We start from the raw sequence: 80,764 nt of genomic DNA on the forward strand, positions 1-80,764 counted from the left end.
AGCCACCTATGAATCTAAAATCCATACAAGCAATTACAATATCTTCTCCTTTAGATTTTCCTACAGCAGTACGAACAGCATCTTTAAGACCTGTTTTCTCTTGTGCTTCTTTCAATCTATCGGTATACTTTTTCTTATCCTCAAACTTTAAAGGGTCTTTAGAAGTAAGATTTTTGTCTAATTCTTTGAACTCATTATTATCAAAAAGAATCTCAAAATATTCCTTACTTCCTATACGTACGTGATATCCATCTTCAGGACTGATATAGAAGTTTTTTTCTAATTCTTCTGTGTCTACAATTTTACCTGTAGGAGACTTATACCAAAGACCTTTAGGAGTGTCTTTTTTTTCTTCTGTAGGAGTTTGAATTCCTTTGTCTTTTCTCTTAAACCAAGCCATAGTGAGGGTGTATTTATGAGTTTATACTATACGCTTTCGCGAAAGCGTACTATAATGTATTTACATTATTTAAATCTTCAAAAGCTTTTTCTAGTCGAGCGCGCATAGTACCTTCTGCTTTACGCAACCATACACGAGGATCGTAATATTTCTTATTAGGAACATCATCACCAGTAGGGTTTCCTATCTGAGATTTTAAATACTCAGCATTATCATTAAAATAATCACGTATTCCTTCTGCAGTAGCATATTGAAGGTCTGTGTCTATATTCATTTTAATAACACCGTAGCTTATTCCTTCTCGTATTTCTTCTACAGTAGAACCACTACCTCCGTGAAAAACAAAATCTATATGATTGTGTTCTACACCATATTTTTGTGTGATATGTTCCTGAGAATTTTTAAGAATTTTAGGAGTAAGTTTTACGTTACCAGGTTTGTATACACCATGTACATTTCCAAAAGCTGCAGCAATCGTAAATTGATCACTTACTTTAGAAAGCTCTTCATAGGCATATGCAACTTCTTCTGGTTGTGTGTATAATTTTGAATCATCTACATCCGTATTATCTACACCATCTTCTTCACCTCCTGTAATACCTAATTCAATCTCTAGCGTCATATCCATCTTTTCCATGCGCTCAAGATATTTTTTGCAAATCTCGATATTTTCTTCAATAGGCTCTTCACTTAGATCGATCATATGTGAACTAAATAATGAATGTCCATGTTCTTTATAGTAAGCTTCACTAGCATCAAGCATACCATCTATCCATGGTAATAATTTTTTTGCGCAATGATCTGTGTGAAGTATTACAGTAGCACCGTATGCTTTTGCAAGTTCGTGTACATGCTTTGCACCTGCAACAGCACCTGCAACAGCTGCTCTCTGATTATCGTTATTTAACCCTTTCCCTGCATTAAATTGAGCTCCGCCATTACTAAACTGTATAATCACAGGAGCGTTAAGTGCAGCAGCAGTTTCTAATACTGTGTTAATACTATTTGATCCAATAACATTTACAGCGGGAAGTGCAAATCCCTTTTCTTTTGCATAGTTGAAAATCTTTTGCACTTGGTAACCGGTAGCGACTCCCGGTTCGATAGAATGAGCCATAATTTTGATTTATGTTTAAGTTGGTAAAAATAAGAAATTAAATAGTAAAATAAAGAGAAACAAAATCGAATTACGATAACGTTTGAAAGTGTTATAACCCCTTTTAGAATGGGTAATTAATACCAATGTTATATACAGCATTCGAAAAATTATATTCTCGAAACCATCGATTTCCAGTTTCAAAAGCAGGATCATATGTTTTAAAACCAATATCAAATCTTACCAAGAAGAAATCAAAATCTAATCGAAGCCCAAAACCAGACCCAAGGGCTAAGTCACTTAAACTTGAAAAACCTCTAAATTGCGAATTTGGGTCGTCTACATTATCAAAAACATTCCAAATGTTTCCAGCGTCTAAAAAGAATGCGCCTTCAAAAGGACCTAATAAATCAAAACGATGCTCTATATTGAGTGCTAGTTTCATATTAGCTTCATTAAATTCATTAGGAGCACCACTACTACCCGGTCCTAATTCATACGCACGCCAAGCACGGTTATCATTAGACCCTCCTGCAAAAAAACTTCGTGTAAAAGGAATGTTATTTGCATTACCATATGGAATTGCTAATCCTCCAAAAGCTCTTATTGCAAGAATATTATTATGTCCTAAATCCCAATGTTTTGTATAATCAATTTCTGTTTTTGCATACTGAGAAAAAACAACACCAAGAATACGAGAGTTGTTATCTTCGTTCTTTGGCGCATTTACCAGACTTGAAGCTAGAGAAAGAGCATTGCCGGCAAGCTCTATACGAGTTCTTAATCTTGAAAAAGCATCGTCATATAAGTTTTCACGATTGTTATATGTATACGTAAAATTAAGAGCGAAAATTAAGTTGTCTTCTGTTAACCTGTTTTGGCGTTCGCGTATCGCATTTATTTCTGATACTTGTGCATCTGTAAATCCAGGAACAATGCCATTTTCTACATCATTAATCAGATTATCTGCTCCGTTAGGGATGGTAAGTGTAGGTGAGCTAGTTCCCTCTTCAAAATAATCAGGATTGATATTATCTATGTTAGATGCTGCAAGTGTATTTAAATCATCATAACTATTTCGATAAATATTAAAATAGTTGTTAGCATTTAGATTACGTACATACTGTATGTCTAATAGATCAAAGGTAAATGTGTTTGTAGCAGAAGGGGTCCAATTGTACGAGAGCCCCCCAGCAAAACTTTGTTTGTCTAATCCTATATTTTGTTGCACACTTGCTCCTAAATTAAATCGCGTATTGGGTTGCCACTCGGCTGGGATGAGTTTTGAAGTATTGAAAGGGAAAAATATCCTAGGAAAAACAAGATTGGCATTCAGTCCAATTTCAGAAATATTGAAAAAGCTATCGCTGTCATTTGCGGCATCATCAGAAGCTCCGATATTTCCTCTGGCTGAAATTTCTAACGTCTCTGCACCTTTAAAAATGTTACGTATCAATAAAGAACCAAACCCTGCAATACCTATATCCTGAATATTTGACGTAGAGACATCAAAATCAGCTCGGAACTTGTATTTTTCTAAAGGCGTTAAACGAATGTTTGCTATCAAATTAGTGCCTGTACTATCTTTAGGGTCTTGTTGATAGGTAATACTCGGATACTTAAAGGTGTTTAACCTACTTAAACGTGTTAAGGTTTGTGTTTTGTCAATATCACGATAGATAGCTCCAGGTTTAAGGGGAATAATATCTGTAATAGCATTCGTTCTATAATTTAATTTGTCGTAGACGTAAAACGTATAGCCATCGGCATTAATAGAATCTGCAAAAGGTTTGTTTTGATTTGCAAAACTGTAATCTGTATTAATATTAATCTCACTAACCTTATGAACTTTAAATGGGAAATCTACAATACTATCTTCTACAGTTTCCTTTCGGTTATCTATAATAATTTCAAGATTAGTTTTATTTCCCGTATTTACAGTATCACCAATAGCTCGAATACGGTCTGATTCAAAATGGTATAACCCATTATTTCTGAAGAGTTTTTCAATTCTTAATCTTTCAGCATCAAACTTTAACTTTTGATAAGGTTCTCCTTTTCTTAGAAAAGATTCATTTTTATGTGCTGTATATATAGAATCTGCTACGGGTGAAGCAATAATAGGAGTGATAGTGTCTAGCAGATAAGGTTTATGACGTGTCACATTATAATTTACAGTAGCAAGCTGGTTACTATCTCTTGCTATCGTATAATCTACTTCTGTATTGAAATATCCATTGTTTATGTAAAACTTAGCTAGATTATTAGCTGATTTTTTTGTGAGGATTTCATTGACAATGGTAGGGGGTTCTCCTGTTTTTTTAACACCTGAATTGAAATCTTTTTTAAATTTTCTAAAAGATTCTACTTGCTTTCGCGAAAGCAAACGAGTCCAGAAATTTCTGCGTCCATCATTTTTTGCACGTTGTGCATCAAGTATCGAATCTATATTAGGACGGGCCCAATTATAAATATAGAGTCTAAAAGGAGAGCCAGCAACCTTAGTGTTAGGTTGTTGGTACAAGAAATTGTACAATCGTTGGTCAGTAATTTTTTCACCATCGACCGTAATTGTATTGTCTGTAAGTAAAAAATCTTCCTTAGGAACTCGTTTTGTGGCATTACAACCAACAAGTAGGATCGCTAGAAGAATAAATAATGATATTTTTGTAAATAGTTGTTTCAAGTGGGTGTTGATAATAAATCAAAAGTACATTTTATATAGTGTTAAGCAAAAGTAATAGTAAACGAATAACGGGATTACACCAAAAAAAGTGCCGTAAACGCGAAGGGGTCTTTGTTGCCGAAGGCATAAAAGTAATAAATGAACTTTTAGAATCATCATTTGAACTAGAAGCCATCTATAGTATTGATCGTTCTGCCTTGCAGCTCTCTAAGGAGCATGAAGTTGTTTTTCAAGATATTACTCCAGCGGAACTAAAGAAAATAAGTTTTCTTAAAACTCCGCAAACAGCACTTGCGCTGTTTAAAATTCCTGCTCAAGTAGCAAATACAAGAGATGGAATCACAGTGCTTCTTGATGACGTTAGAGACCCCGGTAATCTGGGAACCATTATTAGATTATGTGATTGGTTTGGCGTAAAGAACCTTATATGCTCTCCCCAAACAGTAGATTGTTACAATCCCAAAGTAGTGCAAGCTACTATGGGATCCTTATCTAGGATTACTATTTCGTATACAGATATACAAGAATATCTAAAAGAAGAACACCGTGCTATTTATGGAACGTTTATGGATGGGACAACGATTTATACAGCATCACTTCCTAAAGAAGCAGTGATTGTCATGGGAAATGAAGCTAACGGAATTTCTGAGGCTATAGAGCAATTGGTAACTCACAAAATTGCAATTCCTCGTTTTGGGCAATTACAAAAAACAGAAAGTCTAAATGTAGCAACAGCAACTGCTATTTGTTTAAGCGAATTTAAACGCGGTATCGCTATTGAAAAGTAAAATTCAAGAAAACACCTCTAGAAGACAATTTACTAATGTTCCCTGTCCACGGGCTATTAGCAACATTATCTCTTACAAGCTCATCTGATGTAGCAAATATACCACGAATACTAGGCGTGAGTTTGAAAAAGTAAAGATATAGCTCGATACCAAATCCTACTTCGTAAAAGAAAGGATTTGTGGTGGTTCTAAATTGTCCTGCAAAGTTATCATCAGGATTTTTTTCATTACTAGATAAATTGGTAGCAGTAGAAATTCCAAACGTAACAAATGGCCTTACATTGTTGAGGCGTTTTGTGTTTATTTTTAATAGTAAAGGAAGGTATATGTAAGTGGCAGGGACTTCTCTTAACAAGTCATTTTCACCTTCAAACCTAGGATCTGGCGCATATGTTAAATCTCTACGTGTAAATGATAATCCAGGTTCAAAGCGTAAGTCTATATATTCTGATAATCGCAAACTTCCTATGAGACCTACATTAAAGCCTATAGATCGTGTTACCTGAATATCTTCTTGTTGTTCTATATAGTCAAAATTATAATCAAAGGAATTAAACCCTAAGTAATATCCCCAACGTATTGGTTTTTTATCAAAATTTTGTTGATTTTGAACACGAGGCTTTGTAAGCCATTGTGCATTGGATGCTTGCGAAAAAATGAAGCAAAATATGATGATAATAAATACTCTCATGAATTTATTTTGAAGCTGTATAAATGGTGGCCACACCAAATGTTTGTGGATTATCTTTCACGTTGGTAAACCCAATTTTACGTAAAATATTGTTTAACACCTCTCCAAAAGGAAAAACAGAAGCACTTTTGCTTAGATATGTATACGCTTCTTTATCTTTTGAAAATAAACGCCCAACAGCAGGTAAAATCACATTAGAGTGAAATTTATATCCCTGTTTAAAAGGTGTTTTCGTAGGGACAGATGTCTCTAAAATCACAAAAATACCTCCAGGTTTAAGTACGCGATAAATTTCTCCAAGTCCTTTTTCTAAGGTCTCAAAATTACGTACACCAAAAGCAACTGTAATGGCATCAAAACTATTATCGTCAAAGGGCATAGCTTCACTATCTGCCTGAATCATTTCGATACGATCATCAAGACCACCTGTTTTTATTTTTTTACGCCCTACAGAAAGCATGCCTTCAGAGATATCAAGCCCTACTAATTTTGTAGCGCCACTTTTTGCAAGATTTATGATAAGGTCTCCAGTTCCTGTAGCTATATCAAGAATACTATCAGGTTTTGTGTCAGTGACAAGTTGTACTACTTTTTTACGCCATTTTACGTCAATTCCAAAAGAAATGACTCTATTAAGACCGTCATAGTTGCCAGAAATAGTGTCAAACATTTGCTCGACTTGCTCTTTTTTTGACTGATTTGTAGAATTATATGGCGTTACCTTTTTGGACATGGCATATTTTTTGACAAATATACGGCATCAATAGCGAAGATGATAAAGGACGTATCTAAAAAGAAAGTGCGATCTTCAGATTTTTTAGTATTGCTATTAATAGGTCTAGTATTGATATGATTATAAGGTGTTTTTGCTTTCGCGAAAGCGTATAATGTATAATTATCTATGTGATACTAACATAGTTCTTATCAATCGTGTATCTTTGTATCACTTTTCAGTTCATTATATTATATGAAAATTATTATTGCAGGAGCTGGTGAGGTGGGCTTCCATCTGGCCAAACTGCTATCATACGAGTCTCAGGACATTACACTTATAGACACCAATAAAGAAAGCCTAGCGTATGCAGATACGCATTTGGATATTAGGACTATTAAGGGCGATGCTACTTCGATTGCTATACTACAAGATTCTAGAGTAGAAAATGTAGACTTAGTTATTGCAGTTACTGCTAGTGAAACTACAAACATTACGGTTTGTGTACTCGCTAAGCAATTAGGTGCTGCACGTACTATTGCTAGAATTTCAAATACAGAATTTATAGAACATAAAGAACTTGCAGGTTTTTCTAAATTTGGTATCGATGAGTTGATTTCGCCAGAGAGTTTAGCAGCATCAGAAATTGAATTATTACTAAACCAAAGTGGATTTAGTGATAGTTATGAGTTTGAAGAAGGGGCACTTACTATGGTAGGGACTACCTTATCTCGTACGGCATCCTTTGTAGGGAAAAGTGTAAAAGAAGCAGCTACTATTTTTCCAGAGTTACATTTTATGCCTATCGCAATACAACGCTTAGGTACTCAATATACACTAATACCTCGTGGTGATACCGTTTTTAAAGAAGGCGATCAAGTCTATTTTATGACCATTCAAGGTGGGGTAGAAGAACTCTATAAACTTACTGGAAAAGTGCGCCAAAACATTAAAAATGTAATGATCTTAGGCGGAAGTAATATCGGTTTTAAAACCTGTAGGGATTTATGCTCTCATAAATTTAATGTAAAACTAGTAGAACGCGATAAGGATAAAGCAATAGATCTAGCAGATATCCTCCCCAAAGCATTAGTGATTAATGGAGATGGGCGTAACGTAGAGTTACTAGAAGAAGAAAATATTCAAGATATGGATGCCTTTATCTCTGTGACTGGAGATAGTGAGACCAATATTATGTCTTGTTTGGTAGCAAAATCAAGAGGGGTTAAGAAAACAATTGCGCTGGTGGAAAACATGGATTACTTCCAGTTATCACAAAGTATAGGAATTGATACACTTATCAATAAGAAGTTACTGGCAGCCAATAATATCTTTAGATATATCCGTAAAGGGGAAGTCGTAGCCATGACAAAACTCAATAATATGAATGCTGAATTATTGGAGTTTATCGTAAAGCCTACTTCTGAAGCCGAGGGCAAAAAAATTAAGGATATTGATTTTCCTAGATCTGCAACCATAGCAGGCGTGGTACGTAATGGCGCAGGTATTATTGCGCTAGGTGATTTTAAAGTGACCGCAGGAGATCGAGTTGTAGTATGCTGTTTGCCACGATCTATCAAGCAAGTAGAAAAAATGTTTGTTTAAACAGATATGTAAATGCCAAAACTTAATTATAAGATCATTTTTCATTTAATGGGGCTACTATTACTTTTTAATGGTGGTTTTATGTTGATTTCTGCTCTTGTGAGTTTTATTACAAAAGATGGGGTCGCACTACAGATTACGGCTTCTGGATTATTAGCATTATTTGCAGGAATGTTATTAATGTTTATGACGAAAGATCATAAAAAGGAAATCAAAAAGCGAGAAGGGTATATTGTAGTGACATTTGGTTGGTTATTTATGTCACTCAGTGGAATGCTACCGTATTTGGTTACAGATGCAATTCCATCCGTAACCGATGCTTTCTTTGAAACGATAAGCGGATATACAACAACAGGTGCAACTATCCTTACTGATATAGAATCATTACCTAAAGGAATTCTTTTTTGGAGAAGTACCACCCATTGGATTGGAGGGATGGGAATTATTGTTTTAGCAATAGCAATATTACCGTTGCTGGGTATTGGAGGGATGCAACTTTTTGCAGCAGAAGCCCCTGGGCCTAGTGCAGATAAATTACATCCAAGAATTACAGATACAGCAAAGCGATTATGGCTTATTTACTTTGGATTTACCGCTGCTGAAACGATAGCACTCAAGCTAGCAGGAATGTCGTTTTTTGATGCAATAAACCATGCAATGAGCACCTTGTCTACAGGAGGTTTTTCTACTAAAAATGCAAGTGTAGCCTATTGGAATGATACCCCTCTCATACAGTATATTATTATATTCTTTATGCTTTTAGCAGGGATGAACTTTGTCTTAAGTTATTTTGCATTTAAAGGAAAAGTTCAGAAAATAATTAAGGATGATGAGTTTAAGTTATATATGACTTTTGTTTTTGGTTTTACACTTATTACAGCATTGGTTGTCTACTTTAGAGCAGATGTAAGTGTATCTACAATAGATCATCCTATGGTATTAGGTGCTGGAGAGAGTGCATTTAGACATGGTCTTTTTCAAGTACTGGCTGTAATTACGACGACTGGATTTGTAACAGCAGATTTTACCATGTGGACACCATTTCTAACAGTGATCTTTTTTGGATTAATGTTCTTGGGAGGATCAGCAGGATCAACATCAGGAGGTATTAAAGTCGTTCGTCATTTATTGACCATACGAAATGCCTTTATAGAGTTTAAACGCACTTTACATCCTAATGCTATTTTACCTGTACGATATAATACACGTTCGGTAGATCGAACCATTATCTTTAACATATTAGCCTTCTTTATTCTGTATATGCTTTCTTGGATTGTAGGAGCAAGTGTATTGGGTGCTTTGGGGTTAGATTTTGTAACTGCTTTAGGAGGCGCAGCATCTGCTCTTGGTAATGTAGGACCCGCTTTTGGAGATTTAAGCCCAGTAGATAGTTATAATAGTTTGCCAGGAGCTGGTAAATGGTGGCTAGCATTTTTAATGCTTATAGGTCGTCTAGAATTATTTACAGTATTAATTTTACTAACGCCTTTCTTCTGGCGTAATAGATAACTATGCATTTATTAGAAACATATGACCTAGTCATTATAGGAGGAGGACCTATAGGACTTACTTGCGGAATTGAAGCTCAAAAAAAAGGACTATCATATATCATATTAGAAAAAGGAGTTTTGGTGAATTCTTTATATAATTTTCCAGAACAAATGACTTTTTTTAGCACGTCTAAATTATTGGAAATAGGAGGTGTTCCTTTTATATCGCATACAGATAAACCTACGCGTAAAGAAGCATTAGAATATTATAGAAGGGTTCAAGAAAGTTGGCACTTAAATTTGAAACTCTACACAGAAGTCTCTTCAATGACTCCAAAAAATAATGGATATCATATAGCAACAAATAAAGGAGATACATTTACAAAATCTGTAGTGATATGTACAGGGTTTTATGACACTCCGAGAGCATTAAATATACCTGGCGAAGACTTACCTAAGGTAACTCATTTTTATAATAGTCCGCATCCATATGTAGGTCAGAAAATAGTAGTGATTGGAGCTGCAAATTCAGCCTGTGATGTAGCATTAGAAACCTACTATAAAGGCGCAGATGTTACCATGGTTATTCGCAAGTCTGAAATCTATCCCAAAACAAAATATTGGATAAAACCCAATATAGAAAATAGAATCAAAGAAGGAGCTATCAAAGCCTATTTCGAAAGTGATGTTGTTGAAATTAAAAAAGATACTGTTGTAATACAAACCCCAGAAAGAATCGTAGAAATAGAAAATGATTTTGTGCTTGCTATGATAGGGTATAAGCCTAATTACAACCTATTTGAAAAGTTGGGATTACCCATTACTGATGATGCGACCAAAGTGCCTATTCACAATCAAAATACGTTAGAGACTCCCCTTAAAAATGTATATGTAGCAGGTGTCATAAATGCTGGTCTCCAGACGAGTAAATTATTTATAGAAAATACACGTGAACATGCTGCTATAATTTTGGAAGATATTGATAGTAAATTGTAGCTTTACAACTTCATTATATCTTTTTTAATATGAGTCAAACTACAGATACCATTTTAATGATTCGTCCTGTGCATTTTAGGATGAATGAACAAACAGCAGTCAATAACTATTATCAAAAAGTAGTTGATAATGTGACCCCAGAAAAACTTTTACAAAATGCACAACAAGAATTTGATGATTTTGTAAGAAAGTTAGAAGCTGTAGGTATCAATGTTGTGGTTGTAGATGATGCAAAAGAAACTGATACTCCCGATGCCCATTTTCCTAATAACTGGATAAGCTTTCATCAGAATGGGAAAGTAGCTATGTATCCAATGTTTGCAGAAAATAGACGTACAGAAAGACGTGAAGATATTTTTGACGTATTAGAATCTAAAGGTTTTAGTATTACAGATATCATCGATTATTCTTCTGCCGAAGACGAAAATCTATTTTTAGAAGGAACAGGGAGTCTGATTTTAGATCGTGTAAACCGCAAAGCGTATTGTGCACTTTCACCTAGAGCAGACGAAGAAGTACTTATAGAATTTTGTGAAGATTTTGAATACACCCCTGTTATTTTTACAGCAAATCAGACTGTAAATGGAGAACGATTACCGATTTATCATACCAATGTGATGATGTGTATTGGAGAAAAAGTATCTGTGATATGCTTAGATTCTATAGATGATAAAAAGGAACGAAAAAATGTGACAAAACATCTTAAAGAAGACGGAAAAGAGATTATTGCCATTACAGAAAAACAAGTAGTACATTTTGCAGGCAATATGCTAGAGCTTAAGGGAACAAATGACACCCCATATTTAGTAATGAGTAATGCAGCATATCAAAGTCTTACGAAGAAGCAAATCGATCAAATCGAAAACCATGCAACAATACTCTCAAGTTCTCTTGATATTATAGAAGCTTGTGGAGGAGGTAGTGCGCGTTGTATGATGGCAGAAGTCTTTCTTCCAAAAAAATAACGTATTTTGGTCGTATGCTTTCGCGAAAAACAAAATATGGACTAAAAGCGCTCACGTACATTGCGCGTCAGGAAGAGAATTCTATGGTTCTTATTCAAGATATTTCTGAAGCAGAAGATATATCAAGAAAATTTTTAGAAAGCATCTTACTTTCATTAAGAAAAGCTGGTTTTTTAGGAAGTAAAAAAGGCAAAGGTGGAGGCTATTATCTCATAAAAGAACCTAAGGAAATAAAAATGGCAGCGATTATCAGAGTCCTAGAAGGACCTATTGCCATGTTGCCCTGTGTGAGCTTAAATTTTTACGAAAAATGCGATGATTGCCCTGATGAAGGGAGATGTACAGTACATGGGCTTATGAGAGAAGTGAGAGATAGCACATTGCATGTACTTGAAAATAAGACCCTTGCTGACCTTTTAGTATAAAAAATTAAATTCCTAGTAATTATGTAGGAAATTGTATATATTAGCTTATAATTAAGCACAATGATATTGTCTTAGAAAGATGTCTTTTTTAACTGTGTTTGTAGTTTTCATAGTTATTATTTAACTCAAAAACTCTGAGTTGACATTTAGGTTATATTTTTTTAGTAGGATTTAAAAAGCAACCAATATCTTTCTTTCAATAGTAATTGTGCTTTTTTCTTTCTTATAGTTGATTTCTTTCAAGTTCTCAATGCCATTAACTAAATTTTCTTCAAATTTCTGTTTAGTTTTAAAAACTAAGTAAAATCAATATAGCTTAATTATTATATTTGTTTTCGCGAAAATACATTCGGGATGTGGCGCAGTCCGGTTAGCGTACACGGCTGGGGGCCGTGTGGTCGCAGGTTCAAATCCTGTCATCCCGACCAAGCAGAAAAGTGATTTACGAATGTAAATCACTTTTTAATTTTAGAGAGTATTCAAAACCTAGTTTTGATAAACGATCAAAAATTAAAAAGTAGAAAGCGTAGCTTCACTTTTGTATTTGCAACAAAGAGTTTATGAGGATTCTATAAATCCTGTGTTAGTGCTCAAAACCTAGTTTTGATAAACGATCGAAAATTAAAAAGTAGAAAGCGTAGCTTCACTTTTGTATTTGCAACAAAGGGTTTATGAGGATTGTAGATTACTACCTATCTTTATCAAAAAACGACTATGAGTAAAAGAAACTTCCCATTCTTACTATTCCTATTTTTAATGAGTTGTGTCACGATACAAGCTCAATCTCCAAAAATAGAATACATAGCACATGCTGCCTTTGTTATAGAATCTTCTCAAGGTACACGAGTTGTCCTAGATCCATACCATAGCTATAGACAGATGGGATTTACGTTTCCAGAAGATATTTCTGCCGATTTTGTATTAATTACTCATCCGCATTATGATCATGATGGAAGTCAGTATTTTAGTAAAAATACTCCTGTTTATCGAGATGCTGGAGCCTATCAGTTTAAAGATATTGTATTTAAAGGAATAGCTAGTAAGCATAGCTTTGCAGAACAGATCGGAAAATCTGGAAACCAAAATTATAATACGATTTGGGTTGTTGAAGTAGACGGAATTAAAATCGCACATTTAGGAGATAATGAAGTGCCAACGACCGAAGAAGTAAAACAGCTTGCAGATGTAGATTATATTATAGGACATCCACGAGATGCATATTTTACATTATTTCCTAATGCGGTATATATTCCGAATCATTATTTACTTCCTGAAATCACAAAACATAAAAACTGGATGCAGCCCGTAGATGGATGGTTAACGGATAAAAAAGGAGTAGTACAGTTAGCTACAAATACGTATAAACTTATTCAAGATGAGGCTTCTACAAAAATTTTAGTTTTTACACCTTCATCATTCGTTCAAGAATGGTCACAAGAATATTATGCTGCATTAGCTGCAATGAAAGAAGGATCCGAATTACAGAAAGCATCCGGAGATTTCGAAATGATACTTACGGCTTATGATAAAGCGATAATGCTTGCGCCTTATGTAATGGACGGATATTATGCAAAGGCTGTTACGCTTTCGCGAAAGCAAAATTATCAAGAAACTATAGCGGTACTACAAAAAGCTTTCGTTGCCGTGCCTGACATGGACTGGGGAGTAGAAGCAAAAGCCAGAGCATTATTAGCAGAAGCTTATATAGCAACAAATCAATCAACGTTGGCATACAGCCAATATGTATGGCTCAGTAGGCATGATAGGATTGTAAATCGTATGACTATAGAGAAGGCAGAAGCGTTTATAAAAAACTATCTAGCGAATAAGTAATTTATTCTTTAGTTACTTTTTTTACGTGTTCTTCAGTGACCATTTCGTCATGTGAATTTCCCCAGCTATTTAAAATGTAATTCATAACGTCTGCAACTTCATCTTCATAGAGACCTAGTGCTGCCATAACGCCGTTATACGTTTCGCCATTTACTTTGATCTCACCCGTTTGTCCATACTTTACGACACGTATGGCATTTGTGATATTATTTTTTGTTAACCAATCAGATTTTGCAAGAGGAGGAAACGTTTTAGGAATACCTTCTCCTTTTCCTAAATGACATTGTACGCAATATTCTGTATATACTTCGGCACCTCGTTCAATACTTTCTTTAAGAGGGTCTTGAGAGGTAGTGTATACCGGAGATTCCTTTTGTAATGTAAATCCCATTAATAAACAACCTATGGCACTTATAATAAGTAGCTTTTTCATGAAATTATTTTTTAATCATACGTGCAATTCCTGCTCCTTCTATTCCTAAGTATATGTAACCATCAGGTCCCATTACCACATTACGCATACGACCTGCATCTGCAAGTAGTTTTTCGCGACCCACTACAGTATTTCCTTTTAAAATAAGACGTTCTATATATTTGAATTTAAGAGATCCTACTAATAAACTACCATCTAAATCTCCATATTTACTATTAGAAACAAAATCCATTCCGCAAGGCGCGATAGAAGGAACCCAATAATAAATAGGTTGTTCCATTCCAGCTTTTTCTGTCATGTCTGTAAATGACGTTCCGCTGTAATTAATTCCGTATGAAATAACAGGCCAACCATAATTTTTGCCAGCTTCTGGAATGTTTACTTCATCACCACCACGAGGTCCATGTTCATGGGTCCATACAGCTCCTGTTTTAGGATGTATTGCCATTCCTTGAGGATTACGGTGTCCATAAGACCAAATGGCTTCTTTAGCTCCAGATTGCCCTACAAAAGGATTGTCTTTAGGAATACTACCATCATCATTAAGTCTATATACTTTCCCTCCATCACGTGTAATATCTTGAGGATTTTCATCACGTGCTCCACGATCGCCTATGGTGAAGAATACATGCCCTTTGTCATCAAAAACAATTCTAGATCCAAAGTGATGGCTCTTTCTTGTGTTAGGACTTCCTTTATATAATACTTCTTGATTGATAAGTGCTGTTCCCTTAAGTTTTGCACGCATTAAGGCTGTGTGTGCTCCTTCACCATCACCTTCGACAGAGGAGTAGGTAATATATATCCATCCATTCTTTTTATAATCAGGATGTAGACGTATATCTAGTAGTCCACCTTGGTTACGGCTTGATACTTCTGGAACACCTGTAATCATTGTTTTTGTACCGTTTTTAAAATGAATGAGCTCTCCACTTTTTTCAGTAATAAGCATAGCACCATCAGGTAAAAAAGTAAGCCCCCAAGGATTTACAAGCTCTGGGACTACCATTTCGATAGTATAATTGTCATTTTGTTTTAATTCGAAATCGTTGGTTCTAGTTTCTTGAGCACAGCTTAAACTTGTGATCACTAGCATGAAGATAAAAAGGAACTTATTTTTCATGGTTTAATTTTTCCGAAAAATACTCAATATTCTTCAAATGTGGTGCAATCTTAACATTATCCTATAGTTTAAAACTGAGATGTCATTATAGGTTGTTATTAAGTTATAGGTTTTCTTGATAACATCTTTGTAAGGATATAGCTTAAAAAGCTACTTTTGTAGTCTTAACTTAGTATTTAATTTAATAAGTGAATCTGAGTCTGTACCTATTGTACGCTCCTGCCTGCCGGCAGGCAGGTTCGCGAAAGCATAAAAATATGGAAATCGAACACGTAAAATGCTTAATTATTGGATCAGGACCTGCAGGATATACTGCGGCTATTTATGCAGCAAGAGCAAATATGGCACCTGTATTATATCAAGGAATGCAACCTGGAGGCCAATTAACAACCACAAATGAAGTAGAAAACTTTCCTGGATACCCTGATGGAATTACTGGACCTGCTATGATGATCGAGTTGATGAATCAGGCAAAAAGATTTGACACAGATGTACGTGACGGATGGATCACTAAAGTAGATTTTTCTGGAGATGTACATAAAGTGTGGGTAAATGGAGAAACAGAAATTCATGCTGATACGATTATCATATCTACAGGAGCTACTGCAAAATATTTAGGATTAGAATCAGAACAAAAATACTTAAACCTTGGAGGTGGAGTATCTGCTTGTGCAGTTTGTGATGGTTTCTTCTATAAAAATCAAGAAGTAGTGATTGTAGGTGCTGGAGATTCGGCAGCAGAAGAAGCACATTACTTATCGAAACTTTGTACTAAAGTAACCATGCTTGTACGTCGTGATGAATTTAGAGCTTCTAAAATTATGGCAGCTCGTGTTAAGAATACAGAAAACATAGAGATTCTGTTTAATACAGAAACTGATGAGGTACTTGGAGACGGACAGGTAGTAACAGGTGTTCGTGTTTTTAATAATAAAACACAAGAGAAGCATGAAATACCTGCAACAGGATTTTTTGTAGCGATAGGACATAAGCCTAATACAGATATCTTTAAAGACTATTTAGATCTAGATGCAACAGGGTATATCATTAATGAACCTGGAACATCAAGAACCAATGTGCCTGGCGTATTTGTTTCTGGAGATGCAGCAGATCATGTGTATCGTCAAGCAATTACAGCAGCAGGAACAGGATGTATGGCAGCACTAGATGCTGAGCGTTACCTTGCCGCAAAAGAAAGCGTCGTAGAGGCAGAAGCGTAAGAAATTTCTATATAAAGTATGAAAAGTCCTTCTTAGTTTAAAACTAAGAAGGACTTTTTATTTGTAATAAATTACTTGTAATTTGTTTTTTAATTTATTGATTATTAATATGTTAAAAATATTTGATTTCTAATTCAGGTATAAATACGCTGTTTTTAAACGAAGACAAGTGTCAACTTTGTGTTTAACAATAATGAGCTCGTTGTTAAACAAAATATCTAAAATAGAAATTATGAAAAAATCACAATCAAATTTATTACACTACATTCATGTATTGTTAGAAAGTGATAAAGACCTAAAGGCTTTTATCAAAAATCCAGCAAAAGCGGCAGAGCATGAGGATAATGGACTCACAAAAGCTGAACGTTCTGTATTGAGAAGAACAGTGGCACATTTACCAAGTACGTCAAAAAGTAATTTTGCAATGACACGTACATTAAGTTCCTATAGACGGTCTTTACGATTACTTCAAAATGTATTACATAATTCAGGAACTAAGATGATGGGAGATGTACTCTCTAACGGTACAGTTACTGAAGATAATACGGTATTTTATCTTGTTGTAAATTATCCTAATATGGATAGTGGAGAAAGTCTTGATTTTACCTGTGAAACAAATGATGATGTTAATAAAATAGGTGGGCCTTATGCAAATGCGCAGTCTTTTCAAATTGTATTTGGATCTGGTAGCACCACTATAGAACGATTAGTTTTAGGGGCAAGTCAGGCATTTCCAAGTATTATTAGTTATGAGACAGTAGACATAGGAGGAAAGCCTTATATCTCTAGTATTACTATTAATGGTAGAACATTAAAAGCTGATCTTAGCAACGCTTGCTATGACCTTAGTACTAATCCGGATGCAGACTTTGTCTTTTGGTTTTACTCTGTAAATGGAGTAGCAAATCCTAATACATCTGGAAGTGTAGGAATGAGTTTTGCAGATTACCAATTACAAAGTGGAGACACTGTTTATTTACAATTGATAGCTCCAGATAAGACATATGGTTTCCAACCATGTTAGTATAATTTTCATTTGAAAATTATGTGTTAGTTGCTATGTACAATCACGTATGATAAAGATAGGGTTGTACATTATAAAAAAGCCCGCAATAGGATTGCGGGCTTTCGTGTGAATCAAGAGCAGTGATTGCACACGTACATTGATTGGTCTGTTTGTTATATATTAAAAGTAGGTTTTGTTTATTCTTTTGCAGAAACACTCCCTCCAGAGTAACTCTTCTTAGGCTTATCTACTTCTTTAGGATTTCCCCAGTAATCTATATCTCCTCCACTAGAAGCACGTGCTCGTAATTTATCGGTTACTTTAATATCTATGTTACCTCCACTAGAAGCACTTGCATTTGCATATTTTGCCCTCAATTCTTTAGCATTTATGACACCTCCTTGAGATACATCTGCGTCTAGTTGTTCTGAGCTTCCAGCAAGGCGTATAGATCCTCCGCTACTTACATTTGTATTTATGTTACGTACAATAGCTTCGGCTTTTATAGATCCTCCACTAGATACATTAAGGCTTAAATCTTCTCCTTTTAAAACTTCTTTTGTTACGATGTCTGCCCCACTACTTGCTTTTATAGATTGTAGATTTCCTACATAGGTCACAAATACTTTTTTGGAAGTTGCACTACGTATGTTATGTTCAGAGTAGATTTTTAAAGTGCTTCCTTTTACATAAATATCTGCTAGTTCAATGATGTTTTCATCTGCTTCTACAACGACAGATACTTCTGATCCTTTTTCTAAATATACATCCCATCCATTTCCAGCGGCTACACCGTCAAAGTCTTCAGTGATGTTAAAGTTTTCTGTTTGTACATTTCCGTTTCCTCGCACTTGATTAAATGAGCCGTCAAAGACACAAGATGTTACCAAAAGCGAAGTAAGTACTCCAATCATAAATTTAATTAGTGTTGTCATGATTCCCTTGTTTTTATTGTTTAATTGATTGTGATGAATGATTCCTCTTTTTTTATTTACTGTAAAAGTGCCCCATTATACGCTTTCGCGAAAGCGTAAAAAGCTCAATTGTTATTTTTTTAGGCTGAACTGTGATTTTTCTTAGTTACATATTGAACAATAATTCTTGGAAGCTTATATGCAATCGTGAATAGTGTCCAAAAAATGATTCCAAATAGCAATGGGAGTATTGCTCCAAATACATACGTCATTCCTAGTATGTATCCTAGTAAGCATTCAGGTCTATATATAGGAACAAAAAAGGATGCTACTATCAGACTTAACGTCATATACATAGGTATTGTTTCTGAACCTGTAGTAAACGAATAGGATAATAGAGCTGCATATAGAAAAAATCCTATAAATCCATAGATAGTAGATGATGTATTATTTTTAGTTTCTTCTTTAAGTGTTCTAAGATATACTAGATATAATAACCCCCAAGTAACTATAGGTATTGTGATAGCTCCCCACCAGTTTGAAAATCCTGGATACGCGTCGTTATGTAAAATATAATGTGTGGGGACACCTTCATGAAAATAATCCCAAGCTAAAAATGCCCACATCAGTATACTTACAACTAATGTAATGACTAATCTGTTTTTAAATGTGAGGTCTATCTTCATGATTTCTAAATGTTTTTGCTATTCTACACGAGTAGCTTCTTCTACATTTTTGCCATTTTCTAATACAATGAATTTTTCAATGCTTCCATCTTTTCTTGCTACAAACTTTAACGCGATAGGCGCTTGAGGATGCGCAAAAGTATCTGTTGATTTTGCTACTAAATCTGCTTGCATGTTTCCAGCATCAAGATGCATAACGCCATCTTTTATAGATATGGTTACACTTCCTGTTTGAGGTGCTTTGTAATTGCCGGCATAACGTGCAAGCAATTCAGTAGCCACTTTAATTCCATTGGTGTTTATCTCTGGTGCTTGGTGATCATAACTCAAAACACGAGATATTTTCCACCCTGCGTCTTCTTTAAGCCACAGATGTGTAAATTGAGACACTTCGGTTTTATATAGTTCTTTACCAGATTCTTTGATAAAGAATTCATGGACTCCTTTTTGAATGGCTCCATATAAAGTTCCGTTTTTACGAAGTGGAAAAACAGAAAGACTATTAGGTACTAATTTGCGAATGGGTTTTTTAGTCTCATCGCACATGTTTGTTATAAAGGAAGTTATAAACGTATCTTTCCCTTTGGTAATACCGCCTTTATCGTGAAAGAATTCAAGATCTTCACTTAAGGCTGTGTTCATAGCTTCTTTACTACAGTTGTTGAAACCTTCTTCAAAAAGTAGAGCATCCATTTTTTGTAGTTCTAGAAATAATTCAGAATCCTGCGAGATCTGAGCCAGACTCAAAAATGGGATGAAAAGTGCTATGATGATTGATTTATATATAGTCATTGATTGATTATTAATGTAAACTAATTACTTCTGCAATTTCCCACTTGGTATCATTTACTTGCCTCCAAATCATAATAAACTTGGTAGGTGTAGCGTTTGCATTAGGTTCTTGATTATTATAAAAAGAATGCAATCCCATGGCAACAGCACCAAAATCTTTAATCGCATGAACTTCTAAACTTTCTGTAACGAGTGTACGAGTCACTTTGTTACAGATATTACGTTCAATACTATTTATGATATCTTGCTTTACTGTGCTAAGTCCTCCATTATCGTGATAGAACTTTATATCATCAGCATATAAGTTTGCTTGTGTTTTTAGATCACAGGTGTTATATGCATCAAAATATTGTTTGTCAAGTGCTGCGATTGTTTTGAAAAGCTCAGAATCTTTAGCTACTTGTGCCATACCTATAAAAGGGATGAAGAGAAGAAGTCCTATGAGTTTTGCAGTGGTCATTAATTTGTTTTTTGATTGATGAATGAATACTAATTGCTTTTTTGTTAAATACTATCTCTTTCCCTAGTTGATTTTTCTAGGGTGTCTTTTTTCCAGTCTGTATTTTCTGTAGACTCATCTCTTTCCCAATCAGGAATTTCTTGTCCTTCTTCATAAGAACGTTGTTCCCAATCATCTTCTCTATAATTAGTAGAATTATCTTGTTCAGTACAGGTGTCACATACTAGCTTACCTCTTTTCATATGTAAGAATTTCTCTTCATTACCATTATCTAATAAGTCTCTGTATCGATTATTATTACGGTGGTAACTATACGTATTTTCATCTGCATAGAGTGTGGTGCCTTCAGGAAGGTATAAGATAACTTGTACTTCTTGGTTTCTAAATTTACTACTTGCTACGGTTGTAAAGAATCCATCTAAGTATAATGTATTATCTATGACTTCAAAGTTATAGTCTATACGACTTGCTTCTTCTTTCGCTGCAGAAAAGCTACGTCCGTTTGTTTCTTTTTGAATTTTCAGATAGGCATTGTCTTCTGTTGTGCTACGTACAATAAGGCGTACATTACGTCTCATATAAACACGTTCTCCATTATTGTCATACTCTACTAGAAAACTACTAGAACGACGTAACTCTCCAGGAAGTAAGTCACTGCCTTGCATTCTCAATGTTAAGGTATCGTTTGTAGTAATTGCAAGTGTTTCTTGAGTCGTTACTTTTCCTGTAAATGAATGCTCTGTCGCTTCACGTATCCCTATAACTCCTAAGCCAATAACAGATAATAACCAGATACCAAGTAACGATAGTTTTCCAGCGAGAGGCATTGATTTTAAATTACCTGCTAATATTTTTAATCCTAAATAGAAAAGGAAGAAAAAAGGAATACCTACGGCAAAGAATGTTAATAATGAAGCCAACCAAAGCGGTATACCAGCTGTGTGTATATAGTCTCCATAATTACCAAGGTCGCCATAAAATATATCAAATGTACCTGCGGTAAATAACCCTACAAATAGAGAGATAACAACAGCCGCTCCTGTGATAATAAAGAGTACACCAATGATTTTGGCAAGTACCTTTAAGAAGAACATTATGATTTTACCAATGGTTTGAAAAAAACCTTGTGCTCCTTTTTTAGCTTGATTCCCATATTTATCATAGTCTACATTTTTTACTGCGTCAGCCACATTTTCAAATCCTTCTTTTACTTTTTCTTGAATATTGTCAATGTTAACTGCCTTTCCCGTCATTGAGAGTTTATCGGCTGTAGAGGTTGCTTCAGGCATTAAAATCCATAATAAGATATAGATCAAAATTGGAGATCCAAATCCTACTAATACTAGGAATACCCATGCTAGGCGAATCCATATAGAATCGACACCAAAATAATGACCTAAACCACTAGAAACACCACCTATATAGGCATTATCTACATCCCTATATAGTTTTTTGCCACTTCCAGAAGATTGTGTTCTTTTAGATTTTTTACTTTTTGGAGCATCTTCAAAGATGTCGTCATCTACCATATAATCTTCGGGTTGTCCCATTACGGCAATCACTTCATCTAGCTCTTTTGTGCTTATTACTTGACGCGCATCTTGAATTTTAGCGCTAAAAAGTTCAGAAATACGAGCTTCTATATCTGCAATAATTTCATCTTCTCCCGTAACGCCCTCAAATGAACGTTTGATCGCAGTGAGATAGCGTTGTAATTTGGCATACGCATCCTCATCTATATGAAAGAAAATACCGGCTAAATTTATATTTACTGTCTTGTTCATTTTTTTGATTTTTTTGTTGAGGTTACTACCGTTACTGCGGTTTGTAATTCGTCCCAGGTGGTTGTGAGTTCATTTAAAAAGAGTTGTCCTGTTTCCGTAAGCCCATAGTACTTACGTGGGGGTCCGCTTGTGGATTCTTCCCAGCGATAATTAAGCAATCCCGCGTTCTTAAGCCGTGTAAGTAGTGGGTAAATTGTACCTTCTACTACGAGTAATTTAGCATCTTTGAGTGTGTCTAAGATTTCGGCTACGTAGGCATCGTCGTCTTTTAATACAGACAGGATGCAATACTCTAGCACGCCTTTACGCATCTGTGCTTTGGTGTTTTCAACCTTCATAGATTTCCATTTTAATATGCGTTAAACTGTTCATTTTTTGATTGTTCTAAACAAATGTTTAGATAATTTGATTGATTGTAATTGATGATGAATTTTCTTTATACGCTTTCGCGAAAGCGTATATCGATTTTTAATTATAAACCAGAGGTTTGATAATTGTTTGATCTGTAAATACCAATACAGTTATAAAAAAACTAATGATAAAATAATTGATGAGATTAAATTTCCAGTGATATTTATAGGTCGATGCCATTTTATAAACTAATCCAAATAATAGCAATGATACAAGAATAGGTAAGGTCATTTTTCCAATACCTAGTGATTCACTTATACGTGCTTCATCATTTGGATTAAATAACGATATCGCGGCTGCTAAAAAACGTTGAATAAACGCGATAAATAATAATATATATACATATTTGTTGTCTTTTTTACGTAAAACATAAAAGAATATTCCAGCGGTAATGATTGTAAATATGGGGCCTGCTGCACTTACTAATTGTCGTTCCCAGTCATGTGCATAGGACCCTTCTGAAAGTGTCACTGTATTTAATGTCATTGTCATATCATATCCTAATAGCGTGCCCATTATGTAATGCGCTAACTCATGAAAAATGAAGGATAGAAGTACAAAGATTCCAATCGTTAGAATAAACTTTATGTCAATAGTATGATTCATTATTCTTCTGTCTTATCCGTTTGTTCTGTTGTTTCTTCTGCTGAACTATTAGATATTTCCTCTACTGTAGAAGCTTTAATAAAATTTATGGATAATGGATATTTATAATTCTTTCCATTAGATGCAGTGATAGCTGCAGAAATAACACTTACAATTTCAAAAATTGCTAATCCTAATGCGAGAGTTCCTACTATAATTGCAATGATTAGTAACGTACTCATATTTGCAAAATCTCCATGAGTATGGAAATGATCATTAATAATAATATGTCCATTTGTGCCTTCTAATTTAATTGCTTGCCATACAAAAAATGGAATACTAATAATAACAAGTGCAATCGTATAAATAAGAATACTTAATTGAAAATTAATTGCATCTCTTCCATGTTCTTCTACAAATCGTGATTTGTTTTTTTGAGCACTCCATAAAATGAGAGGAGCGATCAAATTACCAAAAGGAATAAACCACTTACTAAAAGTAGATAAGTGTATAAATGTGCTAAGATTTTTGTGGTGTGTTGTTACGGTGCTTTCCATTACTTACTAATTTCTTATACAAATATATGTCTTTTAAAAGGTATTATGTTACGCATAGTACTAAAAATTAACATTTTATTAACTTTTATCGTATTGATTGATTTGATTTAAAATGCTGTTTATTAGTATTTTATATTAAATTTTGTGATTTTGATATTTTTTTAAAAATATAAAGCTGTTGTGTTCATGTCATAAAGTATGACCTAAAATTAATCACTATTTTTGTAGCATATGAATGATATGAAGATTTTGAGTGCAAGGAAATTTAATCTATTTACGATGCTTAAGTTGCCAGCAGCATGGTTAACTGGCGTACGATTAAAAACCATAAATGAAAACGTTAGCACAGTACAAGTAAAACACCGATGGATTAATCAAAATCCATTTAAAAGTATGTTTTGGGCAGTACAAGGAATGGCTGCCGAACTTTCTACAGGTGCCTTAGTGATTTCATATATTAGAAATAGTAATGAGAAGATTTCTATGCTAGTCGCTTCCAATAATGCTTCTTTTACTAAAAAAGCAACAGGAAGAATTACATTTACTTGTGAAGATGGTGTCAAGATAAAGGAAACCATTCAAAGAGCTATCGAGACAGGAGAAGGACAAACCTGTTGGATGAAAGCTATAGGGACTAATACAGAAGGAATTCAAGTAAGTGAGTTTAATTTTGAGTGGACCGTGAAGGTGAGATCAAAAAAGTGATTTTGCATACAGTCTTTGTTTTAACTTCATCCCCTTTCTTTTATTTTTCTGTTTCAGAAATGGTTGTGATTCCTCGTATTTCTAATTTCTAATTTCTACTTTCGTAGTTCTAACAATCAAGCGTGTCGTATCATGAATTATATTCTTTTTGACGGAACAGTTCGTAACCAATTATTACCCTTTACATATACGCGTCCCGTAGCCGATATTCGTATAGGAATTCTCACGATACGAGAAAAATGGGAACGATTTTTAGGATATACTACGTCTACAGTAACTGAAGAATACCTTAGTGATAAATGGCCTATGGTAGAATTTCCAGAGAATGTGATGATCAACGCCTCTTATTTACCAACACCTAACCTGGTGACTATTATAAAAGGAATGACAGAGGGGCAAGCTATTTTTGATGGAGAAGAAGTGATTGCATTCTACACAAAAGAAGATCAAGAAGTAGATTTTGACACCTATGATATTATTGAATATACCTTTGAAGATTTATTTAAAATCGAGCATACTTGGGATATCTTCTCTAAAAATGCCAGAGCTATAGCAGAAGACTATGCGTTGCTTACAGAAGAAAGAACATCACAGCCTATTCCGCAAATGGTAGTGGCATTAAATGCTGCAGATATCTTTATAGAAGAAGGTGCAAAACTTCCCTTATGTTCTTTGAATGCGGAAAATGGTCCTATCTATATAGGGAAAGATGCAGAGATCATGGAAGGATCTATGATACGCGGCCCGTTTGCTTTGTGTGAGCATGCTACAGTAAAAATGGGTGCAAAGATATATGGAGGTACTACCGTTGGACCACATTGTAAAGTAGGGGGTGAGGTAAATAATGTAGTGTTGTTTGGATATTCGAGTAAAGGACATGATGGATTTTTAGGAAATACAGTACTAGGAGAGTGGTGTAATATCGGAGCCGATAGTAATAACTCCAATCTTAAAAATAATTATGCTTCTGTAAAATTATGGGACTATGAAACGGGTCGTTTTGCAAATACTGGATTACAGTTTTGTGGTTTAATGATGGGAGATCATAGTAAGTGTGGTATTAATACCATGTTTAATACAGGTACCGTTATTGGAGTAGCTACTAATATTTTTGGTAGCGGATTCCCTCGTAATTTTGTGCCTTCATTTCAATGGGGAGGCGCCAACGGATTTGTAACGCATCTTCCTAAAAAAGCCTATGAAACAGCTCGTATTGCTATGGCACGTCGTGATATAGAATTGACCGAACAAGATGAGGCCATTTTAAATCATGTATTTGAAGAAACAAAACAATACAGGAGAGAATAGTTTTATGTTACTGAAAATCTTAGCTTTAACTATAATTAAGAGGTGATCTATCTGTTTTAACAATTTTAGATAACTCCTTTTGAAACTATTGCTTACTATTCACAATATAATTTTTCAAATAAAATATGTAACTAATTGTTAATTAATAAGTTATGTTGTTTTTTCTTTATTATTTTACTTACATTTAAGAACCTTAATTAGTGAAGAAATGACACAATCCTTGAGTGTCACATTAAAGATCAAGGTTTATATTATTTGTTTAAAAAATTATTTATGAAAAAATTAGAGAATTTAGGAAAAACCTTAAAAGTGCTAGAGCAAAAATCTGTTAATGGAGGAATGCATCCGCCTACGACTAACTTCGTATGTATAGAAAATTTTCCATTTATATATTATGTAAATGAAGGAGAATTATGTAGAGATGGTAGTGTGCCTCTTTGTCCATAATTTAAAATCATATATCATCCAGATATTAAGTGTCTGGGTGATATATTCTATTACTTAAAACTTTTAAACCACCAACTCCAATCTATACCAGTAGCTATAAAATATACAATGACTAATGATACGATCGTAATGAGAATAAACTTTTTCTGTTCTTGTTTCTTTTCTTTTTGAATACAATCTCTAATTTCTTGTAACTGCTCTGGAGTTGCTTTTTTAGTAAAACGATTTGTTTCATCTTTTGAAGAGGCGTAAGAGAATTTTTGCTTTTTACGCTTAGGTAGTAATGCTCTATTCGCTTCTAATTGTTTATTTACCGACCCATGATCCATATGATATACTAATATTTAAATATAATTTTGATCCTTTAAAAACCATAACGCAGTCGCTAGTATGATAAAAATGACACCACCTATTAGGAGTAGTGTCTTATTTCTTTTTCTATGTTGAGATTCCATTTCAGTCTTGATCTTATGTAGAAGTTCTGGACTCGCTTTTTTAGGGTCAACATAACGTGTTATCTTACTTGTTAGTGAAACACTTCTTTTAGATTCAGGACGTTGCGCCCTATTGTTTTTAATAAGTGTTCTCCCCAAAGCTGCAAAACCAATACTATTTATGTTTAGTCTTCTCATAGTATCAGTTTAGTATATATAGAAAACCACTAAGAATGACTATAAATGAAACTACAGTAATAATGAGTATTTTCATATGTCTTACTTTTTCCTCTTTGCGTATTCTCGTACGAATTTCTGCTAATTGCTCAGGAGTTGCTTTTATGGGATCTTCCCATTTTTCATTTTTTGAACTTACAAGCGATAATTTCCCTTTTCTATGCTTCCCAAGCATAGCCCTGTTTACCTTTATTGCGTGGTTAGCCGCCGCTACACTTCCTCCAAATCCTGCCATAGTCGTTCTGTATTGATTATAATTATGGGTAGTAGAAAATGATGAAATGTTACAAAAAGACTAATTAGGTAGATAAGTGAATAATAACAATAGTTCCTAGAATGATCATTAATGTTACTATGATTGTTTTTATAATCCTTATTTTATGCTGTTTACGGATTTTGGTTCTTATCTCTGCTAACTGCTCTGGTGTAGCATGTTTATGATCTACCCAGACTTTATTAGATACAGTTGTTTGTGTCCTTTTTCTTTTAGATCGTTTTTTTAATAAATCTCTATTTGCTTTTAATGCTTGATTTACAGCAGCTCCTCCAAAATATCCCATAGTCGTTCTGTATTGATTACAATAATGGGTAGTAGAAACTAATGAAATGTTACAGGGAAAATAGTTGATTTGCTGTAAATAAGTAGATAGCGATTATAACTCCTATACTACTTAAAACAGTAACGATGCTTACTTTTATGAGCCTTACTCTTTGCTGTTTACGTATTTTGTTTCTAATTTCTAGGAGCTGTTCTGGAGTAGGTTGTTTAGGGTCTACCCAATTTTCATTTATAGAACTTACGAGCGAAAACTTTATTTTTTCTTTTCTAGGAAGTAGTGCTCTATTTCCCCTTAGTGATTCATTAGCTCATATGGCAACTCCTCCACATATTGTCATAGTCGTTCTATATTGATTACAATAATGGGTAGTAAAAACTAATGAAATGTTACAATAAAATAATTACGAATAAGATTTTAATCGAATTAAAAACAGCTTTATATCTTAGTTTTTTTCACTCTCTTTAAGACTAAAAAGTTTTGAGGATTAGGCGTCAAGCCACTTATATTTTTTCGCGTAAAGCGCACCACTTGATCGTAATATAAAGGGATAATAGGCGCTTTTGCAATAATGATACTATCCATTCGGATATAGTCTAATTTACGGGTGTCTACATCTACCATAGAAAGACTATGTTCGTAAATAGAATCGTAATCTGCGCTCTTAAAATGCGTGTAATTTGGACCGTTTGGTGTAAAGTTTTTACTATAAAATAAACTCAAATAGTTCTCTGCATCTGGGTAATCTGCAATCCAGCTTGCGCGAAAAGCATCTAACTCTCCACTACTTTTCATCTGTCGTAAGGTAGAAGGCGGCATCACATTAATCTCCACACGAAGTCCTGCTTTTTGGAGCTCGCGCTGTATATATTCACAAATGTCAAGATACTGGCTATTGGTTCCGATGGAGATCATAGGATCCATATTACCACTCTTTTTTTTGTATTGTTTTATAAGCTTTCGCGAAAGCGTAGGATTGTATGCATACCCTTTTATATAGTCAAATCCAGGTAATCCCATTGGGATAAAGCCATGTTGCGCGGGTTCTCCAATACCATTACGTAAATAGGTGATCATTTTTTGACGATCAAACCCATAATTGACGGCCTTTCGAAGTAGTTCTGACTGTACTTCATCTGTACTGCTGTCTAGGTAAAAACCGATATACTCCGTATTCAATTGCGGACTCACGCTCAAGTCAACATCATCTTGGTATTTTTCGCGCAAGCGGCCAGAAGCTGTTAATAGCTCATCTTTATAAGAAGGGTCTAAGGAGTTTAAAAAATCAATGTTTCCTTGTGCAAACTGTAAAAACTCACTTTGCTTATCGGGTAAAAAAGTAATAGCGACTGCTTCCAAATACGGAAGTCTTGTTCCTTTCTCATCAAACTCATAGTATAATTCGTTTTTACGGAGCACTAACTTGACACCTTCTTCCCATCGTTTAAATTTGAAAGGACCTGTTCCGATAGGATGTGAACGGAAATCACTTCCATAAAAATCAACCACTTCTTTAGGAACGACAGAGCAATACCGCATACTTAATAATCCCAAAAATGCAGGAAAAGGCTGTTTGAGTTGAATAAAAAAAGTGCTGTCATTAAGTGCTTTGTAATGATCTACTTTATTTAAAATCCAGCTTCCTGGTGAAGCAACAGTTGGGTCTGTAAGCCTTCCAAAACTATAAACAAAATCGGATGCGTTTACAAAACGAGTACTGTCTTTTGTTTTGAATTGAGGATGTTTGTGAAACTGAACATCATCTCTCAAGGTAAAGGTATATTGCAAGGCATCGTCAGAAACGTACCAGCTTTTTGCAATATCAGGTTGTATGTTTAGGGAGTCATCTAATTGCAATAATCCATTAAAGAGTTGGTTGGTTGGCCAGATAATTTGTGGATTACGCGCAAATGCAGGATCTAATGTCGAGATTTGATATTGCTCATTATACCTAAAAACGAGATGGTCGCGGTTTTCTGAGTCGCTTGAGGAGCATCCTGCTAATACTGTGATTGCAAATGAATACAGTATATAGTACTTTATAAGGGATGCTGGATGTTTGATGTTGGATGTTTTCAAGAATTGAATTTATTACGATATGCTATCATCATATTCATTAACTTATAACAAAAGTCGTATTTCTTTTTAAAAATTTCATCATTAATATACTTTCTATTTTTTGCTTTGTACAAGCAAGTGACCACTTCGGCTAAAGATCGAATGGAATATCCTAAAAACCTTCTTTGTTCTGGGTTTGACTGTAGAATGCTTCCTTCAGAAATATTTAATGCAATAGAATCTGTTGCACGTCGAATTTGAGATGATAAATTATATATTTCTTTTTTAGGAAAAGTATCTGCCATTAAGTTGATTTCTTCGCCTAAACTCATAGCATCTTTCCAAATATGTAGTTTTTCAAATTTAAAGCTCATTTATTTTTAATTAAGTGTTTAAGGTACAATTTTAAAATATTAATACACCCAACATCCAGCACCCAGCACCCAGCACCCAACTTCAAACTAACTAATGTTTCATCCAATTAAAAATTGTAATTTTGCCTACTTATTTTTAGTTAGCATGGATTCACGCAAGAGAGTAGCATTCTATACATTAGGGTGTAAATTAAATTTTTCTGAAACATCAACGATTGCTCGTAATTTTACAGATGAGGGTTTTGATCGTGTGGATTTTTCGGAGCATGCAGATATTTATGTAATTAACACTTGTAGTGTTACTGAAAATGCAGACAAGCGTTTTAAAACCATTGTAAAGCAAGCACAAAAAGCAAATCCAGAAGCTTTTGTTGCTGCAGTAGGTTGTTATGCGCAATTAAAACCAGAACAGCTTGTTGCGGTAGATGGGGTAGATCTCGTATTAGGAGCTACAGAAAAATTTAAAATCACAGATTATATTCATGACCTTTCTAAGAATGATCATGGAGAAATACATTCTTGCGAAATAGAAGAAGCCGATTTTTATGTAGGTTCTTATGCTGTAGGAGATCGTACACGTGCTTTTTTGAAAGTACAAGATGGATGTGATTATAAATGTACCTATTGTACCATTCCACTTGCTAGAGGAATTTCTCGTAGTGATACCTTATCTAATGTACTTAAAAATGCATCAGAAATTGCAGCTCAAGACATTAAAGAGATTGTACTTACAGGAGTGAATATAGGAGATTATGGAAAGGGTGAGTTTGGTAATAAAAAGCATGAGCATACTTTTTTAGAATTAGTGACAGCACTAGATAAAGTAGACGGGATTGAACGTTTACGTATTTCTTCTATAGAACCTAATCTACTGAAAAATGAAACAATAGATGTGGTGGCAAATTCACGAGCATTTGTACCTCATTTTCATATTCCATTACAAAGTGGAAGTAATGAGATCTTAGGGTTAATGCGTCGTAGATATCAGAGAGAATTATATGTAGATCGCGTTGCTAAAATCAAAGAAGTAATGCCACATGCATGTATAGGTGTAGATGTCATTGTAGGTTTTCCAGGAGAAACAGACGATCATTTCTTAGAGACGTATAACTTCTTAAATGAACTGGATGTCTCTTATTTACATGTATTTACTTACTCTGAACGAGATAATACGACAGCTGCTACGATGGAAGGGGTTGTGCCTAAAAATATACGAAGCAAGCGTAGTAAAATGTTACGAGGACTTTCAGTAAAAAAGAGACGTGCTTTTTATGAATCTCAATTAGATACACAACGTACCGTACTTTTTGAAGGCGAAAATAAAGAGGGATATATACATGGGTTTACAGAAAACTATGTCAAAGTAAAAGCCCCGTGGAATCCGGAGCTTGTGAATACATTACATGAGGTAACTCTTACTAAGATTGGTGATGATGGTATTGTGCGTTTTGACTTTGTTACATCAGAAGTGTATTAATTCTTTTACAGAATTAAAATTGTAATTTAAAAAGCACTAAGGTTGTAGCCTTCAATTACAGAAGCTCCTTCAAAAACATTTACAAAGAAATTTTGTGTTTTTCCGTTGCCGTAAACAAATGTACCTAAGTGTGAATAGTATGTTTTAGATTGATGTTCTCCTTCTCCGGCACCATGATAATAATAGTTAACGATATTCCCTGAGGTTGCTGTGTTTTCTGAAAAATAATCACCAATCGTTTTTACAGTCTGTGATGCATCTGCTCCAATTTTCATAATGGGCTCAAGGTCTTGATATGATTTATTCTTAATAGATTCTGCAAACTGGTATGCAACCTTTTTTGTAGCTATCATTTTTTCTAATGTATTTACAGAAAAAGAAAATGGATTTTTTTCTCCATTCTTTTGAGAAATATCTACACCTATATAGTCATAGTTTCCTCTTTCTTCAGGAGATAAGTTTTCGTATATAATTGCAGCGATGCTATTCCTAGAAAAATTAATATTCATCGTATCTAAAATGGGACTTTGGGATACGTATACATTTTTTACATCAACGTCTTTAAGATCGCCGAGTGTGCCACCTATGATATCTTCAAATGTAGCTGTAGCTAGATAAATGCTAGAAATATCTTTTTCAGTTTCTTTTTCTGATGGTGTGGGGCCGGAACTACAAGCATACATTAATAGTATGCATACTATAGAAGTAAGAGAATGAGTTTTCAAGTGAATTGATTTTTGGTTAGTGTTTAATTTACATACGCAAATTACAAAGCCTTTATAAATCAGGTTTATAAGAATTCACTTAGCATAAAAAAATCTATGAAAACGGGGATACTAGGTAAGTAGAAATAAAAAAGCTCGTGATTTTCATCACGAGCTTTTGCTTTTTTAGATATATTACCTTTTCTAGATATTGATTCCTACAGGTAATAATTTTTTGTACTTACGACGATTTGATCTCATAAATTTTGCAATTTCTGGACTTGTTGGCACAAGACTAATATTACGGTCTTCTACTTCATTAAAAACAGAAACTATAAAATCATTCATATGACCTTCAGTTCCTTCAGGCATAGAGATTTTAGTTAGGAAGATTTTTCTTTCCTGTAATGAGTACTCAATTTTTGCCATTTTGTCGTCAAACGTTGCTTCAAATTGTCTCAAGAACTCATTATCTGTCAATTCAATTGCTGTCATTGCTTCCATAAATTTGTAAAATATATTAAGGTATTTATAGTATAATTATGAGTATTTAAGAAATCTCTTTTATAATTTTGTAAGGAGAATTTAAAACGCTATGTGTAACAGTGTTTTTAATAACTTTTAGATTTCTTAATATTAAGTTCTTGCAAAGGTACAAAAAAATACCTACATACGCGTTTTTAATTATGTTAAACACTTATAATAAAGATAGATGACACATCTCTATTTGATGCCTGGGATGGCTGCAAACCCATCTATTTTTGAGCATATATCATTGCCTAAAGATCGATTTACAATACATCTTTTGGAATGGCAACTTCCTGAAAAAAAGGAAACTATATCTGATTATGCTAAACGGATGGCAGCATTTGTCACACACAAGGATAGTGTGTTGCTTGGCGTTAGTTTTGGTGGTGTTTTGGTTCAGGAAATGGCAAAACACGTTTCTCTTAAAAAACTAATAATCGTTAGTAGTGTAAAGTCTAAATATGAATTACCGAGGCGAATGAAGCTTTCGCGAAAGCTAAAACTGTATAATATCCTGCCTACTCGACTTATAGAAGATGTCGATAAGCTTGCTAAATATGCATTTGGGGAAACGGTTAAAAATCGAGTGGAGCTATATCAGAAGTATTTATCTATGAATGATAGGCACTACATGAGTTGGGCTGTAAAAGAAATGGTATGTTGGGATCAGGAAGAACCAGATCCTAATATAGTGCATATACATGGAGATGCAGATCGTGTTTTTCCTATAAAGTATATAGATAATTGTGTGACGTTGCCGGGTGGCTCTCATATTATGGTGATAACTAAGTATAAATGGTTTAATGAAAACCTTCCACAACTTATTGAAAATGATTAAATTGTTATAAATTATTAGAATTATGAAAAGAATAGAGCGCATTTTTGCTGTAATTGGACTACTTGCTGTTGTTGTAGTGGCCATTAATGCTGTGCAACTCCCTGAAGAAGAGGTGAAAGTAGATGCAGAGCAAATAGAAGAAGAAAAATTAATAAATGATTATAATGTATATGCATTGCCTATACCAGAAGGATTAAATTTTGCAGGAGAACCTGTTCCTGTTGAAAATCCAGATATTAAAGAACGTATGGATAGAGAATTGCTAGTAAATACATACTGGCAGTCTAATTCTTTACTGTTATTTAAAAGAGCTAATAAGTACTTTCCTATTATAGAACCTATTCTTGCAGCTGAAGGGGTACCGGATGATTTTAAGTATTTGGCAGTTATAGAGAGTGGTCTTACGCAAGCAGTATCTCCTGCCAGAGCCACTGGGTTTTGGCAAATCCTTAAAACGACAGGAAGAGAGTATGGACTTGAAGTAAATGATAATGTAGATGAACGCTATCATGTAGAAAAATCTACACGAGTTGCTTGTACATACTTAAAGAAAGCTAAAGAGCGTTTTGGTAGTTGGACAGCTGCTGCTGCTGCATATAATGCAGGAAATGCTGGAGTAAGTAGACGTATGAAAAGTCAAAATGTAGATACCTATTATGATTTGTTATTAGGAGAAGAGACTGGACGCTATGTTTTCAGAATTATTGCGTTAAAAGAAATTTTAAAGCACCCCGCTCAATATGGTTTTAATTTTAAGAAACAAGATTTATATGAATATATACCTACCTATAAAGTAAGTGTAGATTCAGCAGTAACAGATTTTGTTGCTTTTTCTGAACGTTTCGGAATTAATTATAAAATCTTGAAACTCCATAACCCTTGGCTTAGAGAACCACATCTTAATAATAAGTCTAAAAAACAATATTTTATTGATATTCCTAAAGAAGGATATTATTCTTTAGGAAAGTAGGTTTTTTCGTATAAATCTATAGTATTACTAGGGAAATGATTTTTTAAAATCATTTCCTTTTTTTGTGTTTTTTAGACTACGGTTTCCCTATTTTTAGGGAAAATTATCCATCAAAACATGAATGCAACGATTATTATTTCACTAATTGTAATAGGGCTTTTAGCAGGTCTGTTAAGTGGGGTTATGGGTGTAGGAGGAGGCGTGGTTATGATTCCTTTAATGATTTTATTATTAGGTTTTAATCAGCATGAAGCGCAAGGGACGAGTCTTGCTGTTTTGGCTGTTCCTGTCACATTTATTGCTGCCTATAATTATTATGGCGAGGGCTATGTCAATTGGAAGTATGCAGCACTTATCGCTGTTTTCTTTGTTGTAGGCGGATTTATAGGATCAAAGCTAGCTGTCAACTTAGATCAGAAGACATTAAAGCGAATCTTTGGAGCAATATTACTTGTGATTGCTGTCAAAATGCTTTGGGGTAAATAAATGGATTTTACGAAACTTTTTAAGGAGTTGCACTTAACGCATCTTCATTAGATAATAATCTCAGAATACTATTCTTATATAATTCTATGTTTTTAGTGTAGCAATTTTCTATTGTCTGATCCAATTTGTTTACTAATCTCTTTTCGATATTAACAACCATTTCATTAGAACTCACACTAAAAATAAGTGGTAACCCTAAAGAATGTTTAAGGTTACGTATGATCTGAGTATTTTTATTGTCTTGATCATCTACATAACGTATTTTTATTTTGTGATGATAGTCTTTTGCCTTTTTACGAGCTGTTTTTTGATCGCTCCAGAATAGTAATACAATATCAATTTGATCACCGTATTCTTTAGCAAGTTCATTAAGTGCTGGCATTTCACCTTTACTAGGAATAGACCAAGGAGAATATGTGATTAATAAAACGGGTTTTTCAAACTTAGAAAATGGTAAATTCTTTTTTCCAAGGCTATTAGAATTAAAGTCGTCAAAATAGGTGCCAACTAATGAGTGACGAACTAAGTCATTAAATAGATGTGTTATTGTATCTTTCTTATTTGAAGAAATAGCTTGTTCTACATCCTGAATATATTTAGGAATATGCACATTTAATGCTTGAGAAAAGAATATAGTATTCTCTTGAGCAGAAAGTATAGATACGGTAAGAAAGATTAAAACGAGTAATGATCTTTTCATACAATTATAATTTGGTCGAGTAAAAGTATGAGGTCTTTAGTTACTGTTAAAATTTTTTCGTTAAGTAGGGAAGAACATCGGATGAACTACGCAAATACTTAATTTTAAGAAATGTATATACAGCAAAATAGATGTAAAATCATGGTGATTCTAGAATCATTCATGAGTGTACATCTAATTATTTTATAGGTAAAAGGGGGGTGGTCTATCTTCTAAAACCACCACGGCCTCCACGACCTGCTCTAGCTCCAAATTGTTGTTTTGGTTGTTGACCAGCTCTTTTCATGTTCTGTTCCATCACCTTTATTTGTTCTGCGAGCATATTGTGTTTGTCTAAACTTTTAGCTTCCTTAAGTAGTACTTGAGCTTCGCGTTTGCGATTTTTTGTCATTGCAATTCCAGCAAGGTTTAATTTCGCCATGGCTAAATCAGTCTTCATGGATAATCCTAAGTCAATAGCTTTTTTAAAGAACTTTTCAGCTTGTGTCATATTGGTTTGAGAGACCATTAAGCCTTGAAGATAATAATAGTATCCCTGTTGTTTCTTGGTAAGTGCGCCTTCAGGACTACTTATTTTTCCTAACCATTTTTGTGCGCCAGGAAAATCTTGCTTACGTAATCTTAAGAATGCAAGGATAATAATCTCATTCTTAAAATATAATAATACAAAAATGGCAGCTAGTAAAATAAACATGATACCATTTCCGATTTCATTTTCTGTAAACTGCCATACAGCAAGTGCTATAACCGCTATTGCAAGAATTAATTTTATATTTTTATTAAACATAGTATATAGTATGTATTTTTGATGTCTGAAAAGTTGATTTTTTCTATTGAAAAACGAGGTTTTTGAATAGATCGCAAATGTACTAAAAACAACTATAAAAAAATTGAAAATTAGACTTGGAGAAGTAAAAAGTTATCGTATATTTGCCCCCAGCTTTGAAAGCGGTACATTAAAAGTAAAATTTCAGATCTAGTAAAGGTCACAAAGAAGATATAAAATGAGTAAAAGAACGTTTCAACCGTCAAAAAGAAAAAGAAGAAACAAGCATGGCTTCAGAGAGCGTATGGCTTCAGCAAACGGCCGTAAGGTATTAGCTAGACGTCGTGCTAAAGGTAGAAAGAAATTAAGTGTATCTTCTGAACCTCGTCACAAAAAATAATGATATTTGAATATCAAAATAAGGGTGTTGCTTTTTTTAAGTAACACCTTTTTTTATACCCTGTCAGTTCCTATTTTTATACCATAGAAATCCTTTCCTTAAAATGCCAAAAAATAAAAATTTAAAATCGATTCTTCTTATAGGTTCAGGACCTATAATTATTGGTCAAGCATGTGAATTTGATTACGCAGGATCACAATCGTTACGTTCTTTGAGAGAAGACGGAATCGAGACCATCCTTATTAATTCCAATCCAGCAACAATTATGACAGACCCTTCTATGGCTGATCATGTATACTTGCTGCCGCTTACGACAAAATCTATTGTTCAAATCCTTAAAAAACATCCACATATTGATGCTGTCTTACCAACCATGGGAGGACAAACAGCATTAAATTTATGTATAGAAGCAGATGAAAAAGGGATCTGGAAAGATTTTGGTGTTGAACTTATAGGTGTTGACATCGCTGCGATTAATATTACAGAAGATAGAGATCAATTCAAAAACTTGATGCGTGAAATAGGGATTCCTATGGCACCGCAAGCGAGTGCAAATTCTTTTCTGAAAGGAAAAGAAATCGCACAAGAATTTGGTTTTCCTCTAGTGATACGTTCTTCATTTACATTAGGAGGCGCAGGTGCTTCTTTTGTATATAAAGAAGAAGACTTTGATAAATTATTGTCTCATGGTCTGGAAGTGTCACCTGTACACGAAGTGATGATTGATAAAGCATTGATCGGATGGAAAGAATATGAGCTTGAGTTATTAAGAGATGCAAATGATAACGTCGTTATTATTTGTGCAATTGAAAATATGGATCCTATGGGAATCCATACAGGAGATTCTATTACTGTTGCTCCGGCAATGACATTATCTGATGTTACGTATCAAAAGATGCGTGATATGGCGATTCATATGATGCGTAGTATCGGTGATTTTGCAGGAGGATGTAATGTGCAGTTTGCTGTCAATCCTGATAATGAAGAAGAAATTATAGCCATTGAGATCAATCCTCGTGTATCAAGATCTTCTGCACTTGCATCAAAAGCAACAGGATATCCTATTGCAAAAGTAGCAACGAAACTCGCAATGGGGTATCACTTAGATGAGTTGAGTAACCAGATTACAGGATCTACATCTGCACTGTTTGAACCTACATTAGACTACGTAATCGTAAAGATACCGCGCTGGAATTTTGATAAGTTTGAAGGTTCTGATAGAACATTAGGTTTACAAATGAAGGCTGTAGGAGAAGTAATGGGAATAGGACGTTCTTTCCAAGAAGCATTACACAAAGCTACACAGTCTCTAGAGATCAAGCGTAATGGATTAGGTGCAGACGGAAAAGGATATAAGAACTATGATCAAATTATAGAAAAACTTACATACGCAAGTTGGGATCGTGTTTTTGTTATTTATGATGCTATCCAAATGGGAATTCCATTAAGCCGCATCTTTGAGATTACTAAAATAGATATGTGGTTCTTAAAACAATATGAAGAACTGTATATGATGGAGAAAGAAATCTCTAATTATACAATAGATACGCTTCCGCGAAATCTGATGTTGGAAGCTAAGCAACGTGGTTTTGCAGATAGACAAATTGCACACATGCTTGAATGTCTAGAAAGCCAAGTATATAATAAGAGAGATGAAATGGGTGTCAAGAGAGTGTACAAACTCGTAGATACTTGTGCTGCCGAATTTGTAGCACAAACGCCTTATTTCTATTCTACCTTTGAATATGAAATGGAAACCCCTGATGGGAATAAGTTCTCAGCAAACGAAAGTATTGTAAGCGATAAGAAAAAAATCATCGTATTAGGATCTGGTCCTAACCGTATCGGACAGGGAATCGAATTTGATTACTGTTGTGTACATGGTGTTCTTGCCGCTGCCGAATGTGGTTATGAAACCATTATGATTAACTGTAACCCAGAAACGGTATCTACCGATTTTGATACAGCAGATAAGTTATACTTCGAACCTGTTTTTTGGGAGCATATTTATGATATCATTCGTCATGAAAAACCAGAAGGTGTTATTGTTCAGTTAGGAGGACAAACAGCCTTAAAACTAGCAGAAAAGTTAGATAGATATGGTGTTAAGATTATGGGAACAAGCTATCAAGCGCTAGATTTAGCAGAAGATAGAGGAAGTTTCTCAACCTTATTGAAAGACCTTGATATTCCATATCCAGAATTTGATACTGCCGAAACAGCTGATGAAGCACTCGCTGTAGCAGATAAACTTGATTTTCCAATATTAGTACGTCCATCTTATGTATTAGGAGGACAAGGAATGAAAATTGTGATCAATAAAGACGAACTTGAAAAGCACGTTGTTGATTTACTTCGTAAAATTCCTAATAATAAATTACTATTAGATCATTATTTAGATGGTGCTATAGAAGCAGAAGCAGATGCCATTTGTGATGGAGAAAATGTCTATATCATAGGGATCATGGAGCATATAGAACCTTGTGGTATTCACTCAGGAGATTCTAATGCAACACTGCCTCCATTTAACCTTGGGGATCTGATTTTAGAACAAATTAAATCTCATACACGCAAAATTGCATTAGCACTTGATACTGTAGGTTTAATAAATATACAGTTTGCGGTTAAGGATGATAAAGTATATATCATTGAAGCAAATCCACGTGCATCTCGTACCGTTCCGTTTATTGCAAAAGCATACAAGGAGCCGTATGTAAATTATGCTACTAAAGTGATGCTCGGAGCGAAGAAAGTAAGTGACTTTAATTTCAATCCTCAACTAGAAGGATATGCTATTAAGCAACCTGTGTTCTCTTTTAATAAGTTCCCGAATGTAGATAAGAAATTAGGGCCAGAAATGAAGAGTACAGGAGAAAGTATCCTATTTATAGATAACCTTAGAGATGATGCTTTTTACGATTTATATTCAAGACGTAAAATGTATTTGAGTAAGTAATTATTCTCATCCAAATAGATATAAAAGGATCATTATGTATATAGTGATCCTTTTTTTATACGCTTTCGCGAAAGCATAAAAAATCACATAACCGAATACAATTGAAAGATCATCTTTGTATTTTTAGACGTGACTTACATAAAGAAAATTATAAAAGGATGTCTACAACTATTTTTGATTAGTTGTATTACGCTATTGCTTCTTGAAGTCGTGTATAGGTATGGCGTCATTGATTTTTATAAAGCAGAAATAAGCGCATTAAATCCAATTGAAAGTATTGAAAGTGATACTGTAGATGTCTTGGTTTTTGGAGATTCATTTTCTGCACCTGAAACTAATTATGTAAATAAATTAAGGGATGCGCATAAAGAAATTACCTTTTTGAACTTAGGAATTCCAGGAACAGGAATCAAACAAGTGAATACATTTGCAAGAAAAAAAATAAAAAGGTACACACCTAAACATATCATTTATCAAGTATACGTAGGAAATGATCTATTAGACGTGAAACATCTATCTGGTGGAGAAAATATCTCTTTTTCAAGGAATTTTTATTGGAAACTAACAGATCATATATGGTCTGGTATTTATGTAAATCAGAAGTTAAAAATGTTGAAGTCTCAAAAGGCTTCTGGAAGGAAAGGGGATACGAATGCATTGTTTTCTACATCACTATATACCAAGCGCCAACAAATGCTTTTTAATGCAGATGCTCGTTATTTAGATAAAACAATAAGACTGCAAGATGATTTTTTAGATCGTTATGGCACATGGAAAAAACAGGTTACATCATTTTTAGAGGTGATTCCAGAAGGTGTTACAGTGTCTATCGTTTTTATTCCGCATTGTGCGCAAGTAAATGATCGGTATTATGAAAATATGGAGTCAATAGGAGCGAAATTTGAAGATAAAACAAAAGCACAGGATATGAATTATCCTTTTTATACGAAAGCCGTTCAGGATTTTAAGGAGTTTGATCAGGTGACTTTTTACAATCCAATTTCGTATTTAAGAGCAAAAGAAACCGATACACATAGACTGTATTATGCTAACGACCCACATTTTAATGAGAATGGGCAGCATGCATTCTATGAGTTTTTGGAAGCGGTTATTTTTGAGAAATAGCGAAGATGTAATTTTTTTCTCCTACTTTTTTAGTCGTAAAAATAGTTTTCATGACTATATCATTTTTTGAAGCAATACTCTCAATCTTTTCAAGTTCACAATCTTCAGAAAGAATCATATAGGTGGTATTCTCTTCAGATAGATATATAGGTAATTGCTTAAAAAGAGCTTCAAAATACTCGAATTCCTCACCACAAAACCAGGCGTGCTGTTTAGTGCTTTCCGGTGCCTTTGGGTAATACGGAGGATTTATAAAGATATAATCGAAGTGTTTTTCTTGGAGTGCTTCAAACAAGTTGGAATATACGCATGTTACAGGAAGCTTATTTTCTGTAGAAGCCTTTTGTAAGTATGCTAATGCGGTCTTATTAATGTCGCTTGCTGTTACGGTAGCTCTTTTTTGACTAGCGTACAATGAAATAATTCCTGAGCCACATCCTAATTCTAAAAACGTCTTTTGTGTAAGGTCAATGTCTGACATAAAATCTAATAAGATTTTAGTGCTCAGTGTGAGATGAGGTGGAAATACATCGGGATGTACAATGGTTGTAATACCATTATACGAATATGAGCGAGGCTTTCTATAATAAAACTCGGCCCCTTTTCTTAAAAAGGGATGTGTTATTTTCTTAATAAAGTCGCGTAAGAGTCCCATTATTCAGAGTAAAAACCTTGCTCTTCTGGTTGACGGTATTTCCATATTTTATGCAATGCTTTAATTTCATATGGATATTTATAAACACCTGTCTTATAGCGTATTTTAGAGACAGTACGTAATAATTTCTTTTTAGCACCTTTAATTCTAAAATCAGAAGCCGTAGGGTAGTAGCCGTTTAAAACTGTTTCAAAATTCATAATACGATCTACCATTTTAGGCGTAAGCCAAGGTGTTAATGGGTTTTTACGTAAGTCAAAATTTTCCCATGCAGGATCTAACCAATCATCTAGTTTTTTAGGAAAACTAAAACCAGCTTTTTGAATTTGTTCATATAATTCTGAACCTTCTGTAGCTACAGGACTGTATAAATAAATAATGATTTCAGCATCTGGGTTAATCTCTTTAATTTCTTTAATAAAATTAATGTCCCATTCTATTTGAGCCATTACTTGTTCTGGCGTATCTGCTGGCATTCCTAGAACAAAAGAAAACTCAGGAATGATTCCTATAGGATACAAACGAGCCGCGAAATCTTTGATTCCTTGCCCAGTTTGGGTGCCTCCTTTATTCATTTGCTTAAGGATTTCATCATTGCCTGTCTCAGCACCAAGGAAAATCATTTTACAACCTGCCTCTCTCATGAGTAATAAATCCTCATCAGAATACTTGTTAATCGTATCTATACGACCTTCTCCCCACCAAGTAATTCCATCATCTTTAATAAGCTTTGAAAATTCTACGACACGTTTTCTAGATGTAAAGAAGTTATTATCGTGAAATTCTATAGCATCAATATTGTAATTGTCCTTAAAGTACTTGACATCATTATAGACGGTCTGCGCAGATTTTGCTTTCCAACGTCCTTCGTAAATAGGAACTACAGCGCAAAAAGAACAGGTAAAAGGACATCCCAAACTAGAGTGATATGAGAATGTCTTGCTTCCTAAAAACGTACGACTTAAATAATTCTCTAAGCCATAAAAGGAGTTAAGATGTGTATAGGGTAATTGTGGTAATGTATCTTGATCAAGAAGCTTCTCTTTTTTAGTACGTGTAATCGTACCATTCTCTTCTAGATATATCAGGTTGTCTATCGTTGGAAGCTTGTCTAAATCTCCAGACTCTAATGTGTCTAATAATTTAGGAAAAGTCACATCTCCAGGCCCATTGACAATATAGTCAACATACGGAGCTTCTATAGATACTTTATATTGATTAGAAGCAAAATAACCTCCCCATATGGTAATTGTGTCAGGAAATTCTTCTTTTATTTTTCGTGTAAACGGAATGGCTTGACGTAATTGTGGTCCAGGCATTACCGTACTACAGAAATACTTGTATTCTCCAGTTTTAAAATAGGAAGCGATTTTTTGCCAAGGATCTTCTTCTAAATTCCCATCTACAAATGCAAAGTCATAGGATCCATATATTGCAGCTCCTACTTGTAAAATAGAATTAGGAATACGGTGCTTTTGATTCGCACTTCTTGGATTAAATATGAGGACTTTGTTTTTCAAAATATATAGTGATGGGCATTAAGACGTATTAATTGCAAAGATATTACGATTGTAGTTTTATTACTACTATTTATATAAGGATATTACTTTCTTTTTATAATTAACTATAAAATGTATTTGTTTGTAAGTATTCTTTAAAGATACTTTTTTCTTTAGATGTAAATTCCTCTTTCCAATAGCCTTGTTTTCCTTGGCGTAATAGTTTTTTGAAATGAACATCTTTGGTATGAGGCATTTCTTTCTTTTTCTTTTCAAAAGATTGCTTTTGAATACACTGATCAATATACGAAATATCAATGTCTAGCTGTAAATAGGCTGCTATTTTAGCGCATTCTTCTTGAGGGTTTGTTAATAGATCTTCATAGGTAATCGTGAGCACTTCCTTATCTTTAAATGCTTCAGTATGCTCTTTCCATGAAAGGGATAACCAGTGATTTACTTTTGAGTCCCCATGAAGTACTGCCTGTATCATTTTTTCTTTCTTCTTTTTTTGAGAAACAGAAAAAAAAGAGGCGCTATCTAAAGACAATCCTATCTTCTTCATTCCTTTTTGAAGAAGATTTGTAAACGTAAAATAATGACTGCCAGAAATCACAACATCTCTTGGATCTCTAATGATATGAATGATTTTATATACTTCTTTTGGAGACTTTGAAAAGATTGTATCATACGTGTAATGTGTTTTGTAACAGTCATACGGAGAGTCTCTATATTTCCCTTCTTCGTATAGTGCCTCTATATGCTCAAAACCCCAATCTCCTTGTAAAGGGCAGGCTGCTAATTCGGCGATGAGTCTACTCGCCCAAGTTGTTCCGCTTTTAGGGTAGCCGGTTACAATAATATTCTTTTTCGTCATCATTTTTTAATCCTTGTAAAGATAAAGAATAACTCCCTGTTGTTTCTTTTTTCAACGAATACTTAGTAAAAAAGAATAGGATTATTTTCGAAATTTTTATCTGTAAATTGTATTAGATTTACTTGTTGTACATTTTGATATAAATAGAGGAAAATAAATGAAATTTTCAATTTTTACCTCGATCCTAAAGGAAGAATCGAAAATTTCAGTAATATTCCCTATAGAACTAGGTTGAAATAGATGAAATTAACTTAAAATGAACAACAGTTTAGATTTGTCTACATACGGATTATGAAAAAAAATATTCTTCTTCTTTTGATATCTACTGGTATGGTCCTCGCTATTTGTGAGGTAGCTATTCGGTGGGTATTACCTCAAATTAATGATCATGATGTGATGTTTCAATTTGATGAAGCGTTAGGGTGGGAGTTTATCCCTAATAAAAAAGGATCTATCGTGTATGATGGAGGCATTAATCATACCATTCAAATCAATCAGGAAGGCTATAGAGATACCTCATTTGAAGATAAAACAAATGACACTAAAATCATGGTGTTGGGCGACTCCTTTGTGAGTAATATATCTGTAGAAGACGATGAGGTGTTTACTCATCTTATAGAAAATCAGCTAGAAAATACGTCTGTATATAATTTGGGTGTTAATGGGTATGGTCAAGTACAAGAATATCTAGTGCTTAAAGAATGGATTCCAAAAATACAACCCGATGTGATTGTGGTTATGGTGTACCTTCGAAATGATTTTACAGATAATATGAGTGAGAGTTCATGGTTATATCCACGACCAGCTGTCGTTTTTGATACTGATATTCCCGTTCGAATTATTCCACCGTCTAAGGAGTATAAAACAAAAGAAAAACTTCCTTTTTATTATAGGTCACATCTGTACCGCTTAGTAAAAAATAGTATCACGGCTATAAAATCAAAAAACGAAAAAGATGCTAACGCTTCCTATGCGCCACCAGAAGTACATACGTGTAGAAATCCTTTAACTGAAGAGACCTTAACCATGTATGAAACTATGCAGCGGTTATTAATAGAAATGGATGCCTATGGGAAAAGTGTGAATACTCCAGTTATTTTTGCGTTGGCTCCTTCTATGGTACAAATAGAAGATGATTTGTGGTCTCAGGTAGAAGAATATGATCCATCTGTCAACTATAAAAAGGATATGCCGAATGCTACTTTATACGCTTTCGCGAAAGCGAACCAACTTCAACTAATAGATTTAATGCCAGCGTTACAGGAAGCAGATCGCAATGGAACTAAAATGTATAATAGGCAAGAGCAACATTGGACAGCAGCTGGAAATCAAGTGGTCGCTGATGTGTTGTCTGAATATTTACAACAGTATATGATGAGAGTTAAGGATAGTTTGTAAACCTGAATTGGTCGTTAAAATGTCCCCTCGAGCGCAGTCGAGAGGTTTTTTTGTAATCCTATATCCTGAATAGGTCTCGACTGCGCTCGACCAGACATGAACTATTGTTTTATCTATAAATAATGAGAACTTAGTACATAATTACCAAGTCTTCTCAAACGTATCTTTAGAAAAAGGTTTATCTACCGTTTTAAAAAGGCTTTTGTCTGTTTTTTTAAGTTGTAATGGATCTTTGTCTCCAAATAGTCTTGATAATAAAGCTACAGGAAAAAGAATGACAAAGAAAATGACGGATAGTAAAATAGGAGGGATGATACGACTTAAAACAGTGCTTAAACCCATCCAGAGATCTTGAATTTTTAATGCAATAAATGAAGAAAGCATTCCTAAAACACCTATGGTAATCGCAACCCACAACGCCCAAGAGAGTTTCGTAATCATGTAGATCACTAAAAAGCCTACCACAATGGTAAGAACTGTTTTGCTTGGGGTAAGTTCTTTTTTGGTAGCCATATTAGAAGAGGGAATATACAAACGGTGCGAGTGCACTACTACCGCCTAATACAATAAGAATTCCTAATACTAATAACACGATGATAATAGGAAGGAGCCAGAACTTTTTACGTTCTTTCATAAATAACCAAAGGTCTTTCAGTGTATCCATAGTAATCTTTAATCTTTTTTAAATAATGTTGTCCAGCGTTCTTTATTGTCCCAATCGGGTTGCTCTTTTTTGTAATAGATATAATTTTCGATAACAAGAATATCCATTTCTGTATTCATAAAACAGCTATAAGCATCTTCGGGAGTGCATACAATGGGTTCTCCGCGTACATTAAAACTGGTATTTATAAGAATACCTTTGCCTGTTTCTTGTTTTACATCTTGTAATAACTGCCAGTATTTTGGATTGGTTTCTTTATGAACGGTTTGTATTCTCGCCGAAAAGTCCAAATGTGTGATGGCTTGTAAATTACTACGCTCGCAATACAATTTCTCTAGTAAAGGTAATTCATGATAATTAGAAGGAACTTCTTTTTGAATACTTTTTTTGACATCAGCTACGAGTGTCATGTATGGGGATGCGGTTTCTAAATCAAAGAAATCGGATGCATCTATGTCTAATACCGAAGGAGCAAAAGGGCGAAAGCTTTCTCGTTTTTTTATTTTGAGATTGAGTTTTTTCTGCATTTCTGTATTGGAAGGATCTCCAATAATACTGCGATTTCCTAAAGCTCTTGGCCCAAATTCCATGCGTCCTTGAAACCATCCTATAATAGCCCCTTTTGAAATTTCTGAAGCTACTTGTCTCGAAAGGGTTTCAAAAGAGTCAACTTTTGTAGCTGCAGCTTTATAACGTTTGTTCAGGAGGATAATTTCTTTATCAGAATAATAAGGACCTAAATAACTGCCTTGCATACTATCTTTTTGAGAATCGACGTTTCGCGTTTCTTCAAAATACATATAATGTGCTGCAAGTGCGGCTCCTAAAGCACCACCTGCATCTCCTGAAGCGGGTTGTATATAGATATCTTTAAAAAGGTTTTCTTTGCGTAATTTTCCATTAGCGACACAGTTTAATGCGACACCGCCTGCTAGACATAAGTGGGGTGCTGCTGTTTCCGCTTTCGCGAAAGCGGCCATCTTCAAAACCACTTCCTCCGTCACATGCTGGATGGCATAACCCAAGTTGCAATGTGCTTGTAATAGCTCAGATTCAGGTTGTCTTCTTTTTAAACCGAAAAGCGATTCCCACTTGCGATCGTTTGTCATGGTTAAACCTGTCGAATACTTAAAATAGGATTGATCTAACCAAATAGATCCATCTTCTTTTATGGAAATGAGTTGTTCTTTGATTTGTTGGATATACTGTTTTGTTTGATCGGCATTTGGATTTCCATACGGTGCCAACCCCATGAGTTTGTACTCACCCGAATTGACCGTAAATCCTAGATAATACGTAAATGCGCTATAGAGTAATCCTACTGAATGTGGGAAGTTGAGTTCTTTTTTTACGGTAATGGTATTCTCTTTTCCTTCACTAATGGTGGCTGTTGCCCATTCGCCAACGCCATCTACCGTAAGAATGGCAGCATGTTCAAAAGGAGATGCATAAAATGTACTTGCGGCATGGGATAGGTGATGTTCTGTAAAGAGTAATTTGAGTTTCTTTTTATCATACGACATGACTTCAGTAAGTCCGTCGCGAATCTGTTTTTTAAGGAACAATTTCTGTTCTAACCACACAGGAATCGATTTTAAAAAAGAAACAATCCCTTTAGGCGCAAAGGCATAATAGGTTTGTAATAATCGTTCAAACGTGAGTAGGGGTTTATCGTAAAAAACCACTGCATCTAGTTGGTCTATGGTAAGGCCTGCTTCTTCCAGGCAATAGGTAGTAGCATGTACAGGAAAGTCAGGGGTATGCTTTACTCTAGTAAATCGCTCTTCTTGAGCAGCAGCAATGATGACGCCATCTACAGTAATAGCAGCAGCGGCATCATGGTAAAAAGCAGAGATTCCTAGAATGTTGGGCATGTGGGTTTGTTATTTTAACTATGTTCTATAAAGTGTTATTATAATTTATTTGGTTTTTTTCATCATACCCTTGAATTCTTTTTCAAAGTCATTTTTCTTAATCTTTGAAATATACTTATATGTCAAATTATCAATAGGTTTGATTGTAACAATTAATGTATCGCCAATTTTTACAAATCCTTCTGATTTCTTATTTGTATATGTGTGTATTAATTGATATTTACAATCAGAAATCCAAATGAGATCGTAAGAAAGGGTATCTCCCTTTTTAGAATCGATATAGATTTGCTTATTATGAGTTCTGATAGTAATGGAGTTTTTATTAAATGTATTTTCTTCATTATTAAAGTAGATGAATGTACCTTCTTTAAAATCAGAACAATCATTTTCTGAACTTTTATAAATAAAAGAAAACAAGTTGCAAAATAAGATGATATATATGAATTTCATTTTTAAGGTAAATATACTATTTGTCAAGCATCTATATTAGTTGTACTTATAAACCGTTTCCTAAACCCTAACAACGCCAACACCACCATCCATTGTCCTATTACTTTTATGGATAATGCGCCTATAGATTGATAGGTGTCAATTGTAAAATATCCCATCACTATTTGTATCAAAGCTGTAACTCCAATAATAACAGCAACAAGTGTTTGTTTGTTGTGTTTGTAAAACTCATTAATTAATAGGAGATGTACAAATAAGGTCATCATAAAAAGATATCCTAGAAGATAACTCATATGACTAAATGTGAATTCGTATACATAGGTAATAATACCATAAATGATGGCAATACCGATAGCACCTACGCCAATACCCAAGAGTAAGAATTGTCGTTCTATAACAACTCGGGTTTTTTTAGAAATCCGATAAAAGATTTTAATAAACGGATTGATCATATAGGCAGCACCTAATTGTACCAAGGCAATAAAACTTATAAAAATTTGATACTGACTTAACTCTTCTTTTGAAAAGTAAATAGTACCGTAATAGCTATCTATTTTTGTTCGTAAGGTCCCTAATGCCATAGGAATGAGAAATGGTATAGATAAGACTAAGCTTTGTTTGTCTAGTGTGATACTCGTGTTTTGAAGGGTTTTTCTATAATACACAGTATAGCATATGGCTTTTATGATTAATCCACCAATGATGATTTGTAAAAACTGTTCTAGTTGGAGTGATCCTGAAAACAATAACAATGTAATCACTACAATCGCATTACGAATGAATTCTGTACTAAAATTGAACTTGAAATCTTTTTGGTAGAGAATTAATACTTCAAAAGATTGAGTATAGAATAATAGAAACATCCATACGAAGACAAGTATACGATAGGGCTCAAATAAGGGAATAAAAAAAGGAGCGATTCCAATAAAGAGAAAAACAAAAAAACGGGTGCTAAAATTAGATAACCACGTGGTATATATTTTTGAAGGTTGCTCGCTAAATTGTTTTAATAAGTAATTCTTATTGCCAAAATAGGAGAATAAAATAATGAAGTTTACCCATAATAATAAAGTCACATACTCTCCCCATAATGCGGTAGAATGCTTTTTTATAATAAGCAACGATATCATAAGTTGCGCAATCATGGGAATACTCTGTCCGAAACCATATAAGGAGACAGTTTTAGCACGATTGAGCAATTTAGAATACGCCATTGCTATATAGCTTTAAAGAGCTTTGATTTTATAAAGGTATTCTTATGAAAAAAGTATTTTATAGAGACCCCCAGTACACCTAGTCCGTAGGTAACACTTCTCGAAAAATTAATAGAAGATGCTTCTGGGAAATACTTTGTAGGACACGATACTTCGCCTATCTGCATCTTTGCATAACACAATTGCCCTAACATCTGATTGTCAAAGACAAAATCTTCCGAATTATCTTGGTATGGAATAGAAAGCAATGCTTTCTTACTAAAGACTCTATATCCTGTATGATACTCAGATAGTTTTTGTCCCATGAGTATATTCTGGAAGAGTGTCAATAGTCTATTCGCAATATATTTATACAGCGGCATCCCTCCTTTACGAGCTCCTTTATTTAAAATACGAGACCCTAGTACAACGTCATACACATCATTTGCGATGAGGTATACCATAGAAGGAATCAATTTTGGCGTGTATTGATAATCTGGATGTAACATGATCACAATATCTGCATCTAGTTCAAGGGCTTTGTTATAACACGACTTTTGATTACCACCATACCCTCTATTTTTTTCGTGTACAATGATGTGTTTTATGCCTAAAGATTTTCCTACCGCTACCGTATTATCCGTACTATGATCATCTGTTAAGATCACATCATCTACAATGTCAAAAGGAATTTCATCATAGGTTTGTTGTAGTGTAAGTGCTGCATTATAAGCAGGCAATACGACAACTACTTTTTTATTGTTGATCATGCGTCGTTAGGGTGCTGTTTTAGTTCTTAGTAATAGACGATAGCGTTAGACAAAGTTAACATATTAAAGAGAATGAAATTGGATTATATAACTTGAAGTAAATAAGGTTATTTTTGTGATAGATGAATGCATATATCAAAGAGAATAAAACACTTTTACGTTACCTGTTACCTACAGCCGTTTTGTGTCTTTATTTTTTAATCATATCCTATGATGCTCCTTTGCATGACTTTTCAAATAGCTATTTTTCAGCACGATTAATACATGAGGGGATTCCTCCAGAAACAGTCATCTTTGATATTTATGCCTTTAACTCATACATCTGGGAATTAGGATATACCGATGTATTGGTCGATTTTTATGTCAATAGCCCTTTTACATTAGCAGCTTTCTATCTGTTAACCTATATTGAAGATGCTTACCTAGCCAAGTTTGTTTTCAATAGCATTAGTGTATTACTCTTCTTAGCTGGACTCTTCTTATTAGCTAAAAAAACAATACCAGATTCAAAATGGCTTTTACTATGTATTCCAATCCTATTTTATGTACCTATTCGAAACCAAATCCTTTTCGGGCAATCGTATTTTATTATTTTCTTTTTTGTCGTAGCAGGATATTATGTCCTTGAAAAGAAAAAGGAATATGGTACTGGGATTCTTCTAGGTTTTGCAGCCTTATTAAAGTTTTTTCCTGTTTTTTATGGTATCCCATTAGCATTTCAAAAACGATGGAAAGCTATAGGATTCTGTATTTTAGGCACACTTCTTTTTGTAATTGTTGGGGTTTCTATTACAGGATATTCATTATGGGACTCTTATTTTACAGATATTCTCCCACATACGTTTTCAAGTAAAACTACTACAGATTATAGAGTGAATTATCAATCACTAGATGTGTTTTTTAAATTCTTATTTGTAGAAGATTCTTATTATAATCCTACAGCATGGATCGCTGATAAACGTATTTATAGTATGGCCAATTGGATTACAAAAGCCGTTATTATAGGAAGTGCCATCGGACTCTCCATACGTAAAAAGAAACATACCTTTATGTTACTTGCGATATGGGTAATTACCTTATTCTTAACGCAAGGGAGAACAGCTACGTATGCACAGATTTTATGGATTATTCCGCTTTTTGTAGTGTTTCCTTTGTTTTTAAAAAATCCTTATACGCTTTCGCGAAAGCGTATAAAAACACCATCTATCGTATTGTTTTTAGGAATAGTCGTAGTGATCTGTAACTTTCCCTTTAGGCAATTAGTAGAAATGCCCATAATCATTCAGTTCTCTAGACTATGGCTCGTGATTATCGTAAGTATTTTTATGTTTAGACTCATAGACACTAAGTTCCATCTAAAATATATTGCACTTACTTTTGTGGTGTTATTTCCATTATCTTACAGTGCATTAAAAGGAGTAGAAGAAGATGCATCTCAGTACGTGTTATCAGAAAAGAAACACTTTATGATTTATGATTTTTTTGAAGATCAAGGGAAACTAAGTTATAAGGCATTAGGGCGTAATGGTGATGAAACGATATCAACAGAGATTCCAATTACGAGTTTTGATACGGAAAGTATCACCATAAAAGATCATCAATTGTATCATGGAAACCGATTGATAACAGAAAATGTATCCCTTAAGAAAAGACCTGTATTGGTAAATAATACAACCGTATATTTTCTCACAGACCATCATTCTAGAAGAGGTGCTTTTACACTCAAATCTATAGATCTTAATACCGCACATAACTAAATTGATAAAACCATTTTTAAAATATCACATTAAAGATCGTTGGGTGCTTTGGCAACAGACACAACAATTAAAAAACTTAAAGCAAGAACCTGTGTTGGTCTTTACAATGGCAAAAGTGGGTTCGTCTAGTGTATACCATTCTTTGAAAAAACAATCGGATATTCCTTGTTTTCATATCCATAGCCTTAGTATAGAAGAAGAAGAACAAGCCAAAGCTATTTGTAAAGAAAAAGGCGTGTATCCTGGGAGTCGAAGTCCTGTGTTTATATTACATAAATACCTTTTGGAAAAAGAACGTAGGTATAAAGTGATTTCATTAGTTAGAAATCCAATAGAGCGAAATCTTTCTGCTTTTTTTGAAGCATTTGAAATCCATATGGGAGTACCTGCACATCATTTTAAAGGAAGTCTTCAAGATATAGAGAAGGCTTTCTATGAAAAGCTCGATCACTCGTATTGTAAAGATTGGTTTGATAATCATCTTAAAGACGGAATAGGGGTTGATGTGTATGCGTACGCTTTCGCGAAAGCAAAAGGCTATACAATGATAAAGGGAAATCAAACAGATATCCTGTTGCTTAAAACTACGCTTGATGATACGTTAAAATCAAAACTTATTGGTGATTTCTGTGGTGTAGAAAACTTTACCCTTGAAAACTATAATGTCACAGATGCCAAAAAAGGAGCCACCCTGTATGCTGACTTCAAATCCTATATCCGTTTCCCAAAATCGTATCTAGAAAGTCAGTTGGAATCAAAATATATGAATCATTTTTTTACAGAAGAGGAGAAAGAAATGCTTTATGAGAAGTGGTTGGCTGTCTAGTTTATAGTTTTTTCTATATTAATCTTAATTTCATTTTCAGAGAACCCCAAAAAGGTCATTTCATATAATGAATGTGCTATTATTTCTGATTCATTAAAACTCTTTATCGTTTCTGGATGAATCTCCATATCTAGCCATTTTCTCCAGTTTATACCTGAGATATTATATGTATTTCCTAATTCATGTGGTTCTTCAATTCCAGATACAGCAATTTCATCATCTTCGTTTTTAGAATTTATTTTTCGAATGTATAGAATCAAATTACAATGAATAGGATTCATTTTAGTTAATTCAATATATACATTATGAAAATATGAAGTTTTCTTTTTTAAGTCTGGATATGATTTTATAAGGATAGATTCGATACCTTCCCAATTATTCTTTTCTACTAATTCTTTTAGAGTCAATGTATATATATGTTAAAAGTTATAATGGAAGATACACTATTCTATATAATCCACCTTACTTTCATTGGTAGAGACTTCCCGAATATATTTAGGAACTTCCAATACTTTAAAAGGTAAGGGTGTCAATGTCTCTTCTATGCTATAAATCGCCTAAGAACCCAAACTCATGATGATAATGTGATTTGAGGTGTGTTATTTTTTTAATGCTCTTACGTAATTAAAGATGAGTGTTATTGTGTAACGTATTTTAGTTTGTTTAGAGAAGATGTGTTCTCTTTTTTGAAAATAAGTACTGTAATGCCTATTGTTAATAAAATATGACTTAAAATAATGAGTATTCTACTATCATAAGCAAAAGCTCCTAATCCAATTCCAATAACTCCAATAAACACTATAATGGCCCATGGCGTATGTGATTTTATAAATTTTCCAGCGTGGGTTGCTAGCCCAATGTAAAATAAAGCTGGACCAATTGTCATAAAAGGTATGCGAATGGATGGTCTGCTCATTATTTGACTTGTTAATTGATTCATTCCCGCATAATCAGTTCCGTAACTCCACCATAAGAAATCAATTGTTGCTTGCCCTATTAGAGCAATAATCCCTATTGAAGTTAAGATCGTAGCAGCATTACTAAAAATAGTATCTGAAAAAATATAGTTTATAGATAAACAGAATAGCGCCCCAATTAATAATAACCAATGAGCATAATCAATAGGTTTTTGAGTTTGTATAAATTCATTACCTCCTAAAAGCATTATTTGATTGATAATTAGAAAAACGAGTCCAGTTATAGCAATGATTTTTAATTTCATGAATAGTAATTTAAGTACTTATTTGATTAGTTTAAATTTCTAACCATTTTACTAGTTTGAGAATTATTTTCTACCCAATCGTTAAATACTAATGATCAATTGTTATAAATGTGGAGCAACTATTCTATTCTATATAATCCACCTTATTTTCATTGGTAGAGACTTCCCGAATATATTTAGGAACTTCCAGTACTTGAAAAGGCGCAAGGGTGTCAATATCTCTTCTATGGTATAAATCGCCTAAGAACCCAAACTCATGATGACGATGTGATTTGAGATGTGCTACTTTTTTTCGCACGGTTCTTTTAGAGACTTGCCATTCATTTGCAAGTTGCTCTATAGAAGGTTCCATAAACGTGATGTATGAAATTTCCATTTCCGTATGGAGGTTTCTCTTTTTAAGTAAAGAATCTTGCCATACGCGATCTTGATACACTCTGAGTTCGCGATTATATCTTTTTAAAGAATCTAAGAAATCCTTAGAAGACATATGATTTTCAATATCTATTTGTTTTCTAAATAACTGCTGAATACCTGACTCATGACACCACATACATTTAGCGGGTTTTCCAGCCCGAGTCACATCTTCATCACCGTCGGGTTTTAAATTACCATCGATGTCATATAACGCAAACCGAGAAAGCCCATTTGTCATAACTTCTACCGTTTCAAATTCTTGGACTTCTCCTGTAATGGTATCTCGCTCTGCCGAAATAAAGGCACGTTGATACGATTCGTTTTGAATAGAATACTGAATCTCTCTATCTATTTTTGAAATACTACTATTATTGATATACGCAGTGAGTGTATCAAATGTATAGGCAGTTTGTAAATCATATAACCGTAAAGGAACATCTACTATTTTATAATAATGATTGGGACTTCCAATGGTAAGTGCTATGTAGCGTCCTAAGTCAATCGTTCCTTTTTGTTGATACTCTTCAGAATTTTGAATAACCGTATTGAGTGACTGTAAATGCGGAATCGCTTTTTCAGGAAACCCGACCTTAGTCACATCAAGTCTTATAATATCTTTCGTGTGTGTAATACCTGTAAGTGTACTATCTAATGCAATATTAGATCCTAAGAAAGAAAGCGCCCACGTAAGCCCCGTTTTATGTCGCTCTAATGCATCGTCTTCATAGGATTTATTCCATTTTAAGTAAATCACATTGGGATCTTTTGTAGGCGTAACAGTAGTACACGAACTAATGATCATGCATAGACATACTAAAAAATAAATGATGCTATTTCTTGGAAATAGACTCATACGAAGAAATTTCATAGATATAATGATTTCCTTTTTTGATAATACTACCATCAAACTGTTCTAAAAATACAATTTCAAGTCCTTTATTAGGGACCACCCACGTATTATTTTCTGTGGCATCAAAAAATGGCTCATGTGTCACAAAGATAATAGACGTAGCTTCTTTCTTTATAAGAAGCTTGATGGTTTTTAAAAGTTGATGATCGTCTTGTTCAAATTGGATAGAAGGTCTATTAAAGGTACAATAACTGTGATAGCCACTTGTTTTTGTGAAGAAAACTGGTTTTCCCATGTATGCACTTAAAGCTGTACCATTACACGCTTTTGTGGCTATTATCTTTTCGAGGTTATGATTGTCTTTTAGATACTGTGCTGTTTGTTTTGCCGTTGTGAATGGCGTACGAATATCCATTGCAAAGGCATATATCCCCACAATAAAATGAAGTCCTAAAATGGCATATATAAGTCGCGGTTTTAGTTTTTTTAATACGTCTTCTGAAAACGGGAGTATTGTTTTTTTAGCTTTCGTACTTCGACTGTGCTCAGTATCAACTTCTGCTTCACTGCGTTTCGCGAAAGCGTATATAGTATCACTTGAAGTAGTGTATGTATCAAACCATAATGCAGTAATTAAAAACAAATACAAAATCCCATAATACCTCGCTGCATTTAAGGCTGTAATATAAAAGAAGGCTCCAGTTGCAATGATGCCAAAGTACATGTAGAAGACTAATTTCTTATTCTTATAAAATAAAAGATAAGGAATCGCTAAACTAGCGATGGCAAAGATACCAGCAATAGGTTTGCTCAAATTAACAAGCAGATTTGTGTTCCAGAAAGAGGTTGTTGTTACATCAGGGATGAGGAATATGCTTTTAAAAAAGGGCGATATACTTTTAGGCATTTTTTGGAGAAACGTAGTGCTTTTCCCTTGGTCAAAGAAGGACGTATCTGAAGGTGGTAGGATTTGCAGTACGCTAATGAGTATCAAGATTCCAAAAATAAAGATGCCTATCCATGTTGTTATGGAAGTGTATTTTTTATCACTTATAAGACGTTCTACTATAATCATTGCCATGATGGAACCCGCAAGTATTAGAAAGATCGCATGACTATTACTGGCCAATCCTAAAAGCACAGCAATCGCGATGAATTTTGAATCTCTCTTGTTATATAGGCTACATGCTAAGAATACAAACAGCATTCCCAAACTATAATTTCTACTTAGGATGTTATATTCATAAAACATAAAGTACCCGAATATAAACAGGAGTTTAAATATCAGGGAAAATGGAGCTTTCTTTAAGAATACACCTACCGTAAGTGTCATAATACTTATATGCAATACTTGCATCCAGATAGGATCTATAGTATATCTGGTGATCCAATAAAGTATAAGATTCCATGTGATGGGATGTCCTTCATAGCGCGTATTGATAAAAAGATCTTTAACGGAAGCACTGTCGCGCGCTAATAAGTAATGATGTGCCTCATCTAGCCATAATTCATGATGCATAATTCCCCATAGACTCAGCACAAAAAACAAGACTGTAACACCATATACAGTATAGGTTGAATTTTGCCAAGCGTTGAGGTTGTTCATCTTATTTGGTCACAGTCATTAAACCATTTGCGAGAAGAGATTTAATTTTAAATTTCATCGCTTTTTTGAGATCACGATTTTGTGGTTTTGTAATTTCTCTATGGTAATTTACTTCATTTACCACTCTTTTTACCGCATAGTCATAAAACTTACGAGGATACGTTCGTTTAAAATCAATTTCTCGATCTGTTGAGGTTTCCCAATCGGGTTGTGTGATAATATCTTTTTCTATTTCGCTATATAAAGAAGTTCCTTTGATAGGATAGGCGATCGTAATGGTAAAATGTGTAGGATTTGCATCTTTAAGATACTGTACGGTGGTATTGATATCTTCCAGATCTTCTCCTGGATATCCAAGCATAATAAAAGTGCCTGTTTCCATATCCATGGCATTGGTTTTCTGGATCGCTTCTTTTACCACATCTACATCTACACGACGATCCATGGCGTCTATGATTTTTTGAGAACCACTCTCTGCACCAATCCAAATACGATAACATCCCGCTTCTTTTAAAAGCTGTAAGATATCATCATTGAGTCGTTCGGCTCTCGTGATACATTCAAAAGGAATGATCGCATCTTGTTTGATCACTTCTTCGTGAAATGCCGTCAGCCATTTATGACTCACCGTAAATACATCATCTACAAACCAAATTGAATCTGGTTGGTAGGTATCTTTAAGCATTTTTAATTCGGCAGCCACTAGGTTGGCAGGTCTTCGTCTGTAACTTTGACCATATACCGCGGTACTACACCATTTACAGGTATACGGACATCCACGCTGCGTACTCACAGTCATCGAACTCATTCCATGGTTATCCTTCCATGTTTTTAAATACTTATCCATCGGAATAGCTTCTCTATTAGGAAGCGGTAATACCGATAAATCTTTCATTTTAACACGTGGTTTTGTTCTTGTCAACACCCCATTTTCTAAATAGGCTAGACCGGCCACTTCAGATACGTCTGTATTGTTTATGATGGCATTGTGTAATTCTGCCATGGTTTCTTCTCCTTCTCCTATAATGAGGTATTGAGCGCCTGCTTTTAAATAATTTTTAAGATTATAACTGATGTCAGGACCTCCGAGTACAATGGTTGGAAATCCGTATTGCGCATCTGTTTTTAAGATTTTCATAAGCTTAATGACTTCTACTTTTGTCATTAAATTGGAATAAATCGCTACAATATCGGGTTGCTTTTCTTTAATAAAAGCGAGTTGATCTTCTTTCGCATAAAAGGTAGTATCAAAAAGATGATTTTCTATGTGTTGCTCATTGAGATATCCAGAAATATAAAGCTGCCCTAACGGAGGATAGGGTTTCATGATTTTATGCTCCTTCGGATCATTAGAGAGATAGTATGCATGTGTCAATAAAACGCTCATTTCTTTTCAAAGCTTATTAAAAAATGGTCTGCATATTTTGCCCAGAAAGGCTTTTGAAACCATGACTCTAAAGTAATCAAAAGCTTCATAAAACGAGGCTTATTTTTGAAATAAGGTTCTAAATAAGAGGGAGGAATTGCAATTCCTATGGGTTTTATCGTTTTGGGTTGTATATACGCTTCCGCGAAATGTACCACATCTTTAGGATTATAGTACCACGTAGGTACCTGAACCCCTTCTACATTAGCATAAATAGCCTTCGTAGTATTTCGCCGAAAGGCATTTTTAAATTGAAACTTTAGTAAAAAATAGAAGCGTTCCCAAAGGGTGTTTTTAGGCATAATCACCATGACGAGTTTCCCTTGGTCTGTGAGGAGTGCTTCTGAGGTCCTTAAAAAAGTTTTTAATTGTACGTCAGATAAACAATTGAGGCCTCCAAAATTTGAAAAAATCAAATCAAACTTTTGATCAAAAGTAGTAGGAGTAATTGTAGTAATATCTAGTGTTTGAAAGGTGATGTCTTGATGTTTGCTTTTAGCTACAGTAATCATTTCTTCAGAAATATCGGTAGCAATGACGTGATGTCCTTGTTTATGAAGATATACGGCATCTTCTCCTGTACCACAATTTAATTCTAGAACTCGCAACTGACTTTTAGTGTCGAGCTCCTTTTTTAGATACGCATACACCTGATCACGTTGTGCTTTTCCTATGACAGAATGCGTAAAAACTACATCATAATTTTGGGCATGTATGTCGAAGTTGTTTTCCATGTAAGTTACAAAGCGTACAGTTTCTTTATCTTTATTCTTTCTTTTCTTTTTTTCATTGACAAAAAACAACTTCTAATAGACTTCATATTTCTTCTATATAACTTGTTGTCTTCTTCGTGGTTAAAAGAGAAAGATGCTAATTCGTATGCTGCATATTCTTTAATTTGGCTTTATCTATAAAAGCACTTGGAGTATAGTAAAAGAATAATACCATAGACCGTATCGTAGATTTTGAGATCGCTAATGGATTTTTAAAGAACGCTTTAAAATTTGCGATACCTTGACTTTTCCTATATTCTTTATGTACGTAGCGATGTAACTTTTTATAGTATTTAGAATTAAATGTTCCTTGAAACATCATCGCAAGATCATCACTATCGGTCCAGTTTGCTTTCAACTGAAGATCGTCTTTTACCTTTTCATAAAATGGGGTTCCAGGAAGCGGATATGAAACAGAAATTCCTAGATTATCAGGTAATAACTCCTTAATCATTGCAACCGTTTTTGCGATATCTTCTTTGGTTTCTCCTAAATAGCCAAACTGAATAAAGAAGGCTACTTTGACTTTTTTCTTTTTCAAAAGTCGTGTTGCCTCATAAATCTGTTCTACTTTGGTTTCTTTATCCATAGCATCCAGAATCTTCTGCGAGCCACTTTCGGCACCTACCCAAACTTCTTTAAGACCACTTTCTGCTAAGGCATCAATGGTATCTTCTTTCAATAATAAATCGACTCTACTTTGAATGTAATAGGTAATGGTAAGATCTCTTTTCTTTAATTCAACATTAAAGTTCTGTACCCAATTAGGTTTTAATCCAAAGATGTCATCACACATCCAGAAATTGGTCACTCCGTAGTGTTCTTTTAAGAAGGCAATATGTTTTGTAATGTATTCTGGAGAGTGAGAGTTGTATCTATTGCCGTAAATAGGTTTTGCACACCAATTACATTTAAAAGGACATCCTCTGGTGGTTGCGATATTCAATGTAAATTGTTTTCCACTTTGCGCCCATACGGCTTTATAGGCATCTATATCTGCTAAATCCCATGCGGGTTGTGGTAACTCATCTAAATTACGTAATACAACACGTTTGGAATGCTTTTTAGTTTCTTCATCTTTCCTATACACAATACCGTTTATAAGGCTCGTAGACTCATTATTTTTTAACGCTAAAATGAGCTCTTTAAGGGTGATTTCTCCTTCACCTTGTATGATATAATCGGCACCTGCATCAAGATATTGATCATAATGATCTGTACTATCACTACTACATACAATGACTTGACAATCATATTTTTTTCCTAAGCCTATCATTTCAAAAGCGGCTTCTCGCATGGTGGTCAGACACATCTTTGTGAGATAGTTAAAACCATCGTCATACATCACTAAAAAAGAAGGCTTCTGTTCTTTGATTTCTGCTTCTATCGCATACGGATCACTTCGTAAATTAGTGTCAAATAAATCAACGGTATATCCTTCTTGTCGCATTAATGATGAGGCATATAATGTGCCAAGTGGTGGGTATGGGGTTTTATTTTCCCATTGTTTTTTATCAAGAGGATAGTAGTAAGAGTGAGAAAATAGAATATCAAGCATGCTCTTTGTTTAACGTAATGTTGTATTTATTTTCGTAAGTTTTATATTTCTTGTTAAGCCGTGTAATTACCTTATTTTGAAAGCCTTGGGGGTGATGTTTAGAAACACTCTTCGTAGATTTCATCGCAATATTAAACTGATCAGGATTCATCTCACTAAATTTTAACTTCCATTTTTTATAGGTGAGTTTTAAGAAAAAAGTATCTAGCTGTTCTCCCATTTTAGCACCCAAAACTTTCTCAGCAAGTTTTGTGAGACTCGGCTTTTTTATAGGTTTTAATTCATCGAGTCCTTCTCCAAAATTTCTATTTGGGAATGTGGTATATGCCCAAGTATTTGTGTCATAAAACCGTTTAAAACTCCCATTCCCATACATAGGTATTAAGGTCACTAATTCTGTGGCTGTAAATAAATTTTTTTCTTCTATTTCCAGAGAGTTTTCACTGATAAAGTAATTAACACAAAAGTACTTTTTAGAATTGAGTAAGAAAATTTTCTTGTATAAAATAAGTAAAGTTCTTGCAATCCAAAGTCGCTGTTTGCTTGTAATGATAAAGAAATCTATATCCCCATCTTTATCAAAAAAGCCTTTGGATAATGCTCCAGAAATTCCAACGCCTTCGACAAAAGGGAATTTAGATATAAGCCGAGACATGCGATCTGCTTTTTTTGCAATATTACGAGCCCCTTCATTACCATCTAATCTTCGTTCTATTTGTGCAGGATCATTCTCACACGAATAAAACTGATCTATTTTATAGATAATACCGTCTTTTACCAATGTTTCTAATTCTCGGTCTATGACACTAGCATCCTTAGCATTTGAAAATGCAATAATCTCCTCTCTTGTAAGGGGGTATTTAAATAATGAAAAGTATAATATGGGTTTGAGGGATGTCAATTATATAATGATTTATTGCTTCTATTATAAGAATCTTTACTGCCTTTTAGTATATACGTTTATTTTCTTTATAAGGACTTTTTCTTTATTTGGTAAAGAATAATGTCGTACGGTATAAAACAGAAAATTACTGTTTATTTCCTTCTTGTACAATAACAACTACATAAAGTAATACATATTTTATAGACGAAGTATTTGATTTCCTTTTTGAATTCAGGAAATATCTTACTTATTACTTTGATTACCCTACTATTTTCTGCAAATGTATATGAATTGTTATTTTTTCTCTATGATTATGCCGCAAAAATGGAACACATTTCCGACATTTTCAGAGTTATTTTTTACTTCCTAAACTAAATGCACGTGAGATATTAAATCCTAAGAACACATTGCCGTCACCAAAATCTCCTCTAGCTTGCCCTAAGAATCCATTAGCAAAAATAGCTCTAGCATTTGATACGTGTAATTGAAAGACATGGCCTCCTGTCTCTATTTCTACCCCTAAGGCTAAAGGGTTGTTGAAAACAGAATTATCTGCCCCCTTTACTTGTGTGGTTAGCCCTCCAGGTATAGCAACAGTAGAAAAATTGGTTAATCTATTTAAATGAATTCCATAGTCACCTATTAACGCAAGGCGTTTTGTAAGCTTAATACGTCCACCGATCCCTAAAGCAAATTGAGAATTATCTTGCCCATCTTCTAAGACAATATTGTCGTGAAAAAATGTAGGTATTAATTGCAAGGATAACCAGTTGTTAAATTTTCTAGAAATCAATAATTGATTTGCATATCCTACACGATCACTAAAGGTAAGATCAGGGAATAAATCAGAGTCTAAATCTGTGTTGATTGTAAGTAAATGATAGCCAACTAATGTTACAGGAGATTCTCCTTCAGTTTGGCGTAAAAATCTATATTTTACTGCGGCATCATATGTCTTATTAAATCCTGAACGCGAAATACCTACATTTAACCAATCTGTTACACCATACACAAATTGTATACGCGCAGTAGCATCATCAAGACCTAGAAAATTATCTATGCCATCACTTAAATCTCCAAAACGGTGTGAGATAATAAATTGTAACTGCTTTTCTCCTACAAGCTTTGTAGATTCAAAGTTGACAATTTTAATACCTTTAAAAACAGAAAGAACCGGAAGTGGCTCATCGGGGATCTCTTGCTCTAATTCGTTTAACAAATCATCATCTTGAGCAATAGCCATTATAGGCAATAGCAATAGTAAGAAAACTAATTTCTTCATGGGTGCTTTTCGTGTTTATGTGTTGGTGAGGATTTTATTTACGAAGGGTGGCTTGGTCTAATTTTACTTCTTCAAGTAAGTTGTCATAGCCTATACATCTTGCTTTTATATGTACCGTAGTCTTTAATTTATCCGGAGTAGGAGGTGTTTCGTTTTCGCTTAAAGCGAAAAAAATCACATCTTCAACCACAACGGTATTTCCATCGATACTACTTAATGTACCTTCTATTTCAACAGTTTTGTTTAAATATTTTGTAGTAGCTACTTCTTCATTGGTCTGAAAGTCATTGATAAAGTCAATTGCTTTTACTGTAAAAGCAGGCTTTTCAGATTCTATGTCTCTATGATCTTGATATATATAATTATATCCTAGGATGGCAACAAGTACAATTGCTACCAGTGCCCCCAAAAGTATTTTTTTGTTTTTCATGAGTTCTCAGTCTTAATTAACGCTTTACCAAATTAAAACTAGCCGATATGTTAATAGTATCTGAGATTTTTTCACTTACGACACTTGGAATTTCAATATCAAAATCGCCTGGTGCTACAGAAAAGTTAGTTGCTACATCTATAGTCCCTTTATTTTCAACGATAAAAACAGTAGCTGTTACTTTTTTTGTTTTACCATGAATAGTAAGATCTCCTTCTACAGTATATTCTTTTTTAGTGCTGATGTCTTCTATAGAAAAACCATCAATCATCCCAGTAAAAGTAGCTTTTGGGTATGTATCACTTTCCATATAGTTTTCATTAAAATGCTCTTCCATAAGTGCATTTTTAAAACGGAATCCTTTAACGAGTCCTAATACAGCTAATTTGCCAGTGCTTACATCTAGAATCGCTGTGGTTGTTTTGTTACTTGCTTTTACAGGTTCAAAGGCTTCTACAGACCCTTCAAAATTTAATGTTCCTGTTTTTGTGAAATACTTTTGTCCAAAACTTTGTGCGATACAGCCAAAGAATACTAGGAATACGATTAATTTTTTCATAATTGATTGTTTTAAATAAGGTTGTTTTTAATTTTCATTTTCTAAAATACCATCATCTACCCAATCGATAATACCTTGTATAAGATTGTCAGGAAGGTTTCCACTAGGAGGCATTGGGTTTGTTGGGTCGGTCATGCGAGCTAGCATTCTACCATTGTCTGCTTCTATAAAAGCAAAATCATAGGCATCAAGTCTAACACCAGCTGTTTGTTCGTTTACATTATGGCATTCTACACATGCATTATCCAAAATAGCTCTTGCTGTATTCTCATAAGTTACAACATTTACTTCTTCTAATTCCGGTGTAAGTTCTGATAAGGAACTTCTTTCGCAACTCGTAAATCCAAACATACATAGTATAAGAATGAACCCTATACTATTCATATTGTTTTTTATTTTGAATGTGTTGTAATTCATGATGCTTTATTATTGTGTATTTATGATTGTTGAATCCTGATCTTATTGTCAGTACAAATAACCCTTACTTCCTTTAAAAAATAAAATTAATTCTGTTTAACTGGAAAAAACAACCTTAAAACGGAAAAATAGAACAGGATTCATCTCATGTTTAATCTCTCTAAATATGGTAGTTTTTAGGGGTTACATTATTTTTCAAATAGTAGGTCGAATTATATGTCTAATCTTACATTTCTCACCTAAAATACAATATTTACTGATAATGTTTTTTGATTTACCTTCCTGTATACTGAATTCTAGTAAGGAAATAGTATGCTTTATGAGCTACTTTTGGATTGGTGTATGCGTACTATGTTATTTCGCGAAAGCGAACTTAAAAATAGTTTAATAGCTTCTGTATTTATAAAAGCGTTCTATTAATTCCTGTTGAAATGTGGAGATTGTTCTAAGGAAATATTGGTAATAAAATATTTAGTATCTCCCCAAAAGAAAAAAGTGCCAAAACGTTCTACATAGGTTAGTTTTACATACTTGCCTTGGTAGTCTTTAAGTTTTTGAATGATATCTTCTTCTTTATTCATGACAGAGAAGCTAAAGATTTGGGCGCCGCTAATTCCTTGGCTGATTTCGCCTTCCCATGTTTTTACCACTGCGCCTTTGTAACTAAACTTAATGAGTTCGCCAGCTCTTGTCCCTTCACTATACGGTACATAGTATAGAAAACTATAATATGCAGTAGCCAATAATGCAATTGCTAGTAAAAAGATAATCAATACTTTTTTCATAATTGGCTGTTTTTAGAGGTTTTATTTTTACTCTTCAGAAGCGCGTTCTATTAATTTGTCATTGAGGTGCTTCTTTTGTTTGATTCCTAATTTCTTAAGGTTTTCTACTTTTTTGATCAGATTGCCTTGTCCTGTAAGTTTTTTCATGGTCGTATCATAACTTCCTTGTACGGTACGCAATTGATTTCCTACTTTGATGAGGTCATCCGTGAGTAATACAAACTGATCGTAAAGGCGTCCTGCTTGAATGGCAATTTCTAGTGCGTTTTGTTGCTGTTTCTCATTATTCCACATCGTATCTATTGTACGTAGGGTGGCTAGCAATGTAGAGGGTGTCACAATCACAATATTCTTTTCAAATGCCTGATTATAGAGTTGATTTTCTGCATTGATTGCAATGGCAAAGGCAGGTTCTATCGGAATAAATAGTAGTACAAAATCGGGACTCTCTACTTGATACAAGTCTTGATAGTTCTTATCGCTTAATTGTACAATATGACGTCTTAGGGATAAGATATGATCCTTTAGCGCTTGTTCTTTTAAAAGGTCGTCTTCTTGATTTACATAACGTTCGTAAGCACTTAGAGACACTTTACTGTCTATAATCATGCGTTTATTGTCAGGTAAATGAATCACGATATCTGGGAGGACACGACTTCCATCTTCTGTGGTAAAACTTTGCTGTACAAAATACTCTCGGTCTTTTTCAAGACCTGATTTTTCAAGTACACGTTCCAGTACCAGTTCACCCCAATTTCCTTGCGTTTTGCTATCTCCCTTTAAGGCCTTGGTCAAGTTATTTGCCTCTTTAGACATCTGCTCATTAAGTGCAGTGAGGTTTTTGATTTGCTCTCGCAAGGCTGAGTTACGCTCAATCGTATCTTTTTGAGTCGCTTCAACTTTCTTTTCAAAACTTTGAATTTTTTCTTGAAATGGTTTCAAGATTTTATCTAGGTTCTCTTGGTTTTGCAAGGTGAATTTACTTGACTTTTCTTCCAATATTTTATTGGCAACTAGTTCAAAATCTTTAGTAAATTTCTCTTGTAGCGTCGCCAGTTCTTCTGTTTTTTCTTCTATGCGTTTTTCCAAGTTTTGGAATTCTACGTTTCGGGCAGTGAGTTCGTTTTGGAAGAAATCTTTCTCTTTTCTTAAGGTGTTTGCTTCTTCGTTGGCTTGCTTTCTGACCACTTCCAATTGATCGGCAGCTTCTTTTCTAAGTGTGTTTATTTGAGATTCCGCTTTCGCGAAAGCGTCCTTAGCCTGATTCAATTGTTCACCTTCAAGTTTTAAACGTTCTTGTAACCCACTGAACTCTCCTTTCTTTTTAAGATTAGAAATAAACATACCCAAAATGACACCTATACAGATGCATATAATGGCAATAAGAAAGTAGAGAAGCGTATCATTCATGAGTGTAAAGATAAAAATACAAATCTATTTATGGTTTATTGCTATTGTATTTATACCTAAATTTTTACAGCGAATTTTTAACAAAAGTTTACAGCCGTTTTTGATGAGGTTGACCATTAATGAGTTATCTTAATAATAAAAATGAACGTATGAAAAAAGGACTACTATTATTTGTGTTTTGTATCCATTTTATTGCTGTTTCTCAGAATGGTAAACGCGAAACTATTAATGGAAAAATTATCGTTGAAGGAAATGATATAGAAAATATCACGATTTATAATTCTTCCTCAAATACAGGTACAATTACAAATGAAAAAGGAGAGTTTACGATTGCTGTCGCTTTATACGATGTCTTAGAAGTGAGAGCACTGGAATATCAAAACTTTGATGTTAGAATTAATAAAGACATTTTAGCTTCTAAACGTGTTAATATTTTTTTAATTGAAGAAATTAATGAATTAGATGAAGTATTAGTGAGCAATAGAAGACTAACAGGAAATCTCCAAACAGATATTGATAATGTAAAACTATTTAGTCCAAAATTGGATGCTGTTTATTTTGGGATCAATAATTATGATGTATATGATTACACAGAAGATAACAGCAATCAAATTAAAAATGAGGCCATCCGATCGGAAGCACAAGCGATGGTACATAGCTTAAATGTGATCAATGTCGTAGACCAATTATTAATCCCGCTTTTCAGATCTGAAGTGAAAGACAAAAAAGCCGTAGGAGTTCCTGAAGTTCCTGCTAAATCTATAAAGTACTATCTTGGATCGAATTTTTTAGTAAAGAACTTTAATATTCCAGAGCATCGTGTTGAAGAGTTTATTCGGTATGTTGAAGATGATACCACCTTTGACTTTGATCTATTAAATTATGGTCATGAACTAGAATTTCTTGAACTGCTAAATAAGAAAAGTGATGCTTTTTTGAAAAAGTAAAAGAATTCCGCTTTCGCGAAAGCTTTCTATGATGGACCAAATTTAATAATGGAATATATTACTGATAGTAATAATAAAAGTACTAAAAACAGCACTAAAATTCCAATAATAGACAAAGATTTTTCTACTCCTGCCTGACTATAACTTCCATCGTATTTTTGATTAAGAACTCTTTTGATTTTCTCTCTATTACGATATTTAATAGAGAGGTATAGCCATCCTACTAAAGTACATAAGAGTTCTCCCATTATTAATTTCTTTTTCTTCTAGTCTCACCAATAATCACCCCGAAATTTCCATCGAGTTGTTCCCAATATCGGGATGGGAGATAGGTGCGAGATACAAATCCATCTAGGTATAATGCATTTTTACATCCTTTATCTTTAAAAAAGCAGGCAAAGTCATAAAAGTTGATGCGTTCTTTTGACATCGCAAATAAGAGATTCCCATTAGGTAAAATACCAACTCCATTTCTGATATGTAGATTAGATGATCCTTCTGTAAATTTAGGATGTATCTTATCGTTTATAAGCAACATAGGTCCCGACTGTGTAGCATACTTAATAGCTGGACTAGATGTGAAATTAGATGTTGTTGTAATGGTAGCTTTATTGTCATTAGTAATATAAAAGACGCCATTAGGATGTAGGTAGAAATTCGTCTTTCCTCCTTTTAGCGTATCAATAGGTGCTTTTGTGATTCCTTGTTGAATGAATAATCCTTGCGGAGATCTGTCTTTAAGATACATGCCGCCATTCATCGCAAAGACAAGTTCTTTTCCTTCCTTTTCAACACCTGCTTTTAAATTTTTAAGACTCCCATAAGTATTCCCTTGTACATCTTTCCAGTAGAAATCTAATTGTTGGGTGTTGAGGTTAACTTCATAACTTAAAATACGACTATTTAAAACTTCTTTACTACTATTAACTGATAGTAGCGTAATTAAAAAGAAGAGAAATGATTTAAAATAAGTCATATAGATCATTTGATATACGTAAATCGTTACTATGGTATACGTAGTTCTTGAAAACTTAAAGATAGCTAAAACATCTTTTCATAGCGGATACCATATACACATAAATATTTATTTGTGTATACGTATTTATAACGGTTTTTAAATACCGTAAAATCTACCTTCATTTTCCAGTGATGGTTCTAATACCTTTAAAAAAAAAGAACTATTGATTAGTTCTTTTAATCTTATGAACCTTTTAAATACATTTTTCATGAAAAAAATAGATGAATTCTCATCGATTGAACAAGCGGCTATGGAACAATCTCCTGCGCATGAAACTGAAGTACGTCATAACTTTATAAATGCGAGTAGTTTTCTAGATGATATAGCAGAAGGAGTTGGTGGTATTGTTGAAAACGTAGGTGATCATGTAGTTGCTGGGGTAGAAGATGCTGTTAATGATGTAGCAGAAATAGGTGAAAATGTAGCTGCAGTTGCCGAAGGAGCAGCTGATCTTGTAGATGCTGTTGCTGGGGGTATGATCATAGATCATGTCTTTACAAAAAAACAAACAGCACTATTAAAGAATGTAAACTTAGAATGTTCTGTAGATGAACTTATCGATTTAAGAAACAGTTTGATAAAAATCCACGCTAAACAAAAGTAGGATATAGAATATTTTACACTAGATGGGTTTTAGTGTAGTTACCTAGAAGTACCTGAATAGTATACATCATGTATCCCGCAGGTTTAAAAAACTGTGGAGTATACCTCAAAACAAGAAATAAGAACGTACGATATTTAAAAGCACTGATCAGTGTTTTTAATTTTATTAACCTTTTAAATAAATTTTTTATGGAAAATTTTGATGATTTCTCATCGATTGAACAAGCGGCTATGGAACAATCTCCTGCGCATGAAACTGAGATACGCCATAACTTTATGGAAGCAAGTGGTTTTATACATAAGATTGTTGAAACTGCTAAGGAAACAGCTGGAGATATAAATCATGTTGCTAAGACAGCTACACCAGAAACTCCTGATATAGCAGAAGCGACTCTTGAGGCTGCCGCTGGTGGGATTGTAGTAGACGGTGTTTTTTCAAAACAGCATGTTGAATTACTAAAAAATATCGATAAAGAATGTTCTGTAGATGAACTTATTGATTTAAGAAGTAGTTTAATCAATGCGAATAGAATGCTAAAATAATATGCTGTAAACCATCAGGTATCTTTTAGCTATCATGTTGTTGGATACCTGAGGTTTTGGTTATTAGCTGTTATCAAGTCGATACTATTTATAAAATATATGAGTAGGTCTTGTACAGCGTATGTAAAAGAAGTAATTTCTTATTACGGATTTTGCGTACAGATACCCCGTATTTTCAACGGGTTTTTAAATACCGTGTAATCTCCCTTTATTTTCTAGTAGTGATTCTAATATCTTTAAAAATACTGATCAGTGTTTTTAATTTTATTAACCTTTTAAACAAATTTTTTATGGAAAATTTTGATGAATTCTCATCTATTGAGCAGGCTGCTATGGAGCAGTCTCCAGCTCATGAAACTGATGTACGCCATAATTTTATGGAGTTGAGTAGTTTTTTAGATGACGTTGCTCATGCAGTAGATAAAGCTGCACATGATGTAGGTCATGCTGCGCAAGATGTAGGTCATGCTGTAGCAGATCATGCAAAAGAAGCAATAGAAGTTACTGGTAAGGTTGTTCAAGTAGCAACACCAGAAACTCCTGAAGTTGAAGAAGCGACAGCTGTAACTGTTGCAGCAGCCGGCGGTGTTGTTGTAGATGGTATTTTTACAAAACAGCATGCTGAATTATTGAAAAGCATTGATAAAGAATGCTCTGTTGATCAACTTATTGATTTAAGAAGCAGTTTAATCAAAGCAAATAGAATGCTAAAATAATATGCTATGAACCTATCAGATATCTTTACATACCTTATTGTTGGATGCCTGGGGTTTTGGCTATTAGCTAGCGCTATTTGCCAATTTAATATCCTGCGCCTAGAGGATTTCTTTAGGCGTATGGATTATTTTTCCCTGCTTCCACGCTGGTCATTTTTTGCTCCAAACCCTGGAGTGACAGATTATCACTTATTATACAGAGATAAAGATCAAGAAAATGAATGTGGCCGTTGGAGAGAACTTCCCATCGCCAGCAAACGAACCTTATTAGGAGCCATATGGAATCCTAAAAAAAGATCTAAAAAAGCCTTGTCTGATGCTGTACAAACAATCGTACGATCTTCAAATACATTAAAACCTAGTGAATTTAAGACATCTATATGTTATATCGCATTGGTCAATTTTATAGCTTCTTTACCAAGAAAAGCAGACGGTCGGGCAACTCAGTTTATGATTATGGAATCCTATGGTCATTATCCTGATAAAGGACCGAAAATGTTGTTTAGATCCGAATTTCATAAACTATAACAATCATGGAACATTTTTTAAATATGGAGTTTGTCTATACATGTATGAAATACTTTGTACTGGTAGGAATCTCTATTTCGACGATAGAACTATTATATAATTGGAGAAATTTTCAAGATAACCGATTGTACAGTTGGAAAGTCATTTCAACACGAGGTTATTTTTCTGAGAACAATATCTTTCATAGACTTGCTCATTTTTTATTAAAATATCCCAATTTTATTGGCGTAATTATTTTTAGAGTACTTGTTCTTGTTTTGTTAGTTGTGCCAGGCATTTGGGGATTTTCTCAAGCCCCTCTTTTTCTAGCACTTGTCTTAACATCATTATTGATCAACTACCGTAGTCCTTTTGGACAAGATGGATCAGATCAAATGTCTACTATTGTTGTTATAGTTCTTTTTCTATATCATATCAATCCTGAAAATAGTATCGTAGCACAAGCTGGTATTTGGTTTATAGCTTTACAATCGATACTGTCTTATTTTACAGCAGGATTCTTTAAAGCAAAAGGCGATAAATGGACCAAAAACCCTAATGCCGTATACCTCATATTTAATACGTCAACATATGGAAGTAAACCCATCGCGGGATATCTGCAAAATAGACAATCAGCGATTACATTTTTAACATGGTCTACCGTTGCTGTAGAAGTGCTATTTCCTTTGGTATTAATAACAGGATATCCTGGAATGCTTGTATTTCTAGGCTGGGGATTAGCGTTTCATTTAATGAATGCTTTAGTGATGGGATTGAATTCTTTTTTATGGGCATTTTTAGCGACCTATGGTGCTATTATTTATTGTTGTATGCAGTTCTCTACCTATTGGATATTTTAATTTATGGATAACTGTATTGCAGAGCACATTATAAAACACCCTGATGATTGTTCTTTACTGTTTGTAAAGAATGGTGAACAGCTATTGAGTGTTCATGAACACGTTAATCGTCCGTTGGCCAGTATTTATAAGCTTATTATTCTATTAGCGTATATAGATCAATGTAAAAAAGGGAACATACATCCAGATGACCAGATACATTTTAATCAATTAAAAAAGTATTGGATTCATTGGATTGATCCTAATTTTCTAAAATGGTATGGACGCCTTAAGAATGAAAAGAAAATTAAGAAGGACTGTGTCGCGCTAAAGGAAGTGGTAAAAGGAATGCTAGAATATAGTTGTAATACCAATACAGATTATTTATTAGCAACATTGGGTATTGAAGCTGTAAATGAACAACTCAAGAAGTATCATATAGCAAATCATGATCCAGTGATACCTATATGTACCTCAGTATTGGTGTCTATAAGAGACGCAGCCATAGATCATACCCCTATTTCATTAGGGAAAATTGCTCGGGAATCTTTTGAATCTATGGTAGGAGGGAAGCGTATAGATGGTTTAGACCTTAATCTCTTAAACGATTTTGATTATGATATGCAATGTCGTTGGAGTGATTTGTTACCGCATGCTTCTGTACATACCTATAGGGATATACTAAAACAATTACACGCATTACAAAAAGATACTAAAGACTTACAAGATGTGATGCATTGGTTTGGTCAACTAAAAACGTATAAAGAATACACAGGCGGAATGAAATTAGGATACACACCTAAAGTATTTAATGCTGCTTTATATATGCAGGATACATCAGGAAACGAATATCAATTAGTCTACTTTTTGAATCATCTTACTACAGATCAAAGGCAAACCTTTGAGGTTGCGAGTAACGATTTTAATTTACAACTGTTGAAAAACCCTGCTTTTGTCGACCAATTAAAAAATCAAATTGCTCATGTCAGTATATGCTGAAAAAATAGTGATGTTTGATGGCGATTGTTCTTTCTGTGATCGTACGGTCAATTTTTTGTTTGATCACAATCCAAAACGAACATTGTATTTTACTTCACAACAATCTACCTTAGGTAAGGCATTATTAGAAAAGAATAATTTGCCCAGTGATCTAGATACGATCTATTTTTATGCTAATGGGAAGGTCTATGAAAAAGCCGCTGCCTTCTTTTACATCGCAAAAGAGCTAAATAGTCCGTGGCGTTATTTCTCTTTGTTAAGACGTTTTATTCCACACGTTTTTGGAGATTGGTGTTATGACCGTATTGCAAAACGAAGACATCTTTTATTAGGCAAAAAGGATAGCTGTAGACTCATGACTAAAGAGGAGCAACAGTATTTTTTATTATAAAGTGTTATCGTAGGATTTTACTATATACGCTTTCGCGAAAGCGAACTTGTGAGATTCACGACCATTGGGAGAGCGAAGCGGTAAAGCGTATAATTGCACATTAAAATATTATATTCCTACTACAACCAGAAGTACAATGATCGCTATAAGACTAATAGGTGCTATTAAACTTGTGCCTCCCTTTTTAGTAATTAAATGTATTCTTCGTTCTTTATCAGAATGTTCTTCCATGATCCTATTTATATCTTTTTGAGATTTTAAAATATAGAATTTATTTGCTAGTAGACCAATAACAATGGCCCAAAAAATTCTACTTATGATATCAATGATTTCATAAATTTCTATAGAGATTATACCAAATGAATATAATGCTTCTTCAATAAAAGCTTCAGCAATAATAATACCCATTAAAATTAAAATATACTTATACATCTTGCGATATGCCATCCATAAAAAGCCTAGAAAAAAGGCAGGAATACTAAAAGAACATTTACCTTGTTTATCTAGTTTTTTCATTTGGATTAGGTAATAATCAGCGTTTTCCTGAAAATATTTTTCGTAAAATTCTTTGTTTTCTTCTGTAAGCATTTTTTATAAACGATCTAATGGTTTCTAAATTAAGTAGTATTAAAAGACTCCTATCCTATCTTTTTTAAGACGATAAATCTATTTGTGAGTTCGAGGATGTCAAGCTTCTTTTCTTTGGCAATATACTCAATGGTTTCTGATCTGTACATAAATATATGCGTAGGATCTTTTGGATAAAACCAGGTTTTAAAATCGATGGTATCTGTATATAATAAGGTCATAATAAGTAACATCCCATTGGGTTTTAATAAAGATACAAGCCGATCAATTTCTAGTTTGGGATTATTAAAATGTTCAAATACCTCACAACTCACAATATAATCGTAGGTTGTATGCAACACCTTTTGATCAGGCGCAAAGTACGGATCGTATGGAACAATATCATAGTCTTGCTTTTTAAGCATACTAGAAATAACAGGTCCCGTACCACTTCCGAAATCTAATCCTTTATGTTCAGGTAAAAATGTATCAAGTACATATTGAGTGATAGGCATTGTAAAATTTTGATATCGAATATCTTCTACATCATTATTGTGACTTTCGTAATGTGTTTTTTCTTCAGTAGCAGTGAGGTAGTGTTTCTCATCTTTTACAATCGCTTTACATGTATCACAATCATAGAAATGTGTATCTATTTGTGTGATAAGTGTCGAATTACAAAGAGTACATAGCATACGTTAGTATTATAGAACCCTCAAGGTACGGATATAAGTTTTAATGCATTGTTTCTGAGTACGCTCTTGTCTGCCGACAGGTAGGTTCGCGAAAGCGTATACGACCTGTCTTTTCGAGTGCCGTCGAGAAATCTAGTGAACTATTCCTATAGTTAAGGTTTTACCTGTTCCCAATAGGTATACAATCCTTTTTGGTATTTTTTATAATCTTCTGGCATGTTTGTAGTAGGAGAAAGGCTAAATGAGATTTCATCTTTAAAATACCAGAAATTATCTTTAAGCACTCCCGTAGTTGTTTCAATATTCCACGCGGGGATATTAATCAATGCGTAGCTATTTTCTTCAGTGACATACTCGACGGCAAAGTCTTTTAATTGCTCTTTGGTGTTGTATATTAATTTGATACTTGCATTTAGTTGTTCTTTCCCTGGATCACTTGCAATGACTAGTGTTTTAGTTTCATAAGCTGTTAATTCTTCTATCCAATCATAACGCGTATCTCCTGCGGCAGGATTTCCGATGCGATATAACTCATCCATGACTCGTATACTATCTTGCTCTTTCTGAACCATTGTAAATAGATTCTCATGTGTTACTGTAATGGTATGTTTTTCAGGATCAATCGTGACATTGGTTTTTTCTGCAATGATCCCGCTATTTTCTACACCGAAAAAAGTGCCTAATACAAAGAAGATGATTTTAATGAGTTCCATGGTTAGTAATGGTTTTATTATAAAAATGAAAGGTAATACATATTAGTCCAGTTTGCTTTTAATCGTCAGTTACAAAATGATGATAAGAAAGAGTACAAGGATTATAGATGTTAGTTGTGATTTTTTATTTCGTTTTCAAATTCTATCTTTAATTTATCCACTTTTCTTTTATTAGCAAACCAATGAAATGGTGAAGGACTTGAACCAAATCCAAACGAAATACAGTTCACTAAAATATCATTTTCGTCATAAAGTACTGTCATCTGTTTACTCCAGTCAATACCTGTTTCTTGCCAAGAAAATTGAATGATTGTTATTTGTTGATTTGTTGATGAGATATTCCAATTATGATTTTTTGCTATTTTTTTAATCAGATTTAAGTTTTTACCTCTTGAAAGTCCATGTATTCTTTTTAGAGAATTCATAGTGATAATTGAATACATGAATAATGAACTTAAAGTAATTGCTAAAACTAAAAATAGTAAGGATAAGACAATCGATTCGTTTTTATTCAAATCAGAATTAATTTCCATTACTGCTATAAAAGGCAAGAGAAAAACAAACATTGCGTAAAGACAATACTCAGTAATTTTTTCAAGCAACCATCGCTTAATGACCAACTTTCCAGCTTGTTTTGATTTGGATATATCGATTGCTATTCTACTCATTAATATAGGTTTTCTCTGCGATGATTCCGCTATTTTCTACCCCGAAAAAAATGTCTAACACAAAGAAGATGATTTTAATGAGTTCCATGGTTAATTGGTATTCGTAGTTGAGGTTTCTTTATTCGGTTTCAGAATGAGAATCAAACTGGTTATTATAAAAATGAGTAAGGGTATTTTAAAAGACAGGTAATTGAATACTTCAATAGGGACTTCGGTTAATCGTCTTACTATGGGTGTAAGCATTAAACCAAGGCATATGATTTTTAAAACCCTATATCTATAATAATCAGTAAATAATAAAATGGACCCAATTAATCCTAAAATAGCAAATACTTGATCATTATTGCCAGATTTAAAACTTGTCCAGACCAACCAAAATAGAAACGGAATTCCAATAAAGTCTCCCATTAAAAAGATGCATGCGTATGAACAAAAGGCAATTGTTTTTAATGGTATTCTCATTTTATGCTATTGTTTCTATTTTTAAAGGATTTTGGACTAAGGCTTTTTATAAGAAATGTTGTTGTGTAATGTTATTTGATCAAATCAATCAATAATTTTCTCTCGTTTATGATGAAATATTTTTTTCCAAAAATTCACAAACCGACCTTTATCATTATCTTTTAATAAAAGGTAACTGTCTAAATTATTGAGCCCTCTCAGAAGCACAAAAATTCCACTGGCAATTGCTAACAATTTTTTCAGAATTTGTAATTCGTTTTGTTCATAAAAATTATAAACCATAATACAAAGAACAAATCCAAAACTAAATTCTAAAATGATATAAAATTTAAGCCAATGCTTTTTTAAATAAAAAAGTATTAAGCTTAAAAATAATGCTATCGGAATTATGATAGCTCCTCCCAAAACTCTTTGAGATTGTTCCCAATAATAGATTATGAATCCTGTTAAAATTAATAGGAAAAATAATGTTAATTGAACCTTAGTGGCTATTTCAGTTTGCTGATTAGCGAATTCTAATTCTTCTGATGTGAAATCTTCTAAACTAGTATAGTCAATATCTAATGTTTCTTTAAACGTCTTAGGATAAATGATTTTTTTATTCAATCTATTTAGCTCTTCTATTAAATATAAATCCTCAGTAATTACAGTATAATCATCAGTATTTTCAATAGAAACTATGATCGAATTAATTATTTCATCTCTTGTAGGTCGCGCGAATACGTTTGAAACAAAATCACCAACTAGTTTTATTTTTTCTTTATTCGTTAATTCAGAATAAATAAAATAGTTTTTTGGAATGGAGTAGAATCGCCCATATCCTGATGCAAAGGTTCTTGAGTGATTGATATATCTTGTAGTGACGTAATTATTCTGAGAGCTCTTATCAAAAAATATCTCTGGGTAATCAGTAATTATCGATTCGTCTACTAAATATTTCATAGTGTTTTATAACGGCTCCGTATATGAAAAGTAGCGCTGAAAATAAGTTATTACTTTTCGGATTAACACATAGCCGAATTTTTATATTTTGTTTTTAACTTTTCTCTTTTTAAAAGCCAAATTAAAAATTTGGCGGTCTTTCTAAATATACATAAACTTTAGTGTTAGCAATAACTTACGCTTTTTTTTATCTACATTGTTGCCATAGTATTTTTTCGCTATTAATTCTGCATTTTCAAAGGTTGAATTCCGACAATCATATTTTTATCATCGAAAATGACCTTAATCATTTCTTTTGGGGGACCGCTTTGGTCGTCTTCATATTTGTATTGAAGCATTGCAAACGTTTTACCATTCATTCCCATTTGAATTCCGCTATAAATCAATTCAATCTCTCGGTCAAAATCAATTCCAGAAATTAGTACTTTGAGTTGTTCGTCCGTTACTTGTTCAATTATCATTTTTGACAAGTGACTTTTTGATTTCTCTAAATTTTCAACTTTTAACGAGGCAATAAATTTTTTCGAAATTAGATTTAAACTATCTATGCGTTCTTCAGTTAATTCAGGCGTAACTCGTTCTTCCTTTTTTGTATTTCTTATGTAAAGTCGAATTCTATGAGTTGGTGAAGTAGTAACCATTCCACGCTTTTCGTAGTAATTTGAAACATTAGCGTACATTTCAATTTCTGTACTGTCATTTGGAAACCATTTTACATTTTTTTTCAGTCCGCCTTTTATATCGTCATTGGCTACACTTAAGTCAGATAAATCGCCTTCTGATACAGGTTTTCCATAAATATCCATAATAATTTTTTCTAATTCGTTGAATTTGCGAATAAGAGCTTTTTGATATTTCTTTGATTTCTTGTCATTCGTATTTGCTTTTAAAGTCAGTAAACTTTCATCCCATTCATAAAGGATATGTGACATTGTACTGTCTTTTTTCTTGAAATAATAATATCCAACTAAATCGGAAATTACTTTTTGTTTACGCTTAAATTTAATCGGTTGAGCATTATCAGCAGAAACGTGGTTTCGAATATTTGGAATTTGCTCACTTCCTAAACTTCGCTCCATTTTAAGATATTCATTTAGTGTTGTATTGTGAATATCAAAATTAAATTCTTGTCCGTAGACAGTTATTCCAATTAATAAAAGTCCAAGTATAAATGTCTTTCTCAAAGTTTTTTTCATATTGGAGGTGACGGAATTGTATATGGAAAGTGCGCCTTGTGGCGCTATGTTTTTCCGTTTTGATTTAAAGGTAATTAAAAAGTGGGAATTTTAATTCTGTTAACTATTCAAGTGCATTTTTTATATACGTTGATATCTTCTTTTGCGACAGAATCGAGTTAACGTTCTATTTTTTTTCTACTATTTAATTTATCTGATATTGACATTAATCTATCAGTTTTATCTTTTGCAAGAATAGAAATGATATGAAATCTATCTCTTTTGAACAAAATAGGTGAATATTCAAAGTGTGAATTATTAATAATACTGAAAAGTGATTTTATGATCTCTTCGAAATTCAGTATGTACTTATCTAATTCATCAAAAGTAATTTCTGGATCTTCCTTTTCTAATTTTGTATGAGCAATAAAATCATTTCTTAAATTTATTATTCTCTCGGTCAGATCAGTTGTTTCCTTTATTTTGCTTTCTATATTATTTAATTCGGTTAAGTCGATTTCGTTTAAATCAGTTCGTTTTTTTAAAGATTTAATAATACTAAAAATGTTAAAATAATTATTCTTTGATCCTTTAATTATTTTGCATAGTTCTATGATACAATTTCGGAATAGTGCTATTTCTTAGGTATTCTCTTTCTTCATTCGTTTCTGGAATATAAAGATACTTACATGCAGAATATTCATCTTTAAATTTAGTAAAGGATTCTGCAACTTTTTCTATTCTTTTTTCAACTGTATTTTCCATTCAGATTAGTATGGTGTTAGTTTAAATAACTAAGTTTTTTATTCATTAAGAATTCGTTTAGGAGCTATTGAAGATAACGTTCCTTGTATGGTGCGTTTGCTTCCCGAAGGGAGCAAATGAACTATACAAATTGTTAGCTTTTCGTTTTTATTCGGTTTTCAATATCGTACTTTTCAGTCTTTTCCTTGTCTATTAAGTCATTATTTTGCAGATAAAAGAACATTGATTGAAGATAAGAATTAACCTTGTCCAAATATTCGGAATCAATTCGTTCTTTATTTTCTGAAATTTCTAAATAGTCAAGACACCTTTTCAAGAAAAAAAAAACCCCATCAAAATCTCTCCCTTGAAAAAGAAAAATTGAATGATTTACATAGGTTACTAAATGATATTCAGGAATATTTCTTCTGAAATATCGCTTTGGAACAGTTTCATTAAATATTTTAATCCATTGATTAATATCAAACTCAGATTTCCTTTCAGTATCTAACTGTTTGAATTCATCTAACTTTTCAAAGAATAAGTCAAAGGCTTTTTCTTCATCATTATTGCACTTTGCAAGTAATAACTCGTGAAATCTAGGCCCGGTTGATAGTGGAATATTGGGTTGTCCGCTCAACCACCATTTGAACTCATTAAAATCAGGATCTCCATCATTATATATTTGTTCCCCACTGTAATTTTTATTTGCATAAATCCAGTATCCCCAAAGATAATTTTCTAAAGCCGTAATAGATTTAGAGGTAAGAGCAATAAGCGGCCGAATCCTTATGTGATCAAGGTTTTCGTAAATCTTATATCCATTTATAATTTTTATCTCTTTGCTCATCTCAAATGAAAGCTAACGGACTTGTGTATGATTAGTTGCGTGTTTTAAGCACCTAATTTAGCAAATACAAACTGAATAGAAAATCCGCTAGAATTTTCGTAAGTAGTCGAGAACCAGGCAATTAATTATACACGGTGTGTCTGTTGCACAAGTTTTGTTAAAAATACGTATAATTAGTAACTTGTTGTATGCAAGGCTTTAAGATTTATCAGGAGAAATTATTCAATAGTTTTCAGTTAAGTGATCGTGTTCCCATTACCAATTTTTATAGACGATTAAAAGAGGTGTTAGATTTAGACTTTCTGTATACTGATACGGAGCAGTATTACGGTAGTAGTGGTCAAAAGAGTATTGACCCTGTTGTGTTTTTTAAGTTTTGTTTAGTGGGTTATTTAGAGAATCTGGTAAGTGATCGTAAGTTGATTGCTCATTGTAGTATGCGTTTGGATATTCTCTATTTTTTAGGCTATGATATTGATGAGGAATTACCTTGGCATAGTACGATCAGTCGCACGCGCCAGTTATTTCCAGAAGTGGTATTTGAATCTGTTTTCACGCATGTTTTTCAGATGTGTATTTCCAAAGGGATGGTCAGTGGTCATACTCAGTGCATAGATTCGGCTCCTGTAAAGGCGAATGCGAGTATGGACAGTTTGGAGTTGAAGGTTCCTTCTCAAGATTTGGAGGCTCACTTAGCCGAGGTACGCCATATTAGTCAGCGAGATAAAGAAGTTTTTCGCAAAGCGAAGTATAATAAAGCTACAGAATCACAGCAAACCATTACTGCCAACAAGAAGCAATTAGATAACATTAGGTCTAGAAATAGGAAGTGGAGTAAGGATCAAGATATGCGTCCTGGTTCTGGTAATAAAGGGAGTCGTTATACGAGTAATAAGACGCATTACAGTCCGACAGATCCTGATGCACGCATTAGTGTCAAGCCAGGCAAAGCAAGAAAGCTTAATTATTGTAGTCAGTTGAGTGTAGATACAGCTCATCATGTGATTACCGATATACATGCTTATCATGCCGATGGAAAGGATAACCAACATTTACAAGATATAACCAAACGTTTA

General features: G+C 33.8%; 91 protein-coding genes and 1 tRNA gene (1 of these 92 only partly in view). 32 read left to right on the forward strand and 60 right to left on the reverse strand.

Features of this window, described 5'->3' with window-relative positions; translation table 11 throughout:
• From accD to Q1A60_RS02380, 3 genes are all read right to left on the reverse strand, one after another.
• A protein-coding gene (gene accD, locus Q1A60_RS02370) for an acetyl-CoA carboxylase, carboxyltransferase subunit beta (protein ID WP_299763585.1) crosses the window boundary here: on the reverse strand, positions 1–400 show its start. Its footprint begins 458 nt before the window's first position; the window shows 400 of its 858 coding nt (coding positions 1–400); the start codon lies at positions 398–400; its stop codon lies beyond the left edge, outside the window.
• A 49-nt stretch (positions 401–449) separates the two neighbouring features.
• Positions 450–1,517 carry a class II fructose-bisphosphate aldolase gene (gene fbaA, locus Q1A60_RS02375; protein WP_299763587.1) on the reverse strand — a complete coding sequence of 356 codons (1,068 nt, stop codon included), beginning with the start codon at positions 1,515–1,517 and terminating at the stop codon, positions 450–452.
• A 103-nt stretch (positions 1,518–1,620) separates the two neighbouring features.
• Complete coding sequence (locus Q1A60_RS02380) at positions 1,621–4,182, reverse strand: BamA/TamA family outer membrane protein (protein ID WP_299763589.1); 2,562 nt, start codon at positions 4,180–4,182, stop codon at positions 1,621–1,623.
• A gap of 38 nt (positions 4,183–4,220) precedes the next feature.
• Here Q1A60_RS02380 and Q1A60_RS02385 point away from each other — a divergent pair, with 38 nt between their 5' ends.
• Positions 4,221–4,970 (forward strand): RNA methyltransferase, encoded by a 750-nt coding sequence (locus Q1A60_RS02385; protein WP_299763591.1) that lies wholly within the window; start codon positions 4,221–4,223, stop codon positions 4,968–4,970.
• Here the strand turns inward: Q1A60_RS02385 and Q1A60_RS02390 are convergent.
• Positions 4,957–5,661 carry a porin family protein gene (locus Q1A60_RS02390; protein WP_299763593.1) on the reverse strand — a complete coding sequence of 235 codons (705 nt, stop codon included), beginning with the start codon at positions 5,659–5,661 and terminating at the stop codon, positions 4,957–4,959. The two genes, Q1A60_RS02385 and Q1A60_RS02390, sit on opposite strands and share 14 nt — an antisense overlap.
• A 4-nt stretch (positions 5,662–5,665) precedes the next feature.
• Positions 5,666–6,394 carry a bifunctional demethylmenaquinone methyltransferase/2-methoxy-6-polyprenyl-1,4-benzoquinol methylase UbiE gene (gene ubiE, locus Q1A60_RS02395; protein ID WP_299763595.1) on the reverse strand — a complete coding sequence of 243 codons (729 nt, stop codon included), beginning with the start codon at positions 6,392–6,394 and terminating at the stop codon, positions 5,666–5,668.
• Positions 6,395–6,628: 234 nt separating this feature from the next.
• Between ubiE and trkA the strand changes: the two genes are divergently transcribed.
• The 7 genes from trkA (at position 6,629) to Q1A60_RS02430 (ending at position 13,687) form a co-directional block, all read left to right on the forward strand.
• A complete protein-coding gene (gene trkA / locus Q1A60_RS02400) occupies positions 6,629–7,978 on the forward strand; it encodes a Trk system potassium transporter TrkA (RefSeq protein WP_299763597.1) in 1,350 nt (449 codons plus the stop codon).
• A 12-nt stretch (positions 7,979–7,990) separates the two neighbouring features.
• Positions 7,991–9,487 carry a potassium transporter TrkG gene (locus tag Q1A60_RS02405; RefSeq protein WP_299763599.1) on the forward strand — a complete coding sequence of 499 codons (1,497 nt, stop codon included), beginning with the start codon at positions 7,991–7,993 and terminating at the stop codon, positions 9,485–9,487.
• Between the two features lie 2 nt (positions 9,488–9,489).
• Entirely contained in the window at positions 9,490–10,464 is a 975-nt protein-coding gene (locus Q1A60_RS02410) for a YpdA family putative bacillithiol disulfide reductase (protein WP_299763601.1), read from the forward strand.
• 29 nt (positions 10,465–10,493) lie between these two features.
• Positions 10,494–11,429, forward strand: coding sequence for a citrulline utilization hydrolase CtlX (gene ctlX / locus Q1A60_RS02415; protein WP_299763603.1), 936 nt, complete (start codon positions 10,494–10,496; stop codon positions 11,427–11,429).
• A 14-nt stretch (positions 11,430–11,443) separates the two neighbouring features.
• Positions 11,444–11,854 (forward strand): Rrf2 family transcriptional regulator, encoded by a 411-nt coding sequence (locus Q1A60_RS02420; RefSeq protein WP_299763605.1) that lies wholly within the window; start codon positions 11,444–11,446, stop codon positions 11,852–11,854.
• A 350-nt stretch (positions 11,855–12,204) separates the two neighbouring features.
• Positions 12,205–12,282: transfer RNA gene (locus Q1A60_RS02425), tRNA-Pro, on the forward strand.
• Between the two features lie 286 nt (positions 12,283–12,568).
• A complete protein-coding gene (locus Q1A60_RS02430) occupies positions 12,569–13,687 on the forward strand; it encodes an MBL fold metallo-hydrolase (RefSeq protein ID WP_299763607.1) in 1,119 nt (372 codons plus the stop codon).
• A 1-nt stretch (position 13,688) separates the two neighbouring features.
• Here the strand turns inward: Q1A60_RS02430 and Q1A60_RS02435 are convergent, their stop codons facing one another.
• Both Q1A60_RS02435 and Q1A60_RS02440 read right to left on the reverse strand, forming a co-directional pair.
• Positions 13,689–14,120 (reverse strand): cytochrome c, encoded by a 432-nt coding sequence (locus Q1A60_RS02435; protein WP_299763609.1) that lies wholly within the window; start codon positions 14,118–14,120, stop codon positions 13,689–13,691.
• Positions 14,121–14,124: 4 nt separating this feature from the next.
• Positions 14,125–15,243 (reverse strand): PQQ-dependent sugar dehydrogenase, encoded by a 1,119-nt coding sequence (locus tag Q1A60_RS02440; RefSeq protein ID WP_299763611.1) that lies wholly within the window; start codon positions 15,241–15,243, stop codon positions 14,125–14,127.
• A 257-nt stretch (positions 15,244–15,500) separates the two neighbouring features.
• On the opposite strand from Q1A60_RS02440, the gene trxB reads away from it, so the two are divergent.
• Together trxB and Q1A60_RS02450 are read left to right on the forward strand one after the other, a co-directional pair.
• Positions 15,501–16,463, forward strand: coding sequence for a thioredoxin-disulfide reductase (trxB, locus tag Q1A60_RS02445; RefSeq protein WP_299763613.1), 963 nt, complete (start codon positions 15,501–15,503; stop codon positions 16,461–16,463).
• A 232-nt stretch (positions 16,464–16,695) separates the two neighbouring features.
• Positions 16,696–17,487: a hypothetical protein gene (locus Q1A60_RS02450; protein ID WP_299763615.1), complete on the forward strand. Its 792-nt coding sequence runs from the start codon at positions 16,696–16,698 to the stop codon at positions 17,485–17,487.
• Between the two features lie 179 nt (positions 17,488–17,666).
• Here the strand turns inward: Q1A60_RS02450 and Q1A60_RS02455 are convergent, their stop codons facing one another.
• From Q1A60_RS02455 to Q1A60_RS02490, 8 genes are all read right to left on the reverse strand, one after another.
• The gene (locus tag Q1A60_RS02455) at positions 17,667–18,404 is read right to left on the reverse strand and encodes a head GIN domain-containing protein (RefSeq protein ID WP_299763617.1); all 738 of its coding nucleotides are present in this window, start codon (positions 18,402–18,404) and stop codon (positions 17,667–17,669) included.
• A gap of 119 nt (positions 18,405–18,523) precedes the next feature.
• A complete protein-coding gene (locus Q1A60_RS02460; protein ID WP_299763619.1) occupies positions 18,524–19,069 on the reverse strand; it encodes a hypothetical protein in 546 nt (181 codons plus the stop codon).
• Positions 19,070–19,087: 18 nt separating this feature from the next.
• Positions 19,088–19,861 carry a DUF3471 domain-containing protein gene (locus Q1A60_RS02465; RefSeq protein ID WP_299763621.1) on the reverse strand — a complete coding sequence of 258 codons (774 nt, stop codon included), beginning with the start codon at positions 19,859–19,861 and terminating at the stop codon, positions 19,088–19,090.
• Between the two features lie 10 nt (positions 19,862–19,871).
• Positions 19,872–20,321, reverse strand: coding sequence for a nuclear transport factor 2 family protein (locus Q1A60_RS02470; RefSeq protein ID WP_299763623.1), 450 nt, complete (start codon positions 20,319–20,321; stop codon positions 19,872–19,874).
• Positions 20,322–20,365: 44 nt separating this feature from the next.
• Positions 20,366–22,105, reverse strand: a complete 1,740-nt coding sequence (locus Q1A60_RS02475; protein ID WP_299763625.1) for a PspC domain-containing protein — start codon at positions 22,103–22,105, stop codon at positions 20,366–20,368.
• Positions 22,102–22,443 (reverse strand): PadR family transcriptional regulator, encoded by a 342-nt coding sequence (locus Q1A60_RS02480; RefSeq protein ID WP_089373066.1) that lies wholly within the window; start codon positions 22,441–22,443, stop codon positions 22,102–22,104. Before Q1A60_RS02480 ends, Q1A60_RS02475 begins: the two co-directional genes overlap by 4 nt.
• 130 nt (positions 22,444–22,573) lie before the next feature.
• Complete coding sequence (locus Q1A60_RS02485; protein WP_299763627.1) at positions 22,574–23,122, reverse strand: hypothetical protein; 549 nt, start codon at positions 23,120–23,122, stop codon at positions 22,574–22,576.
• The gene (locus tag Q1A60_RS02490) at positions 23,122–23,658 is read right to left on the reverse strand and encodes a DUF4870 domain-containing protein (protein WP_299763629.1); all 537 of its coding nucleotides are present in this window, start codon (positions 23,656–23,658) and stop codon (positions 23,122–23,124) included. The genes Q1A60_RS02485 and Q1A60_RS02490 overlap by 1 nt, the downstream gene beginning before the upstream one ends.
• Positions 23,659–23,898: 240 nt before the next feature.
• On the opposite strand from Q1A60_RS02490, the gene Q1A60_RS02495 reads away from it, so the two are divergent.
• The 3 genes from Q1A60_RS02495 (at position 23,899) to Q1A60_RS02505 (ending at position 26,118) form a co-directional block, all read left to right on the forward strand.
• Entirely contained in the window at positions 23,899–24,363 is a 465-nt protein-coding gene (locus Q1A60_RS02495) for a DUF4442 domain-containing protein (RefSeq protein ID WP_299763789.1), read from the forward strand.
• Positions 24,364–24,495: 132 nt separating this feature from the next.
• Positions 24,496–25,671 carry a GlmU family protein gene (locus Q1A60_RS02500; RefSeq protein WP_299763631.1) on the forward strand — a complete coding sequence of 392 codons (1,176 nt, stop codon included), beginning with the start codon at positions 24,496–24,498 and terminating at the stop codon, positions 25,669–25,671.
• A gap of 273 nt (positions 25,672–25,944) precedes the next feature.
• A complete protein-coding gene (locus Q1A60_RS02505; RefSeq protein WP_299763633.1) occupies positions 25,945–26,118 on the forward strand; it encodes a hypothetical protein in 174 nt (57 codons plus the stop codon).
• 50 nt (positions 26,119–26,168) lie between these two features.
• On the opposite strand, the gene Q1A60_RS02510 is transcribed toward Q1A60_RS02505, so the two are convergent.
• From Q1A60_RS02510 to Q1A60_RS02535, 6 genes are all read right to left on the reverse strand, one after another.
• Positions 26,169–26,447, reverse strand: a complete 279-nt coding sequence (locus Q1A60_RS02510) for a hypothetical protein (protein WP_299763635.1) — start codon at positions 26,445–26,447, stop codon at positions 26,169–26,171.
• 15 nt (positions 26,448–26,462) lie between these two features.
• Positions 26,463–26,750 carry a hypothetical protein gene (locus Q1A60_RS02515; protein WP_299763637.1) on the reverse strand — a complete coding sequence of 96 codons (288 nt, stop codon included), beginning with the start codon at positions 26,748–26,750 and terminating at the stop codon, positions 26,463–26,465.
• A 4-nt stretch (positions 26,751–26,754) separates the two neighbouring features.
• On the reverse strand, positions 26,755–27,024 hold the full coding sequence (locus Q1A60_RS02520) for a hypothetical protein (protein WP_299763639.1): 270 nt from the start codon (positions 27,022–27,024) through the stop codon (positions 26,755–26,757).
• Positions 27,025–27,088: 64 nt separating this feature from the next.
• A complete protein-coding gene (locus tag Q1A60_RS02525; protein WP_299763641.1) occupies positions 27,089–27,349 on the reverse strand; it encodes a hypothetical protein in 261 nt (86 codons plus the stop codon).
• A 435-nt stretch (positions 27,350–27,784) separates the two neighbouring features.
• A complete protein-coding gene (locus tag Q1A60_RS02530) occupies positions 27,785–29,359 on the reverse strand; it encodes an ABC transporter substrate-binding protein (RefSeq protein WP_299763791.1) in 1,575 nt (524 codons plus the stop codon).
• A 62-nt stretch (positions 29,360–29,421) separates the two neighbouring features.
• Positions 29,422–29,778, reverse strand: a complete 357-nt coding sequence (locus tag Q1A60_RS02535; RefSeq protein WP_299763643.1) for a four helix bundle protein — start codon at positions 29,776–29,778, stop codon at positions 29,422–29,424.
• 145 nt (positions 29,779–29,923) lie between these two features.
• Here Q1A60_RS02535 and mtaB point away from each other — a divergent pair, with 145 nt between their 5' ends.
• Positions 29,924–31,255, forward strand: coding sequence for a tRNA (N(6)-L-threonylcarbamoyladenosine(37)-C(2))-methylthiotransferase MtaB (mtaB, locus tag Q1A60_RS02540; RefSeq protein ID WP_299763646.1), 1,332 nt, complete (start codon positions 29,924–29,926; stop codon positions 31,253–31,255).
• Between the two features lie 26 nt (positions 31,256–31,281).
• On the opposite strand, the gene Q1A60_RS02545 is transcribed toward mtaB, so the two are convergent.
• The gene (locus Q1A60_RS02545) at positions 31,282–31,980 is read right to left on the reverse strand and encodes a hypothetical protein (protein ID WP_299763648.1); all 699 of its coding nucleotides are present in this window, start codon (positions 31,978–31,980) and stop codon (positions 31,282–31,284) included.
• Positions 31,981–32,163: 183 nt separating this feature from the next.
• Positions 32,164–32,463 (reverse strand): N-acetyltransferase, encoded by a 300-nt coding sequence (locus Q1A60_RS02550; RefSeq protein WP_089373046.1) that lies wholly within the window; start codon positions 32,461–32,463, stop codon positions 32,164–32,166.
• Between the two features lie 208 nt (positions 32,464–32,671).
• On the opposite strand from Q1A60_RS02550, the gene Q1A60_RS02555 reads away from it, so the two are divergent.
• The 3 genes from Q1A60_RS02555 to Q1A60_RS02565 all read left to right on the forward strand — a co-directional run bounded on the left by Q1A60_RS02555 (position 32,672) and on the right by Q1A60_RS02565 (position 34,781).
• On the forward strand, positions 32,672–33,325 hold the full coding sequence (locus tag Q1A60_RS02555) for an alpha/beta hydrolase (protein WP_299763653.1): 654 nt from the start codon (positions 32,672–32,674) through the stop codon (positions 33,323–33,325).
• Between the two features lie 22 nt (positions 33,326–33,347).
• Positions 33,348–34,295 carry a lytic transglycosylase domain-containing protein gene (locus Q1A60_RS02560; RefSeq protein WP_299763654.1) on the forward strand — a complete coding sequence of 316 codons (948 nt, stop codon included), beginning with the start codon at positions 33,348–33,350 and terminating at the stop codon, positions 34,293–34,295.
• Positions 34,296–34,412: 117 nt separating this feature from the next.
• Complete coding sequence (locus Q1A60_RS02565) at positions 34,413–34,781, forward strand: sulfite exporter TauE/SafE family protein (RefSeq protein ID WP_299763656.1); 369 nt, start codon at positions 34,413–34,415, stop codon at positions 34,779–34,781.
• A 19-nt stretch (positions 34,782–34,800) separates the two neighbouring features.
• On the opposite strand, the gene Q1A60_RS02570 is transcribed toward Q1A60_RS02565, so the two are convergent.
• Positions 34,801–35,481: a redoxin domain-containing protein gene (locus tag Q1A60_RS02570; RefSeq protein WP_299763658.1), complete on the reverse strand. Its 681-nt coding sequence runs from the start codon at positions 35,479–35,481 to the stop codon at positions 34,801–34,803.
• Between the two features lie 205 nt (positions 35,482–35,686).
• Positions 35,687–36,268: a DUF2892 domain-containing protein gene (locus Q1A60_RS02575; protein WP_299763660.1), complete on the reverse strand. Its 582-nt coding sequence runs from the start codon at positions 36,266–36,268 to the stop codon at positions 35,687–35,689.
• 217 nt (positions 36,269–36,485) lie between these two features.
• On the opposite strand from Q1A60_RS02575, the gene rpmH reads away from it, so the two are divergent.
• The 3 genes from rpmH (at position 36,486) to Q1A60_RS02590 (ending at position 40,728) form a co-directional block, all read left to right on the forward strand.
• Entirely contained in the window at positions 36,486–36,647 is a 162-nt protein-coding gene (rpmH, locus tag Q1A60_RS02580) for a 50S ribosomal protein L34 (protein WP_076663569.1), read from the forward strand.
• Positions 36,648–36,750: 103 nt separating this feature from the next.
• The gene (gene carB, locus Q1A60_RS02585) at positions 36,751–39,603 is read left to right on the forward strand and encodes a carbamoyl-phosphate synthase large subunit (protein WP_299763663.1); all 2,853 of its coding nucleotides are present in this window, start codon (positions 36,751–36,753) and stop codon (positions 39,601–39,603) included.
• Between the two features lie 174 nt (positions 39,604–39,777).
• Positions 39,778–40,728, forward strand: a complete 951-nt coding sequence (locus Q1A60_RS02590; RefSeq protein WP_299763665.1) for a hypothetical protein — start codon at positions 39,778–39,780, stop codon at positions 40,726–40,728.
• Here Q1A60_RS02590 and Q1A60_RS02595 read toward each other — a convergent pair.
• From Q1A60_RS02595 to Q1A60_RS02605, 3 genes are all read right to left on the reverse strand, one after another.
• A complete protein-coding gene (locus Q1A60_RS02595) occupies positions 40,712–41,383 on the reverse strand; it encodes a methyltransferase (protein WP_299763667.1) in 672 nt (223 codons plus the stop codon). The genes Q1A60_RS02590 and Q1A60_RS02595 overlap by 17 nt on opposite strands.
• Positions 41,383–42,903: a radical SAM protein gene (locus Q1A60_RS02600; RefSeq protein ID WP_299763669.1), complete on the reverse strand. Its 1,521-nt coding sequence runs from the start codon at positions 42,901–42,903 to the stop codon at positions 41,383–41,385. Before Q1A60_RS02600 ends, Q1A60_RS02595 begins: the two co-directional genes overlap by 1 nt.
• Before the next feature lie 100 nt (positions 42,904–43,003).
• Positions 43,004–43,762 carry a sulfotransferase domain-containing protein gene (locus Q1A60_RS02605; RefSeq protein ID WP_299763671.1) on the reverse strand — a complete coding sequence of 253 codons (759 nt, stop codon included), beginning with the start codon at positions 43,760–43,762 and terminating at the stop codon, positions 43,004–43,006.
• 288 nt (positions 43,763–44,050) lie between these two features.
• Between Q1A60_RS02605 and Q1A60_RS02610 the strand changes: the two genes are divergently transcribed.
• Complete coding sequence (locus Q1A60_RS02610) at positions 44,051–45,157, forward strand: hypothetical protein (RefSeq protein WP_299763673.1); 1,107 nt, start codon at positions 44,051–44,053, stop codon at positions 45,155–45,157.
• Positions 45,158–45,298: 141 nt separating this feature from the next.
• Here Q1A60_RS02610 and Q1A60_RS02615 read toward each other — a convergent pair whose 3' ends face one another.
• The 6 genes from Q1A60_RS02615 to Q1A60_RS02640 are packed head-to-tail and all read right to left on the reverse strand — an operon-like array spanning position 45,299 to position 50,108.
• The gene (locus Q1A60_RS02615; protein WP_299763675.1) at positions 45,299–45,670 is read right to left on the reverse strand and encodes an SxtJ family membrane protein; all 372 of its coding nucleotides are present in this window, start codon (positions 45,668–45,670) and stop codon (positions 45,299–45,301) included.
• 1 nt (position 45,671) lies between these two features.
• A complete protein-coding gene (locus tag Q1A60_RS02620; protein ID WP_299763677.1) occupies positions 45,672–45,821 on the reverse strand; it encodes a DUF5989 family protein in 150 nt (49 codons plus the stop codon).
• A gap of 8 nt (positions 45,822–45,829) precedes the next feature.
• Positions 45,830–47,695, reverse strand: a complete 1,866-nt coding sequence (locus tag Q1A60_RS02625; RefSeq protein ID WP_299763679.1) for a carbamoyltransferase — start codon at positions 47,693–47,695, stop codon at positions 45,830–45,832.
• A gap of 45 nt (positions 47,696–47,740) precedes the next feature.
• Complete coding sequence (locus Q1A60_RS02630) at positions 47,741–48,145, reverse strand: hypothetical protein (RefSeq protein WP_299763681.1); 405 nt, start codon at positions 48,143–48,145, stop codon at positions 47,741–47,743.
• Positions 48,146–48,168: 23 nt separating this feature from the next.
• Positions 48,169–49,359, reverse strand: a complete 1,191-nt coding sequence (locus tag Q1A60_RS02635) for a hypothetical protein (protein WP_299763682.1) — start codon at positions 49,357–49,359, stop codon at positions 48,169–48,171.
• 2 nt (positions 49,360–49,361) lie between these two features.
• The gene (locus Q1A60_RS02640; protein ID WP_299763684.1) at positions 49,362–50,108 is read right to left on the reverse strand and encodes a glycosyltransferase family 2 protein; all 747 of its coding nucleotides are present in this window, start codon (positions 50,106–50,108) and stop codon (positions 49,362–49,364) included.
• A gap of 122 nt (positions 50,109–50,230) precedes the next feature.
• Between Q1A60_RS02640 and Q1A60_RS02645 the strand changes: the two genes are divergently transcribed.
• Both Q1A60_RS02645 and Q1A60_RS02650 read left to right on the forward strand, forming a co-directional pair.
• Positions 50,231–51,865, forward strand: coding sequence for a glycosyltransferase family 87 protein (locus Q1A60_RS02645; protein ID WP_299763686.1), 1,635 nt, complete (start codon positions 50,231–50,233; stop codon positions 51,863–51,865).
• A gap of 1 nt (position 51,866) precedes the next feature.
• Positions 51,867–52,691 carry a putative capsular polysaccharide synthesis family protein gene (locus Q1A60_RS02650; RefSeq protein ID WP_299763688.1) on the forward strand — a complete coding sequence of 275 codons (825 nt, stop codon included), beginning with the start codon at positions 51,867–51,869 and terminating at the stop codon, positions 52,689–52,691.
• On the opposite strand, the gene Q1A60_RS02655 is transcribed toward Q1A60_RS02650, so the two are convergent.
• The 14 genes from Q1A60_RS02655 to rmuC form a co-directional block, all read right to left on the reverse strand.
• Positions 52,688–53,098, reverse strand: coding sequence for a DUF6557 family protein (locus Q1A60_RS02655; protein ID WP_299763690.1), 411 nt, complete (start codon positions 53,096–53,098; stop codon positions 52,688–52,690). The genes Q1A60_RS02650 and Q1A60_RS02655 overlap by 4 nt on opposite strands.
• Before the next feature lie 230 nt (positions 53,099–53,328).
• Positions 53,329–53,913: a hypothetical protein gene (locus Q1A60_RS02660; protein WP_299763692.1), complete on the reverse strand. Its 585-nt coding sequence runs from the start codon at positions 53,911–53,913 to the stop codon at positions 53,329–53,331.
• Between the two features lie 124 nt (positions 53,914–54,037).
• Positions 54,038–55,183, reverse strand: coding sequence for a hypothetical protein (locus tag Q1A60_RS02665; protein ID WP_300007113.1), 1,146 nt, complete (start codon positions 55,181–55,183; stop codon positions 54,038–54,040).
• Positions 55,161–56,786, reverse strand: a complete 1,626-nt coding sequence (locus Q1A60_RS02670; protein WP_299763696.1) for a hypothetical protein — start codon at positions 56,784–56,786, stop codon at positions 55,161–55,163. The genes Q1A60_RS02665 and Q1A60_RS02670 overlap by 23 nt, the downstream gene beginning before the upstream one ends.
• Position 56,787: 1 nt before the next feature.
• A complete protein-coding gene (locus Q1A60_RS02675) occupies positions 56,788–58,173 on the reverse strand; it encodes a radical SAM protein (protein WP_299763698.1) in 1,386 nt (461 codons plus the stop codon).
• On the reverse strand, positions 58,170–58,946 hold the full coding sequence (locus Q1A60_RS02680) for a class I SAM-dependent methyltransferase (protein WP_299763700.1): 777 nt from the start codon (positions 58,944–58,946) through the stop codon (positions 58,170–58,172). The genes Q1A60_RS02675 and Q1A60_RS02680 overlap by 4 nt, the downstream gene beginning before the upstream one ends.
• 136 nt (positions 58,947–59,082) lie before the next feature.
• On the reverse strand, positions 59,083–60,543 hold the full coding sequence (locus tag Q1A60_RS02685) for a radical SAM protein (protein WP_299763702.1): 1,461 nt from the start codon (positions 60,541–60,543) through the stop codon (positions 59,083–59,085).
• The gene (locus Q1A60_RS02690; RefSeq protein WP_299763704.1) at positions 60,536–61,444 is read right to left on the reverse strand and encodes a nucleotidyltransferase domain-containing protein; all 909 of its coding nucleotides are present in this window, start codon (positions 61,442–61,444) and stop codon (positions 60,536–60,538) included. Before Q1A60_RS02690 ends, Q1A60_RS02685 begins: the two co-directional genes overlap by 8 nt.
• 334 nt (positions 61,445–61,778) lie before the next feature.
• Positions 61,779–62,708 carry a DUF5777 family beta-barrel protein gene (locus tag Q1A60_RS02695; RefSeq protein WP_299763706.1) on the reverse strand — a complete coding sequence of 310 codons (930 nt, stop codon included), beginning with the start codon at positions 62,706–62,708 and terminating at the stop codon, positions 61,779–61,781.
• A gap of 34 nt (positions 62,709–62,742) precedes the next feature.
• Entirely contained in the window at positions 62,743–63,138 is a 396-nt protein-coding gene (locus Q1A60_RS02700; protein ID WP_299763708.1) for a hypothetical protein, read from the reverse strand.
• Positions 63,139–63,154: 16 nt separating this feature from the next.
• Complete coding sequence (locus tag Q1A60_RS02705; RefSeq protein ID WP_299763710.1) at positions 63,155–63,697, reverse strand: YceI family protein; 543 nt, start codon at positions 63,695–63,697, stop codon at positions 63,155–63,157.
• Positions 63,698–63,724: 27 nt separating this feature from the next.
• On the reverse strand, positions 63,725–64,081 hold the full coding sequence (locus Q1A60_RS02710) for a c-type cytochrome domain-containing protein (protein WP_299763712.1): 357 nt from the start codon (positions 64,079–64,081) through the stop codon (positions 63,725–63,727).
• Positions 64,082–64,530: 449 nt separating this feature from the next.
• Complete coding sequence (locus Q1A60_RS02715; protein WP_299763714.1) at positions 64,531–64,899, reverse strand: 6-phosphogluconate dehydrogenase; 369 nt, start codon at positions 64,897–64,899, stop codon at positions 64,531–64,533.
• A gap of 27 nt (positions 64,900–64,926) precedes the next feature.
• The gene (rmuC, locus tag Q1A60_RS02720; RefSeq protein ID WP_299763716.1) at positions 64,927–66,309 is read right to left on the reverse strand and encodes a DNA recombination protein RmuC; all 1,383 of its coding nucleotides are present in this window, start codon (positions 66,307–66,309) and stop codon (positions 64,927–64,929) included.
• A 149-nt stretch (positions 66,310–66,458) separates the two neighbouring features.
• Here rmuC and Q1A60_RS02725 point away from each other — a divergent pair, with 149 nt between their 5' ends.
• Positions 66,459–67,256, forward strand: a complete 798-nt coding sequence (locus Q1A60_RS02725; protein ID WP_299763718.1) for a carboxypeptidase-like regulatory domain-containing protein — start codon at positions 66,459–66,461, stop codon at positions 67,254–67,256.
• Positions 67,257–67,282: 26 nt separating this feature from the next.
• Here Q1A60_RS02725 and Q1A60_RS02730 read toward each other — a convergent pair whose 3' ends face one another.
• A complete protein-coding gene (locus Q1A60_RS02730; RefSeq protein ID WP_299763720.1) occupies positions 67,283–67,504 on the reverse strand; it encodes a hypothetical protein in 222 nt (73 codons plus the stop codon).
• A 2-nt stretch (positions 67,505–67,506) separates the two neighbouring features.
• A complete protein-coding gene (locus Q1A60_RS02735) occupies positions 67,507–68,232 on the reverse strand; it encodes a phosphodiester glycosidase family protein (protein ID WP_299763722.1) in 726 nt (241 codons plus the stop codon).
• A gap of 250 nt (positions 68,233–68,482) precedes the next feature.
• Here Q1A60_RS02735 and Q1A60_RS02740 point away from each other — a divergent pair, with 250 nt between their 5' ends.
• The 7 genes from Q1A60_RS02740 to Q1A60_RS02770 all read left to right on the forward strand — a co-directional run bounded on the left by Q1A60_RS02740 (position 68,483) and on the right by Q1A60_RS02770 (position 72,872).
• The gene (locus tag Q1A60_RS02740) at positions 68,483–68,878 is read left to right on the forward strand and encodes a hypothetical protein (protein WP_299763724.1); all 396 of its coding nucleotides are present in this window, start codon (positions 68,483–68,485) and stop codon (positions 68,876–68,878) included.
• Positions 68,879–68,946: 68 nt separating this feature from the next.
• On the forward strand, positions 68,947–69,420 hold the full coding sequence (locus Q1A60_RS02745) for a hypothetical protein (RefSeq protein ID WP_299763726.1): 474 nt from the start codon (positions 68,947–68,949) through the stop codon (positions 69,418–69,420).
• Positions 69,421–69,752: 332 nt separating this feature from the next.
• Positions 69,753–70,136: a hypothetical protein gene (locus tag Q1A60_RS02750; protein WP_300007122.1), complete on the forward strand. Its 384-nt coding sequence runs from the start codon at positions 69,753–69,755 to the stop codon at positions 70,134–70,136.
• Between the two features lie 6 nt (positions 70,137–70,142).
• Positions 70,143–70,664: a hypothetical protein gene (locus Q1A60_RS02755; protein ID WP_299763730.1), complete on the forward strand. Its 522-nt coding sequence runs from the start codon at positions 70,143–70,145 to the stop codon at positions 70,662–70,664.
• Positions 70,665–70,669: 5 nt separating this feature from the next.
• On the forward strand, positions 70,670–71,503 hold the full coding sequence (locus Q1A60_RS02760; protein WP_299763732.1) for a hypothetical protein: 834 nt from the start codon (positions 70,670–70,672) through the stop codon (positions 71,501–71,503).
• A gap of 3 nt (positions 71,504–71,506) precedes the next feature.
• Entirely contained in the window at positions 71,507–72,481 is a 975-nt protein-coding gene (locus Q1A60_RS02765; RefSeq protein ID WP_299763734.1) for a serine hydrolase, read from the forward strand.
• Positions 72,465–72,872 (forward strand): DCC1-like thiol-disulfide oxidoreductase family protein, encoded by a 408-nt coding sequence (locus tag Q1A60_RS02770; protein ID WP_299763736.1) that lies wholly within the window; start codon positions 72,465–72,467, stop codon positions 72,870–72,872. Before Q1A60_RS02765 ends, Q1A60_RS02770 begins: the two co-directional genes overlap by 17 nt.
• A 108-nt stretch (positions 72,873–72,980) precedes the next feature.
• On the opposite strand, the gene Q1A60_RS02775 is transcribed toward Q1A60_RS02770, so the two are convergent.
• The 10 genes from Q1A60_RS02775 to Q1A60_RS02815 all read right to left on the reverse strand — a co-directional run bounded on the left by Q1A60_RS02775 (position 72,981) and on the right by Q1A60_RS02815 (position 79,688).
• Positions 72,981–73,460 (reverse strand): DUF2628 domain-containing protein, encoded by a 480-nt coding sequence (locus Q1A60_RS02775; protein ID WP_299763738.1) that lies wholly within the window; start codon positions 73,458–73,460, stop codon positions 72,981–72,983.
• Between the two features lie 50 nt (positions 73,461–73,510).
• Positions 73,511–74,134, reverse strand: a complete 624-nt coding sequence (locus tag Q1A60_RS02780; RefSeq protein ID WP_299763740.1) for a class I SAM-dependent methyltransferase — start codon at positions 74,132–74,134, stop codon at positions 73,511–73,513.
• A 152-nt stretch (positions 74,135–74,286) separates the two neighbouring features.
• Entirely contained in the window at positions 74,287–74,847 is a 561-nt protein-coding gene (locus Q1A60_RS02785; protein ID WP_299763742.1) for a hypothetical protein, read from the reverse strand.
• Between the two features lie 110 nt (positions 74,848–74,957).
• Positions 74,958–75,515 (reverse strand): hypothetical protein, encoded by a 558-nt coding sequence (locus Q1A60_RS02790; protein ID WP_299763744.1) that lies wholly within the window; start codon positions 75,513–75,515, stop codon positions 74,958–74,960.
• Positions 75,516–75,605: 90 nt separating this feature from the next.
• Positions 75,606–75,977 carry a hypothetical protein gene (locus Q1A60_RS02795; protein ID WP_299763746.1) on the reverse strand — a complete coding sequence of 124 codons (372 nt, stop codon included), beginning with the start codon at positions 75,975–75,977 and terminating at the stop codon, positions 75,606–75,608.
• An 84-nt stretch (positions 75,978–76,061) separates the two neighbouring features.
• Positions 76,062–76,919, reverse strand: a complete 858-nt coding sequence (locus Q1A60_RS02800; protein WP_299763748.1) for a hypothetical protein — start codon at positions 76,917–76,919, stop codon at positions 76,062–76,064.
• Positions 76,920–77,140: 221 nt separating this feature from the next.
• Positions 77,141–78,103 (reverse strand): hypothetical protein, encoded by a 963-nt coding sequence (locus tag Q1A60_RS02805; protein ID WP_299763750.1) that lies wholly within the window; start codon positions 78,101–78,103, stop codon positions 77,141–77,143.
• A 170-nt stretch (positions 78,104–78,273) separates the two neighbouring features.
• Positions 78,274–78,732: a hypothetical protein gene (locus tag Q1A60_RS21600; RefSeq protein WP_363322566.1), complete on the reverse strand. Its 459-nt coding sequence runs from the start codon at positions 78,730–78,732 to the stop codon at positions 78,274–78,276.
• On the reverse strand, positions 78,686–78,859 hold the full coding sequence (locus Q1A60_RS02810) for a hypothetical protein (protein WP_299763752.1): 174 nt from the start codon (positions 78,857–78,859) through the stop codon (positions 78,686–78,688). Before Q1A60_RS02810 ends, Q1A60_RS21600 begins: the two co-directional genes overlap by 47 nt.
• 133 nt (positions 78,860–78,992) lie before the next feature.
• Positions 78,993–79,688, reverse strand: coding sequence for a hypothetical protein (locus tag Q1A60_RS02815; protein WP_299763754.1), 696 nt, complete (start codon positions 79,686–79,688; stop codon positions 78,993–78,995).
• 188 nt (positions 79,689–79,876) lie between these two features.
• Here Q1A60_RS02815 and Q1A60_RS02820 point away from each other — a divergent pair.
• Positions 79,877–80,764, forward strand: an 888-nt coding sequence (locus tag Q1A60_RS02820) for a transposase (protein WP_300007131.1), incomplete at its 3' end; no start/stop codon positions are given.

This window comes from uncultured Dokdonia sp. (genome assembly GCF_947492535.1).
Taxonomy (GTDB): Bacteria; Bacteroidota; Bacteroidia; order Flavobacteriales; family Flavobacteriaceae; genus Dokdonia.

Bases quoted from the DNA above. Each gene is read 5' to 3' on its own strand.
- Q1A60_RS02715 (WP_299763714.1), bottom strand. From the start codon at position 64,899: ATGAAAAAAGTATTGATTATCTTTTTACTAGCAATTGCATTATTGGCT.
- Q1A60_RS02810 (WP_299763752.1), bottom strand. From the start codon at position 78,859: ATGGAAAATACAGTTGAAAAAAGAATAGAAAAAGTTGCAGAATCCTTT.
- Q1A60_RS02705 (WP_299763710.1), bottom strand. From the start codon at position 63,697: ATGAAAAAATTAATCGTATTCCTAGTATTCTTTGGCTGTATCGCACAA.
- Q1A60_RS02410 (WP_299763601.1), top strand. From the start codon at position 9,490: ATGCATTTATTAGAAACATATGACCTAGTCATTATAGGAGGAGGACCT.
- Q1A60_RS02640 (WP_299763684.1), bottom strand. From the start codon at position 50,108: ATGATCAACAATAAAAAAGTAGTTGTCGTATTGCCTGCTTATAATGCA.
- Q1A60_RS02685 (WP_299763702.1), bottom strand. From the start codon at position 60,543: ATGCTTGATATTCTATTTTCTCACTCTTACTACTATCCTCTTGATAAA.
- Q1A60_RS02555 (WP_299763653.1), top strand. From the start codon at position 32,672: ATGACACATCTCTATTTGATGCCTGGGATGGCTGCAAACCCATCTATT.
- Q1A60_RS02625 (WP_299763679.1), bottom strand. From the start codon at position 47,695: ATGCCCAACATTCTAGGAATCTCTGCTTTTTACCATGATGCCGCTGCT.
- Q1A60_RS02790 (WP_299763744.1), bottom strand. From the start codon at position 75,515: ATGAGTAGAATAGCAATCGATATATCCAAATCAAAACAAGCTGGAAAG.
- mtaB (WP_299763646.1), top strand. From the start codon at position 29,924: ATGGATTCACGCAAGAGAGTAGCATTCTATACATTAGGGTGTAAATTA.
- Q1A60_RS02665 (WP_300007113.1), bottom strand. From the start codon at position 55,183: ATGAGTCTATTTCCAAGAAATAGCATCATTTATTTTTTAGTATGTCTA.
- Q1A60_RS02515 (WP_299763637.1), bottom strand. From the start codon at position 26,750: ATGAGAAGACTAAACATAAATAGTATTGGTTTTGCAGCTTTGGGGAGA.
- Q1A60_RS02670 (WP_299763696.1), bottom strand. From the start codon at position 56,786: ATGAACAACCTCAACGCTTGGCAAAATTCAACCTATACTGTATATGGT.
- Q1A60_RS02680 (WP_299763700.1), bottom strand. From the start codon at position 58,946: ATGGAAAACAACTTCGACATACATGCCCAAAATTATGATGTAGTTTTT.
- Q1A60_RS02420 (WP_299763605.1), top strand. From the start codon at position 11,444: ATGCTTTCGCGAAAAACAAAATATGGACTAAAAGCGCTCACGTACATT.
- Q1A60_RS02675 (WP_299763698.1), bottom strand. From the start codon at position 58,173: ATGAGCGTTTTATTGACACATGCATACTATCTCTCTAATGATCCGAAG.
- ubiE (WP_299763595.1), bottom strand. From the start codon at position 6,394: ATGTCCAAAAAGGTAACGCCATATAATTCTACAAATCAGTCAAAAAAA.
- Q1A60_RS02795 (WP_299763746.1), bottom strand. From the start codon at position 75,977: ATGAGAATACCATTAAAAACAATTGCCTTTTGTTCATACGCATGCATC.
- Q1A60_RS02635 (WP_299763682.1), bottom strand. From the start codon at position 49,359: ATGGCGTATTCTAAATTGCTCAATCGTGCTAAAACTGTCTCCTTATAT.
- Q1A60_RS02450 (WP_299763615.1), top strand. From the start codon at position 16,696: ATGAAAAAATCACAATCAAATTTATTACACTACATTCATGTATTGTTA.
- Q1A60_RS02645 (WP_299763686.1), top strand. From the start codon at position 50,231: ATGAATGCATATATCAAAGAGAATAAAACACTTTTACGTTACCTGTTA.
- Q1A60_RS02505 (WP_299763633.1), top strand. From the start codon at position 25,945: ATGAAAAAATTAGAGAATTTAGGAAAAACCTTAAAAGTGCTAGAGCAA.
- carB (WP_299763663.1), top strand. From the start codon at position 36,751: ATGCCAAAAAATAAAAATTTAAAATCGATTCTTCTTATAGGTTCAGGA.
- trxB (WP_299763613.1), top strand. From the start codon at position 15,501: ATGGAAATCGAACACGTAAAATGCTTAATTATTGGATCAGGACCTGCA.
- Q1A60_RS02455 (WP_299763617.1), bottom strand. From the start codon at position 18,404: ATGACAACACTAATTAAATTTATGATTGGAGTACTTACTTCGCTTTTG.
- Q1A60_RS02485 (WP_299763627.1), bottom strand. From the start codon at position 23,122: ATGAATCATACTATTGACATAAAGTTTATTCTAACGATTGGAATCTTT.
- fbaA (WP_299763587.1), bottom strand. From the start codon at position 1,517: ATGGCTCATTCTATCGAACCGGGAGTCGCTACCGGTTACCAAGTGCAA.
- Q1A60_RS02630 (WP_299763681.1), bottom strand. From the start codon at position 48,145: ATGAAATTCATATATATCATCTTATTTTGCAACTTGTTTTCTTTTATT.
- Q1A60_RS02610 (WP_299763673.1), top strand. From the start codon at position 44,051: ATGAAAAAAAATATTCTTCTTCTTTTGATATCTACTGGTATGGTCCTC.
- Q1A60_RS02725 (WP_299763718.1), top strand. From the start codon at position 66,459: ATGAAAAAAGGACTACTATTATTTGTGTTTTGTATCCATTTTATTGCT.
- Q1A60_RS02740 (WP_299763724.1), top strand. From the start codon at position 68,483: ATGAAAAAAATAGATGAATTCTCATCGATTGAACAAGCGGCTATGGAA.
- Q1A60_RS02565 (WP_299763656.1), top strand. From the start codon at position 34,413: ATGAATGCAACGATTATTATTTCACTAATTGTAATAGGGCTTTTAGCA.
- ctlX (WP_299763603.1), top strand. From the start codon at position 10,494: ATGAGTCAAACTACAGATACCATTTTAATGATTCGTCCTGTGCATTTT.
- Q1A60_RS02465 (WP_299763621.1), bottom strand. From the start codon at position 19,861: ATGACTATATATAAATCAATCATCATAGCACTTTTCATCCCATTTTTG.
- rmuC (WP_299763716.1), bottom strand. From the start codon at position 66,309: ATGAATGATACGCTTCTCTACTTTCTTATTGCCATTATATGCATCTGT.
- Q1A60_RS02765 (WP_299763734.1), top strand. From the start codon at position 71,507: ATGGATAACTGTATTGCAGAGCACATTATAAAACACCCTGATGATTGT.
- Q1A60_RS02480 (WP_089373066.1), bottom strand. From the start codon at position 22,443: ATGAAGGTTGAAAACACCAAAGCACAGATGCGTAAAGGCGTGCTAGAG.
- Q1A60_RS02780 (WP_299763740.1), bottom strand. From the start codon at position 74,134: ATGCTATGTACTCTTTGTAATTCGACACTTATCACACAAATAGATACA.
- Q1A60_RS02440 (WP_299763611.1), bottom strand. From the start codon at position 15,243: ATGAAAAATAAGTTCCTTTTTATCTTCATGCTAGTGATCACAAGTTTA.
- Q1A60_RS02775 (WP_299763738.1), bottom strand. From the start codon at position 73,460: ATGCTTACAGAAGAAAACAAAGAATTTTACGAAAAATATTTTCAGGAA.
- Q1A60_RS02525 (WP_299763641.1), bottom strand. From the start codon at position 27,349: ATGGGATATTTTGGAGGAGCTGCTGTAAATCAAGCATTAAAAGCAAAT.
- Q1A60_RS02755 (WP_299763730.1), top strand. From the start codon at position 70,143: ATGAACCTATCAGATATCTTTACATACCTTATTGTTGGATGCCTGGGG.
- Q1A60_RS02660 (WP_299763692.1), bottom strand. From the start codon at position 53,913: ATGAAATTAAAAATCATTGCTATAACTGGACTCGTTTTTCTAATTATC.
- Q1A60_RS02510 (WP_299763635.1), bottom strand. From the start codon at position 26,447: ATGGATCATGGGTCGGTAAATAAACAATTAGAAGCGAATAGAGCATTA.
- Q1A60_RS02730 (WP_299763720.1), bottom strand. From the start codon at position 67,504: ATGGGAGAACTCTTATGTACTTTAGTAGGATGGCTATACCTCTCTATT.
- Q1A60_RS02700 (WP_299763708.1), bottom strand. From the start codon at position 63,138: ATGAAAAACAAAAAAATACTTTTGGGGGCACTGGTAGCAATTGTACTT.
- Q1A60_RS02405 (WP_299763599.1), top strand. From the start codon at position 7,991: ATGCCAAAACTTAATTATAAGATCATTTTTCATTTAATGGGGCTACTA.
- rpmH (WP_076663569.1), top strand. From the start codon at position 36,486: ATGAGTAAAAGAACGTTTCAACCGTCAAAAAGAAAAAGAAGAAACAAG.
- Q1A60_RS02570 (WP_299763658.1), bottom strand. From the start codon at position 35,481: ATGAAAAGATCATTACTCGTTTTAATCTTTCTTACCGTATCTATACTT.
- Q1A60_RS02745 (WP_299763726.1), top strand. From the start codon at position 68,947: ATGTATCCCGCAGGTTTAAAAAACTGTGGAGTATACCTCAAAACAAGA.
- Q1A60_RS02815 (WP_299763754.1), bottom strand. From the start codon at position 79,688: ATGAGCAAAGAGATAAAAATTATAAATGGATATAAGATTTACGAAAAC.
- Q1A60_RS02595 (WP_299763667.1), bottom strand. From the start codon at position 41,383: ATGGGACTCTTACGCGACTTTATTAAGAAAATAACACATCCCTTTTTA.
- Q1A60_RS02520 (WP_299763639.1), bottom strand. From the start codon at position 27,024: ATGGCAGGATTTGGAGGAAGTGTAGCGGCGGCTAACCACGCAATAAAG.
- Q1A60_RS02500 (WP_299763631.1), top strand. From the start codon at position 24,496: ATGAATTATATTCTTTTTGACGGAACAGTTCGTAACCAATTATTACCC.
- Q1A60_RS02575 (WP_299763660.1), bottom strand. From the start codon at position 36,268: ATGTTTAATAAAAATATAAAATTAATTCTTGCAATAGCGGTTATAGCA.
- Q1A60_RS02470 (WP_299763623.1), bottom strand. From the start codon at position 20,321: ATGACCACTGCAAAACTCATAGGACTTCTTCTCTTCATCCCTTTTATA.
- Q1A60_RS02390 (WP_299763593.1), bottom strand. From the start codon at position 5,661: ATGAGAGTATTTATTATCATCATATTTTGCTTCATTTTTTCGCAAGCA.
- Q1A60_RS02490 (WP_299763629.1), bottom strand. From the start codon at position 23,658: ATGGAAAGCACCGTAACAACACACCACAAAAATCTTAGCACATTTATA.
- Q1A60_RS02550 (WP_089373046.1), bottom strand. From the start codon at position 32,463: ATGGAAGCAATGACAGCAATTGAATTGACAGATAATGAGTTCTTGAGA.
- Q1A60_RS02695 (WP_299763706.1), bottom strand. From the start codon at position 62,708: ATGAAGAAATTAGTTTTCTTACTATTGCTATTGCCTATAATGGCTATT.
- Q1A60_RS02615 (WP_299763675.1), bottom strand. From the start codon at position 45,670: ATGGCTACCAAAAAAGAACTTACCCCAAGCAAAACAGTTCTTACCATT.
- Q1A60_RS02710 (WP_299763712.1), bottom strand. From the start codon at position 64,081: ATGAATAGTATAGGGTTCATTCTTATACTATGTATGTTTGGATTTACG.
- Q1A60_RS02800 (WP_299763748.1), bottom strand. From the start codon at position 76,919: ATGAAATATTTAGTAGACGAATCGATAATTACTGATTACCCAGAGATA.
- Q1A60_RS02460 (WP_299763619.1), bottom strand. From the start codon at position 19,069: ATGAAGATAGACCTCACATTTAAAAACAGATTAGTCATTACATTAGTT.
- Q1A60_RS02430 (WP_299763607.1), top strand. From the start codon at position 12,569: ATGAGTAAAAGAAACTTCCCATTCTTACTATTCCTATTTTTAATGAGT.
- Q1A60_RS02535 (WP_299763643.1), bottom strand. From the start codon at position 29,778: ATGAGCTTTAAATTTGAAAAACTACATATTTGGAAAGATGCTATGAGT.
- Q1A60_RS02475 (WP_299763625.1), bottom strand. From the start codon at position 22,105: ATGAACAAGACAGTAAATATAAATTTAGCCGGTATTTTCTTTCATATA.
- trkA (WP_299763597.1), top strand. From the start codon at position 6,629: ATGAAAATTATTATTGCAGGAGCTGGTGAGGTGGGCTTCCATCTGGCC.
- Q1A60_RS02760 (WP_299763732.1), top strand. From the start codon at position 70,670: ATGGAACATTTTTTAAATATGGAGTTTGTCTATACATGTATGAAATAC.
- Q1A60_RS02620 (WP_299763677.1), bottom strand. From the start codon at position 45,821: ATGGATACACTGAAAGACCTTTGGTTATTTATGAAAGAACGTAAAAAG.
- Q1A60_RS02785 (WP_299763742.1), bottom strand. From the start codon at position 74,847: ATGGAACTCATTAAAATCATCTTCTTTGTATTAGGCACTTTTTTCGGT.
- Q1A60_RS02560 (WP_299763654.1), top strand. From the start codon at position 33,348: ATGAAAAGAATAGAGCGCATTTTTGCTGTAATTGGACTACTTGCTGTT.
- Q1A60_RS02735 (WP_299763722.1), bottom strand. From the start codon at position 68,232: ATGACTTATTTTAAATCATTTCTCTTCTTTTTAATTACGCTACTATCA.
- Q1A60_RS02770 (WP_299763736.1), top strand. From the start codon at position 72,465: ATGTCAGTATATGCTGAAAAAATAGTGATGTTTGATGGCGATTGTTCT.
- Q1A60_RS02750 (WP_300007122.1), top strand. From the start codon at position 69,753: ATGGAGCAGTCTCCAGCTCATGAAACTGATGTACGCCATAATTTTATG.
- Q1A60_RS02605 (WP_299763671.1), bottom strand. From the start codon at position 43,762: ATGATGACGAAAAAGAATATTATTGTAACCGGCTACCCTAAAAGCGGA.
- Q1A60_RS02435 (WP_299763609.1), bottom strand. From the start codon at position 14,120: ATGAAAAAGCTACTTATTATAAGTGCCATAGGTTGTTTATTAATGGGA.
- Q1A60_RS02495 (WP_299763789.1), top strand. From the start codon at position 23,899: ATGAAGATTTTGAGTGCAAGGAAATTTAATCTATTTACGATGCTTAAG.